The organism is Glycomyces sambucus, assembly GCF_900102815.1.
Taxonomy (GTDB): Bacteria; Actinomycetota; Actinomycetes; order Mycobacteriales; family Micromonosporaceae; genus Glycomyces; species Glycomyces sambucus.
Map to the genome: position 1 here is coordinate 458292 of NZ_FNGF01000001.1, position 87250 is coordinate 545541.

The following is an 87250-nucleotide window of genomic DNA, read 5'->3' on the forward strand; positions in this document are numbered from 1 at the left end:
CACCTGCGGGAGGTGCGCGCGGTCGACGAAGTACTCGCTCTGGAGTTCGTCGCCGGCGTTCGAGGGCGGGGCGTCGTGGCGGAAGTGCGGGAGGCGTTCGAGCCAGGGGCCCATGGCGCCGCCCTGGAGGGTGACGGTGTCGTCGGAGGCCCCGGCGACCGGGGAGACGGCGCGGGCGCGGGAGCGGCGGGCGGTGACGCCGTCGGGCAGGCGCGGCTCGGTGTGGTGCTTGAGGAGGACCTGGGTGATCGCGGGGGACGCCCAGTCCTGGATGAACAGGCTGGTGCTGTAGGCGCCGGCGGTGAGGGCGTCGAAGGCGTCGAGGACCGGTTCCCATGGGGCGTCGAGGAAGAGGTCTTGGCGGAGGTCGAAGCTCTCGCGCACGTCGAGGTCGAGGCGGGTGGCGATCCCGAGGGCGCCGAGGGCGACCACGGAGCCGTCGAAGGCGTCGTCGCCGCGGCTGACGCGGGCGAGGGCGCCGTCGGCGCGGACGTACTCGATCGCGGCGACGTACCCGGAGAGGACGGGGTTGGCGTCGCCGGAGCCGTGGGTGCCGGTGGCGACGGCGCCCGCGACGGAGATGTGCGGGAGGGACCCCATGTTGCCGAGGGCGAGCCCTTCGGCGTGGAGGGCGCGGGCGACGTGCGCGAAGGGGGCGCCGGCGGGGACGGAGGCGGTGCGGCGGTCGGGGGCGACGCGGACGTCGGCGGGGAGCGCGGCGGTGGAGACCATGAGGCCGGTGGTGTCGGCGATGTCGTTGAAGGAGTGGGCGGTGCCGACGGCGCGGACGCGGTCGGCGGCGGCGACGGCCTCCTGGAGTTCGGGGATCGTGGCGGGGTGGGCGGTCCGGTCGGTGGAGAAGCGGACGTTGCCGGCCCAGTTGGTGTTCATGCGGTGCCTTTCAGGGTGTTCGGGGAGCGGTCGTGCGGGGTGTCGATGTGGGAGGGCGCCAGGCGCAGGAGGACCCAGCCGATGTGGTCCTCGATCGCGGCGACCGCGGCGGCGGGGTCGCCGGTGGCGAGGGCGTCGCGCAGGCGCAGGTGCTTGGCGTGGCTGGTGGAGCGGAAGTAGTCGCCGTCGGTGCGGGAGTGGAGGAAGACGGCGACCTGGCCGCGGATGGGCGCCCAGGTGCGGTCGAGGCGGGCGTGGGCGGCGGCCTCGTAGACGAGGTCGTGGAACTCCAGGTCGAGGGCGGCGACGTCGGCCGCGGGGGCGGTCTCGGGGAGGTCCCGCATGCGGTCGAGGACGCCGTCGAGGGCGGCCCGGAGCTCGGGGGTGAGGCGTTCGGCGGCGCGGGCCATCGCGAGGCGTTCGATGGCCAGGCGCAGGGAGTAGACCTCCTCGATGTCGCGGGCGGTGAGGCTGATGACGCGGGCGCCGCGGTAGCGCTGGGTCTCCACGAGCCCTTCGGCGGTGAGCAGCGCGATGGCCTCGCGGACGGGGCCGCGGCTGACGTGGAGCGCGGCGGCGAGCTCGGCCTCCTTGAGCCGTTCGCCGGGGGCGAGCCCGCCGTGCGTGATCATGTCGCGCAGCCGGTCGGCGACGAGGGCCGCGAGGGCGGGCGCGCTCGCGGCGAGGTCGACGGCGGGGCCGCCGAAGGGGACGGTGTCCACGGTTCCTCCTGGAAGGGGTCCCGGGAAGCCTACCAGAAAATTGCAGATTGTTTCTTGTTGACAATCTCCAATCCGGCGATTAGCGTTCGTCGCGTCGGCCCCGGTGCCAGTTCCATCCCCGAGCCGACGTCCCTCGCAGTGGCACCGGATCGCGCAAGGAGGCGCGCTGAATGGTCCAGATATCCCGGAGAACACTCCTCGGAGCAGGGGCGGCGCTCGGCGCCGGACCGCTGCTCACCGCCTGCGGCTCCCCGTTCGACGACACCACCGCCGCCGGCGGGAACGTCCTGGAGTTCGTCACCTTCTACACCGGCCCCGACGGCGTCGTCATGCAGGGCATCGTCGACCGGTACAACGAGCAGTCGACCGGGGCGCAGATCCGCATGTCCGCCCCCGCGTACGGCGGCGACTACCTCACCAAGCTCGTCACCTCGTCCATCGCCGGGAACCCGCCCGCGATCATGGCCCTCCACAACAACGAGGTCCCGCCCCTGCGCCGGTTCCTGCACGAGCTCGACCTCGCCTCGTTCGGCTTCGCCGAGGCCGACTTCGTGGAGGGCACGCAGGACCTCGGCCTCGTCGACGGGAAGCGCCTGGGCATCACCATGAGCACCGGCCCGCAGGCGATGGTCTACAACAAGCGCCTGTTCGCCGACGCCGGCCTCGACCCCGAGTCGCCGCCGGCCGACGCGCGGGAGTTCCTGGAGGCCGGCAAGGCCCTCAAGGAGTCCGGCGTGTGGGGCTTCATCCGCGAGCCCGCCGCGTGGATGCCGTGGCTGACCATGAACTGGCAGAACGGCGGCGAGATCGTCGCCGAGGACGGCACGGCGCTGTTCGACTCCGACGCCTCCCTGGAGGCGATCGACATGGAGCGGCGCTGGGTCCACGAGGACGGCATCGCCCCCTCCCAGCTCCTCGACGGCGTCCAGATGGGCCAGCAGTTCCAGGACGAGCAGGTCGGGATGATCTTCATCGGCCCGTGGGGCCTGGCCGACATGGTCAAGGCCACCGAGGAGGACGGCAAGGACTTCGGGGTCGCGCCGCTCCCGGCGTTCTTCGACGCCGCCCCGGCCGTCGCCGCGACCTCCCACGTCTACTGCATCCCCAAGCAGCGCAGCAACGACGACTGGGTGAGCGCCGAGGCCGCCAAGTTCATCGAGTGGGTGGTGCGCGAGGGCTCGGTCACCTGGGCCGGGTCGCAGGCGCCCTCCTTCAACGGGGTCGACGCCGCGATCGCCGCCAGCGACGACCCGGTCGTCACCGCGATGACCACGTTCGTCGCCGAGCAGCCGCGCGCCCGGTTCCTGCCGTACGTGCCGCGCTGGAACCAGGCGTTCACCTACCTCACCAGCGCCACGCAGTCCATCGTGTACCGCAACGAGGACCCGCAGGCGCTCATGTCCCAGGCCGCCGAGCAGGCCACCGCCGCGATCAAGGGGGCCACGCGATGACCGCCGCCACCGAGACCCGGGCAGCCCCCGCGAAGCCGAAGCGCCGCAAGCGGCTCACGCGGACCGGGATCCTGTTCGCCGCCCCGTTCCTGGCGCTGCTGGTGTTCCTGTGGGTCGTGCCCGTCGTCAACGGCTTCTGGGTCAGCCTCACCGACACCAACATGGCCGAGGGCACCGGCGGGTTCGTCGGCCTCGACAACTACGCGAACCTCGCCACCGACCCCGACTTCCATGCGGCCCTTGGCAACACCGCCCTGTTCGTGGTCCTCAACGTGCCCGTGCTGGTGGCGGTGGGGCTGCTCCTGGCGATGCTGCTCAACCAGCGGCTCGGCGGGCGCGGCGCGATCCGGGCGGCGTTCATCTCCCCCTACCTGCTCACCGGCGCCGCCGTCGCCATCATCTGGCAGACCGCGCTCAACCCGCTGAGCGGCAACGTCAACCAGATCCTCGGCGCGGTCGGCCTGCCCGAGCAGGCGTGGCTGTCGACGCCCGGCGAGGCGATGGGCGCGGTCGTGCTCATCACCCTGTGGTGGCGCGTCGGGTTCCCGCTGCTGGTGCTCCTCGCCGCGCTCCAGGACATCCCCGCGCAGCTCTACGAGGCCGCGAAGATCGACGGCGCGAACGTGTGGCAGCGGTTCCGGTACATCACGCTCCCGGCCATCGCCCCGGTGCTCATGCTCGTGGTGCTGCTGCGGCTCATCGACTCGTTCAAGGTCTTCGAGCAGGTCTACCTGGTGACGCAGGGCGGGCCCGCCGGCTCGACCCGGGTCGTGCTCCAGATGCTCTACGAGTCCGGCTTCCGCGACTTCCAGACCGGGTACGCCTCGGCCGTCGGCTGGGCGCTGGCCCTCATCATCCTCGTCGTCACCGTCATCCAGCTCGCGCTCACCCGAAGGAGGGCATCGTGACGACAGTTGAAGCAGCCGTCGCGGCCGAGACCGAACGCCCCGCCCGCCGCCCCAAGGGCGGGCCCGACCGGCGCGCCCGCCGCATCGCCACCGCGGTCGCCGCGGTCCTGGCCTTGGCCTGGACCCTGCCGATCCTGTGGGTCCTCATCGGCTCGTTCAACGCCGAGCGGATCACCTCCGGCACCGGGTTCTACCCGTCCGACCCCACCGGCGAGAACTGGTCGAAGCTCGTGCAGCCCGACGGGCGCGCGGTGAACGTGTTCATCGCGTTCTTCAACAGCACCGTCGTCGCCGTGACCGCCACCGTGCTCGCGCTCGTCGTGTGCTCGATGATGGCGTACGCGCTCGCCCGGCTGCCGTTCCGCGGCTCCGCGGTGGTCCTCGCCGCGATCGTCCTCATGATGCTCGTGCCGACCGAGGTCATCCTGGTGCCGCTGTTCAAGCAGTTCGCGGCGCTCGGGCTGCTGAACACCTACGGGGCCTTGATCATCCCGCACGTGGTGTCGCTGTTCGGGGTGGTGCTGCTGCGGCAGTTCATCGCGAACCTGCCCGTGGAGCTCACCGAGGCCGCGAAGATCGACGGCGCCAACGCCTGGCAGAACTACCGCTACATCGTGCTGCCGCTCATCCGGCCCGGCCTGGCGACGCTCGGCATCCTCGTGTTCCTCGCGGCCTGGAACGACTTCCTGTGGCCGCTCATCGCCACCAGCACCCCGTCCATGCAGACGCTGCCGCTCGCGCTCATCACGTTCCGGTCCGCCTACGGCGACAGCGAGTACGGGGTGGTCATGGCGTCCACGATCCTCGCCATCACCCCGCCGCTGCTCATCTTCCTCCTCGCCCAGCGATTCATCGTCGCGGGCATCAGCAACACCGGTCTGAAAGGTTGACAATGGCCAACACCACGCGATCCTCCGAGCACGCCGGGCACAACCGGGTGCACCCGACCGCCGCCCGGTCCGACCCGGACCCGCGGCACGTGCGCGAAGCGGAGGTCCGCATCGACGCCGCCGCCCCGAGCGGGGCGCTCGCGCCGATCTGGGCGAGCATGGGCTACGACGAGATCAACTACACCTACCGGCCCGACGGGAAGCGCCTGCTGGGCGCCATCGGCGAGTTCTCCCCGCAGGCGTTCCACGTGCGGCCCCACTACATGTTCTGCTCCGGCTCCGGCTGGGGGCAGCCGCACTGGGGCAACGGGAACGTCTACCACGAGGACGCCGAAGGGAACCCGTTCTACGACTTCACGCTCCTGGACGAGACGTACGACGCGATCGTGGGCGCCGGCCACCACGTGCTCGTCGAACTCGGGTTCACGCCCAAGGACCTGGTGCCCGAGAAGGCGAAGGACGTCTTCCCGGTGATCTCCAGCCCCACCGTCTACAGCGCCTACGAGCACGGCCTGTGGTCGTTCCCGCCCAAGGACTACGGCAAGTGGGCCGGGCTGTGCGCCGCCACCGCCGCGCACGTCCTGGAGCGCTACGGCGCCGAGGAGGTCGCGACCTGGGTGTGGGAGCTGTGGAACGAGCCCGACATCTTCTACTGGCGCGGCACTCCGCAGCAGTACTACGACCTGTACACGGTGACCGTGGAGGCGATCCGGAGCGTGCTGCCGGACGCGCGCGTCGGCGGCCCCTCGGTCACCGGCGGCGACGCGGGCGTCGAGTTCCTGCGCGGGTTCCTGGAGCACTGCAAGGAGACCGGGACGCCGCTGGACTACGTCTCGTTCCACACCAAGGGGTCGGCGTTCACGCCGTGGCGGACCTACGGGCCCATCGGGGCGCCCGCGCCCGTCCAGGAGTCCCCGTCTTCGATGAAGATGCTGTTCGAGGTGGACCGGCTCCTGGCGGTCATGGGCGAGTTCCCAGAGTACGCGGGCCTGCCCGCGCTCATCGACGAGTGCGACGCGGGCGTGCCCGCCCACCACTCCGCCTACGACAACCCGAACTTCCGGTTCCAGAACACCGAGTACTACCCGGTGTTCCAGGCCAAGCTCATGAAGAAGCTCCTCGACCTCAGCGACGCGTACCGGGGCAACATCGAGCAGGCCACCACCTGGTCGTTCTACTTCGAGGGCGAACGGTACTTCGAGGGCACGCGGTCGTGGACCACCCAGGGCGGCATCGAGAAGCCGTTCATGAACGCCTACCGGCTCTTCGCGCGCCTCGGCGGCGAGCGACTGCCGGCGCAGTCCGACGCGTCGTTCCCCATCGACGACCTCTCCGGGCGCGAGTACGGGATGCCCGAGGAGGTCGACGCCCTCGCCTCGATCGGCGCGGACGGCACCGTGACCGCGCTCGTGTGGCGCCACGGCGACGACCAGTACGCGCAGGACGCCGAGCCGACCGCCGCGGTGCTGGCCTTCAGCGGCCTCGCCGCCGCCTCCTACACCGCCACGGAGTACCGGATCGACGCCGACCACTCCAACGCGCACACCGTGTGGGAGGCGCTCGGGTCGCCGCAGGAGCCCGACGCGGAGGACCTGGCCCGCATCCACTCCCGGCAGGGCCTGGAGACGCTGGGCGAGCCGCGCGCGGTGGACGTCGAGGGCGGGGCCCTGCGGTACGAGACCGCGCTGCCGCTGCCGTCGGTGTCCCTGGTGGTGCTGGAACCGCGATGACCGAGACCCAGTTGTTCGTCGGCGGCCGCCTCCGCGCGGCCGCCGGCGGCGGGACGATGCCGCTCCACGACCCGGCCACCGGTCGGGTGACCGGGAGCGCGGCGCGGGCGAGCGAGTCTGATGTGGACGAGGCGTTGGAGGCGGTGGCGCGCGGCGCCGCCGCGTGGCGCCGGTCCGACCCGCGGGAGCGGGCGCGGGTCCTCGACGGGGCCGCGGCGCTGCTGCGGTCGCGGGCCGAGGAGGTCGCGCGGGCGATCACCGCCGAGCAGGGCAAGCCGCTGGGCGAGGCGCGCGCCGAGGTCGAGCAGTCCGCCGGGTACTTCGACTGGTTCGCCAAGGAGGCCGTGCGCGACCTCGGCCGCACCTGGTCGGACGGCGACCGCACGTTCGCGGTCGAGCGCCGCCCGATCGGGCCCGTGGCCGCGTTCACGGCCTGGAACTTCCCGGCCTCGCTCCCGGCGCGCAAGCTCGCCCCGGCCGTGGCCGCCGGGTGCTCGATCCTGGTCAAGCCCGCCGAGGAGGCGCCGAGCGCGGCGCTCGCGATGGCGCGGTGCCTGGTCGAGGCGGGCCTGCCCGGCGACGCGGTCGCCGTGGTCACCGGGGACGCCCCCGCGATCGCCGAGCGCGTCATCGGGTCGCCGGTGATCCGCAAGATCACCCTGACCGGGTCGATCCCGGTCGGGCGCGAACTCGTGCGGCTCTCGGCCGAGCACCTGCAGCCGCTCAGCCTCGAACTCGGCGGCCACGCCCCGGCGATCGTGCTGCCGGGAGCCGACATCGCCGCTGCCGCAAGGACACTGGCGAGCGCGAAGTTCCGCAACGCCGGGCAGGTGTGCATCTCCCCCACCCGGTTCTTCGTGCCGGAGGCCGACGCGGAGGCGTTCGCGGCCGAGTTCGCGCGCACCGCCGCGGCACTGGTGGTCGGGCCCGGGGACCGTGACGGCGTGGACGTGGGCCCGCTCGCCAACGAGCGGCGCCTGGCGGCCGTGGAGTCCCTGGTGGCGGACCTGCGGGAGGGCGGCGCGCGGGTGCTCACCGGCGGGCGCCGGCCCGAGGGCCTGCCCGGGTGGTTCTACGAGCCCACGGTGGTGGTCGACGTGCCCGCGACCGCGCGGGTGCTCACCGAGGAGCCGTTCGGGCCGGTCGCGCCGATCCTGCCGTACGCGGACCTCGACGAGGCCGTGGCCCGCGCGAACGCCGTGGAGCAGGGCCTCGCGGCCTACGTCTTCGGTCCCGAGGACGCGGGGCGCGAGGCGGCGGCGCGGCTGGAGGTCGGCATGGTCGGGGTGAACAGCACCGCCCTGGCGGTCGCCGAAGCGCCGTTCGGCGGCGTCAAGTCCTCCGGCTACGGCCGCGAGGGCGGCACCGAGGGCATCGGCGAGTACACCGTCGCCGTCTACACCCAGGTCCGCCCCCAGTAGTGGCGGCCCGTCCCGCGGATCGGCGCCGGTCGGCGCCGATCCGCGGGGGCCCTTGGCTACTGGGCCAGGATCTCGCGGCTGGCCTCGTCCATCTCGGTGAAGACGTCGGCGTCGCGCTCGAAGGTGAAGAACGCCTCGCTCAGCGGCGAGATGGCGTCGCCGACCTCCTGGCCGTGCTCGAAGGCGGGCGTCTCGAAGAGGGTGCCCGCCTCGAACTGGGCCGTGAACGGCGTGATGTCGATGCCCTGCGCGCCCAGGGACTCGGTGGTGACGGCCATCGAGGAGGCGATCGACGGGAAGAAGCTGCCGTCGGCGCCCGCGAGGTCCTGGCACTCGGGCGAGTTCATGTACGAGATCCACGCGAAGGACTCGTCCGGGTGCTCGGTGCCGGCCCAGATGGAGTCGGCGTTGGAGTTGGAGAGCGCGCGGCGCTCGCCTTCGGGGCCGATGACGCTGGGCGCGATGCCGACGTTCAGGTCCGGGAGCGCGTAGAAGCTGGTGGCGTTCCACGACCCGGACTGGACGATCGCCACCGAGCCGGAGCCGAGCTGCTCGGCCTGGCCCAGCGTGAACTCGCCCTCGGCGGGCGTGAGGCCGCGGGTGGAGAGGTCGCGCAGGTACTCGGCGGTGGCGACGTAGCGCGGGTCGGAGTACTGGAGCGTGGTGGGCCAGTTGGGCTCGTCGCCGAGGGTCCAGCCGGTGGTCGAGGCGAAGTTGGCCCAGGTGTCCTGGCCGTTGACGCCGTTGGAGCCCAGGGAGTTGATGCCGTAGACGGCGACGTTCTCGGGGTCGAAGCCGGGCTCGTCGCCGCGCACGCCGTTCTCGTCCACGGTGAGGCGGGCGATGACGTCCTCGAAGGTGCCGCCGTCGTCCGGGTTCCAGGTCATGTTCATGACGTCCTCGGCGGTGAGCCCGGCGTCGGCGAGCATGTCGGCGTTGTAGTAGAACGCGACCGTGGCCCAGTCCTTGGGGAGCCCGTAGAGCGAGTCGTCGGTGTAGGTCCAGGTGGGGACCCCGACCGCGAGCTGGTCGAGGTCGTAGCCGGTGGACTCGACGTAGTCGTCCAGGGGCAGGAGCTGGCCCTGCGAGGTGTACTCGGGGTAGTTGTTCACGTGGTCCATGAACGTGTCCGGGGCGCTGCCGGCGACGAAGCCCGCGGTGAGCTTGGTCCAGTAGTCGTCCCAGGCGTACTGGGAGATCTCGACGGTGACGCCCGGGTTGGCCTCCTCGAAGGCGGGGACGCACTTCTCCCAGGACTGGGCCTGCTTCTCGTCCCAGGTCCACCACTGGACGACGGCGCCGTCCCCGTCGGAGGAGGCGCCGCACGCGGCGGCGGTCGCGGCGAGGACCGCGCAGGCGGCGATCGAGGCGAGTCGGATCGGTCTCATGGCTCGGTGGTTCCTGTTCGTCGGGGACGGGGACACGGGGGCACGGGGATCACCGCTCGCCGGTCGTCGGTGACCACGAGCATCGTAAGGACCCCCGGGGCCCGGGCAGAATGGCTTTCTCGACGCGCCCCCTGGACGTTTCGACTGATGCCTCCGGCCCGGTCTCTCCCGTTTCGCGAACCGCCTGAAAGGGCTTACACTCGCATCGGCCGCGGGTGCACCCGCTCGTGGCCGACCCGGCACCGCGAATGCTCGTACCCTTCTCCACCTGGCCTTCTTCACCCAAGGAGTCTCCATTGCATCAGCAGCAGCACGCCGTCAAGGAACGCCTCGACCGCTTCGTCAGGGAGCGGCTGGAGCCCGCGAGGGAGCGGGCGAGCGCGCCGGTCCGGGTCGAGGCGTGGGCGGCGCCCGGTGAGCCGGTGCCGTTCAACGAGGCCGCGGCGCAGGAGTACGCGCCCGTCGAGGAGGGCCACGCGTGGGGCCGGGCCTGGGGCACGGTGTGGTTCCGGGTCTCGGGCACCGTGCCGGCCGAGTGGTCGGCGGGCGCCGACGAGGTCGAGCTGAGCGTGGACCCGGGGTTCGTCGGGGACGGCGCGGGGTTCCAGGTGGAGGCCCTGGTCTTCGACGGCAGCGGCCGGGCGCTCAAGGCGATCGAGCCGAAGAACGACTACGTGCGGCTGCACCTGGCGCCGGGTGAGTCGTTCGAGCTCTACATCGAGGCCGCCGCGAACCCGGACGTGTTCACCTCCGGCGAGCGGTACGCGCCGACCCCGCTGGGCCGCTGGGAGACCGCGCCCGACACCCCGATCTACCGGCTCGGCCGGATCGCCGTGGTCCGCCGGGACGCGGCGGTGTGGGAGCTGGTCCAGGACGTCGCCACGGTGCGCGGCCTGGCGCTGGAGCTGCCGGAGGGCTCGCCGCGGCGGGCCGAGCTGTTCGCGGCCCTCGACGCGATGGTCGACGCCGTCCACCCGCACGACGTGCACGCCACCGCCGAGGCGGGCCGGGAGGCGCTGCGGGAGGTCCTGGCCTCGCCCGCGGCGCGCAGCGCGCACCGGGTGTGGGCGGTGGGCCACGCGCACATCGACTCGGCGTGGCTGTGGCCGGTGCGCGAGACGGTGCGCAAGTGCGCGCGCACGTTCGCGAACGTCCTGGAGCTCATGGACGAGGACCCGGACCTGGTGTTCGCCTGTTCGTCGGCGCAGCAGTTCGCATGGATCAAGGAGCACTACCCGGAGCTGTTCGAGCGGATCCGGGCCCGGGTCGCGGAGGGCCGCTTCGTGCCCGTGGGCGGCATGTGGGTCGAGTCGGACACCAACATGCCCGGCTCGGAGGCGATGGCCCGCCAGTTCGTGGAGGGCAAGCGGTTCTTCCTGGAGGAGTTCGGGGTCGACACCCGCGAGGTGTGGCTGCCGGACTCGTTCGGGTACACCGGCGCGCTGCCGCAGATCGCGCGCGCGGCCGGGGCCGGGTACTTCCTGACCCAGAAGCTGTCGTGGAACGAGGTCAACAAGTACCCGCACCACTCGTTCGACTGGGAGGGCATCGACGGGACGCGGGTCTTCGCGCACTTCCCGCCGGTCGACACCTACAACTCGAAGCTGTCGCCGCGGGAGCTGGCGCACACCGAGCGGAACTTCGCCGACAAGGGCCGCGCGAACATGTCGCTGGTGCCCTTCGGGTTCGGCGACGGCGGCGGCGGGCCCACCCGCGAGATGATGTCCGCCGCGCGCCGCGCGGCCGACCTGGAGGGGTCGCCGACGGTGCGGATCGCGCCGCCGATCGAGTTCTTCGAGGCCGCCGAGGCGGAGCTGGAGTCGCGCCCGGTGTGGAGCGGCGAGCTGTACCTGGAGAACCACCGCGGCACGTACGCGTCGCAGGCGCGCACCAAGCGCGGCAACCGCCGCAGCGAGGCGCTGCTGCACGAGGCCGAGCTGTGGGCGGCCACCGCGGCGGTGCGCACGGGCGCGCCTTACCCGCACGAGCTGCTGCGGCGGGCGTGGCGCACGGTGCTGCTCAACCAGTTCCACGACATCCTGCCCGGGTCCTCGATCGGCTGGGTCTACGACCAGGCCGCGAAGGAGTACGCGCAGATCGAGGCGGAGCTGGAGCCGGTGATCGCGGACGCGGTCGCGGCCCTGGGTTCGGAGGGCGAGGGCGGGTTCGTGAACTCCGGGCCGTACCCGCTCGACGGCGTGCCCGCGTTCGGCGTCGGACCCAAGCGGGTCTCCGGCGCGGTCACCGTTGAGCGCGACGGGGATGCGATCACCGTCGCGAACGACGCGGTCGCGCTCGTCCTCGACGCCGACGGGCTCATCACCTCCCTGGTGGACAAGGCGACCGGGCGCGAGACCGTGCCGCCGGGCGAGCGCGCCGGGCTGCTCCAGGTCTTCACCGACACCCCGCGCCACTACGACGCGTGGGACGTCGACATCGAGTACCGCCGCTCCGGCCGCGACCTCGTCGCCGCCGAGGAGGTCGCGGTGGGCGAGGACGGCGGCGAACGCGCGGTCGTGCGCGTCGCCCGGACCTTCGGGTCCTCGACGATCATGCAGACGATCACCGTCGAGGCCGGGCGCGGCGCGGTCGACGTGGAGACGAGCGTCGACTGGCACGAGCGCCAGCACATGCTCAAGTTCGCGTTCCCCGTCGACGTGCACACCGCCTCGGCGCGCTCGGAGATCCAGTTCGGGCACATCGAGCGGCCCACGCACACGAACACGAGCTGGGACGAGGCCCGGTTCGAGACCTGCGCGCACCGCTGGGTGCACGTGGCCGAGGCCGGGTGGGGCCTGGGCGTCGCGAACGACGCGACCTACGGGCACGACGTCACGCGCCACCCGCGCGAGGGCGGCGGCACGTTCTCGGTGGTGCGCCAGACCCTGCTGAAGTCCCCGCTGTTCCCCGACCCCGAGGCGGACCAGGGCGGGCACGTCTTCCGCACCTCGCTCGTTCCCGGCGGCGTGGCCGAGGCCGTCGCGGCCGGGTACCGGCTCAACCTGCCGCTGCGCGCGACCGGCGCGGGCGCGGTGGAGCCGCTGGTGCGGGTCGCGAACCCGGCCGTGGTGGTGGAGACGGTGAAGCTCGCCGAGGACGATTCCGGCGACGTGGTCGTGCGGCTCTACGAGGCGCACGGGACGCGCACCGACGCGGTCCTGGACCTGGGCTTCGCGGCCGCGGGCGCGGTCGAGACCGACCTGCTGGAGCGCGAGAGCGCACCGGCGGCGGTCACGGCGAGCGGCGCCGGCTCGGTGTCGCTGTCGCTGCGGCCGTTCCAGCTCGTGACGCTGCGCCTGGCGCGGGCGTAGCGGGACGAACCGAGGGCCGGGCGCGGGTGCGCCCGGCCCTTTCCGCTGCCGTGGGAGCGAAGACCCTGGACGATCCGCCGCCCGTGGTGTTGTATTGGCGTATGCCGATCGAAGAGGGCTTCCGCGGGCAGCGCCTGGTCGTGGTCCCGCGCCCGCAGGTCGCCGAGGCGCTGCGGCGCCCGGTGACGCGCCGCCTGCTGGTGACCGACGCGGGCTACTACCCGGCCGCCGCCGACCACCGGATGCAGCGCCCGCGCGGCGCCGAGGAGGCGATCGTCATCGTCTGCGCCTCCGGCACCGGCTGGGCGCGGGTGGGCGCGGGCATGCACCGGCTCGGCGCGTGGCAGGCGCTCGTCATCCCCCGCGGCGTCCCGCACGAGTACGGCGCCGACGCGCGCGACCCCTGGACGATCTGGTGGGCGCACCTCGCCGGGACCGACGTCACCGAGCTCATCGAGAGCCTCGCGGCCTCCACCGACCGGCCCGTGGTCCCGGTGCGGGCCATCGACCGCGCGGTGGCGCTCCTCGACGAGATCGTCACCGGCCTCGAACGCGACCAGTCCCCCGTCCGGCTCCTCGGCGCGGCCGGCGCCGCGTGGAAGCTCCTGACGCAGATCAACGTCGACCGGCTCCTGCCCGAGCCCGGGGACCCGTTGCAGCGGGCCATGAACTACCTCGCCGAACGCCTCGACGGCAAGGTGAAGGTGTCCGAGCTGGCGAGCCTCGTCGGGGTCTCCCCTTCGCACCTGGGCACGCTGTTCCGCAAGGCCACGGGCGGCGGCGTCCTCGCCCACCACACGGCGCTGCGGATGGCACGGGCGCGGCAGCTCCTCGACGCCACCGACGCCACGATCACCGAGATCGCCTTCGACGTGGGCTTCGACGACGCGTTCTACTTCTCGCGGGTCTTCCGCCGCCACCACGGCATGAGCCCCAGCGAGTTCCGCCTGCGCTACACCGGCTGAAGCCGCAGCCCCCACTCCACGGTCCAGGTCTCGCCGGGCGCGAGCCAGTGCAGGCCCTCCCCGGTGTTGAGCGCGTCGGGCGGCGCGGTCATGGGCTCGACGGCGATCGCGGCGCGCGGGCCGTCGTCGGTGGCCAGCGCGGGGTCGACGTAGAGCTGGAACCAGCGGTGGTTGGCGTCGGCGCGCAGCTCGACCGAGGTGCCGTCGGGCGCGGTGAGGCGGTGGCGCGAAGGCCCTTGGGCGCGTTCGTAGGTGAGGTGGCGCGGGAGGCGCGCGAACGGGACGGGCTCGCGCAGGTCGTAGCCGGTGCCGGCCACCGCGAACGGCGGGCCGGGCAGGTGGGTGCGGCCGGGGAGGCGGGCGCGGTCGGCGTCGAGGCGGAGCGCGGCGGCGGGGGCGTCCCCGGCGCGCAGGTACGGGTGGGCGCCGGTGGCGGCGGGCGCGGGCCGGTCGCCGCGGTTGGTGATCGCGGTGGCGGCGTCGAGTCCGTCGGGGGCGAGGCGGTAGGTGACGGCCACGTCGAGGCGGAACGGGTAGCCCGGTTCGCCGTCGATCGCGGCGGCGAGCGTGACGGTGTCGGGGGCCGCGTGGCGCACGGTGAAGTCCCGGTCGGCGAGGAGGCCGTGGTTGGCGTGGCCGAACTCGGGTTCGGTCACGGCGAGGCGCTGCTCGGCGCCGTCGTAGGTCCAGCGGGCGCTCGCGACCCGGTTGGGCCAGGGGGCGAGGACCGCCCCGGCCATGCCGGGCGGGTCGGCCGCGGCGGCGGTGGGTTCGACCAGGTCGCGGCCGTGGACGCGGAGGGAGCGCAGCGAGGCGGCCCGGGGTGAGACCTCCGCGGTGGAGGTCGCACCCGCGAGCAGGATCAGGCCGCGCCCGGTTTCACCCGGCATCGGTGAGGCGCAGCAGGACCGAGCGATCGACGTCGAGCGAGGGGGCCTCCAGGCCGGACTCGGCGAGGACCCGGCCGGGGAGCACGAGGTCGCTCCGCATCCACGGCGGGCGCTGGCCCTCGGGGACGGCGGCGGTGACGGCGAGTTCGGCGACGCGGTAGCGGCGGTCGGGGTCGAGGCCGGGGAAGCGCAGCCGCGGCGGGGGCCAGGCGGCGGGCCGGTCGAGGAGCGCGAACTGGAAGAGCGCGTCGCGCAGATCCGGGGAGACGACGCCTTCGAGGCGGACCTCGGATTCGGTGTCGGCGTGCACTACGTCGCCGGAGTGGAGGAGGGGCCGCAGTTCCTTGTGGGCGGCGACCCACGTCTGGAGGGCGGCGAACGCGGCGTCGTCGCAGCGGGTCAGGTCCTCCTCGACGCCGAGGTGTCCCCAGAGGACGGTGGCGGCGCGGAACTCCAGGGGCGCGGTGCGGCGGGTGGTGTGGGCGGTCTCGGCGCCGATGTGGTCGCCGTGGAGTTCGGGCGGCAGGAGCAGGCCGGTCCAGCGCTGGACGTCGATGCGCTCGTGCGGGTCGTTGCAGTCGGAGGGCCACACGCGGTCGGTGTGTTCCAGGACGCCGAGGTCGACGCGGCCGCCTCCGGAGGCGCACGACTCGATCTCCAGGCCGGGGTGGGCGGCGCGGAGTTCGCGCATCATGCGGTAGGCGCGCTCGGTCTGGCGGTGGACGCCGGGGGTGCCGTCGGGGGTGTGCCCGGCGTCGGTGAGGTACCGGTTGTGGTCCCACTTGACGTAGGCGATGCCGAGCCGGTCGATGAGGGCCGAGACCTGTTGGTACACATGCTGGTAGGCGCCGTCGTGGCCGAGGTCGAGGACGTGCTGGTGGCGGGAGGGCAGGCCGGGGCCGTGGCCGCCGTCGAAGAGCCATTCGGGGTGGGCGCGGGCGAGGTCGGAGTCGCGGTTGACCATCTCGGGCTCGAACCAGAGGCCGAAGTCCATGCCGAGGTCGCGCACGCGCTCGGCGAGGGGTGCGAGGCCGTCGGGCCAGCGCTCGGGGTCGACGGTCCAGTCGCCGAGGGAGGTGGTGTCGTCGCGGCGGCCGGTGAACCAGCCGTCGTCCACGACGAAGCGCTCGGCGCCGAGGGCGGCGGCGCGGTCGGCGAACCGGAGGAGGCGTTCGGGGTCGTGGTCGAAGTAGACGGCCTCCCAGGTGTTGACGAGGACGGGCCGCGGGGTCTTCGGGTGTTCGGGCCGGGCGCGGAGGTGGCGGTGGAACTGGGCGGCGAGGGCGTCGAGGCCGGTGCCACGGGCGCCGTAGAGCCATGGGGCGGTGTAGGTCTCGCCGGTGGCGAGGACGAGTTCGCCGGGGAGGAAGAGTGCGCCGCCGCGCAGGACGCGGGTCCCGGCGGGGGTGCGCTCGGCGGCGAGGGTCTGGTTGCCGCTCCAGCCGAGGTGGGCGCCCCAGGTGTCGCCGCCGCGGAACCCGAAACCGGGTTCGCCGGCGATGAGGAGGGTGGGGGCGTCGAGGCCGGGCTTGCCGCCGCGGGACTCGCGGACCCAGGCGCCGAGGGGGAACGGGTGGCGCTGCGGGACCTTCTCGTTGGCCCAGCGGCCGGTGAAGTCGAGGAGTTCGGCGGCGCGGTCGGGCACGGGGAGGGCGAGTTCGAGGGTGTCGAGGCGGTAGGGCTCGCCCTCGTTGCGCAGGGCGGCGCGGGTGCGCAGGAGCCCGGAGGCTTCGAGGCGGATCTCCACGGTGAGCGCGAGTTCGCTTGCGGTGTCGACGGATTCGACGGTGAGGACGGCGGCGTCGCCTTCGCCGAGGCGGGTGCCGGTGACGGAGAACAGGGGCGCCCAGGCGCGGCCGTCGCGGGACCCGGCGATGCCGGGCCGCCCGAGCCAGGCTTCGGCGAGCTGCGGGACCACCGGCACCGGCTGCGGGTAGGTGACGGCCGAGTCGCCGATCGTGGGCTCGGCGGCGCGGCGGACCGCGTCGAGGTCGGCGGCGGTCAGGTCGCCGAGGTCTGCTCCCCAGTGGAGGATCCGCGGGAGCCGTGCGTCCGTGAGCGACACGGCGACGCTGGTGCCGCCGCGCCGCAGGTGGACGACTGGTGAGTCGGTCATGTCTAGCCTTTCAAGCCGGAGCTGGCGATGCCGTTGAAGAACTGCCGCTGGAGCACCAGGAAGATGACGATGAGCGGCAGCGACGCGACGAGCGCGCCGGCCATGAGGGTCGGGTAGTCGGTGCCGTACTGCCCCTGGAGGCCCGACAGGCCCACGGTGAGGGGCCGGTTGTCGCCGCGCGGGGAGACGATGAGCGGCCACAGCAGGTCGTTCCAGGAGTACAGCGAGGTGAGGACCGCGAGCGCGCCGAGCGTGGGGCGGACCATCGGGAGCATGACCGTCCGGAAGGTGCGCAGGGGCCCGGCGCCGTCGAGGCGGGCGGCCTCTTCGTAGGCGGGCGGGATCGACATGAACGCCTGCCGCATGAGGAAGATCCCGAACGCCGAGAACATCCCCGGGATGGCCAGGGCCGGAACGGTGTCGAGGAGCTTCAGGTCCCGGATGAGCTCGAACTGGCCGATGAGGAACAGCTGGCTGGGGACCATGAGCATCGCGATGAAGAGTCCGAACAGGACGGTGCGGCCGGGGAAGCGCAGGCGCGCGAAGGCGTACCCGGCGAGGGCGGCGACCGCGAGCTGGCCGGCCACGCGCAGGGCGAGCGCGGCGGCGGAGACGGTGAACTGGCTCCACACCGGGACCGAGTCGAAGAACGTGGCGAACGCGTCCCCGGTGGGGTCGGCGGGCCAGAACGTGGGCGGCGCCTGGGACGCCTCGGCGGTGGTCTTGAAGGCGGTGAGCAGCTGCCATGCGAAGGGCGCGACCATGAGCGCCGCGGTGAGCGTGAGCGCCAGGTGCAGGAGCAGGTCGGCGCCCTTGGGGCGCCTGCGGGCCTCAGTCATAGAACACCCACCGGCGCTGGAGTCGGAACTGGAGGAGCGTGGCGAGCATGATGACCAGGAGCAGGACGACGGCGATGGCGGCGCCGTAGCCCTGGTCGAACTGGACGAACGCCTTCTCGTAGAACAGGTAGACGATGGTCTTGGAGCCGTCGAGCGCGGTGTTGTCGACGCTGCGGAGCATGACGAAGACCAGGTCGAACATCTGGAGCGCGGAGATGACGGTCAGCACCGTCACCAGGAAGACGCTGGGCGACAGGAGCGGCAGGGTGATGCGGAGGAACTGGCGCACGCGCCCGGCCCCGTCCATCGCGGACGCCTCGTACAGCTCGGGCGGGATCGCCTGGAGGCCGGCGCCGAGGATGATGAGGTTGACGCCCAGGCTCATCCAGATGCCGACGGCGCCGATCGCGTAGATCGCGTAGGTGTCGTCGGCGACCCAGTACTGGCCGGGGACGCCGACCAGGGACAGCGCCCAGTTGAGCAGGCCGAAGTCGCCGTTGTAGATGAAGCGCCACACCATGGAGACGGCCACGGGGAGGGTGACGACGGGCAGGAAGAACAACACGCGGTAGACGGCGCGGCCGCGGCTGATCTGCTGGATCATCGCGGCGAGGACCACCGCGGCGGGGACGCCGAGGAGCAGGATGCCGGTGTAGACCCCGGAGTTCGCGAAGGCGTCCCAGAAGTCGCCGTCGCCGAGCAGCCCGGTGTAGTTGTCGAGCCCGGTCCACGTGCCGGGCCCGAACGCGGGCGTGTCCATGAAGCTCTTCGCGAAGGTCTTCAGGAAGGGCCACAGGTAGAGCGCGGCGAGGCCGATGAACGCCGGGGCGATCATGGCGTAGCCCCACAGCGGGGAGGGGCCGAGCCCGCCCGCGCGGCGGCGCCGCGCGGGGGGCCGGGCTGCTCGGGCGGTCACTCGGCCAGGACCTCGTCGATCGCGGCGTTGTAGGCCGCGGCGGCGTCGGCCGCGGACTGCTCGCCGTTCCAGGCCGGGGCCAGGTACTCGCTCTCGAGGCCGGTCCACTCGGCGGCGTTGCCGGCGATGGGCAGCGGCACCGAGTAGTCGACGGCGTCGACGAACACCTGGAGGTCGAACTCGGGCATGGCGTCGAGCCAGGGCTGCTGGGTGCCCGCGTAGGCGGGGAGGACGGCGCCGGACTCGGCCTGGAGCACCGCGGCCTCCTCGCCCGAGGCGAAGACCAGGAACTCGGCGAGTTCCTCGGGGTGCTCGGTGCCGGCGTACCCGGCGTTGAGGATGCCCGAGATCATGCTGGCGCGCTGCTCGCCCATGGGGAGCGGGGCGACGCCGGTGGTGGCGCGCACGGCCTCGTCGCCGTAGAGGCGCTGGGCCCAGAAGGACCCGGAGAAGTACATGGCGACCTTGCCGTCCATGAACATCTGCACCGCTTCGGTGTCGGAGAGCTGCTGGAGGGTCGGCGAGGACCCGTCGGCCTGCATCTGGGTCCAGAACTCGATCCCGGCGACGGCCTCGGGGCTGTCGATGGCCGCCTGGCCGTCGTCGCCGATGACCTCGCCGCCGGCCTGGTAGATCGAGTTGTAGTAGCCGCCCTGGCGGTCGATGGGGGCGGCGATGCCCCACACGCCCGCGTCGGGGTCGGTCAGCTGCTGCGCGGCGGCGCGGGCGTCGTCCCAGGTCCACGTGTCGTCGGGGTAGGCGACCCCGGCGGCGTCGAAGAGGGCCTTGTTGAACCAGATCCCGTTGGTGTCGTAGTCCTTCGGGAGGCCGTAGACCGCGTCGTCGCGTTCGTAGAGGTCCATGACGGACTCGGGGTAGGCGGCGAGGTCGACGCCCGCGGACTCGACGGCGTCGCTGATGTCGAGGAGCTGGCCGTTGTCGGCGTACGCGGGGTACTGGTCGGCGAGCATCCAGAACGCGTCGGGGGCGGTGCGCCCGGCGGCGCCGACCTGGAGGGTGGACCAGTACTCGGGCCAGGGCAGGACCTGGACCTCGACGTCGATGTCCGGGTGCGCCTCCTCGAAGGCGGCGGCGATGGCCTCCATCGCGGGCTTCTGGTCGTCGCTCCAGGTGGCGTAGGTGAGGGTGACGTCCTCGCCGTCGCCGCCGCCGGAGCAGGCGGCGAGGACGAGGGCGGAGGCGGCGAGGGCCGCGGCGGCGGCGCCTCTCTTGCTGTGTCGCATGGTTACTCCTTGATCGCCGCCCGGGCGTCGTCGCCCGGTGCGGTGTCGGCGCTGGGCGTGCCGCCGACGTGGAGCCGCCCGGCGGCCCAGTCGACGTGCGCCGGTTCTGCGTGCTCGGGCAGGGCGTCCGAGCGGAGGCTGAGGGCGGTGACGCCGGTCAGGTCGAGGTCGACCGCGACGGCGGGTTGCCCGGAGGCGACGACGGCGGCGAAGATCTCCCGGCCGTCGCCGTGGACGCTCACGCGCGCGGCGGTGCCGGGGGTCTCGTCGTCGACGCCGACGCGGAGGGTGAGCCGGTCGGCGGTGCCGCCGGGGTGGAGGTCGATCCGGGACGGGGTGGAGGCGCCGAGGCCGTCCGTGAACCCGGTGCCCGCGATCGACATGGGGCGGCCGTCGGCGGGGTTGCCGCCGCCGTTGGAGGTGTCGCGTTCGACCGGGCCGCTCTCGTTCGCGAACGCGGTCATCGAGAGCGCCGAGAGCCGGTGCGTCCCTTCGGTGAGGGGGCGGACGACGCGGGCGTGGGCGACCACGGGGACCTCGGGTCCGGGGGCGAAGGCCGCCGGGCCGTCGGGGCCGGGGATCTCGACGGTGACCACGCCCGCGCGGCCGGGGGCCAGGGAGCGCGGGGCGCGCACGCGCCAGCGGCCGCCGCCGAGGTCGTCGGCGGTCCAGCCGGGTGCGAGCCGCAGGGCCGCACCGGGTTCGGTCGCGATCTCGGCGGCGCCGTCGGCGTCGGCGAGCGCGATCGCTGGCTCGAGGTAGGGCGCGGCGAGTTCGGGGCGGGGCGCGGCGCGCAGCAGCGTGCCGACCGGGGCGAGGATCGCGGCGAAGCCGCCGTGCTCCGCGAGGTCCACGGTGAGCAGTCCGTCCACCGTGGACTGCGCAGCGGTGAGGCCGTCCTCGCCGTCGGACACGGTCCACGCCTCGTAGCCGTCGATGCCGAGGCGGTCGAGGGGGACGGTGATCGTGCGGGCCTCGCCGGTGGCGATGGCGCCGATGAACCAGCGGTCGCCCGAGCGGCGCGCGACGACCGCCTCGCGGTCGGGGTCGCCCGCCAGCAGCAGCGTCTCGTCCCAGGCGGGCGCGAGTTCGGCGAGGAACCGGGCGGCGTGGGGGCGCGCGAGGTAGGCGTCCACGTCGTCGGCGAAGTGCGTGATGCCGCACTCGAAGGCGACGCTGAGCGCGAGTTCGTGGGCGTCGCTCGTGGTGCGCCCGGGGGCACCGAAGGCCACCGGCGTGTAGTCCATGGCGCCCGCGACGTTCCGCGTGAACGGCTGGATCACGTTGTGGGCGGCCGAGAGCGGCGTGTCGGCGAAGAACACGTAGTACTCGCTGCCGCGGATCGCCTCGTAGCCGACGACCTGCGGCCAGGTGCGGGCCCAGCCGCGCGGGATCACCGACCCGTGGAAGTTCACGTGCAGGCCCAGGCGGGCGGTCTCGGCGAGGACCGTGTCGTACCAGCGGTACCGGTCCTTCGACTCCGACTCCATGAAGTCGACCTTGACGCCCGCGACGCCCCACGAGCGCCACAGCGCGAGCTTGGCGAGCCCTTCGGGCCCGTCGAGGTCGTGCCAGACCGCCCACAGGTGCACCTGGATCCCGCGGCGGCTCGCGTACGCGACGATCTCGGGCACCCAGGTCTCGTCCCAGCCGCAGTCGATGAGCAGGTGCTCCCAGCCCAGGCGCGCGGCCGCGTCCACGAAGTGCCGCTGGCGGTCGAGCTGCGCGCCGGAGTAGAAGTCGGACCACCAGGACCAGGCGGCGCGGCCCGGGCGGACCCAGGACGTGTCGCCGGTCGCCTCCAGCGGCGCGGGGGCGAGCTCGTCCACGAAGCGGCTCTCCACGATCCGGGCGAGGGACCCGGTGAGGAACACCCGCCAGGGGGTGAGCGGGCCCCGCGTGACCTCGTACGGTTCGGCGAGAACGAACGCGAGCACGCCGTCCGCGGTCTCGGCGTGGGCGCCGCTGAAGCGGCCGTCGATGCCGGACTCGGTGGCGAGGACGCACGCGTCGCCGGTGCGGACCAGGAACGGGAACCCGTACGCGCCGTCGGCGAGGTCGGGGAGGTCGGCGCCGAAGCGGGGCGTCTCGTACCAGGTCTGGTAGTCGAGGGCCCACACGCGGGTGGGACGGTCGATGGAGGCACGGTCGAGGCCGGCACTGTCCAAGTCGGCACGGTCGGGGCCCGGTTGCGAGAGGTGCAGGCGGGTGCGGTCGGCGTCGAGCCGGTGGTGGCCTTCGAGGCGGGCGGCGGCGTAGCGGACGGCGGTGCCGTCGGCGCCGGTGCGCACGTGGACCTGCCAGTCGAGGCCGCTCGCGTGCCGCAGCTCGTGGACCTGCTCGGTGTGGCGGTAGCGGTGGGTGCCGACCGCCTTGCCGGAGCGGGCGGTCCACTCGTCCTCGACCTCGCGCTCGGTGGTGCGGACCAGCTGCGAATCGATGTCCAGGTCGGTGCCGCCGAGGCGGATGCCCAGGCGCAGTTCGCCGAGGCCGGGCGCGCGCAGGAGGACGGCGTCCGCTCGGACGTCGAGCTCGGGGCTCTGGTGGACCACGTCGTCTCCGTGTTGCTCGTGGGGCCCGTGTGCAGTGTGCGCACCGGCAGTTCCGAGGCTAACGGCCGCGGGGCCCGGTTGGAATGTGCGATCGCACGGGTCGCCTGGACGATTCACCGCAACAGCGCGGGGCCGAGGGCAGGCAAGTGCTTGCCCCCGGCCCCGGCGCTGGGACGATCAGCGCGTCAGCGGCCAGCGCCTCAGCGGACCACGCCTCAGCGGACCACGGTGAGCCCGTCGACCCCGAGTCCAGGTGCGGACGCGCCCGAGACGGTGACCGTCCCGCCGGTGGCGGGCAGGTCGAGGCCGATCGTCTTCACCGCGACGGCGGTGTCGGACCCGGTGGCGGTCAGCGCGACCTCCCGGGTGGTGCCGCCGACGGTGACCAGGACCGTGGCGTCGACGGCGCTGGCGTAGCGGAGCTCGACGGTGTGGTTCCCGGCCGCGGCGGTGCTCACCTCGGTGAACGCCAGCGCCCCCGTGCCGTCGAGGTCCGTGACGAGCGCGCCGCCGGAGCACTCGGCGCAGGGCGCGGTCGCGGCGCCGCCGCTGAGCGTCCCGTCCTCGGCCTCGGTGGTGCGGCTGATGGTGATCGCGTCGATATCGGGCGCGTACTCGGCCGGGTTGTCGAAGCGGATCGTGTTGACACCCGCGTTCAGCGGCACGTCCACGGTCCACTTGTTCACGAACTCCCAGCCGCCGGAGTCGGTCAGCTCCTCGGTCGAGACGACCTGGCCGTTCACCGAGATGCGGATGTCGCGCGGGTCGCCGGAGGTGTACGAGAACGTCAGCTCGTGGGTGCCGGCCTCGGCCGCGGTCACGTCGGTGAACTCGACCGAGCCGCCCGCGCCGAGGTAGCCGACCTTCGCGCCCTCGGAGCAGCCCTTGCACTCGCCCACCGCGGCGTCGCCGCCGAGGACCTGGTCCTCGGCCTCGTACCTGGTGTCGCCCGAGCCGATCTGCTCCAGCGGGGTCTTCGAGAGGTGCACCGAGGCGCCGCCGGTGGCGATCATCGGCAGCGACAGGGTGTCGCCGGCGTCGACCTGCTGCGTGGAGACGGTCACGCGGCCGTCGGCGTCGTCGGCGAAGACCGTGGCGGTGTAGGTGCCGCTCTCCAGGAAGTCGAGCGGGACGCTCGCGGTGCGGGCCGGGTCGGTGATCGCGCCGACGAACCAGTCCTCGCCGGAGCGGCGGGCGACGGTGACGTGGTCGCCGGGGAAGCCCTCGACCACGTGCGACTCGTCCCAGACGGTCGGGACGGCCCGCAGCAGGTGCCGCCCGGGCCACTGCTCGTAGGCGGCGGCCGAGTCGGCGTAGTTGACCATCGCGGAGGTGAACACGATCGACTGCGCGAGCGTGTGCGCCTGAGTGAGGATCGAGTCGTTCTGCGAGATCATCGCGGGCGTGTAGTCCATGCCGCCGAGCGGGCCGCGCGTGAACGGCAGGGTCGCGTCGAGGCGCGCGGTCGTGGGCGGCGGGTACTTGTAGTGCTCGGTGCCGGCGACGGCCTCGGTGGTGAGCACCCACGGCCAGGTGCGGTTCTCGCCGCCGGGCTTGGTGGAGCCGTGGAGGTCGAGCATGAGCTCGTTCTCACCGGCGGCGTCGCCGATGGACTGGTACCACTCCTGGACCTCCTGGGAGTCGTTCAGGAAGAAGTCCACTTTGAGCCCCGCGACCCCGTACGCCTTGTGCTCGGCCGCGAGGGGGCCGGCGAGTTCGGGGGTGGCGAACGGCTCGGCGGTGACCCACGCGAAGATCCGCACCCCGCGCTGGGCGGCGTACGCGCTGATCTCGGGGAGGTCGGCCGCCGGGTCGTAGCAGCAGTCGACGGTGACGTACTCCCAGCCCATGGCGGCGGCGAAGTCGACCATCTGCTTCTGCTTGTCCATGTCGGCGGCGCTGTCGTCGTCGGTGTACCAGGTCCACCCGGCGCGGCCGGGCCGGACCCAGTCGGGCTGCTCCTGCGCGGCGGGGTTCAGGTTCTGGACCAGGTCGGTGTTGTAGAGGACGTCCAGGTCCTCGGCGACCACCGCGGTGCGCCAGGGCGTCTGGAACGGGTAGGCGGTCGCGATGGGGAACGCCTGGTCGGGCGTGCGGGCCACGTTGAGCAGGCCGGTGCCCTGGCCGTCGCCTTCGAGCATCGCGGGCGCGTAGCCGGCGTTCGCGTTGTAGACGTTGGCCTCGGTGATGAGCGTGAAATACGCGTTGTCGTCGATCGAGGCGAGGAGCGGCATGGTCAGGTCGGCGCCCGAGTTCAGCTGCGCCGCATCGCGGTAGACGTAGTCCTGCTCGTAGTTGCCGTTCCAGTCGGCGGCCCAGCCGCCGGTCCCGGCGGGGAGGCGGAAGCCGCTGGACTCGTCGGTGATGCTCAGGTCGCCGTCGCCGGGGAGGCGGTAGCGGTACGCGACGCCGTCGTCGTAGGCGCGCACGACGAGTTCGAACGCCTCACCGTCCTTCGTGTACTCCAGGACGAGTTCTTCGGCGCGGTTCGTGTAGCTCGGGTCGGTCCCGGCGGGGAGCGTGTAGGTCTCGTCGATCGAGGACCGCTCCTCCCCCGCGTACGCGAGCCCGGTGCGGAAGTCGACGCCGTCGGTGGCGATGCCGAGCGGCGACTCCTCGAAGACCTGCGTGGTCCCGGCGGTCACCTCGTAGGTGAGCGACCCGTCCGGCTGGTCGGTGACGGTGAACGTGATCGATCCGTCCGGTGAGGACACGCTGTGCGTGCCTGCGGCGTAGGCGGGTCCGCCCGCCGCGACGACCGAGGCCGCAGCGGCGACCGCCAGCGCGGCCGCCGCCCCGAGGGGACGCCGTCGTCCCGTGCTGATGCTCATGAACCACTCCCTGAATGGAGGAACCTCGGGAACCGGCCGGTACCCGGGCATTCCGACGCTAAGGGCGCGGCTCCGTTCGGGAGAAGCCGAAATTCGCTTCCGTCCCTGGACGTTCCGACGCACCCGCCGCTCTCGTCCCGGCGGGTGCGCCGGAGGTCTACGCCTCGCAGGCCACGTCTTCCCGGGGCAGTTCGCCGCCGAGGAGGAACGCGGTGGTGGTGTTCAGCGCGCAGGCGTTGGTGCCGTAGACGTACGCGCCGTGGCCGAAGCCGTCGACGGTGACCAGGCGGGCCCGGTCGCCGAACGCCTCGCGGTTGATCTGGGCGCCTTCGAGCGGCGTGGCGACGTCGAGTTCGTTCTGCACGATGAGGACGTTCGCCGGGCCCTCGTCGGTGATCGGGACCTGCGGCTCGACCGGGTCGTTGGCCCAGAAGGCGCACGGCGTGACGTTCGCGCCGGCGCCGCCGAACATCGGGTACGCCTCGCGGTCGGCGGCGGTGGCCTCCAGGTAGACCGCGATGTCCTCGGGCCAGTCGGCGTCGTTGCAGGTCACGGCCAGGAACGCGGACCAGGCGTTGTCGTAGGGCGAGGGCGTGCCGGCGGCGTCCCCGCCCGTTGCGGCGGGCACGTCGAGCTCGTCGAAGAGGCGGTCGGCGGCGGCCGCGTCGCCGGCGTCCAGCGACTGCCACAGGCGCGCGGCCCCGCCGAAGGAGTCCTCGCCGTAGAGCGAGACGAACACGATGAACCGGAACAGCGCGCCGTCGTACTCGCCGACCGGTTCGGCGTCGAGGCGCCCGGCCAGGTCGAAGTAGGTGTCCCGCACGGCTTCCGGGGTGTCGCCGAGGCCGTAGGCGGCGTCGCGTTCGGCGGCCCAGGCCGCGAAGTACGCGAAGTTCGGTTCGAACCCGCTGCCCCAGCGGCGCTGCGCCTCGTGGTCGAGGGCGGTGCCGCCGACGTTGCTGTCGAGGACGACCCGGCCGCTGGTCTCGGGGAACAGCGAGGCATAGGCCGCGCCGAGGACCGAGCCGTAGGAGGCGCCGTAGAAGCTCAGCTCCTCCTCGCCGAGGGCGGCGCGGATCGTGTCGATGTCGCGGGCGGTGTTGGCGGTGGTCATGTGCGGCATGAGGCCGTCGGTGTCGTTGGCGGCGCACTGCTCGGCGACGCCTTGCGCGAGCGCGGCCTGGGCGCGGACGGCGGCGTCGTCCGCCGCATAGGGCGGGACGTTCCCGCGGTGGGCCTGCTCGGCGGTGAAGCCGCAGCTCACGGGCGTGGAGTGGCCGACTCCGCGCGGGTCCATGCCGATGAGGTCGTAGGCGTCGGTGACGCTCGCGGGCAGGCCGAGGTCGGCCATCCCCACGGGCTGGTCGAGTCCGGCGCCGCCGGGCCCACCGGGGTTGAGCAGCATGGCGCCTTGGCGCGCTTCGGGATCGGTGCTCGCGAGGCGGGAGACCATCACTTCGATGGACTGCCCGCCGGGGTCGGCGTAGTCGAGCGGGACGGGGACGGCGGCGCACTCCATGCGCTCGCCGCCGGTCACGTCCTCGGGGCAGGCGCCCCAGGTCAATGTGTCCTCAGTGGAGTCCTGTGCGGTGGCGGGCAGGACCGCGAGGGTCCCGGCGAGCCCCGCGGCGGCGGCCGTCGCCACCGCCGCCGCGGCGATGCGCTGTCTGCTCATGCGATTCCTCCTGTGGGTGTCGGCCCCCGCGCGGGGGCCGGTCCACAGTCCAGGCCATGCCGCTGCGGCACGGTCAAGCGGTTCGCGGCTTTTCATGAAGGAGATCACAAAAGTTCGTGAATGCGGCGCATGACGTCCAATTGTGCAGGGTTGTACAGGTCCTGGAGCGTGGTGCCGATGGCGTGCTTGGTGAACGCCTCGCCGTGCGGGGCGCCGCTGAGGTCCTTGAGCTGCGGGTACCGCTCGGCCACCTCGCGGGCGGAGGGCAGGAGGCGTTCGGCGAGGGCCGCCCTCGTGGCCTCGTCGGCGTCGGCCGGGAGCCGGTCGAACTCGCGGTCGGCCTCGCTCGGCGGCATCTCGCGCAGCAGCTCGGCGTAGGAGGTGACGGCCTCGGGACCGAGGAGGCGGGAGAGCACCACCATGAACGAGCGGTCGGCCTCGGACAGGGCGCCCCCGGCGGTCGCGGTCGCGAACTCGGGGGGCAGGTCGGTGGGCGCGGACTGGCGCAGGATCGTGCCGAGTTCGAGCCGGATGCGCTGCAACCGCTCGATGGTGGCGCCGAGTTCGGCGTCGAGGGCGCGCAGGGCCTCCTCGGGGTGGTCGTCGTCCTCGCCCATCGCGGCGATCTGCGGCAGCGAGAACCCGAGGTCGGCGAGGCGCTTGATCCGCAGCAGGCGCACGAGGTGGGCCACGCCGTACTGCTTGTAGCCGTTGGAGAGCCGCTCGGGCTCCTCCAGCAGCCCCACCTCGTGGTAGTGCCGCACCGCCCGCAGGCTCGTGCCGGCCAGCTCGGCGAGCTGGCGGGTGCTCCATGCCATGGTCGTGCCCTCCCGATTCCGGTCGTTCCCCTATAAATCATGCCGGAACGGCGCGCGGGCGACCGGACAGTGCGCGGTCGTCTCGCGGTCTCGATGGGCGCTCGTTGTGCGCGGTCGTTATGTGCGCGGGTCTTCTGTACGTGGTCTGAATGTGCGCGGTCTCACCGCGTGCCGGCCTTGAGCATGCCGCAGCGGCACGGTGTCCCCTTGAGGCATGGACCCCGACGCCCGCCCCGCGCACCGCCGACTCCGCCCGATGCGCGGCCTCGACGTGCTGCACCGCGCGCTCTACGAGATCGACCTCCCCGGGCCCGCAGGCCCGGTGCGGTACACCGTGGAGGTGGACACCGACCGCGACTGGACCGCCGTCCTCTACGCGGACGGGGTCCTCCAAACCGAGGCCGACCTGCCCGCGCGCCTGCCGGTGCCCGGCGGTGTGATCGAGGCCGACCACGGCATGTACGGCGTGTCCCGGATGCACTTCACCGCCGGGGACGGCCGCGAGCGGCGCCTCGCGCCCGTGCGCGGCACCCTCGAAGACCTGCGGGGCCGGTTCGCGCACCGCCATCCGCGCGCGAGCCGCGCGATCGGGTGGGCGGCGGTCGCGGTCCTGCTGGTGAACCTCGCGCTGGCCGCGCCGCAGGCCCTCGAACTCGCCACGGAGATCCCGCGGGTCGCGGAGCGGTTCGGGACCTTCGAGTCGCCGGTGGACCTGCCGTGGTGGCTCAACACATCGCTGTACGCCGCGGGCGCGGCGGCGGCCACCGAGCGCGTGCTCACGTTCCGCCGCAACCGGATCGTGGACTTCGAGACGATCTGGACCGAGGCGTAGCGGCAGCGCCCGACGGCAGCGGCCCGGGCGGCACCGCTCCAGCGGCAGCGGTCCAGGCGGCACCGGTCCGGCGTCCGCCCGGGTCCCGCTACTCGGGCCACTCACCGTCCGCGGCGAGGCCGAGGACGAGGGCGGCGATGTTCCAGGAGTCGTCGGCGCCGGAGTGGTGGCGCCCTTCCAAGGGCAGGCCCGCGATCTGGAGGGCGGCGTCCATGCCGGGGCGGCGCCCCAGGCCCCGGGCCTCGGTGAAGCGGACCTTGACATTGGTGTGGCGGCTGCCGAAGGGGTAGCGGGTGCCGGTGGCCCTGCACTGGCGCTGGAACTGGTTGCGGTCGTAGTCGCCCCAGCTCGCCCACGGGCGGGAGTCGGCGCGGTGCTCGGCGGTGAGGAGGCGGCACGCGTCGGCGTACTCGACCCCGGTGTCCACTTCGGCCTGTGTGAGGCCGGTGAGCTCGGTGCAGAAGGCGCTCACCGTGGAGCGCCGGGGTCGGACCAGGATGCGGTGCTTGGCGGTCCGCTCGCGCGCGGCGAGGTCGACCACGGTGAGGCCGATCTCGATGATCTCGGAGACCGCGCCGGGCGGCGGCCGGCCTTCCCAGCAGGTCGCCTCGACGTCGATCACGTTCAGCAGGGTGTCCATGCCTCGCAGCGTAAAGGGCCCGTCCAACCGGTTTCGGGCGAACGGGCCCTCGGTACTCGCAGCGCGCCTAGACGGCCGTCCAGCGGCTCTCGTCGGCGGCGCTCGCCTCGACCGCGGCCAGGACCTTCTGGACCTGGAGCGCGTCGCCGAACGACGGCGTCGGCTGCTCGCCGGCGCCGATCGCGTTCACCAGGTCCACGACCTGGTGGGTGAAGCCGTGCTCGTAGCCGAGCCCGTGCCCGACCGGCCACCAGTTCCCGGTGTACGGGTGCTCGGGCTCGGTGGCCTGGATCTTGCGGAAGCCCGAGTTCGGCCCGTCCGCCGAGTCGTAGAACCACAGCGAGTTCATGTCCTCGAAGTCGAACGCGAGGGACGCCTTGGAGCCGTTGAGCTCCAGGCGCATCGCGTTCTTGCGGCCGAGCGCGAAGCGGGTGGCCTCGAAGACCCCGATCGCGTTGTTGCCGAACCGCGCGGTGAAGACCGCCGCGTCGTCCACGGTGACCGGGCCCTTCGGGCCGTCGGTGCCGCCGTGGCCGCCCAGGCCCACGAAGTCGCCGCCGACCGGCCGCTCCTTCACGAAGGTCTCCAGGATCGCCGAGACGCCGGTGATGTCGGCGCCGCCGATCCACTGCGCCGCGTCGATGATGTGCGCGCCGATGTCCCCCAGGGACCCCGACCCGGACTTGTCCTTGTCGAGGCGCCAGGTCAGCGGCGCGTTCTCGTCGGTGAGCCAGTCCTGGAGGTACTGGGCGCGAACGTGGCGGATCTCGCCGAGCGCGCCGGAGTCGACCAGGCGCTTGGCGAGCGAGAGCGCCGGGGTGCGGCGGTAGCTGAAGCCGCACATGGCGAGCACGCCGTTCGCCTTCGCGGCCTCGGCCGCCTCGGTCATGCGCTCGGCCTCCTCCACGGAGTTCGCCAGGGGCTTCTCGCACAGCACGTGCTTGCCCGCCTCCAGCGCCGCGATCGCGATCTCGGCGTGGAGGTTCCCGGGGACGCAGATGTCGACCAGGTCGATGTCGTCGCGCTCGACCAGGCGCCGCCAGTCGGTCTCGACCGAGTCCCAGCCGAGCTTGGCGGCCGCGGCGGTGACCCGCTCGCTGTCGCGCCCGGCCAGGGCGGTCATCCCGATGCCCAGCGGCAGGTCGAAGAAGCGCGGCGCGGTGCGCCAGGCGTGCGAGTGGGCGGCGCCCATGAAGGCGTAGCCGACCATGCCGATGCGAAGCGTTTCAGTCACTGCGACTCCCTCGGTCCAGGCCGTCGCGGACCGACGGCCACCCTTGCAACACAGCGAGGATATCGGCGTCCCCGGTCGCCGCGAGTGCGGTGTCGTAAGAGCCGTCGAGGATCTCGCCGATCGGGACGCGGCGGCCCTCGGCGGCGCTGCGGATCGCGGCCTCCACCATGGCGAGGCTGAGCAGGTTCGCGTGCACGCGGCCCATCGGCTCGCGGCCGGTGCGCAGCGCGGCGGTGAACTCCCGCAGCGACCCGGCGATGCCGTCCCCGGGGTCCTCGGCGGTCGCCTTCGACGCCGGGCCCGACTCCTGCTCGGCCTGCGGGTCGCCCTCGCCGTCCCACACGGCGGTGCCGTGCTCGGCGGAGACGCGCCACGCGCCGTTCCAGGAGGTCTCCAGGCCGGGACTGCACCAGGACCCGTTGAACGTGAACCGGGCGCCGCCCTCCATCTCGAACGCGGCCGTCGCCGCCGCGTTCCCGGCGTACCAGGACCACGGCGGATTGTACTCCTCGCACACGACCGCGACCGGGTCGGCGCCGAGCAGGAAGCGGGCCATGTCGAACTGGTGGATCGCCATGTCGAGCAGGAGCGGGCTGGCCATCTCGTCGCGGAATCCGCCGAAGCGCGGCGCCTTGAAGAAGTCGACCGCCACGATCCCGATGCGCCCCAGCGACTCCAGTTGCGCCTTGGCCTGGAACAGGCCGCGGTTGTAGCGCCGGGACTGGCTCACCATGAACAGCTCGCCGGTGAGTTCGGCCGCGGCCGCCAGCGCGATCCCCTCGGCGACCGTGGCGGCCACCGGCTTCTCGCCCAGGACGGGGAGCCCCGCGCGGAGCGCGGCGATCGTGACCGGGTGGTGCGCTTCGGGGATGGTCGCGTTGACGATCGCGTCGGCGCCGGTGCGCCCGGCGAGTTCGACCGCGTCGGTCCCGGTGGGGATCGCACGGCCGAGGTCGGCCGCGGCGGCCTCGGTCGCGGCCGGGTACAGGTCGGCGATGCCGACGAGTTCGGTGTCGGGGTCGGCCTCGATGGTGTGCATCCAGGCGCGGCCCATGCCGCCGGCACCGACTACGACGAGGCGCAGCGGCCCCGCGGATTGGAAGGTGCGGAAGCTCATCGCTCGAACGCCCCGCGGTAGCCCTGGCCGTTGAAGAAGTCGTCCTTGTCGTAGCGCAGCAGCGTCGGCGTCTCGCGCTCGCGGTCGGGGCGGGCCCATTCGATGCCGTTGGCGATGACGTGGTTGACGTCCGGGTGGTGGTACACCGGGAAGTCCTGGTCGCCGGGGCTGAAGTAGAAGATCCGGCCGAAGCCGCGGCGGTAGGTCATGCCGGAGCGGAAGACCTCGCCGCCGGTGAACCCGGAGATGAAGACGAGTTCGTCCGGGGTCGGCACGTCGAAGTACTCGCCGTACATCTCCTGCTCGGGGATGACGATCGGGTTCGGGATGCCGCGGGCGATGGGGTGCTGCGGGTTCACGGTCCACACGAGTTCGCGGTCGTGCTCGCTGCGCCAGCGCAGGGTGCAGGTGGTGCCCATGAGCTTCGTGAAGATCTTGGACCAGTGTCCTGAGTGGAGCACGACCAGGCCCATGCCGGCGAGGACGTGGCGGTGGACGCGGTCGACGACCTCGTCGCTGACGTCGCCGTGGGCGGCGTGGCCCCACCACACGAGCACGTCGGTCTCGTCCAGGACGTCGGAGGTGAGGCCGTGCTCGGGCTCGTCGAGGGTGTGGGTGGTGATGACGGCCTTGTCGCCGAGCCATTCGCCCGCGCCCTTGGCGATGGCGCCGTGCATGCCGTCGGGGTAGCGCTCGGCCACGGAGGGCTCGACCTGCTCGTGGCGGTTCTCGCCCCAGATGACGGCGCGGATCGGGTGGTTCGCCATGGTGCTCCTTGCTATGTGGATTGTGAGCTTACAAATCGTTGGGGGGCTTGGGTTCCGGTCTCGGTTCCGGTCGCCTCAGGCCCCGGGGTCGGTGCTCGACCGGACGGTGAGGGAGGGCGGCAGGAGGAGGTGCTCGGGGGCCTCGGGCCGGTCGATGACCAGGCGCACGAGCGCGGCGGCGATGGCGGCCGACGCCTGGCGCACCGAGGTGATGCCGACAGGGCCGAAGGAGGTGAGCGGCGTGTCGTCGTAGCCGGTGACGGCGATGTCGCGGCCGGGGACGAGCCCGCGGGCCTGGAGGGTGATGACGGCGCCCGCGGCGAGCGTGTCGGCCTTGCACACGATCGCGGTCGGCGGGCGCGGCGAGTCGAGGAGGTCGGCGGTGATGCGGACCCCTTCGGCGAGGTCGCTGCCGGAGTGGACGATCCGCTCGTCGGTGGTGGAGGAGTCGAGGCCGAGCCGGCGGCACGCGTCCCGGTAGCCGATCTCGCGCTGCACCATGGTCTCGCTGGCGTGGTTCGCGCCCATGAACGCGAGTTCGCGGTGGCCGCGCTCGGCGAGGTGCGCCACGGCCATGTCGATGCCGAGCGCGGCGTCGCCCTCGGCCCAGCTCCACGGGGTGTCGAAGGCTTTCCCGGTGCGGCCGTAGGCGGCGAAGGGGATGTCGCGCGCGAAGAGCTCGACCGGGCGGGGGTCGTCGGAGCCGACGTTCGCGATGACGAACCCGGCCACGGACTGGCCGAAGTACAGGTCCTCGCAGGCGGTGATGAGCGAGGCGGTGTCGCGCTGGGTGATGAGCGTGAGGTTGCGGTCCTCGGCCTGGCAGGCGACGGCGAGGTCGTGGAGGAACACGTCCATGTACTGGTTGCCGGCGGCGTCGGGCGCGGGGAGCACGTACCCGATCTGGCGCGGCTGGGCGAGGCGCAGGCTCCGGGCGACGAGGTTGTTGCGGTAGCGCAGCTCCCCCATGGCGGCGTGGACCTTCGCGCGGGTGCCCTCCGCCACGATCTCGGGCCGGTTGATGACGTTCGAGACGGTCATGACCGACACGCCGGCGAGTTCGGCGACGTCGGCCATGCTGGCCTTGCGCTGCGCGTCGGGCGCTCCGCTCATGGACCGCCCTCCGTTCCGTCCCGGGTCGGCACCGGCGATTTTAAGCATAAATACGAGAACGGGTCAACCCGCTTCCCGCCCCCGCCCCGGCCGCCCACCCCCGACCTGTCGCACCCCCCGAGCCACCCTTGATCCGGGGGCGCCTCCGAATCGAGCCCCACTCGCGTTCACACATCCCTCGCCCACCCCTCACCGCACCACCCCTGTCACACCCTCCCGGCACGCTTTATCCGGGGGCGTCCGCGAATCGAGCACCACTCGCGTTCACACCCCTCGCCCACCCCTCACCACTCCCCACCCGCTCACCTCTTCCCACATGGCATAGAACACCCTTATCGGGGGAATTCAGGCGCCAATCCACTCGTTCCCCACTGGTATGAGCACAATCGGATTGATCGGCAGCGGCAACATCGGCGGCGCCATCGCGCGCCTCGCCGTCCGGGCGGGACACCAGGTGGTCCTGAGCAACAGCCGCGGGCCGGAGACCCTCGCGGATCTCGTTGCGGAGCTGGGCCCGAACGCCCGCGCCGCCACGCCGAAGGAGGCCGCGGCCGCGGGCGACCTCGTGGTCGTCACCATCCCGCTGCACGCCTACAAGACCGTCCCGGTCGAGGAGCTGCGCGGGAAGGTCGTCCTCGACACGAACAACTACTACCCCGAGCGCGACGGGCACATCCCCGAGCTCGACGACGAGTCGACCACCGTGAGCGAGCTCCTTCAGGCGCACCTGCCGGAGTCGTTCGTGGTCAAGGGCTTCAACAACATCTACCAGGGCCACGTGACCGAGCTGAACCGCCCGGCCGGCGACCCCGAGCGCTCGGTCCTCGCCATCGCGGGCGACGACGCGGACGCCAAGCAGGCGGTCACCGACTTCCTCGACTCGCTCGGGTACGGCGCCTACGACGTCGGCCCGCTCGCCGAGGGCTGGCGCTACCAGCGCGACACCCCCGCGTACGGGGTGTTCTTCACCGAGAAGTTCGCCTTCGACGCCGTCCCGCCCGCACGCCAGGTCACGCCGGAGATCATCGAACCGCTCCTGAAGGCCGCCAAGCGATACCGCGACATGTAGGACCCGCACGGAACGCCCGGGACGACCACCGTCGTCCCGGGCGTTCCGTATGCTCGGGCCCGGATCGGGGCCCGCCGGGCCCCGGAACCTTGGAACCCCGGGCTCCGAGCCCCGAGCCCCGAGCCCCGAGCCCCGAGCCCCGAGCCCCGAGCCCCGACAGTCCTACCCCTTGACGAAGCCGAGCAGCGCCTCGTTGACCTCCGTAGCGTGCGTCCACAGCAGCCCGTGCGGGGCACCCTCGACCTCGATGTACTCGGCGTCGGGGACGGCCTGGTGGAAGCGGCGCCCGGTGGCGTCGATGGGCAGGATGTTGTCCTTGGTGCCGTGCAGGATCAGGGTCGGCTTGGCGGCGTCGCGCACGGCCTCCACGTCGGTGCGGAAGTCCTCGATCCAGGAGGCGACGACCGCGTAGGCGGCGACGGGCGCCGAGCCGGTGGCGGTGTGCCAGTTCGCGGTGACGACCTCCTGGCTGATGCGCGAGCCCAGGTTCTCGTCGAGGTTGTAGAAGTCCTGGTAGAACTGGGTAAACCAGGCGTAGCGGTCGCCGCGCGCGGCCTCCACGATGCCGTCGAAGACCGCCTGCGGGACGCCTTCGGGGTTGTCGTCGCGCTGCACGAGGAACGGCTCCAGCGAGGCGAGGAACGCGAGCTTCGCGACCCGCTCGTGGCCGTGGTTCTTGACGTACCGGGCGAGCTCGCCGGTGCCCATGGAGAAGCCGACGAGGATGACGTCGCGCAGGTCCAGCTCGGTGAGGACGGTGTTGAGGTCGGCCGCGAAGGTGTCGTAGTCGTAGCCCTCGCCGACCTTGCTCGACTGCCCGAAGCCGCGGCGGTCGTAGGTGATGACGCGGTAGCCGGCGGCGAGCAGTTCGCGGGTCTGGAGCTCCCAGCTGTGCCCGTCGAGCGGGTAGCCGTGGATGAGGACGACGGGCTGCCCGGAGCCCTGGTCCTCGTAGTAGAGCTCGATCGGGGCGCTGTTCTCGGTGCCGACGGTGATGGTGCCCATTGCCTTGATCCCTTCCCCTGGGAGAACGAGCGTTCTCCGCTGTTGTGGACTACTCTAGAGAACGATCGTTCTCATCGCAAGGAGTCACCCTATGATCGACGACACAGCGGCCCGCGCGCAGCTGATCGACGCCGCCGACCGGCTCTTCTACGCCCGCGGCGTGCAGGCCGTCGGCATGGACGCCGTCCGCGCCGAAGCCGGCGTCTCCCTCAAGCGCATCTATGCGCTCTTCCCCTCCAAGGACGACCTGGTCGTAGCCGTGCTCCGGCAACGCCGCGAGGTGTGGAACGCCGGGATCGCGGCCAGCGCCGAGGCGGCCGGGACGGCGCGGGAGAAGCTGCTCGCGGTCTTCGACTTCCTCGACGCGTGGTTCCGCGAGCCGGACTTCCGCGGGTGCGCGTTCATCAACGTCTACGGCGAGCTGAGCGGCGGGTCCGCGGAGGTGCGGCGGACGGTGCGCGAGCAGAAGGAGGCGTTCGGGGCGTACGTGGCAGGGCTCGTGCGGGACGCGGGGGCGCCCGAGTCGCTGGGGCCGCAGATCGCGATCCTCGCCGAGGGGGCGCAGACGACGGCCGCGATCGCGGGCGGCCCGGAGGCCGCGGCGCAGGCGAAGGCCGCCGCGGCGGTGCTCCTGGACGCGGCCCTGGCGAACACTCCCTAGTGGAGGTTTGAGCGGCGGCTCCACCTGGCGCGGCACTCCTTTCGGGGAGGGGTGTTGCGCAGCTCTCATCGAGGTAGTTATATTTGTTTGGACGTACGACAAACATACGGCTGTCGAACCTTCGCACCACCGGCCTTCGGCGAAGAGCGCACGCACACCTCCCGATGAAAGGCATCCCCATGGGCGACAACCCGAGCCGACCCTTGTTCCGCCTCCACCGCCGGACCCTCTTCCAGGCCGGCGCGGGCGCCGCCGCCGCGGCCTCGCTGGCCGGCTGCGCCGCGCTCGACGAGGGCCCCGAGGGCACCGCCGCCGGGTCCGACGAACTCGCCGACCTGCTCCCGACGTACACGCCCTACGAGGGCGGCGTCGAGGCCGACCTCCCCGGCGCGAGCGACGGCACCGTCTCCCCCGGCTACCTCTCGCGCCCCGAGTCGCCGGTCCAGGCCGTCGCCGAGCCGCCGATGACCACCGGCGAGGAGATCACCGCGATCACTCCCCTGTGGAACCCCGCGCCGCCCGGCCTGCCCGCGAACTCGTACTTCACCTCGGTCAACGAGGCCCTGGGCGGCACCGTCGTCTTCAACATCGCCGACGGCAACAACTACCTCGACAAGATCACCACCACGCTCGCCGGCGGCGACGTGCCGGACATGTTCCAGATCCCCGGCTGGGAGATCATCAAGCTCTCCGACTTCACCGAGGCCGCGAACGAGCTGTTCGCCGACCTCTCCCCGTACCTCGCGGGCGACAAGGCCGCCGACTACCCGCTCCTGGCGAGCTACCCGACCGCCGCCTGGGCCATGGGCGTCTTCGGCGGCACCCTCCTCGGTATCCCCTGGGAGCGGGCGCCGTACACGAACACGATGTTCGCCCGCCAGGACGTCCTCGACTCCCTGGGCCTGGAGCACCCCCAGAACCTTGAAGAGCTGCTTGCGATCGCGGAGGAGGTCAACGACCCGGCCGCGAACCGGTGGGCGTTCGCGAGCCTCGACCAGACCGTCCAAGAGGCCATGGGCGTCCCGACACTGTGGAAGGTGGAGGACGGGAAGCTGGTGCACAAGTTCGAGACCGAGGCGTTCGCCGCCGCGATCGAGTTCACGCGCCAGGTCTTCGACAAGGGCCTCGTGCACCCCGACTACGTCGCCGACCGGCTCACCAACACCAAGGAGATCATCGGCTCCGGTCAGGCCGTGTTCTATGAGGACGGCCTCGGCGCCTGGCACGAGATGCTCGGCACCTACCGCGACGTGGCGGGCTTCGACCTCCAGGCCGTGAACCCCATGGCGCGCGAGGCGGGCGGCACGCCCACGATCTGGCGCGACGACCCCGCGGGCATGTTCACCTTCATCAGGAAGGACCTCTCCGAGGAGCGGATCAAGGAGTGCCTGCGGGTCGCGAACTGGTGCTCGGCGCCGTTCGGCACCCGCGAGTGGGACCTGGTGTGGGACGGCGTGCAGGACGTCCACTTTACTGTGGACGCCGACGGCGTGCCGCAGCGCACCGAGCTGGGCCAGACCGAGGTCGCCAACACGTACCTGTTCCTGTCGGGCCGCGCGAACGCGAACTTCAAGTTCCAGTACCCGGGCCTGGTCGAGGCCCAGCACGCGTGGGAGACCAACGCCGCGGCGTTCCTCGACGACCACCCGTTCCAGGGCCTGCGCGTCGAGATGCCCTCCGACCTCGCCGCAGAGAACGAGCCGATGACCGACGCCCACCACGAGATCTACCGCGGCCAGCGCGAGGTCGCCGAGTGGACGGCGCTGGTGGACGACTGGCGCGCGAAGGTCGGCGACTCGGCCCGCGAGTACTACACCGGCGTCGCGGAGGACAACGACCGCCTGTGAGCGTCCCGACGATCGAGTCCCCGGTCCCGGTGACCGGGGGCCCTCCGAAGCGCAAACCGAAGGCGCACTGGCGGACCCGCCTGGTGCGCGACTGGCCGCTGCTGCTCATGGCCGCGCCCATGATGCTGCTGGTGTGGGGGTTCTGGTGGATCCCGGCGCTGGGCAACGTCATCGCGTTCCAGGACTACAAGCCCTACACGGGCGGGATCTTCGGGTCGCGCGTGGTCGGGTTCACCCACTTCCAGCTGCTGTTCGCCGACCCGGACTTCACGCGGGCGCTGCTGAACACGCTGGCGATCACCGCGTTCCAGGTGGTGTTCTACTTCCCCGTGCCGATCGCTCTGGCGCTGCTCATGCACTCGCTGGTGTCCGAGCGGCTGCGGTCGATGCTCCAGAGCGTGGTCTACCTGCCGTACTTCTTCTCCTGGGTGCTCGTGATCGCGATCTTCCAGCAGATGCTCGGCGGCGCGGGGCTCCTGAGCCAGACCCTGCGCGGGGCGGGTTTCGAGGGCGTCGACTGGATGACCAATCCGGACACGTTCATCCTGCTGGTGACCTCGCAGGCGGTCTGGAAGGAGGCCGGGTTCGGGGCGATCATCTTCCTCGCGGCCCTGGCCGCGATCGACCCGAACCTGTACGAGGCCGCCGCGGTCGACGGGGCCGGGCGGTGGCGCCGGCTGTGGCACATCACGCTGCCGGGCATCCGCCCGGTGATCGTGCTGCTGCTCATCCTGCGCCTGGGCGACGCGCTCAACGTCGGGTTCGAGCAGTTCTTCCTCCAGCGCAGCGCGGTCGGCTCGCAGGCGTCGGAGGTGTTCGACACGTTCGTGTACTACAGCGGCATCCGCACCGGCGACTTCGACTACGGGGCCGCGGCGGGGCTGTTCAAGGGCGTGGTCGGGCTGGTGCTGATCCTGGCCGCCAACAAGGCCGCGCATCTGCTCGGCGAGAAGGGGGTGTACGCGAAGTCATGAGCGCCAATGCGAAACGGGCCGCGTGGGAGGAGCCGCCCACGGTGGCGGGGCAGGCGGCGAAGGGCGCGAGCATCGTCGTGATCGCCCTGCTGATCCTGTTCCCGCTGTACACGATCGCCCTGACGAGCCTGTCGAGTTCGGAGACCGTGCACCGCGTCGGCGGGCTCGTGGTCTGGCCGGGCGACGGGATCACGTTCGAGGCGTACGAGCAGATGTTCCGCAACCCGGTGGTCCTGCGCAGCCTCGTGGTGTCGCTGGGCGTCACCGCGGTCGGGACGGCGGTCAGCGTCGTCGTGTCGGTCCTCGGCGCGTACTCGCTGTCGCGCCCGGGGTCCCTGGGACACAAGACGGTGCTGTTCTCGGTCCTGCTCATGTTCGTGGTGTTCCCCGGGCTCATCCCGGTGTACCTGTGGGTGAGCGCGATCGGGCTGCGGGACAACTACCTGGCGATCATCCTGCCGATGGCGGTGTCCGCCTTCAACGTAGTGGTCCTGCGGGCGTTCTTCATGAGCCTGCCGCAGGAGCTGTTCGACTCGGCGCGCATCGACGGGGCCGGGGAGTTCCGGGTGCTGTGGCGGATCGTGGTGCCGCTGTCGAAGGCGGTGATCGCGGTGGTGACGCTGTTCTACGCGGTGGCGTACTGGAACAACTGGTTCAACGCGTTCCTGTACCTCGACGACACGTCGAAGTGGCCGCTGGCGCTGGTGCTGCGCACGTACGTGGTCGAGTCGGCGCCGCTGCCGCAGGCCGCGGGCCTGACCGAGGCGCCGCCGACGCTGGCGGTGAAGATGGCGATCGTCATGATCGCGATCGTCCCCGCTTTGATCATCTACCCGTTCGTGCAGAAGCACTTCAAGAAGGGCGTCATCATCGGCGCCGTCAAGGGCTGAGTCAGGGGCTGAACCACCGCGGGGGCCGGCGTCGCGCCGGCCCCCGCGGTTCCCTTGATCCCGATGCAGGTCAATCCCGATGCAGGTCGGCGAGAGCCGCCTCGACCCTGGCGAGGACGGCGGGGGCGGCCGGGGTCAGCTCGCCCAGGAGCGTGCGGTGCTCGGTCCACTCGGTGTCGCGGCGGAGCTGCCGGGCCCGCTCGGGGTCGACGCCCGCGACCGCGGCGAGCACGGCCTCGTGCGCGGCGGCGTCCTCGATGAGGTCCGAGAGCCGCGACTCGATCGTCAGGCCGCTCCCGCGCGGCTCGGTGCGCGGGTCCGCAATGGACCACTCGTGGTCGCCGCTGCCGGCTTCGAACGGCTCGCGGCCCGGCAGGGTCACCAGCGCGGTCGTGTTCGGCGGCACCTTGGCGCGGACCTGGACGCCCCCGTCGGCGGCCTCCCACTGGACCTCGGCCCGCCCGTAGGGGGTCTCCAGTTCGGCGGCGGCGTGGTCGAGCCCGGCGAGCGGGACGGGGGCGACGGCGAGGCGCCGGTACCCGGGTTCGAGCGGGGCGAGGCCCGCGACGGTCCGGTGGAGCCAGTCGGCGATGGCCCCGAACGCGTAGTGGTTGAACGAGGTCATCTCCCCCGGGTTGATCGTGCCGTCCTCCAGCATGGAGTCCCAGCGCTCCCAGACCGTGGTGGCGCCCATGGTGACCGGGTAGAGCCAGGACGGGTTCTCGGTCTGGAGCAGGAGCCGCCGCGCGGTCTCGGCGTGGCCGGAGCGCACGAGCGCGTCCTGGATGAGCGGGGTGCCGACGAACCCGGTGCCGATCCGGTACCCGGCGCGGCGCACCAGCCAGGCGAGGCGGTCGCCCATGCGCCGCCGGTCCTCGGGGTCGGTGACGATCGCGAACTCCAGCGCCAGCGCGTACGCGGTCGGCGAGTCCGAGACCGTCCGGCCCGCGGCGGTCGTGTACTCGCGGACCCACGCCTCGCGGACCTCATCGGCGAGCGCGCGGTAGTGCCGCGCGTCGTCGTCGCGGCCCAGTTCGGTTGCGGCATCGGCGGTCAGGGTCGCGGAGCGGAACAGGTAGGCGGTGGCGACGATGTCGGGGTCGGTCTTGGCCTTGGCGGGGTCGGCGGGCGGGGCGTCGGGGTCGAGCCAGTCGCCGAACTGGAAGCGGCCCTCCCACAGGCGCCGGTCCCCGGCGACGCCGGCGATGTGGTCGGTCCAGGCGCGCATGCTCGGGTACTGGCGCTCCAGGACGTCCCGGTCGCCGTACCGTTCGAAGAGGACGGTGGGGACGACGGCGGCGGCGTCGCCCCAGGCCGCGGCCGGGGTCCCGGCCGAGTCGAGGACGTCGGGGACGATGAACGGCACGGAGCCGTCCGGGGTCTGCTCGATGGCGAGGTCTTCGAGCCAGGAGGCGAGGAACCCGTCCGAGTCGAACAGGAAGCTCGCGGCGGGCGCGAACACCTGGATGTCGCCGGTCCAGCCGAGGCGCTCGTCGCGCTGGGGGCAGTCGGTGGGGAGGGAGACGAAGTTGCCGCGCATGCCCCAGACCACGTTCTCGTGCAACCGGTCGAGGAGGTCGTTGGAGGACGAGAAGTGGCCGGTGCGCTCGAGGTCGGAGTGGACGACGACGGCGGTGACGTCGGCGGGGTCGAACTCGCCGGGCCAGCCCTGGATCTCGGCGTACCGGAAGCCGTGGAAGGTGAACTGCGGCTCCCAGGTCTCGGTCCCGTCGCCCGCGAGCGTGTACGTGTCGGTGGCCTTGGCGTGGCGCAGGGGCCGGGTGCCGAGTTCGCCGTGCTCCAGGACCTCGGCGTGGCGCAGGACGACGGTGTCGCCCTCGCGGCCTTGGACTCTGATCCGCAGGTGCCCGACGAGGTTCTGTCCGAAGTCGACCACGGTGCGCCCGGAGGGCGTGGTGACGACCTCCCGCACGGGCAGTTCCTCGGTGGCGCGGACGGGCGGTGCGGTGCGCGGGACGGGGACGAGGGCCTTGGCGGTGTCGGGGCGGGCGTCGAGCCAGGCGGCGTCGTCGAAGCCGGGCGAGGACCAGCCGGGGAGGGCGCGGCGGGCGTCGTACGACTCTCCGGCGTAGATGCCGCTGGCGGTGAGGGGCCCGTCCGCGGTGGCGCGCCAGCCGTCGTCGCCGGTGGCGACGAGTTCGGCTGTGCCGTCGGCGTATTCGAGGAGGAGCTGGGCGGCGAAGGACGGGTACTTGCCGTAGAAGGGCCGGGCCTGGCCGTGGAAGCCGAAGCGCTCGGTGTACCAGCCGCCCGCGAGGGACGCGCCGATCGCGTTGGGGCCCTCGCGGAGCAGGTCGGTGACGTCGGTGGTCTCGTGGAGGAGGCGGTCGCGGTAGGCGGTCCAGCCGGGTTTGAGGCGGTCGGCGTCGACGGCGGTGCCGCCGATCTCGACCTGGTAGGCGCCGCGGGCGGTCGCGTACAGGGTCGCGGCCTCCAGGCCGGGCCGGACGGTGAACTCGCGGCGCAGCAGCAGGGGCTGGCCGATGTCGGCGGGTTCGGGGACGGTGACGAACTTGGCGTGCCATTCGCCCTCGCCGAGGAACCCGGCCCGGAGGTCGCACGCCTCGCTCCAGTCCGAAGTGGAGCCGTCCGCGCCGTGGACGCGGACCCGGACGCTGCCCTCCTCGCGGGGCAGCAGCGATTCGAAGGGCCACGGGACGAGGACCGAGTCGCGGCCCTCCACCCGGGCGACGGCCGCGGCTCCGCCGCGGCGCCATTCGATCTCGGCGGCGGCCTGGAGCCAGCCGGGGCTGTCCGCGGCGGTCTTCCAGGACAGCCGCGGGCGGGCCGCGGGGGTGAACGGGGAGCGGGTGCGGTACTCGGCGTGGAGGTCGTGGACGTGCATCAAGTCTCCGGTTCGGGTTCAGCCCTTGATCGCGCCGGTGGTGAGCCCGGCGACGATCTGGCGGTTGAAGAAGGCGTACATGATCAGCGGCGGGATGGTGATGAGCAGGATGTCCATGAACAGCAGGTTCCACTGGGTCGTGTACTGGCTGCGGAAGTTGTAGAGGGTGAGCTGGACGGTGGCGTTGGAGTCGCCGGGCAGGAAGTACAGCGGGTTCTGGAAGTCGTTGAAGACGGCCACCGACTGCACGATCACGGCGGTCCACACGACCGACCGCAGCAGCGGGAACACGACCCGGAAGAACAGCCGGACCGGCCCGGCGCCGTCGATGACCGCGGCCTCGTCGAGTTCGCGCGGGATCGTGGCCACGAACGCGCGGAACAGCAGGACGCAGAAGGACAGCCCGTAGGCGACCTCGATGAGGACGAGCCCGTGCAGGGTCCGGAACAGCCCGAGCCCCTGGAGGACCCAGATCGTGGGCACCACCGCGGGCGGGATGATGAGCCCGGCGAGGACGAGCGCGTTCAGCCACGGCGTGAGCCGGCTCGGCCGCCGCTGCATGACGTACCCGACCATCGCCGCGAGGACCACCATGATCGTCACGCTGGCGACGGTGAGGATCGTGGAGTTCACGAACGCGGCCATGAGCATGTAGTCGCGGGCCTGCACGACGGCGACCAGGTTCTCCCACACCGCCCACTCGGTGGGCAGCGAGAACTCCCGCAGCGCCGACTCGGCGCGGTTCTTCGACGCGGTGAGGACGATGAACGCGAACGGGACGAGGAAGACCACCGCGGAGAGGACGATCGCGACGGTGCCGGAGACGACTCCGGCGGTGCGGCGGCGGGTCACCGCTCCACCTCCTTGCGGTTGAGCTTCCAGTAGAGCGGGACCATGAGCGCGGCCACGAGCAGGAACAGGACCACGTTCCCGGCGCTGGACAGGCCCCAGAACCCGGCCTGGTACTGCTTGAAGATCACCGAGGCGACCACGTCGGAGGTGAACCCGGGGCCGCCCTGGGTCATGGCCCAGATGAGGTCGAAGGACCGCAGGCCCCCGATGAGCGACAGCACGATGACGGTGGCGGTGGCGGGCCGCAGGAGCGGGAGCGTGATGTGGCGCAGGCGCTGGAACCCGCTGGCGCCGTCGACCTCCGCGGCCTCGAAGTACTCCTGCGGGATGGCGACGACCCCGGCGATGTAGATGAGGGTCGCCAGGCCCACGCCCTTCCACACGTCGACGAACGCCACCGAGATGAGCGCGAGGTCGGGGTCGGTGAGCCAGCCGGGCCCGGCGATCCCGACGGCGGCGAGGGCCTGGTTGACGAGGCCGTCGCCGGGGTCGAGGAGGACGGTGAAGGTGATGCCGACGCCCACGGTGGAGACCAGGGTCGGGAAGAACACCACCGAGCGCAGGTAGCCGCGGGCGATGATCTGCGAGGTGAGGAACACCGCGAGCAGCATCCCGAGGACCACTTTGAGCCCGGAGGTGAGCAGGCCGTAGACGAACGTGTTGACCAGGCCCTGGAACAGGTAGGGCTCGCTGAAGAACAGCGCGAAGTTCTCGAGGCCGATGAACTCGGTGCCGGACATGTTCCAGCGGGTGAACGCGAAGTAGAACGAGGCGACGGTGGGGACGATGAACAGGACGCCGTACACGGCGCCGGCGGGCAGGTAGAACCAGAGCGGGTAGTGGCTGCGGTGGCTGCGGTGGCCGCGCCGCCGCTCGCGGGGCGGTGCGGGGAGGGCGGTGGTCGTCATGAGGCGTCTCCTGGGAGTCGCCGCGCCCGCGGGTCCGCGGGCGCGGCGGAGTCGTTGCGCGCTACCAGCCTTCGAGGCCGAGCTGCTGCGCCTGCTTCTTGACGTCCTCGTCGTAGAGGGCCGCGGCGTCGGCCGCCGAGCGGATGCCCGAGCCCACCTCGACGGTGATCTGCTCCAGGGCCGGGCCCTTGACCGGGGACAGGAACTCCAGGGCCGGGGCGGTGAGGCCGGCGTCGAAGTAGGTCTGGAGCTGGGCCACGGCCGGGGGCACGTCCTCGGGGACGGTGCAGCCGTCGATGAAGTACGGGCCGATGACGCTGGCGCCGGCGGTCTGCGCGTCGCAGCCCTCGGTGCTGGCGACGAACGCCAGGAAGTCCTGGGCCGGACCGGGGTCCTCATTGGACTGCGGGAGGTAGAGCCCGCCGGGGAGCCAGGTGGTCAGGCCCGCGTTCGCCGGGTCGGTGCCGGGGAGGGCGAAGAAGCCGACCCCGTCGAGCGCTTCGGGGTCGGTGGCCTCGATCTCGGTGAGCGCGGTGGTGAGCATCGGGTAGTGGACGCCCTCGCCGGCGGCGAGCGCGGCGAGCCCTTCGGCATAGGTGAGGGACGCGAAGTCCTCGTTGAGGTATCCGGCCTCGGCGACCTCCTGCAGGTGCTCGAACCCGGCGGCCGCGGCAGGCGTGTCGGCGAAGTGGGCCTCGTTGGCGGTGTACGCCTCGGCCCAGTCCGGTTCGGCCGCGAGCACGTTGTAGTTGTCGGCGAGGATGAACAGCTGCGAGGTCCACGCGGACTCGGTGCCGTAGGTCTGGATCACCGGCGCCGCGTTCCCGGCGTCGAGGATCGCCCGGTTGTTGGCCATGAAGGCGTCCCAGGTGGTCGGGACCTCCAGTCCCAGTTCCTCGTAGGCGGCGAGGTCGTAGAGGACGCCGCCGCCGACGGCGTGCCCGACGGGGACGCCGTAGAGCGCGTCGCCCGCGCGCACGCCGTCCTTGAACGTGTCGGTGACGGCATCCATGTAGGACTCGCCGGCGAGGTCGACGAGGGTCTGGTCCGGCGCGAGGGCCTGGAGGAGCGAGCCGGAGTTGTAGAAGAAGAGGTCGGGCATGTCGCCGGTCTGGAGGCGGGTCTTGACGATGTTGTCGCCCTCGCTGCCGCCGGGGCGCAGCTCCAGTTCGATCTCGACGTCGGGGTGGGCCTCGGTGTACGCGTCGGCGAGGGCCTGCATGAGCTGGCCGGTGGCCTCGGAGTTGTCGATGAGGATGTTCAGGGTGCCTTCGTCGCCGCCGCCGGTCGAGCACCCGGTGAGGGTGGCGAGGCCGGCGGCGAGGGCGGCGGCTCCCGCCGCGGCGCGGCGGAGGGGTGTCGTGAGCATTGGTCGTGACCTCCATTGGTAACGCCCGATCGTCCCGGTTGGAACGATTCATTCGTGAGGGAGAGCGGTTCGCGGTAGTCGTGGACGGACGGTCAGGTCCTGCCGACCGCGCGCAGGCGCGCGGCGCCGCCGCGGGGGCGGGGCGGGCGGGTGCTGGTGCGGACCACGAGGTCGGGCCGCACCACCTCGTGCCGGGTCTCCGAGCGCCCGGCGATGCGTTCGAGCAGCAGCTCGGCGGCCAAGCGGCCCATCGCCTCTCCGTGCTGGTCCACTGTGGTCAGTGAGATGCCGGGATGCGCGGCGATCTGGATGTCGTCGTATCCGGCGACCGAGACCTCGGCCGGGGTGAGCCCGGCGTCGGCCACGGCGTGTAGGACCCCCAGGGCCGGCTCGTCGTGCGAGGCGAAGACCGCGGTGGGACGGTCGGGTTCGGCGAGGAGCTGGAGCGCCACCCGGCGGGCCTCCGGTTCCCCGTTCGGCGCGCGCACCGTGCGGATGCGGTCGCCGAGGCCGGCCTCCTGCATCGCCTCCCGGTAGGCGGCGAGCCGGATCGCCTGCGGCACACCCGATCCGACGCCGGCCAGGCCGGACTCGGGGGTCAGGTGCACGATGTCGCGGTGCCCCAGGTCGAGCAGGTGCCGCATGACCAGGTGCGCGCCGGCCGCGTCGTCGCTGACGACGGTGTCGTACGCCGAGAGCCGGTCGTGGCGCCCGATCATCACCACCGGCACCGTCGCGGCCAGCGCGTCGAGCCAGGCGGGGTCGACCATCGGCGAGACCGCGATGACCCCGTCCACCTTGCGGTCGACCAGCGCCTGGATGGCGCGGTAGCCCTCGGCGTGCGCGGGGTCGGCGGGCGCGATGATGAGCTGGTAGGGCGAGTCCGAGAGCGCGGCGGTCGCGCCTTCGAGGAGCTTGGGGAAGAACGGGTTCGAGAGTTCCGGTATCTCGAACCCGACGGTGAAGGTGGCCCCGCGCATGCCGCGCGCCGAGACGCTCGGGCGGTAGCCCAGCTTCTCGATCGCCTCGGTGACGCGGGCCTTCATCGCGGGGCTGACCCCGTAGGCGTTCCGGATGACCTTCGAGACCGCCGCCCGCGAGACGCCCGCTTCACGCGCGACGTCCTCGATGGTGACCGAGCCGGTCGGTGGTCGCGATGCCACTGGAGCCTCCCTGGGGATTGGTGTAGATCAATCTACACATGTTGTAGACCGATCTACAAGAGGGCGGCCCGCGGTTTTTTCCGGACGCGGAAAGGCCCGCCGACGGGGTGCGTCGGCGGGCCTCGTGAGCGGTTGCGCCCCTTGGCTTCGGGCCTAGACCTGCGCCCAGGCGCCGGGGCCGCCGGCCAGGACGACCTCGCCGGTGGGGAGGTCGGCGGTCGCGGCATCGGCGACGTGCGCGGCGAACTGGTCCACGGTGAGCAGGCCGCCGGTGGCCTCGCGGCGCTGCGCGATGGTGCCGGGCTGGGCGCGTTCGAGCAGAGTGGCGGTGATGGTGCCCTCGATCATGTCGCCCGAGACGGTCACGAAGTCGACCCCGCGGGCGGTGAACTCGGGGAGCATGGCGCGCAGGGCGTCCTCTCCGGCGCGCTTGGAGCGGGCCACGGGCGCGTACGCCTCCAGCTCGTCGGCCGCGGTGTCCACAGTGGCGGAGAAGTGGGCCTGGTGGCTGGTGACGTACACGATCCGGCCGCCGTTCGCCATGAGCGGCAGGGCCTTCGACGCGAGCGCCACCTGGGCGTCGCGGTTGAGGCGGAGGGCGTACCCGGGGTCGACGTCGCGTTCGAGCCCGCCGGAGGCGTTGAGGACCAGGACCCGGAGCGATGCGATGGCGCCGAACATCCGGTCGAGGTCGGCATCCGAGGTGATGTCGGCCTGGACGGTGGCGGCGGTGCCGCCCTTGGCCGCGATCGCGGCCACGACGGCGTCGGCGCGCTTCGCCTTGTCGCGGTAGTTGACGAGGACGTGCGCGCCCTCGGCGGCGAGCAGCCGCGCGGTGGCGGCGCCGATCCCGCGCGAGGCGCCCGTGACGAGCACGGTGGCGTCGGCGAGTGCGTTCCCAGGTCCCAAGTCCTTGGCCTCTCGTGAAGGGGGCTCGATCCGGGGGAAGCATAGGAGACGCGCCGCCGCACGGGCGGCTCCCGTGAGGCGGGTGTGACGCTCAGGCCCTCTCGCTGAGCGCGAACGCTACGGGGCGACCCCGAGGGCCTTCGCGGTGAGCTCGACCGACCGGAGCCGGTCCTCGACCTGCTCGGCGTGGTGGGCGGTGATGAGCTCGTCGGCGCCCGTGGAGGCCGCGAACGACTCCAGGAACGCGCGGACCTCGTCGGGGTTCCCCACGGCGGTGTACCGGGTCATGGCCGACAGCTGCTCGCCGGCGGGCGAGGCCAGGAACTCGTCGATCTCGGCGTCGGTGTACTCGCCGGTGGCCGCGGGGCCGCGCTTGATGAACGCGCGGGCGCGGTTGCGGTAGGAGATGCGGCGCTGGGCGTCGGCCTCGTCGTGGTCCTCGGCGGCGAAGACGTTCACGCCCGCGATGAGGTAGGGGGCCGACAGCTGCTCGGAGGGCTGGAACTGCTCGCGGTAGACGGCGACGGCGTCGTGGAGCGCGTCGGGCGCGAAGTGCGAGGCGAAGGCGTACGGCAGGCCGAGGCGGGCGGCGAGCTGGGCGCCGAAGAGGGAGGAGCCGAGGAGGTAGAGCGGGACCTCGGTGGGGGCGGTCGGCACGGCCTGGACGCCCTCGATGCGGGACTCGCCGCGCAGGTAGCCCTGGAGTTCGAGCACGTCCTGCGGGAACGTGTCGGAGGAGGTGGCGTCGCGGCGGATGGCGCGCATGGTCTGGCGGTCGGTGCCGGGCGCGCGGCCCAGGCCGAGGTCGATGCGGCCGGGGAACAGGGTCTCCAGGGTCCCGAACTGCTCGGCGATGACGAGCGGGGAGTGGTTGGGGAGCATGATCCCGCCGGCGCCGAGGCGGATGGTCTCGGTGTGCTCGGCGACGTGGCCGATGACCAGGCTCGTCGCACTGGAGGCGATGGTCGGCATGTTGTGGTGCTCGGCGTACCAGACCCGGGAGTACCCGCTCCGCTCGGCGGTGCGGGCGAGATCCACGCTCGCGGCGAAGCTGTCGCGGGCCGTGCGGCCCGGCGCGATCGGGGCGAGGTCGAGGATCGACAGGGCTACTGGCATGGAGTGCCGCCTTTCGGTGCGGGTTTGCGGAGCGCCCTTCGGGCAACGCCCGGAGCCGCCTCCGCAATCCCGCACCTCGACCCGACCGCCCCATGACCCTCGTCACCACGGCGCGGCGAACGCGGCCGGATCGCTCCGGCCGCGGGTCCGGGTCGGTCAGTCCTCTTCGCCGAGGCGCGGGGCCTCGTCGTGGACCAGGTCCTGGTAGTCGGCGTGGCGCTCGATCCAGCCGGCGTAGAACGGGCACACGGGGTGGACCTGCTCGCCCGCGGCGCGGGCGGCGTCGAGGGAGGTGCGCACGAGCGCTCCGCCGACGCCGGCGCCTTCGCGCTCGACCTCGGTGTGGAAGAAGGTGATCACGTCGTCGTGCCGCTTGTACTGCGCGAATCCGACCAGCTCGCCGTCGATGCGCGCTTCCCAGCGGTGCTGCTCGGGTGCATCGGTGACTTCCACGGTCATGAGTGCTCCTTCTGTCGCGGGCGTCCTGCGATCACCCTAGTGCGGTTTCCCGAGAGGGTTACCCAGAAGGAGCCGGTTCCCTCCACCCGCCCGGCCGCCACCGCTCGGCCGCGGCATGAAGGAAGGGCCGCGGCCTGCTCGTCACCGCAGGCCGCGGCCCCCGGTCCCCGCCCGACCGGAGGCGCGGGCGGGACCGGGGCCGGGCCATCCACCCATGGCCCGGCCCTCGCGCTGACCGCCGGATCGTGGAAGGCGCACCGGCGGGCAGCGCTGGAGTCGGAGCGCGGTCCTGGGGGAACCGCTCCGACCGGTTCAGAAGTTCGAACGGCGCGGCGTGCCTTCGCCGCCTTCCGCGTGCTCGGCGATGAGGTGCCGGCAGCGCTCCAGGATTCCGGGGCACCACGGGTCGCCCTGCCAGGTGCGGGCCCATTCGGGGATCGCCTCGGCGTCGTCGAAGAAGCGGCAGCACTCGCGCGGGCCGGCGCCGTCGTCCACATCGAGCAGGTATTCGGTGACCTTCGCCGGGTCGGCCGGATGGGCGCCGAGCGTGTAGAGCGTGAACGCGGCCGGTCCCCGGCAGAAGTCCCCTATGTAGCCGTCGATCCCGGGCTTGCCGTCCGACCGGAGGTTGTACGGGCCCTCATCGGGGAGGACGGCGCTAGCCATTGCACACCCGCACCCGGGAGACGTAGGCGCGGTACGCCCGCTCCTCGAAGTCCTCCCGCCACGCCTCCGGGTAGGCGCCCCACCCGGAGCCCCAACTCGCTTTCAGGTCACCGGAATTGAGGCCGGAGACGACGAGGGCGATGACGCTCCGGTCGCCCGCCGGATAGACGCGCATCGCCTCGGGGGCGAACGCGCTCGATGCGCACACGTCGAACCGGGAACCGTCCATGTCGAACGATCCGCGCCGCACTTCTGTGTCAGCCATGGGAGAGCTCCTCTCAGTCCCATCAGTGAAGCTCAACATAAGCGCAGGTCAGCGGCGCAATCCAGTAGCAAAAATCCTGGTGGGCAGGCCAAGTGGAATTCTTGGTGGAAATCCCACCTGGATCTGAGCTTGACATTCACGAATTGCAGACTGGAAAAATATCCGCATGACCGCAGGACTCTTGCACCGCGACCTCGGCGATCTGCTCACCCGCTGGCGCATCCGGGCCGGCTACTCCAGTAGGGAGGCGGCCGCCTACGAATTCGGGACTACCAAGGACATTCTCGGCTCATACGAGACCGGTCGACTCCAGTACATGGAGCCGATGACGGTCGGCTGGCTCCTCCGCAAGTACGGAGCACCGGAATACGTTGTCAGCGAGGCCGAGTCGAAGGCCAAGCAGATTCGGTTGGGCTCGCCCAACACCTGGCGCGACAACGGCCCGAAGTGGTTCGAACGGTTGAAGCAGCTCGAACCGCTCGCTACTTCGATCGACATCTTCGAGGACAGCTACATCACTGGCTTGTTGCAGACCCGCGCATACGGTCACGCCCTCATGGAAGCTGGAGGGCAGATGACGCTCAAGCAGATCGATGCCTCACTCGATCTTCGCGAGAGCCGCCGCGAAGGAGTCCTTGATCGCCAGAATCCGGCGAAAATGCGGGTGATCCAAGCCCAGAGTTCTCTCGATCTCATGCAAGGCACCGAGTTCTACGAGGAGCAGCTCCAGAGGCTTCGAGAGGACAACCGGCGAACTCAGGTGGAGATCTACATCCTTTCAACCCGCCACTTCCACCCATCGATGATCGGGTCCTACACCATCCTCGGGTTCGACGATGATGAGCGGGATGTGGGCTACCACGAAGGGCCGTTCGGCGCGCACTACGAGGCGACCAAGAAAGAAACGGATCGGGTGCGTGACGTATTCTCAGACACGCTCGCGATGGCCGAGCGGCTGACATGAGTGGAGATCATCGATGCTGACTGAGAATTGGAAGAAATCCTCCCGCAGCAATCAACAAGGCGGCCAGTGCCTCGAAGCCCGGTGGAAGAAGTCCTCGCGCAGTAACAGCCAGGGTGGGGCCTGCGTCGAGGCGCGCTCCCACCAAGGCGTCGCGCAGGTCCGGGACACCAAGCTCGGGGAGTCCTCCCCGATCCTGGAGGCTTCGGCGGCCGACTGGACCGCGTTCCTCGCTGAGGCGAAGCGCTAGGCAGACTGCATGATGAACGGCCCCCGCGTCACCGGGGGCCGTTCGGCGTTCCAGGGTGCGACCGGATCGGTTGCGGCTCAGGACCGGCCGCGCGTCCAGAGGCTCCAGGCACGGGCGTAGGGCCCATCGGCGTTCGCCAGATCATCGTGGACGCCCTCTTCCACGATGCGGCCCTTCTCCATCACCACGATCCGGTCGGCCTTCGCGGCCTGGTCGAGGCGGTGGGCCACGAGCAGACCGGCGCGGCCGTCGAGCGCCGCGGTCGCGGCGTGGTCGAGGGCGGCCGAGTCGGCGCTCCCCGCTTCCGAAGTGGCCTCGTCCAGAACCGCGAGCGGCGGGTCGAGGAGCACCACGCGGGCCAGCGCGAGCGACTGCGCCTGAGCCGGGGTGAGTTCGGTTCCGCGGTCGCCGATGCCGGTGTCGAGCCCGTCGGGCAGGCCCAGCAGCGAGTCGGCGCCGACGCGGCGCAGGGCCGCGTGCAGTTCCTCGTCGCTCGCACCGGGCTTGACCAGGTCGAGGTTCTCGCGGAGGGTCCCGTCGAAGACGTGGACCTCCTGGGTGACGAGCGCGGCCGAGCCGGCGACCGTGCCCGAGCCGGGGTCGAGGACCCCGGCGACGATCGCGGCGAGCGTCGACTTCCCGGCGCCGGAGGAGCCGACGAGGGCGACGGTCTCGTCGGCGCCGATGCGCAGCGACACGTCGTCCAGGACCGGGTGGCCGGGCAGGTACTCGAAGCGGATCGCTTCGGCGTCGGCGGCGGCTTCGCGGGGTTCGGGGCGCTCGGCGGCGGTGTACTCGTTCGCGTGGATGACGCCGACGATGCGGCGCATGGAGGCGAGTGAGGACTGGAGCTCGTCGACGACGAACATCATCTCGTTGATGGGTCCGAAGAGCCGCAGGAAGAACAGCATCGCGGTGGTCGCGGCGCCCACGGTCCCGTGGCCCTCGCGCACGAGCCAGAAGCCGACCACGAGGATCGAGCTCATGCCGAGGAACTCGGCGAGGTTGATACGGGCGAAGAACCCGTTGATGATCGTGCGGGCGCGCACGGCCCAGATGCTGACGGCCCAGGAGGCGAGGAGGATCCGCTCGCCGTGCGGGCGGGAGAGGCCGAACGCGTGGACGGTCTCGATGCCGCGCAGGGAGGCGAGCAGGTAGTGGGCGCGGGTGGCCATGGCGGCGCGCTCGGCCTCGTAGATCTGCGGGGCGTTGCGGCGGTGCCAGCGCAGGGTCCACACGTAGACGGGGATCACGAGCACGAGGGCGCAGACGGCGAAGCGCCAGTCGAGGACGGCGATGCCGACCACGGTGGTGGCGATGGTGAAGGCCGCGCCGGTGACGGCCGGGACGACGAACGGGGCGGACTCGGCGATGACGGCGACGTCGTCTCCGGCGCGGCTGACCAGGTCGCCGGCGCCGGCGCGTTCGAGGGCGGCGCGCGGGAGGGCGAGGCCGCGGGCGACCATGCGCTCGCGGGTGGAGGCGAGGACGCGCTCCACGAGGCGGGTGGCGCCGACCTGGCCCATGCCGCTGAAGAGGGCGGCGAACAGGGCTCCGGCCGCGATAGCTCCGGCGAGGAGCCAGATGCGTTCGGCGCCTTGGCTTTCGGCGACGGCGTCGACCAGGGCGCCGAGGGCCCAGGGGGTGGCGAGGCCGGCCGCGGCACCGAGGGTGAGGAGGGCGACGACGCCGACGACCTTCCAGGTGCCGCCCTTGAGGGCGAGCCGGACTTCGGAGCGGACCTGGGCGGCGGTGGCGAGCGGCAGGGTCTCGCGGGTGTCGTCACTCATTGGGCTTCACCTGGTTCAGGTCGATGACGCGGTCGCAGACGGCGAGGAGGGCGGGCGCGTCGGTGACGAGGAGGGTCGAGCGCTTCCCGCGCGCGGCGCGCAGGCGCTCGGCAATGCGGGACTCGGTGACCGAGTCGACGGCGGTGGTCGGGTCCTGGAGGACCAGGAGCGGCGGTTCCTGGGCGAGGGCGCGGGCGAGCGCGATGCGCTGGCGCTGGCCGCCCGACAGGCGCAGGCCGTCCTCGCCGACCTGGGTGTCGAGGCCGTCGGGGGCGGCCTCGACGATCTCGGCGCAGTCGGCGGCGTCCAGTGCGGCGTCGATCGCGGCGCGGTCGGCGGTGAGGAGGCCGACGTTGTCGAGGATGCTCCCGTCGAACAGGGCGGCGTGGTGCGGCACGACGAGGACCGATCTCCGCAGGGCGTCGAGGTCGAAATCGCTGAACGGGCGGCCCTGCCAGGTGACGGTGCCGCTGTCGGGCTCGGCGCTCCCGGACAGCAGCGCGGCGAGTTCGGCGCTGGCCGCAGGAGTGGTCCGAACGCCGACGCACTCCCCTGGCGCGACGTCGAGGTCGACGCCGTCCAAGCCGGCGGTGCGGACATTCGCGAGGCTGAGCTGCCCGTCGCCCGCCTCCGGCACGGCGTCCCCGTGCCTGGCCTCGTGATGGGGCAGTTGCAGGATCGAGAGCACGCGCTCGGCCGAGGCGAGGGCGCCGGCCCAGATGGCCCCGGCGTTCGTGGCGAGGGTCCCGAGGGGGCCCATGATGAACTGGGTGAGGCCCACGATCGTGATGAGCTGGCCGATGGTGAGGTCGCCGTTGAGGGCGCGGAGCCCGGCGACGAGGGCGAGCCCGGCGACGAACAGGCCCGAGGCGAGGTTCATGGAGCCGGTGTAGACGCCTTGGGCGCCTGCGGCGTGCAGGCTCCCGTCAAGGGCGTCGCGGCTGGCCTTGCGGTACCGGTCGGCGGCGGCGCTCTGCGCGCCGAGGCCCGAGATGACCCGGTACCCGGCCAGCAGGTCGGCGGCCTTCCCGGACGCCTCCCCCGCGAGCGTCGACTGGTCATGGCTGCGGCGCCGCAGCGGCCCGCCCGCGCGGTCCATGATGAAGAGCAGCAGCGGCACGCCCAGGAGCACGATGAGCCCGAGCTGCCAGGACAGGACCATGAGAATCGTCCCGCACAGGAGCACGGCAGCAAGCTCTCCGGCAGGCCACGGAACGATCGAGACGGCCTTCGCGAGGTTCGTGACATCCGAAGAGGCGATCGACAACGAAACGCCAGGCAAACCGGCCCGTCCCTTGACGCCCTTCGAGTCCAGGAGCCGGTCCGCGACCAACGTCCTGAGCCGATGCTGCACGGCCTCGATCCCCAGCAGTCCGAACCGGGACCCGAAGCGGTAGCTGTAACTGAGCAGCGCGAAATCGGCACCCAGCAGAGCCACGCACAGGGCCAGGCGCACGGGGTCCCCCGTGGCGACGGCCTGGTCGATGGCGAACCCCATGATGACGGGCACGAGCGATTCGCCGACCTGGTGCATGATGAGCAGCAGCGTGGCGGGCACAACCTGCCGCGGGGCGGCGGTCATGACCTGCAACGTCAACCGCCGCGGCGTGGTGCGCGAGTCGATACGAATGGGCCGCACCGGTATCGGGTCGGCAGGGGCCTGGAGCAGGACGGGCAGCCTCATGAGTTCCTGTCTGATTCGGGAGTCAACCGAGATCTTAGGCAACCCTAACTACCAACACAACGTGAAGCCGCCCACGTCCCCCGCCGCTCCACTGGCGGGGGACGTGGGTCCGCCCGTCAGGCTCCCGGGGTCTCGGCGACTTCGATGTCGAATTCGAACTGGTCGCCTTCGATCTTGGTGACGCTGATGGTGACCTCGTACTCGTCGCCGGTGGCGGGGTCGATCAGGGAGCAGTAGGTCTGGCGGTCGACGTAGATGGTGATGTTGAGGTCGGCTGCGCCGCAGTCGATCTCGGGGCGGGAGCCCATCTGGGCTTCGAGGGCGTCGGCGGTGGCCTCGGCGAGGCGGGACGCCTCGATCTGGAGGCTCGTGCCGTCGGCGGGCGGGGCGGAGCTCTCGGTCTCGGCCGGTTCGGTGGGCTCGCCGCCGTTCGGCTCGGAGGCCACCTCGACGTCGGCGTTCCACTCCCCGCCGTCGACGCCGGTGAACGTCACGGTCGCGTCGAACTCCGAGCCCGTCGCGGGGTCGTTCAGCAGGCAGTCGACCGTCGCGCCCTCCTCGACGGCGATCGAGTCGTCCTCGCCGCAGTCGATCTCGGGGCGCGAGCCGATCTCGGACTCGAGGGCGTCCTCGGCCGCGTCGGCGACGTCCGCGGCGGTCACGGTGGGCGTGCCGAGACTGCACGCGGCGAGGCCGAGGAGTCCGATGGCGGCGGGCAGGAGTGCGAGCGTCCGGATGGGCACAGTCGGGCCTTTCACTGGGAGCTGAGCACCGCGGCCGCATCGGCGGCGCGGCGTCCGATCGGGCGGGGACCGCGGGTCAGCGCAGCGCAATCCCCGCCCCCACCAGTCTCACCCGTCACGCCGGCCCCGTCGAGGCGATCGACCGGCGGGACACCGGCAGGAAGCGCCGGTCAGCGGTTGAGGAGTTGTTCGAGGAGGCCGAGGCGCCAGGCGGCGTCCCGGGCCACGAGGAAGCCGACGATGCCGACGATCCAGCCGGTGGTGGAGGCCGCGTTCTTGGTCATCCAGTTGTTCATGCGGACGAGCAGCGGTTCGACGGCGCTGCGGGCCACGAGCCGGGCGCCGAGGAGGGCCAGCGCGGGCAGGACCATGACGACGCAGTAGCCGGCCATCGTCGCGGTGGTCGCCGCGCCGCCGATGCCGGAGGTGGTGACGATGCCGATGGCCGCGAGGTACGGGAGCATCGTCGCGACCTCGAGCGTCGCGGCGCCGAGAGCGAGGCCGACGAGCGGCAGCGCGCTGGTGCGGGTCGCGGTGGTGCCGGGCGCGTCGGACTCGATGCCGAGGGCGCGTTCGCGCCAGCGGCCCATGCGGCCGCCGCCTTCCTTGGACTTCTTGGAGTCGAAGCGGAAGCTGAGGATGATGAGCCCGACGCCGACCGCGAGCTGGACCCACATCGCGGGCCGCGTCTCCAGGACCGCGCCGAGGTCGTCGATGAAGGTCGTCGCGCCGAGGACGATGAGCATGCCGACGCCGAAGTAGAAGACGGCGATCGTGCCGAGGTAGACGAGCATCCGGCCCGCGCGGACCCGGCCGGGCGCGAGGAGGAGCCAGATCGGGATGAGCAGCGTCCCGAAGCTGGTCGAGTCGATGAGGGCGAGGGCGGCCAGCGAGGCGGCCATGGCGAGGTCCATACCACGAGCGTATGGACGCGGGAGGGTCCGGGGCGTCGGCCGCGCGATCGATTTCGGAGCGGGCGACTGCGCCTTTGGTGGCAGGACGAAGGTGGGGACTGGATTTGGATAACGCTTTCCGATAGGGTCTTTCCTGACGGGCGACGACGCCGACGAAGGGACCTTTTCCGTGAACGACCCCCGCACCCTGATCGTCAACGACAACGGGGCCTGGTGCTGGTTCCAGGACGAGCGCGCGCTCGTCGACCCCGAGACCCAGACCCTGGTCGTCGGCTCGATCGCCGCGCCCGAGGGCCCCGGCGGCGAGGACCGGGCCGGGAACGTCGAGGTCTCCGTGGTCGACCTCCGCGCCGGCACCAGCACGACGGTGGTCCTGCACGAGCGCCTGGAGGCCGACGACCACGACGTGCCCGCGCTGTGGCGCCGCGCCGACGGCCGCTGGCTCGCCGTGTACACCAGGCACAAGACCGACGACCTCACCCGCTGGCGCGTCAGCGAGCACGGCGACCCGACCCGCTGGGGCCCGGAGCGGACCTTCGACTGGTCGGAACTGACCGGCGGCGCGGGCGTCACCTACTCGAACCTGCGCTCGGTCGGCGGGCGCCTGTACTGCTTCGCGCGCGCGGTGAACGACGACCAGTGCGCGCTCGTCTCCGACGACGACGGCGACACCTGGTCCTACGCGGGCAAGCTCTTCACCCGCCCGAAGGTCGGCTACGTCAACGGCTACACCCGCTACGACGGCGACGGCGATCGCATCGACCTGATCACCACCGACCACCACCCGCGCGACTTCGACAATTCGATCTACCACGGCTACATCGAGAAAGGCGCGCTCCACCGCAGCGACGGCACGGTCGTCGACGCCGACGCGCTCAGCGGCGAGGCGAAGTCCCAAGTGGAGCTCACGACGATCCTCGAGGCCGGGTCGCGGTGGGACGGCGTGCGCATCTCGCACTGCTGGACCACCGACGTCCGCCAGGGAACCGACGCCTCCGTCGCCGCGGTCCTGACCGCGCGCGCCGGCGAGGAGGAGCACCTGGAGCGCCGCAAGGCCCACCCGGACCTGCGGTTCTTCTACGCCCGCATGGCGCCCGGCGGCGAGTGGACCGTGCACGAGCTCGCGAAGGCCGGGCCCGGACTCATGCCGCACGAGGAGGACTACACGGGCCTCGCCTCGATCGACCCCTACGACCTCGACTCGGTGTACGTCTCGACATCGGTCGACCCCCGCGACGGATCGGTCCTCGCACACCATGAGATCTTCCACGCCCGCACCGGCGACGGCGGCGCGACGTGGACGTGGACTCCGGTCACCGAGGACTCTGATGTGGACAATCTGCGTCCGATCGCCGCGCCGGGCGACCCGTCGCGCGTCCCGCTGCTGTGGTTCCGCGGCGAGATGACCGCCTCGCAGCATTACCGCTGCGAGGTCGTCCTGCGCGACCTCCCCCGGGAGGACTGACCGCGGGGCCCGGCCGGTCAGCCGGGCCCCGCGTCGCAGCAGCTCCCGAGGCTCCGGAAAGAGCGCCGGAGCCTCGGGTTCACCAGTTCCTCACGGCCCTACGGGGTGTGGACGTCGGGCCACGGGTAGGCCGTGACGTCCGATCCGATGTAGAAGCTCGGGTGCGGCGGCTGGTTGTACGCCGTGTTCTGCCAGGCGATCGCGACCCGGTACTGCACGTCGTGCATCAGCGTCGCGATGCGCAGGCTCGTGGTGCTCGGCGTGGCGTAGATCCGCAGCGCGGAGTTGTCGCTGGTGCGCCACACGACCTCCTCGCGCCAGTCGCCGAACAGGTCGGCCGACAGGCCCGGCGTGGCCTTGGTGCCGTTGTTCGACGCGACCCCCGAGGCCGACAGGAGCGTCCCCGACGGGTAGTTGGTGATCGCGGTGCCGTCGAGCAGTTCGCGCTCGCCGTCGCCGTCCCACCAGGCCAGGAAGTTCGACGAGGCGGGCTTGGAGCCGAGGTTCGCGCCGGAGGCGCTGAGCAGGCCGCTCACGTTCGAGGACCAGTACTCGGCCCCCGGGTTGGAGGCGAGCACGTTCGCCGCGACCCCGCGGCCGTTGTCGCCGCTGGCGGCGGTCTGGAACAGGATCGACCCGTTGGAGCCGTTCAGGTGCGAGGACGGCTGGCTGGCCGACTCGTGGACCATGAAGACCTCCTGGCCCGCGCGGCTCGGCACGAAGTCCGAGACGTGGAGCGCGTCGCCGTGCCCGAACCCGGTGTTCCACAGCGCCTGGCCGTTCGCCCCGACCGCCATGGCGCCGTAGACGACGTCCTGGGCGCCGTCCCCGTTGAGGTCGGCGATGGAGAGGCTGTGCGCGCCCTGGCCGGTGTACTGGCTGCCCGCGGAGTTCGAGTCGAACGTCCAGCGGGTGGTCAGGTCGGTGCCGTTCCAGTCCACGGCCCAGATCACCGAGCGCGTGTAGTAGCCGCGCGCGAAGATCATCGACGGCGTGGCACCGTCCAGATAGGCCGTTCCGGCGAGGAACCGGTCGACCCGGTTGCCGTAGTTGTCGCCCCAGTTGGCGACGGTGCCGCGGGCCGGGTTGTAGTTGACGGTGTCCATCGCGGCGCCGGTCTGGCCGTTGAAGATCGTCAGGTACTCCGGTCCTGAGAGGACGTAACCGCTGGAGTTGCGGTAGTCCGCGGTGGAGGAGCCGATGACCTGGCCGGTGCCCGAGACCGTCGCGTCGGCGGTCTTCATCGCGATCTCCGCGCGCCCGTCCGAGTTGTAGTCGTACACCTGGAACTGCGTGTAGTGCGCGCCCGAGCGGATGTTCCGCCCGAGGTCGATGCGCCACAGCCGGGTCCCGTTGAGCTCGTACGCGTCGATGATGGTGTTCCCGGTGTACCCGGACTGCGAGTTGTCCTTCGCGTTCGAGGGGTACCACTTGACGACGTACTCGTACTGGCCGTCGCCGTCGAGGTCGCCCACGCTCAGGTCGTTGGCCTCGTAGGTGAACGCCTCGCCCGAGGGGGTAGTGCCCCCGGCCGGGCGCTGGAGCGGGAGGTCGAGGTAGCCGCTGGAGTTGAACGATGCCTCGGCCGCGACCTGCGCGCCGACGGTGCCGTTGACGACGGGGGCGACGGTGTACGTGCCGGAGGAGCCGGTGTCGAGGTAGTTGGTGGCGCCGGTGATCGGCGAGGCGTTGAGCAGGGTCCCGTTGCGGTAGACGTTGAACGCGACGTTCGACGGGTCGGTGCCCAGCAGCCGCCACGAGACCAGGCGGCCCGAGCCCGAGGGGACCACGGTGACGCCGCGGGTCAGCTCCTCGACCTCGTAGCGGCCGTTCTGCTGCGGCGGGGCGCCGTCGGTGACCTCGACGTAGTCGATGTTCGCCAGGCCCGCGCCGGAGGAGGCCGCGAGCCGGATCGTGTTGCTGCCCGCGTTGAGCGGCACCGAGACGGTCTTGGTCGACCACGAGGTCCACGCGCCCGTGGAGGGGAACGCGCTCGCCGCGGCCACAGTGGAGCCGTTGACGACGATGTCGGCCGAGCGGGTGTCGGTGGCGCCGTGGGCGTACCGGATCGCGAGGCTCGCCGTCCCGGCGGTCGCGGCGTTCACGGTGAACTGGTTGTAGGCGCCGGTCGCGTTGGTGGAGTTGCAGAACCCGCTGCCGGAGTAGCCGGCGTGGTTGGAGTCGACCGTCCCGTCGCAGACGGCCGGGCTGCTCTCCGACTCGTAGCGGACGGTGGCGGCGTTGGCGGGTTGCCAGACCGCCGATACGGCGACGGCCGCGAGGGCGGCTGCCGTCAGGACCGACAGGCTGCGCAGCCGCCGGTTTCGGGATGTACGCATGAGTGCTCCGCGTGTCGAGATGTGAGGGTGGATTCCGCCGGGTCGCGGCGGAGCGGCGCACCATGGGCATGCCGGGTCGACACGGTGCGCTTGCATTCACGCATTGAAGTGAATCGATTCAATGCCTCAGGGAAGTATAGTCGGAATCCGCTTTCAAAGGCAATCCATCGAAGCCCATAAATTTCTCGTCCGGGGCGCGGGCACTCGTTCAACCCAGGTTTACACCGCCGCGCCTACGGTCCGGGGCATGAGACGAATTCCAACGATCATCGCGGCCGCATTCCTGGCCGCGGCGTGCACCTCGGTCGAGGAGGGCCCGGATTCGGGCGCGGAGGCGCCCGCCTGCGACCCCGACCTGGTCAGCGCCCTCGGCAAGTGGGCCGACGCCGGGTTCAGCGGCGCGGTCGCCGTCACCGGCGGCGGCACCGAGTGCCGCGCCGCGTTCGGCACCGCCGACGGCACCGCCCCCAACACCGACGACACGGTCTTCGCCATCGGCTCGGTGAGCAAGGGCTTCACCGCCGCCGCGATCCTCGGCCTCGCCGACGACGGCGCACTCGCCCTCGACGACAAGGCGGGCGACCTCCTGCCGGGCCTGACCGGACCGGCCGCCGACGCCACCGTCGAGCAGCTGCTCCTACACACCTCCGGCCTCGAAGGCGAGCACGGCAGCGACCACGAACCCCTCGACCGCGACGAGGCCATCACCGCCATCAGCGGCTTCACCTCCGCGTTCGAACCCGGCAGCGACTTCGGGTACTCCAACGGCGGGTACACCCTCCTCGCGCTCATCGTCGACGAGGTCACCGGCTCCTACCGCGACCACATGGCCGGCGAGGTGCTCACCCTCGGCGGCGAGCCGTTCGGCGGGTTCTGGGACGGCGAGCCCGCCGCGCCCGGCCCGCGCGCGGTCGGCACGGTCGACGGCGAGCCGTCCACCGAGAACGGCGGCTTCCCCGGCCCGTACTGGGCCATGGAGGGCAACGGCGACCTCGCCATGACCGCCGGGAACCTCGCCGACTGGACCAAGGCCCTCTTCGAAGGCGAGGTCATCTCCCCCGCCGCCGTCGAGACCCTGACCGGCACGGCCTTCGACAACGGCGACGGCACCGCCGAGATCCCCGGGTGGGTCTCGGTCGGCCCCGACATGTTCGGCACCCCGTTCGTCACCGCCTCCGGAGGCGGCGGCGACACCGGGCACAACGCCACCGCGGTGTGGCTGCCCGACCTCGGCATGAGCATCGCCGTCACCTCGAACTCCGAGGAGGTCATCGCCGGGGACCTCGCCCAGGCCATCGCCCCCGCGCTCGCCGCCGGCGAGGAGGTCCCGGTCCCCGAGGGGCACGCCGAGGCCGACCCCGAGGAGCTGGCCGCGGCCGAGGGCACGTACACGCTGGAGACCGGCGGGACCTACACCGTGGCCGCCACCGAGGACGGCCTGGACGTGGCGGCCGCGGGCGCCGACGCGGTGACCGCGATGTTCGCCTCCGCCGACTACACCGCCGAGGACGTCGCCGCCCACGAGGACCTGGTCGCGGCGCTGCTCGCCGGCGAGACCGACGCCGGGCGCGAAGAGCTCGACGCCCTCGAAGGGGACCTCGGCGACATCGAGCGGGTCGAGCTCGCCGGGACCGCCGAGGAGCAGGGCGAGCTGCGCACCTACGCGACCCTGTTCACCGCCGACGGCGAGCTGCTGGTCTGGTACGCCCTCGACGAGCGCGGCGGCGTCGGCGCCGTCACCCTCGGCGCCGAGCCCCCGGCGTTTACGCTGGTGCCCACCGGTGAGGGCGAGTACCGCCGCGAGCTGACCGGCGCCGGCGACGGCGTCCGGGTCGCGTTCGCGGACGGCCTGATGACCGTCACCGGACCGGCCGGGTCCGTCGAGGCGACCCGGGACTGAGAGGAGTCGGCGTGCGCATCCTGCTGGTGGAGGACGACCGCGACCTGGGCCCGGTGATCGCGCTGGGCCTGCGGAACGAGGCGTACGCGGTGGACCTGGCGTCCACTGTGGCCGAAGCCGAGGAGCTGCTGTGCGCCAACGACTTCGACGTGGCCTGCCTCGATCTGGGGCTGCCCGACGGGGACGGCCTGGAGCTGCTGCGGCGGCTCGGGGCCGACCCCCTGCTGCGCCGGCCCCGGCGCCTGATCGTCCTCACCGCGCGCGACGCGGTGGACGACCGGGTCGCCGGGCTCGACGCGGGCGCCGACGACTACCTGGTGAAGCCCTTCAGCTTCGCCGAGCTCGCCGCGCGCCTGCGGGCCCTGGCCCGCCGCGCCGACGTGCGGGACGCGGTCCTCACCGTCGGCGACCTGCGCCTGGACGCCGCCGCGCACCGCGCCTGGCGCGGCGGCGCCGAACTCGAACTGACCGCGAGGGAGTTCTCGATGCTGCGGTACTTCATGCACCACCCGGGCGAGATCCTGTCCACTGAGGACCTACTGGAGCACGTGTGGGACGCGCAGGCCGACCCGTTCACCGCCTCGGTGCGCGTGATCCTCAGCCGCCTGCGCCGCAAGCTCGGCGAACCGGGCCCGATCGCCACGGTCACGGGCGCGGGCTACCGGCTGGAGGCGCGGTGAGGGCCTTGAAGTCGCTCCGGGTCCGGTTGGCGCTCACCGGGTCCCTCGCGATCTACCTGCCGGTGGTGGTGGTCTTCGGGGTCACCGCGATCACCCAGGAGTCGTACGCCGTCGTCGGCGGCGACGGCGTCGAGCGCACCGTCTCGCGCACCGGCATCGAGCCCTCGGGCTGGGCGGTGCTCACGGTGGTCCTGCTGCTGCCGGTGACGTGCGCGCTCGCGTGGTGGTGGTCGGGCCGCGCGGTGCGCCCCTTCGAGCGGGTCCGCGCCGCCGCCGAGCGCATCGAGGGCACCGACCTCGGTCTGCGCGTGGGGGACGCGCAGGGGACGACGGAGGCCGTCGCGCTCGCGGCCGCGTTCGACTCGATGCTCGACCGCCTGGAGCGGTCGGCGGCGGTGCAGCGGCAGCTGGTCGAGGAGGCCAGCCACGAGCTGCGCACCCCCCTCGCGGTGCTCATCACCGGTGCGGACGTGGTGCTCGCGCACCCCGAGCCGAGCCTGGAGCTGTACCGGGAGGGCCTGGAGCGCAGCCGGAGCGCCGCGCACCGGCTGCGGGACGTCGTCGGCGAGCTGCTGGTGGACGCGCGGGGCCGGGCCCGCGTGATCGACCGGCGGCCGGTGGACCTGGCGGCCCTCGCCCGGGAGGTCGCGGCCGAGTTCGCGCCGGCGCCCGTGGCGGTCTCGGGCGCGGCGAGTGCCGAAGCGGCCGTGGACGGTCCGAGCGTGCACCGTGCGGTCGGGAACCTCGTCGGAAACGCGGTGAAGCACGCTCCCGAAGGGACCGTCGTCGGGATCGAGGTGGCCGTGGAGGCGACCGCGGTGGTGCTCACCGTGTCCGACGAGGGCCCGGGGATCGCCGAGGCCGACCGCGAGCGCGTGTTCGAGCGGTTCTGGCGCGGCGACCGCGCGCCGGGCACGGGGCTCGGGCTGCCGATCGCGCGCCAGATCGCGCAGGCGCACGGGGGTGACGTGGAGCTGGTCGAGGGCGGGCCCGGGTGCCGGTTCCGGTTGACCCTGCCGAGGGGCGCCGCCCCGGACACTCCGCAAGGGACGGTCGCTCCTTGAGCGGATCCACCGATCGCCATGGGGCCGTTGCCCTTGAAGAGACGCTGCCCTCTCGGGGACGATGCCTTCTCGGGGACGATGCCTTCTCAGGGACGTGCCCTCTAAGGGACGGTGTGGCCGCCGGCGATGAAGAGGCGGTACCACTCCTCGCGGGTGAGCGGGACCTCGGAGCCGGCGGCGGACTCGCGGACCCGGCCGGGGTTGGTGGTGCCGAGGACGACCTGCATGTTCGCGGGGTGGCGGGTGATCCAGGCGACGGCGATGCCGGTGGGGGTGACCTCGTACTTGGCGGCGAGTTCGTCGATGAGGTCGTTGAGCTCGCCGTAGTGCTCGCGGTCGCCGAGGAAGACGCCGTCGAAGAAGCCCTTCTGGAACGGCGACCACGCCTGGAGGGTCATGCGGTTGATCCGCGAGTACTCCAGGAGGCCGTTGTCGCGGTCGACGGACTGGTCGAGGCCGGCCATGTTCGCGGCGACGCCCTGGGCGATGAGCGGCGAGTGCGTGATGGAGAGCTGGACCTGGTTGTAGGCCAGGGGCTGGCGCACGGCGGTCTTGAGGAGTTCGACCTGGAGCGGGGTGTGGTTGGAGACGCCGAAGGTGCGGACCTTGCCGTCGGCTTCGAGCTCGTCGAACGCCTCGGCGACCTCCTCGGGCTCCATGAGGGTGTCGGGGCGGTGCAGCAGGAGCACGTCGAGGTAGTCGGTGCGCAGGGCCTGGAGCGACTCGTCCACGGACCGCAGGATGTGGGCCTTGGAGAAGTCGAAGTAGGGGTGGCGGATGCCGACCTTGGACTGGATGACGATCCGCTCGCGCTCGTCGTCGTCGAGTTTGAGGGCGTCGCCGAAGCGGGCCTCGCACTGGTGGCGCTCGGCGCCGTAGATGTCGGCGTGGTCGAACGCGTTGATCCCGGCCTCGCGGGCGGTGCGGTAGAGCTCGCGGATGGCGTCGTCGTCGAGGGAGCCGATCCGCATGAGTCCGAGGACCACGTTGGTGGGGTCGGGCGAGTGGTCGGGGATCGGGATCGTCTTCATGCCGCCATCCTGCCACACCCGCTGGTTGAACGATAAATGACTCGGATTCGCGTCCGGCCGGGCGCGACGGAGGGCCGGGGCCCGCGGGCCCCGGCCGGAGTGTCGCAGGTGCGGGGGCGCATCACGGCCCGCCGTTCGCCTGGCGCTCCTTCTCCATGTTGCTGATCTGGTTCTCCCCGGCCGCGGTCGAGTTCGCGGTGTACTTGACGGTCTTCATCTTGTCGATGGGGTTCTTCCAGCTGTTCTTCAGCGGGTCGAGCGACTTCGCGAGCGGGCCGTTGGAGAGGCCGCGCAGGTTCGACGCCCCGTCCATGACCTTGCCGCCGCCGCGCATGAGCCCGGTCGAGGTGCCCTTGAGGACCTGGTCGGTGGCGCCGTCGAGGGCCTTCTTCAGCCCGGTCGACTGGGTGCCGAACTTGCGGAGCGAGGCGACCCAGCGGCCGAGCTTCGACATGAGCTGGCCGAGCTTGCCGACCAGGTTCGCGAAGACGGAGACGGCCTTGGAGACGACGCGCGCGATGGCGGCAGCGGCGGTGGCGCCGAACGTGAACCCGGCGGTCGCCAGCGCCGAGAGGATCCACAGGATGGCCTCGGCGATGAAGTTGGAGATGATCTCCAGGAACATGGTCCGGAAGATCGCCACCAGCACGCCCGCGCCGGTGATGAGGTTCGCGGTCCACTTGGCGCCGTCGGCGGCCCCGGCGATGACCCCGCCGAACGCGGCGGCGCTCTGGCGGTACGCGTCGGCGTCCTGGCCGTCCCAGTCGGCGATGCTCCCGAGTTCGGTCGTCCAGGCCGTCGCGGCGTCGTGGAGGGCCATGGAGATGTTGTTCCAGGTCATCGCCAGGCCCTCGATGGCGTTGGGGTTGCCCGCCAGCCAGTCGAGGGGTTCGCGCAGGAACGAGATGTGCTCGAACAGCCAGGAGACGCCGGCCTGCACGAGGTGCTTGAAGGGGTTGGAGATGAACGAGAGCGCGTCGAGGCCGAGGGAGAAGGTGGACGAGGCGATGTCGCCGACGTCGACCTGGCCCTGGGTGATGGCGTTCCCGTACGCCTGCCCGGCCTTGTAGACGCCGTAGAAGATCTTGGCGCTCTGGGGGAAGGCGGTCGGGGTCTCGCCTTCGATGAGGGGGTTGGTCACCGGTCGAGCTCCTTCAGGAGGGCGTCGAAGACGGCGGCGACCTCTTCGTCGACGGTCTGGTAGTGCTGGGCGGTCGCCTGGAGCGCCGTGGTGAAGCCGGTGCCGAGGTCGTCGATCGCGTCGAGGGTCTCGGTGCCGTCGTCGAGGAAGAGGTCGAGGGCGGGCGGGATCATCTGGGCGAAGACGATGCCGTAGGCGTTCTCGTCGCCGAGGCGGACGGTCTTGGCGGCGTCGGCGGCCTGGACGACCATCGGCATGGGGCCGTTGACGAGTCGCGACGCGTGGTCGCGCAGCATCTGGGGGTCGACGTTGACCATCTAGGGCTCCGTCCGGGGGGCGGCGAAGCCGGTGATGACGCTCATGGCCTCGGAGTCGGCGCCCAGGAGGGTGGACATGATCTCCGTGGTGCGGCGCCCGGACTCCTCGAGCGCGGACCGGTAGGTCTCCAGGACCAGGTCGGCGAGGCCGGTGCCGGAGAGGCCGCGCGCCTGGGGCGAGAAGCGCAGGCCGGTGAGGGTGCCGCCGGCGTTGACGGTGACGGTGACGATCTCGTCCTCGTCGGCGACGGTGACGGCGGATTCGGCGAGGAGCTCTTCGGCGCGGCCGGCGCGCTCCTGGATGACGGCGACGCGGGACTCCAGGTCCTGCATGATCTCTTCTGGCGTTCGCAAATCGTCCTCCTTGTTCGGTTGTGCCGTTGGTGCGGATGTCAAGCTAGCCAACGAGAGTGAACCGGAGGTGGCGCGGTCCTGAACGGGCGCGCTCAGTCAGGGCGCACCATGGCCGCGAGGAGCTCGGGGCCCGACCAGTCGCGGCGCCCGCCGGCCTCGGCCTCGTGCACCAGCGCCGTCAACCGCTCGTTCACCGGGGCGCGGGTCCCGTGCTCGGCGGCGAGCGCGACCACCTCGCCGTTCAGATGGTCCACTTCGGTGGGTCGGCCGGATTCGAGGTCGTCGCGGGTGGAGGAGCGGGCGTGCGGGTCGACCGCGAGCATGCGGGCGGCCACGCGCGCGAACAGCGCGTCGGGCAGGCCCAGGACCACGGGGATGAGCCGCGGGTCGGCGCCGGCGGTCCTGGCGGGAATGATCCCTGCGGCCTTGAACGCGGCGAGCGCTTCGCGCTGGGCGCGGGCGAGCACGCGCCGGTAGGCCCGCTGGGACAGCTCGGTGCGCAGCGGCAGGCCCGAGAGGGCGTTGACGGCGTTGTTGAGGTTGAGGACCAGCTTCCCGGCCTGGACGCCGCGGAGGTCGTCGTGGAGGGCCAGGGGCAGGCCCGCGCGGTCGAACGCGGCGAGGTGGGCGTCGAGGGCGGGGTGGGCCTGGACTTCGAGGCCGCCGGCGGTGGCGCGGTGGAAGCGGCCCTCGCCGCGGTGGACGACGTTGCAGGCGACCATGCCCGGGATCGCCGCGGCCGCGGGCAGGCCCTGCCGCAGCACCTCGGTGTTGCGCAGCCCGTTCTGGAGGCTGACGACGGGGGTGCCGGGCCGCAGGCGCGGGGCGAGCCGGGCGGCGGCCTCGGCGGTGGCGGCGGACTTGACGGTGACGAGCACGAGGTCGGCGTCCGCGGCGGCGGCCAGGTCGGTCTCGTAGCGCGGCTCCTCCACGCGGGCGTCGGCCCCGTCGAGGTCGGTGAGGCGGAGCCCGTGGGCGCGGACCTCGGCGGCGATGCGCTCGCGCCCGACGAACACGACGTCGGCCCCGGCGGCGGCGAGCCGCCCGCCGACGTAGCAGCCGACGCTCCCGGCCCCGTACACGCAGATCATCCCCGGATGCTATCGCCGCGAAGCGGATCGGGGAAGCCGCGGCGGGAGAGGCCCGGTGCGGGCGGGTTCGCCGAATCGACCCGGCCGCGACATCGGCCGTTCAAGATGGGGTCATGGGATGACACCCGCCGGAAGATGAAATCCGGAAGTGCAATACTCCAGGCATCCCTCGCATATCCACGGTGCTGAGTTAGGAGCAACCCCGAATGCCCGTCAACCGCAGAACCCTCCTCGGCGCCTCGGCCGCCGGGGCCGCGGCGGCCGTCGCCGCCGCCTCCCCCGCCGAGGCGAAGCAGTCCGCGAAGCGCTACTCGTTCACCGTCATGGGGACCACCGACCTCCACGGGAACGTCTTCAACTGGGACTACTTCAAGGATGCCGCCTACAGCGACGCCGCCGGCAACACCCGCGGCCTCGCCCGCGTCGCCACCCTCGTCGAGGAGGTCCGCGAGGAGGTCGGCAAGAAGAACGCCCTGCTCATCGACGCCGGCGACACCATCCAGGGCACGCCCCTGGCCTACTACTACGCGCGCGTCGACCCCATCGCCGCCGACGGCGGCCCCGTCCACCCCATGGCCCAGGCCATGAACGCCATCGACTACGACGCCGCGGCGCTCGGCAACCACGAGTTCAACTACGGCCTCGACACCCTCCGCAAGTTCGAGTCCCAGCTCGACTTCCCCCTCCTGGGCGCCAACGTCATCGACACCGAGACCGGCCGCCCCGCCTTCCCGCCGTACCACATCGCGCGCATGCGCACCCCCCGCGGCCGCGACGTCAAGGTCGCGATCCTCGGCCTGTGCACGCCCGGCGTCACCATCTGGGACAAGGCGATCGTCGACGGCGTCCTGGAGTTCCCCAGCCTCGAGACCGAGGCCGCGCACTGGGTCAAGCACCTGCGCGAGGAGGAGTGCGTCGACGTCGTCATCGTCTCCGCCCACTCCGGCACCTCCGGGACCTCCGCCTACGACACCTCCACCGGCCTGGGCATCGAGAACGCCTCCAAGATCGTCGCCGAGACCGTCCCCGGCATCGACGCGATCCTCGTCGGCCACGCCCACGTCGAGATCCCCGAGACCCGCGTGACCGGCCCCGACGGCGGCGAGGTCGTCCTCTCCGAACCGCTCTGCTACGGCCAGCGCCTCACCCGCTTCGACTTCGACCTCGTCTGGGAGCGCGGGCGGTGGCAGGTCGAGTCCGTCGCGGCCTCGGTCCTCAACTCCAACACCGCCGCCGAGCACGAGCGGATCACCGAGATCCTCACGGCCGAGCACGACGAGGTCGTCGCCTACGTCAACCAGGTCGTCGGCCAGGCGACCATCGACCTCGACACCGCCGAGGCCCGCCTCAAGGACGAGCCGATCATCGACCTCATCACCAAGGTCCAGGAGGACACGGTCAAGGCCGCGCTCGCCGGGACCGAGCACGCCGACCTGCCCGTGGTCTCGCAGGCGTCGCCGTTCTCGCGCACCTCGCTCATCCCCTCCGGCGACGTCAGGATCAAGGACCTCTCCAGCCTGTACATCTACGACAACACGCTGGTCGCCAAGATCCTCACCGGCGCGCAGGTCCGCGACTACCTCGAGTACTCCGCGACCTACTACGTGCAGACCCCCGCGGGCGGGGCCGTCGACCCCGAGGCGATCACCAACGCGGGCGGGCAGCCGGACTACAACTACGACTACGTCTCCGGGTTCACGTACGAGATCGACATCGCCAAGGCCGCCGGGTCGCGCATCGCGAACCTCGAGTACGCGGGCGCCGACGTCGACGACGCGCAGCGGTTCGTGCTCGCCGTCAACAACTACCGGGCCAACGGCGGCGGGAACTACCCGCACGTGGCCGCCGCCGAGGAGGTGTGGAGCGAGTCCATCGAGATCCGCACCCGCATCATCGAGTGGGTCACCGCCAAGGGCGCCCTCGACCCGGCCGAGTTCGCCTCCGTCGACTGGGTCCTCACCCGCGACGGGGAACCGGTGTTCTAGCAGGCAGTACAGGGCGCCGCGGCCGGTGGCCGCGGCGCCCTTCACGTTCCCGCCGACACGTGGCATCATTGCTCCCACCAGGCGAACTGACCGCCCGGCTAGTGAAGAGGACCCAATATGCCAGGAGCGCACATGGACTTCCGGGAAGCGGCCGCCGCCATCGAAGGCGACCTCATCGCGCTGCGCCGCGAACTCCACCAGATCCCCGAGATCGGCCTCGACCTGCCCAAGACGCAGGCGGCCGTCCTCGCGGCGCTCGAAGGACTGCCGCTCGAGATCACCCTCGGCCGGACCTCGACCGCCGTCACCGCTGTCCTCCGCGGCGCCAAGCCCGGCCCGGCCGTGCTGCTGCGCGGCGACATGGACGCCCTCCCCGTCACCGAGGAGAACGACGCCGACTGGGTCTCCAAGCACGTCGGCACCATGCACGCCTGCGGCCACGACCTCCACACCGCGGGGCTCGTCGGCGCCGCCAAGCTGCTCTCGGCCCGCCAGGCCGACCTCGCCGGCGACGTCGTGTTCATGTTCCAGCCCGGCGAGGAGGGCTGGGACGGCGCCGGCCACATGATCGCCGAAGGCGTCCTCGAAGCCGCCGGACGCAAGGTCGACGCCGCCTACGGCCTCCACGTCATCTCCGACATGGTGCCGCGCGGCGTGTTCACCACCCGCGGCGGACCGATGATGGCCGCGTCCTCGGGCCTGTTCGTGAACGTCGTCGGCAAGGGCGGGCACGGCTCGCGCCCCCACACCACCCTCGACCCGATCCCGGTCGCCGCCGAGATCGTCACCGCGCTCCAGAACCTCATCACGCGCCGCTTCAGCGTGTTCGAGCCGATCGTCATCACCGTCGGCACGTTCCACGCCGGGACCAGGCACAACATCATCCCCGACAACGCGAAGTTCGAGGCCACGGTGCGCACGTTCTCGGAGGAGGCGCTGGCGCAGGTCGAGAAGGAGTCGGTCAAGCTCGCCGAGGACATCGCGACCGCGCACGGCCTGACCGCCGAGGTCCGGTTCGAGCGCGAGTACCCGGCGACGGTCAACCACGACGCCGAGGCCGCGTTCGTGGCCGAGACGGTGAAGGACCTGTTCGGCGATGACCGCTACACCGAGATGCCCGAGCCGGTCATGGGCTCGGAGGACTTCTCGCGGGTCCTGGAGGCCGTGCCGGGCAGCTACATGTTCTACGGCGCCACGGTGAAGGAGGACCCGGCGGAAGGGGCCTCGAACCACTCCCCGCGCGCGGCGTTCGACGACTCGGTGCTCGCCGACGGCGCGGTGCTCCTCGCGGAGCTGGCCGTCCGCCGCATGGCGCGCGGCTGACGAGGAAGTACGTGAGGGGCGGGCCCGCGGGCCCGCCCCTTCGCGCTGCCGCGGGTCGCCGTTCCGGGCCGCGGCTCGACGGCGCTAGTCCAGGAAGGCGACGATCCGCGAGACGATCTCGTCGGGGGTCGCGGCGATGTCGACGGTGAGGCCGTCCTCGCCCGCGACCAGCGGCTCCAGGGCCGCGAGCTGGGAGTCGAGCAGGGCCGGCGGCATGAAGTGGCCCTTGCGGTGACCCAGGCGCTCGGCGATGAGGTCGCGGTCCCCGTCGAGGTGCACGAAGCGCACGCGGGCGCGCGAGCCGCGCAGGACGTCGCGGTAGTGGTGGCGCAGGGCCGAGCAGGTGACCACGGTCGAGCGGCCCGCGTCGGACTCGGCGCTCATCCAGTCCCGCAGGGTCCGCAGCCAGGGCTCGCGGTCGGCGTCGGTGAGCGGGATCCCTGAGCGCATCTTCGCGACGTTCGCCTCGGAGTGGAATTCGTCGCCCTCGGCGAACGTCCAACCGAGCCTCGCGGTGAGCCGCTCCGCGATCGTGCTCTTCCCGGAGCCCGAGACCCCCATGACCACCACGCAGGTCCCCGCCATGTCACTCCTCGTCGCAGGGCGCCGACGTTCGGCGCCGCTCCGCAGCAACCTAACACCCGTTCACATGTTTGGCGAATGGAAGCCGGAGGCAACTGTTAGGAGCCCTGACAGCGCCTTCCATCCGGAAGGGGCGCAACCTGTTCGCTCTCCGAACACCTGCGGTCACTCGCACGGCCAGCAACCCCGGGCCGTGCGCGGGGCCACACCAATGCGGGCCGCGGCGTGTTTGGGCGGCGACACGGCGTTTCGCCTGGTCTGAACAGAGAAGTACACGCAGTAACCGATTAGCATGAGCCCCAACACCACCACGGCTCACAAGGCCGCGACTCCACCGCAGATCGGACTAGCCATGCCCGAGTTCGCACCCGTGCGATTGCCGCACTACGACTGGGACTCCGGTCCCCGCTCGCTCCTCGACGACGTCGCCGCCTGGGTCGAATCCGAACCCATGGCCGCACTGCTGCGGCGCTACGGCGGCTCCCTCCCCAGGACCGGCACCGCCACCGACCTCGCCTACCTCGAGGCGTTCTCCGCGGTCCACTGGGACTTCCGGGCCGGGCGCGAGCGCCACGAGACCGCGCCGCAGCCGCTCGACCCCGAGCAGGAGGCCGCCGTGACGGAGGCGGCCCTCGCACTCGGCCTCGGCGCCGAACTCAAGCCGCGGCTGGAGCAGTACACGCACGTCCTGGTCCTCGGCGGACTCGTCGCCTCCTGCCTGTTCCGCACCCGCTTCGCCGCCGAGCTCATCGCCGCCGGCACGGGCGTCGAGCACGTCACCGGCGTCGGCGGCTTCCGCCCCCTCGGCGCGGCCGACCTCGAGTCGGCGTCCCTGAGCGGCCTCCAGTGCGGCGCCTTCGAGATCGACGCCATCGAGGCGAGTCTGAAGCGCGCCTTCGCCATCGAGGGCGAACCCCGCGTCGACGCGGGCGGCGACCCCCACCGCGAACCGGGCCGCTCGTGGAAGATCGCGACCTACGAGGCCGGACCGCTGACGGTGCGCGCCGTCGCCGCGCCGTCCTCGGTCCCCGACCGGCGCCGGGCCGACACCGTCGACACCTGCCGGTTCTGGGCCGACGAGGTGGCCGACCTCGTGCCCGGCGACAGCGTCCTGGTGGTGACCTCCGCGCCCTACACCGCGTTCCAGCACTGCGACGCCATCGCGCACATGGGGCTGCCGTACGGGTGCACGATCGACACCGTCGGCGTCGACCCCGCCGCGCTCCCCGAGCCGCACTTCCGCAAGGCGCACAGCGCGAGCGGCTACCTCCAGGAGATCCGCTCGGCGATCCGCTCGATGCGGCGCCTGCACTACGCCGCGGCCACGGTCGAGGCGGAGCGCGCGGTCGAGGCCGCGCGGGCATTACGGCGCAGAGACCGGTGATTTCACCGATGCGCGGCGGTTCAGAGCAGGAGATATTTACGTCCATCACTTGATGCGCACCATCCGGTGCGCATCGCCTGACGTGCATCGTCTGATGTGCATCGTCGAGGAGGACGTTTCATGCAGTCGACCAGGAAGCGGGGGCCGCTGGCCGCCGCAATGACCGCGGTGCTGTCGGCGGCCGTGGGCATCGCCGTCGCCGTCGCCCCCAGTGCGGCCGTGGCGCAGGACAACCCGTACGAGCGCGGCCCCGATCCCACCAATTCGAGCATCGAGGCGTCGCGCGGCTCGTACTCGACGTCGAGCACGAGCGTGTCGTCGCTCGTCTCCGGCTTCGGCGGCGGCACGATCTACTACCCGACCACCACCGGCGACGGCACGTTCGGCGCCGTCGTCATCGTGCCGGGCTTCACCGGCACCCAGTCCACGATCTCGTGGCTCGGGCCGCGACTCGCCTCGCAGGGCTTCGTGGTCTTCACCATCGACACGAACTCGATCTACGACCAGCCCGGCAGCCGCGCCGACCAGCTCCAGGCCGCCCTCGACTACCTGGTCGAGGACAGCTCGGTGCGCACCCGGATCGACGAGGACCGCCTCGCCGTGATGGGCCACTCGATGGGCGGCGGCGGCTCGCTGGAGGCGGTGCGCGAGAACCCGGACATCAAGGCGAGCATCCCGATGACCCCGTGGCACACCACCAAGACCTGGTCCACGGTCCGCACCCCGACCCTGATCTTCGGCGCCGAGGCCGACACGGTCGCACCGGTCGGCTCGCACAGCGAGCCGTTCTACAACACGATCCCCAGCTCGGCCGAGAAGATGTACATCGAACTGAACGGCGCCAGCCACTTCGCGCCCAACAGCTCGAACACCACCATCGCCAAGTACTCGATCTCCTGGCTCAAGCGCTGGGTCGACGAGGACACGAGGTTCACCCAGTTCCTCTGCCCGGTCCCCACGGGCCTGGCGATCGAGGAGTCGCGGGGCACCTGCCCCCTCGGCTAGCGAGACCGACCGAGTTCGCCGGAAGCCTCCCGGGCGCCGTCACCCGGGGGGCTTCCGCGTGCGCGCCCGGACCCCTGACTCCGCCTGTCGAATCATCGCCCGATCCGATGGCGTTCACCCCTTCCAAACCGACTGGTCGGTTTTGTACGATGGACGGATGGGACGGCGCGCACCGGAGCACCCCGCCCGGGCGGCCCCGCCCGCGCGGCGCACCGGCCCGCCGCAGGCCGGCCCCGAACCCCATGCCCCGCCGAGTGATCGCGCCGCACGGCCCGGCGTGCACACCCCCGCGGTCGGTGCACCCCTCGCCGACCGCCGCCCGCTCGCCGCGACGCTCCGCCGCCTCGACGACGGCAGCCTCGCCCTCGTGGTCACCGCCGCCGACGCCCACCTCCTCCACGAGGCCACGCGCGCCGACACCACCGTCACCCTCCGCGTCGCCAACGGCGGCACCGAACACGCCGCGCGGGCCGCCCTCGCCCGGGGCCGCCGCACCCTCGCCGACGGACCACTCGGCGACGCCTACGCCTCCTTCACCCTCGCCGGAGTGCTCGCCGCAGGAGCGGTCCCCGCACTCGCCCTCGCCGCCTACACCGCGGCCGCCGACACCGCCTGGGCCGCAGGCGATCGAGCCGCCTGCACCGCCGCTCTCGAAAGCGCCCTCGCCGCCATGTCCGCCCCTACTCGCCCGCTCGCCGCCCCCTCGAACACCGCCCCGTCGGACCCCCCTGGCACCATCAAAGCGGGGGCGACACCGAAGCCGAGCAACGGTCACCTTCACCTGCGGCCCAACCTGTCAGACCCCTCGGGCACGATTGAAATGGGGGGTCCCCCGGGCGCCCGATTTGAAGGCAATCGCCCGGACACTCCCGATACCCAGCTCGCCGACTATCTCTGGGGCCTCGCGGCCCTCCTCCGCGAGTCGCCCGCCGAGGCGATCGCCTCGCTCCGGCGCGTCGCCGCCTTCGCGGGAGACAGCCCCGACGCCCTGCACCGCGCGTCGGCCGCCGCCCTCATCCTCGGCGACACCGACGACGCCTGCCGGATCGGGCTGCGCGCCTTGGCCATCGCGCGCGACCGCGACCGGCCCGACCTCACCGCCCGCGCCCTCGAATACCTCGCGTACGCCGAGATGCGCGCCGGCCGCCACGCCCGCGCCCGCACCCACGCGCGCGAAGGGCTCGACGAGGCCCTGCGCACCGGCCGCGCCAACACCGCCGCGCACCACCGCGCGGTCCTCGCCCTCTCGGCCTCGGTCGCGGGCGACACCGCCGAGGTCGAGGCCCACGCCAACGCCGCACTCGACACCGCCAGGCACTGCGGCCTCGGCCAGACCGGCGCGCTCGCCGAATGGGCCCTCGCCAGGTCCGACCTCGCGCGCGGCGCCCCCGACGCCGCCGCCGCGCGGCTCGCGGGCCTCGTCAGCCAAGGCCACTTCGGGGTCCGGCACCTGCTGCTCCCCTGCTTCGCCGAGGCCGCCGCACTCGCGGGGCGCGAGCAGGAGGCCCAGGCGGCGGCCCGCGAGCTGAAGCTCTGGGCCGCTTCGGGTCTCGACCGGGCCGCGCAGGCCCAGCTCGCCCGCGTCGAAGCGCTCACCGCCGCCCCCGGCACCCCGCCCGAGGCGATCGACGCCCTCTATCTCCGGGCGATCCGCCTGCACCCCAACGGCTCCGGGGACTTCGAGCGCGCCCGCACCCAACTCCACCACGGCAAGTGGCTCCGCCGCCGGCGCCGCCCGCTCCTCGCCCGCGCGGTCCTGCGCGAAGCCCTCCACGGCTTCGAACGCTGCGGCGCGGCGCTCTGGGCCGAGCAGGCCCGCCAGGAGCTCCGGGCCACCGGTGAGCAGCGCGCCGCCGGCGAGCGGCGCGGCCCCGCCACCGGCGCCCTCGCCGCCCTCACCCCGCACCAGCTCCGCATCGCGCGCCTGGTCGCGACCGGCGCCACCAACCGCGAGGTGGCCCGCTCGCTCTCGCTCAGCGTCCGCACCGTCGACCACCACCTGCGCAACATCTTCGCGTCCCTGGGCGTCCGCTCCCGCGTCGAACTCGCCCGCCTCGTCGCCGACACCGCGTGAGGGACGCCGGCCCCGAGCGACCGCCCGCAGTCGTCACTCGCCGTGTCCGCGGCGACCCGCCACGGACCTCGTCGAAGCCGCGTCGCCGCGGACACGCCTTGGGCCCCTGGAGAACCAGAGGCCATTACATCGACACCGATATATCTCTTTATGTACTGAGTGCGGCCGACCCCGCGCGCCAGCAGGCGGGGTCGGCCGCGGGGCCGGTCCTCAGATGAGGAACCGGGTGTACGCGGGCAGCGTGAGGAACGTCGGGTAGTCCTCGCCCAGCGCGCACTCGGTGAAGACCGACAGGGCGTCGTCGAACCGGTCGCCCTCGAAGCGCTGGAGCGACGCGAACTCGTCCTTGAGCAGCTGCCCGACCCAGTCGCGGGTCACGGTGCGCCCGTCGTCCGTCGTGGACCCGGCGTTGATCCACTGCCAGATCTGCGAGCGTGAGATCTCGGCGGTGGCGGCGTCCTCCATGAGGTTGTTGATCGCCGCGGCGCCGACGCCGCGCAGCCACGACTCGATGTACCGCACGCCCACTTCGAGGTTCTTGCGGATGCCGGCCTCGGTGATCTCCCCGGGGGTGGCGGCGACGTCGAGGAGTGCGGCGGCGTTGGGCACCACGTCCTCGCGCTGCCGGTCGATCTGGTTCGGCAGGCCCCCGAGGGCCTCGTCGAACACGGCCATGGCGACCGGCACGAGGTCGGGGTGGGCCACCCACGAGCCGTCGAAGCCGTCGTCGGCCTCGCGGGTCTTGTCGGCCCGGACCTTCTCCAGCGCAACGGCATTGGCCTCGGGGTCGCGGCGGCTGGGGATGAACGCGGCCATCCCGCCGATCGCGGAGGCGCTGCGCCGGTGGCAGGTCCGCACCAGCAGCTCGGTGTAGGCGCGCATGAACGGCGCGGTCATCGTCACCTGGTCCCGGTCGGGCAGCACGAAGCGGGGTCCCCGCTCGCGGAAGTTCTTGATGACCGAGAAGATGTAGTCCCAGCGCCCGGCGTTGAGGCCGGACGAGTGGCGGCGCAGCTCGTAGAGGATCTCCTCCATCTCGAACGCGGCGGTGATCGTCTCGATGAGGACGGTGGCCCTGATCGTGCCGCGCGGGACGCCGAGGAGGTCCTGGGCGGTGTCGAACACGTCGTTCCACAGGCGCGCTTCGAGATGCGATTCGAGCTTCGGCAGGTAGAAGTACGGGCCGCGGCCGAGTTCCAGGAGCCGCTTGGCGTTGTGGAAGAAGTACAGGCCGAAGTCCACCAGGGACCCGGCGACGGGCAGGCCGTCGACGCGCAGGTGCAGCTCGGCGAGGTGCCAGCCGCGCGGGCGCACGATGATGGTCGGCAGGTCGGTCAGGCTCTCGCCGCCGAGCTTGTACTCCTTGCCCTGCTCGCTGGTGAAGTCGATGCGCCGCTCGATGGCGTCCCGGAGGTTGAGCTGGGAGTCGATGACGTTGTGCCAGTTCGGGGTGGAGGAGTCCTCCAGGTCCGCCATCCAGCACTTCGCGCCAGAGTTGAGCGCGTTGATGGTCATCTTCCGGTCGCACGGGCCGGTGATCTCGACGCGGCGGTCCTCCAGGCCGGGGGCGAGTGTGGCGACGCTCCAGGAGAAGTCGTCGCGCACGTCGGCGGTCTCGGGGAGGAAGCCGGGGTCGACCCCGTTGGCGATGCGGGTGCGGCGCTGCTGCCGGGCCTGGAGTATCTCCTGGCGCCGCGGCGCGAACTTGCGGTGCAGGGCGGCGACGAACGACAGCGCCTCGGGCGTGAGGACCTCGTCCTCGCGATCGACGCGGGGCCCGTTGACCGTTATCCCCGCGTCGGTGCGGGTCTGTGATGCGATGACCACTGAATACTCCTCGTATGGCTGGGCGGGGCCGCGGCCCCGCCCGGTGGACTGGTCGCTGCCGGCTAGTGGAATTGTCCCGCCTCGGTGGACCCGGCGAGCGCGAGCGTCGCGGCGTTCGGGTTCAGCGCGGAGGTGACGAGGTCGAAGTAGCCGGTGCCGACCTCCCTCTGGTGCTTGGTGGCGGTGTACCCGCGTTCCTCCGAGGCGAACTCGCGCTCCTGGAGGTCCACGTAGGCGGTCATGCCGTCGCGGGCGTACCCGTGGGCGAGGTCGAACATCGAGTGGTTGAGCGCGTGGAACCCGGCGAGGGTGATGAACTGGAACGTGAAGCCCATGGACCCGAGTTCGCGCTGGAACTTGGCGATGGTGTCGTCGTCGAGGTGGCGCTTCCAGTTGAACGACGGCGAGCAGTTGTAGGCGAGCATCTGGTCGGGGTGCTCGGCCTTGATCGCCTCGGCGAAGGTGCGGGCGGCGTCGAGGTCGGGCGTGCCGGTCTCCATCCACAGCAGGTCGGCGTACGGCGCGTAGGCGCGGCCGCGGGCGATGCACGCGTCGATGCCGTTGCGCACGCGGTAGTAGCCCTCGGCGGTGCGCTCCCCGGTGATGAACGCGTGGTCGCGTTCGTCCACATCGGAGGTCAGCAGGGTCGCGGCCTCGGCGTCGGTGCGGGCGACGATCACGCTGGGGACGCCCTCGACGTCGGCGGCGAGCCGCGCGGCGTTCAGGGTCCGGATGTGCTGGCCGGTGGGGATGAGGACCTTGCCGCCGAGGTGGCCGCACTTCTTCTCGGAGGCGAGCTGGTCCTCCCAGTGGACGCCCGCGGCGCCGGCGGCGATCATGCCCTTCATGAGCTCGAAGGCGTTCAGGGGCCCGCCGAAGCCGGCCTCGGCGTCGGCGACGATCGGCACGAGCCAGTCCTCGACGGACTGGACGCCCTCGGCGGCCTCGATCTGGTCGGCGCGCATGAGCGCGTTGTTGATGCGGCGCACCACCTGCGGGACCGAGTTCGCGGGGTACAGCGACTGGTCGGGGTAGGTCTGGCCGGCGAGGTTCGCGTCGGCGGCGACCTGCCAGCCGGACAGGTAGATCGCGTGGAGCCCGGCCTTGACCTGCTCGACGGCCTGGCCGCCGGTCATGGCGCCGAGCGCGTGCGTGTACCCGCCGGTGGCGGCGTCCTCGGTGAGCCGGGACCAGAGGCGCTCGGCGCCGCGGCGGGCGAGGGTGTGCTCCTCGGTGACGCGGCCGCGCAGCCGCACGACGTCGGCGGCGGTGTAGTCGCGGACGGTGGCCGCCCACCGCGGGTCGGCGGCCCACTCGATCGCGAGGCGCTCGGCGGCGAGGTGCGTGTCGGTCGCTTGAGGGTCGCGCTGGATGTCGGACATCGTCGGCTCCGAGAAGTCGGGACCGCCCCGAAGGCGGTCATTACTTGCAGGTAACTGGAATCTTTCACGTTCATTCACGCCTACGGGCGAGTATCGAGTGGAAAGAATCGCGTTTCTTCGCGATACTGGGAAAATGACGAACCTGCCGCAGCGCCCCTCCGACGCCCCGCACCGCCCGTGGGGCGCGGCCGAGGCCGCCGAGCTGTCCGCCGACGACGTCTCGGTGGACCTCATCAGCCTCGGCAAGCAGATCCGGCACCTGCGCAAACAGCGCGAGATGAGCCTGGAGGACCTGGGCGCGGCGGTCGGCTCGGCGCCCTCGCAACTCTCGCTCATCGAGAACGGCAAGAAGGAGCCGAAGCTGTCGATGCTGCGGGCGCTCGCGAAGGCGTTCGGCGTTTCTTCCGACGAGCTGCTGGGCGCCGAGCCCCCGAACCGGCGCGTCGCCCTGGAGATCGAGCTGGAGCGGGCGCAGCGCAGCGGCCAGTACCGGTCGCTGGGCCTGCCGTCCGTCAAGCCCTCGACCCGCCTCCCCACCGAAGCGCTCGAAGCCCTCGTCGGCCTCCACCGGGAAGTGGACCGCCAGGTCAACCTGCACACCGCGACGCCCGAGGAGGCCAGGCGGGCCAACACGGAGCTGCGGCGCCGGATGCGCGACAAGGACAACTACTTCGCCGACATCGAGGCGGAGGCGCGCACGCTGCTGGGGAAGGTCGACTACGCGGGCGGGCCGCTCTCGCAGCACCAGATCGCCGACCTCGCCGCGCACCTGCGGTTCACGCTGCACCACGTCGACGACCTGCCGCACTCGACCCGCTCGGTGACCGACCTCAAGCACCGCCGGATCTACCTGACGCAGGTCGGCACGGGCTCGCACGACCCGCGCACGGTGCTGCTCCAGGCCCTGGCGTCCTATGTGCTCGAACACGAGGTGCCCCGGACGTACCTGGAGTTCCTGGGCCAGCGCGTGTCCACGAACTACCTCGCGGCGGCGCTGCTCATCCCCGAGTCGAGCGCCGTGGCGTTCCTGCGCAGCGCCATGTCGGACAAGGAGGTGGCGGTCGAGGACCTGCGGGACAACTTCGCGGTCTCCTATGAGGCCGCGGCGCACCGGTTCACGAACCTGGCGACGCACCACCTGGGGATCCGGACGCACTTCCAGAAGGTGCACAAGTCCGGGATCATCTTCAAGGCGTACGAGAACGACGACGTGGCGTTCCCCGCGGACCCGACCGGCGCGATCGAGGGGCAGCCGATCTGCCGGTACTGGACGAGCCGGCAGGTGTTCGACGTGCCCGACAAGTTCAACGCGTTCAACCAGTACACGGACACCGCGACCGGCACGTACTGGTGCACCGCGCGCACCGAGCGAAGCGCGGACGGGGTGTTCTCGCTGTCGATCGGCGTGCCGTACGAGTCGGCGAAGTGGTTCCGCGGCAAGGAGACCAAGGCCCGCTCGGTCTCGCGCTGCCCCGACCCCGACTGCTGCCGCAACCCCCCGCGCCAGCTCTCCAAGACCTGGGCCGGCCAAGTCTGGCCCACCGCCCGCGCCGCCAGCTCCCAACTCGCCGCGATGCCCCTGGGCTCCTTCCCGGGCGTGGACGAGACCGAGGTCTACCAGTTCCTGGAGCGGCACTCCAAGGGCTGAGGCTCCGGCCGGGCGGACGCGGCCGCGTCGACTCGCGTGTCCCGTGGGGACGGTGCTTCACCGGTACGGTGACCTTGACCCCCAAGAGATCAGGATGCCGCCATGTACGACCCCTTCACCGACTCGACCCGCCCGGACCAGGGCGACCTCCCGCCCATGAACGGCATGGGCACGGCCTCGCTCGTGGTGGCGCTCGCCGCGTTCGCGTTCCTGTGGGTGCCGATGCTCTACCTGATCACCTGGCCGATCCCCGTCATCGCGATGGTCCTCGGCGCGGTCGGCCTCAACCGCGCCCGCACCGGCCTCGCCACCAACCGCAGCACCGCCGCGGGCGGCTTCTTCGGCGGGCTCGGCGCGCTGATCGTGATGGTCCTGGCGGTGATGATCAGCCTGTCGCGGGGCCCGCTCGAGATCTTCTGAGCGGGCACTCGTGCTCGGCGGGTCCGATCCGCTGACCGTGGCCGCGTTCTTGTGCGTGTTCGACGTCGATTTCGAGCGCCTCGACGCGGGCCCGGTGCTCGACGCGCTGCACACCGTGGCGAACCGGGTCCGCAAAGCATCGAAGTCTTTGCAATCATGAGCGCCATGACACCGACGTTCGTCCTCATCCACGGTTCCAACGCCAACTCGTTCTCCTGGGCGCCGCTCCAGCGGGAGCTGGCCCTCCTCGGGCACCGCTCCCTCGCGGTCGACCTGCCGGGGCACGGCTTCGGGGCGGGCGTCCCGTCGGCCTACCAGGTGCAGGACGCGGCGGAGCTGGCCGTGGCGCCGTCGAACCTCGACGGCGTCGGGCTCCAGGAGAACGTCGACCACCTGGTCGCGATCCTGGAGCGCGCGAGGGTGAACGGGCCGGTCATCGCCGTGGCGCACAGCCGCGGCGGCGTCACGCTCACAGCGGTGGCGAACCGCCGCCCCGAGCTGTTCGACCGGATCGTCTACGCCTCCGCGTGGTGCTGCGTCGAGCACACGCCGGGCGAGTACGTGGCCCGGCCGGAGAACGCCGGCAGCGTCCTCGACCAGGTCTTCGCGGTGGCCGCGGCGAACCCGGCCCGCCTCGGCGCGGTCCGCATGAACTGGCGCACCGCCGACCCGGCCCTGCTCAGGGCGTTGAAGGCGTCGATGCTCGCGGACTGCACCGACGACGAGTTCCGGGTCTTCCTCAGCACCCTCACCCCCGACGAGAGCCGCGACGCCGGCGGCCCCGAGGACCGCGCCGACGCCGCGACCTGGGGCCGGATCCCGCGCAGCTATGTGCGCCTGACACAGGACACGTCGATCCCGATCGAGCTCCAGGACCTCTTCATCAAGGAGGCCGACGCGCTGACCCCGGGCAACCCGTTCGACGTGCACACCATCGAGTCGAGCCACGCGGGCGTCCTCGTCCGCCCCGAGCGCTTCGCGGCGGTCCTGGCGGGACTCGCCTAGGACATGACCGGGGCCCGTCCGGATCGGACGGGCCCCGGGTCGCATTCCACGTCAGACCTTGCGGTACTTGGTCTGGAAGAAGCAGTAGACGCCGAAGCATGCGATGCCGAGGGCGATCAGGCCGAGGAGCCAAGGGCCCCAGTCGGTCCCGGCGAGGGTCTTGAGGGCGGCGTCGAGGCCGCCGGCCTTCTCGGGGTCGTAGGTGACCGCCGCGGCGACGATCAGCGCGCCGGCGAGGGCGTACGCGACGCCCTTGCTGGTGTACCCGGCCGTGCCGAGGCGCTGCACCGTGCGGCGCACCTTCGGACGCATCCGGCCGGTGTTCAGGTGCTTCTCGAACTTCTTCTTCAGCCCGTAGACCGCCAGACCCACACCGACGCCGAGCACGACCGCACCGGCCAGGCCGACCAGGAAGCGCCCACCCCCGGAGTCCATCATGGACGACGCGGTGGACTGCTGGCTCTGCGACTGGGAGGCGTTCGCGCCGCTGACCACCTTGTATCCGAGGTACGCGAAGTAGAGGTACAGGACCGTGCGGCAGCCGGAGATGACGCGCTCGGCCATCGCGGCGCGGTCCTGGGGCCCGCTCTCCCCGATCGCCGCCTCGAACGCCTGCCAGACCGCCATGGCGACCATGCCGACGATGATGCAGATGACCAGGAACTCGCCCGCGGGCTGCTGGGCGAGGGTGTTCAGGGCGCCGGACTGGTCGGTCTCGCCCGACGACTCGCCGAACGCGACCTGCAACGCCAGCCATGCGAACAGCAGGTGGATGACGCCGTAGGCGATGAAGCCGCCGCGCGCGAGGAGCTCCAGCGGCTTGCTGTTCGCCGCGCGGGAGGCGATGACTTGAGCGTTATTGGTGGAGGACATGCCGCCAAAGTTTCCGATGTCGACACGTCTCAAACGCGAGGAGGCATCGTGGAGGGTGAACAGGAAGGGGCGCAACGCGTCCCCCGGCGGGTCCGCGGGCGCTGGCACACCGCGTGCCATCTTTCCGACCCGCGCGGCATCGCAAACGCGGCCGAACCGGACGTTAGTCCTCATCGGACCCCGGACGTGCGGGCCGGTGCCCGGCCGTGTACCCGCGGTGACCACTCGGCGACTCCATACTGAGGCGGCAATCCTCCCTTCCCCCAAGGAGTGCCGATGCGCCTCATCCTCCGAAGACTCCTCACCGCGGCGGCGGTGCTCACCGCCGCCGCCGGGCTCATGCTCGTCCCCGCGGCACCGGCCCAGGCCGGTTTCAGCCGCATCGTCGAATGCACCGACCACGTCAACCCCGTCACCGGCACGATCGTCCTCGACTGCAACTGGTACGAGATCGAGGCCATCGGACCGCACTGGCCGCCCGGCGGCTGCCCCGAGTGCGCGGTCTACTTCGACTTCTGGAAGTTCGACATCGACCCGGTCCCCCACGAGGACTTCAACGAACTCCTCGGCAAGGGCCTCCAGACGCTCGCCAAGGCGCACCTCACCAAGGACGAGAAGCTCGCCGACCAGCTCCGCGAGCAGGCCGCGGGCCTGTTCCTGGAGGCCGCGAAGGCGGTCGAGAAGTACCCCATCGAGCTGTACCGGACCGGCCTGTGGGACCGGAAGGGCGGCAAGTACCTCCAGGACCCGACCCCGCTGCCCTGGGTCCAGACCGCGGGCGAGGAGCTCGCGGCCGGGATCGCCCTGCTCCAGGCGGACCTCTGGGACCCCCAGCCCGACCCGCCCAACGACGCCGCCATGCAGCACTTCGACAAGGCGTACGAGCACCTGGCCGCCCGGGCGGCGTACTGATGGAGCCCGCGACCGGGTCGGGGCCCGGGTACATGCGGTCGGCCGTCCACGACCCCGAACCGCAGCCGGACCCCGAAACGGCGATACAGGTGTTCGCGGCCGCGAACGCCGCGCCCGCCGCCCCGGCGGCGGGCTGACCGACCCGCTGCGGGCGGGGGCTCCTACGGGTCCGCCCGCGGCACCGCGGTCCCAAGCGCCTCAACCGGGACCGCGCCGGGCCGGGGGAATCGCCACCCCCGGCCCGGTCGGGCGCCGAAGGTCCACGCGAGGCCGAATCGGGCCCGGACCGGCCCAGTGTCGAGCGCACCTCGCTCTCGCCTCGCTCCGCTCCAGCCCGCCCCGCCGGTAGACGATCGCACATCGGACGTGGCTTGATAACCATTCATCCGCTACGGCATTCGCGGTTGACTTGCCTCATGAGCGAAACCAATGCCACCGAAACCATCCTCGTCACCGGCGCCACCGGCAAGATCGGCCGCCGCCTCGCCGAGGTCCTGCGCGCGGGCGGGCACCACGTCCGCGCCGTCTCCCGCAGCACCGACATCCCCTTCGACTGGGCGGACTCCTCCACCTGGGCCGCCGCCCTCGACGGCGTCACCGCCGTCTACGTGATCCCGCCGGACCACCCGTTCCCCGCCGACGCGTTCGCCGCCGCCGCGGTCGAGGCCGGCGTCCGCCGCCTCGTCTCCCAGTCGGGACGCCGCATCCAGGACCTCTCCGCGCTCGCCGGGGTCGGCCCCGACGTGATCGGCATGCACGCGGCCCAGCACGCCGTCCAGGCGTCGGGCATCGACTGGACCGTCCTGCAGGCCAACAACTTCAACGAGAACTTCAGCGAGGGCGACTACCTCCCGGCGGTCCTCTCCGGCGACGTCGCGCTGCCGCTCGCCGGCACCACCGAGCCGCTGATCGCCGCCGACGACATCGCGGCCGTCGCCGCCGCAGTCCTCACCGAGGACGGCCACGCCGGGAAGGTCTACGAGATCACCGGCCCCGAGTCCCTGACCATGGACGAGGCCATCGCGGCCATCGCCGGTGCCTCCGGCAAGGCCGTGCGCTTCCGCGCCGAGAGCCCGGAGGAGCACGACGAGGCCATGCGCGCCGCGGGCCTGCCCGATGAGCTGATCGCGTTCCTCAACGTCATGTACCGGTTCATGCGCGACGGGTCCATGAGCGAGACCACCGACGACGTGAAGCGCGTCCTCGGCCGCGACCCGATCCGCTTCGCCGACTGGGCCGCGAGCACCGCGAAGACCGGAGTCTGGGCGGCCGCGCCCGACGCGTAGGCGCCGGGCCCGGTGCGAGAGCACCGGCGGGAGCGACGGCGCCGGACCGGAGACCCGAACTCCGACCTCGGGCTCGGCGCCTCGGGCTCCGCACGCACCACCACTGGAAACCGAACGCCCCTGGGGCCGGACCCGAAGGTCCCGCGCCAGGGGCGTTCGCGCTCGCCCGCCTCGCGGCGGCCTAAGCGTTGTCGCTGCTGCAATAGGCCAGGTAGACCTGCGGGAGCAGGTCCTCCCCGCCGGTGACCGGCGTGGCGTAGTAGTCCGATTCGGGGCAGCCGCCCAGAGCGGTCGTGTAGTCGAAGGTCAGCTCGTCGACCGGCGGGTCGTAGGTCTCGATGTCGTCCACGACGTACAGCGCCGCCGCGTTCGCGCAGTCGAAGGTCCGCAGCGTGCCGTCGGTGCAGTCGCCGACGTCGGGCACGATCGGGCGGCCGCCGTCGGCGTCCTCCTTGTCGATCGCCTCGATGCAGTACAGGAAGTCGACCGGGCCGCCGGCGCCTTCGATCGTCTCGGTGTAGACGACCTGGTAGGACTGCCAGACCACGCCCGGGGTCCAGCCCAGGTACTCCTGGCCGCAGACCTCCACGACGGGGGCGGTGTCGTCGAGGTCGCCGAGGATGCTCACGGCGGCGCCCGAGTCGTCGGAGACCTCGGTGATGGTCCAGAACGCGGCCGGGTCGTCGCACGGGACGACCAGGTCCGCGGTGGCGTCGACCTCGGCGTCGGACATGCAGTCGCCGACCTCGGCCGCCTCGGCGGCCTCCATCTCCTCGTCGGAGAGGGTGGTGTCGGTGGTGGACTCGGCCGCGAGGTCGTCGGCGGCGTCGGTGGCGCTGTTGTTCGAGTCGCTGCCGGAGTCGTTGCCCAGCGCCCTGATGCCGATGACGATCAGGGCGATCACCACGGCGCCGACACCGCTGAGGATCTTGACGAGCACGCCGCGGCCCGCGCCGCCGGTGGGCGGCGGGATCGGCGGGGCGCCGTAGGGGCCGCCGGGAGGCGGCGGGAAGCCGGGCGGCGGCTGCGGGGCGCCGTACGGGGCGGGCGGCAGCGTCTGGCCGTCGTTCGGGCCGGGTTGGGCGGGGGCGCCGTAGCCGGGCTGCTGCGGCTGGCCGAATCCGCCGCCGGGCTGGGACGGGGCGCCGTAACCGGGCTGCTGCTGCGGTGCCCCGTAGCCGCCGGCCCCGGGCTGGGACGGCTGGCCGTAGGGCTGCTGGGGCTGGCCTTGACCGGGCGTGAGGTTCGGGTCGTAGGGATTCGGCGGGGGATAGGTCATCGGGTACTCCAACGATGGGCGGGGCACGTGGGGCGTGGGCGTGGTGCCGGCGTGGTCAGTGCGATTGGCATCCTAATGCGCCGCCGCAATGGGGGGTCGATCGCTTCCGTCCCGGACAGCCTCGGTCATTCCCGACCGCGACCTGGGCCTCACGACCTGGGCCTCGACCCAGACCTCGCGACCTGGACCTCGGTTCCGGTCCGGTCCGGTCCACTTCTAGTCCGCTCCGGCTCCGGCTCCGGCTCCGGCTCCGGCTCCGGC

Annotated in this window: 74 protein-coding genes (1 of these 74 running past the window's edge); 31 read left to right on the forward strand and 43 right to left on the reverse strand. The window is 72.0% G+C overall.

Features of this window, described 5'->3' with window-relative positions:
* A protein-coding gene (locus tag BLS99_RS02130) for an FAD-binding protein (protein WP_091042721.1) crosses the window boundary here: on the reverse strand, positions 1-891 show its 5' portion. 354 nt of this gene lie to the left of the window's left edge; the window shows 891 of its 1245 coding nt (coding positions 1-891); its start codon is at positions 889-891; its stop codon lies beyond the left edge, outside the window.
* Positions 888-1613 carry a GntR family transcriptional regulator gene (locus BLS99_RS02135; RefSeq protein WP_091042723.1) on the reverse strand — a complete coding sequence of 242 codons (726 nt, stop codon included), beginning with the start codon at positions 1611-1613 and terminating at the stop codon, positions 888-890. Before BLS99_RS02135 ends, BLS99_RS02130 begins: the two co-directional genes overlap by 4 nt.
* 170 nt (positions 1614-1783) lie before the next feature.
* Between BLS99_RS02135 and BLS99_RS02140 the strand changes: the two genes are divergently transcribed.
* From BLS99_RS02140 to BLS99_RS02160, 5 genes are read left to right on the forward strand one after another with little or no spacing between them, the layout of a single operon-like run.
* Entirely contained in the window at positions 1784-3064 is a 1281-nt protein-coding gene (locus tag BLS99_RS02140) for an extracellular solute-binding protein (RefSeq protein ID WP_091042727.1), read from the forward strand.
* Positions 3061-3972: a carbohydrate ABC transporter permease gene (locus BLS99_RS02145; protein ID WP_091042730.1), complete on the forward strand. Its 912-nt coding sequence runs from the start codon at positions 3061-3063 to the stop codon at positions 3970-3972. The genes BLS99_RS02140 and BLS99_RS02145 overlap by 4 nt, the downstream gene beginning before the upstream one ends.
* Positions 3969-4862, forward strand: a complete 894-nt coding sequence (locus BLS99_RS02150; protein WP_091042733.1) for a carbohydrate ABC transporter permease — start codon at positions 3969-3971, stop codon at positions 4860-4862. Before BLS99_RS02145 ends, BLS99_RS02150 begins: the two co-directional genes overlap by 4 nt.
* Before the next feature lie 2 nt (positions 4863-4864).
* A complete protein-coding gene (locus tag BLS99_RS02155) occupies positions 4865-6592 on the forward strand; it encodes a GH39 family glycosyl hydrolase (RefSeq protein WP_091042736.1) in 1728 nt (575 codons plus the stop codon).
* The gene (locus tag BLS99_RS02160; RefSeq protein WP_091042740.1) at positions 6589-8013 is read left to right on the forward strand and encodes an NAD-dependent succinate-semialdehyde dehydrogenase; all 1425 of its coding nucleotides are present in this window, start codon (positions 6589-6591) and stop codon (positions 8011-8013) included. Before BLS99_RS02155 ends, BLS99_RS02160 begins: the two co-directional genes overlap by 4 nt.
* Positions 8014-8069: 56 nt before the next feature.
* Here BLS99_RS02160 and BLS99_RS02165 read toward each other — a convergent pair whose 3' ends face one another.
* Positions 8070-9401, reverse strand: a complete 1332-nt coding sequence (locus BLS99_RS02165) for an ABC transporter substrate-binding protein (protein WP_091042744.1) — start codon at positions 9399-9401, stop codon at positions 8070-8072.
* A 296-nt stretch (positions 9402-9697) separates the two neighbouring features.
* Between BLS99_RS02165 and BLS99_RS02170 the strand changes: the two genes are divergently transcribed.
* On the forward strand, positions 9698-12712 hold the full coding sequence (locus tag BLS99_RS02170) for an alpha-mannosidase (RefSeq protein WP_091042748.1): 3015 nt from the start codon (positions 9698-9700) through the stop codon (positions 12710-12712).
* A 101-nt stretch (positions 12713-12813) separates the two neighbouring features.
* Positions 12814-13677 (forward strand): helix-turn-helix transcriptional regulator, encoded by an 864-nt coding sequence (locus BLS99_RS02175; RefSeq protein ID WP_091042752.1) that lies wholly within the window; start codon positions 12814-12816, stop codon positions 13675-13677.
* On the opposite strand, the gene BLS99_RS02180 is transcribed toward BLS99_RS02175, so the two are convergent.
* The 9 genes from BLS99_RS02180 to BLS99_RS02220 all read right to left on the reverse strand — a co-directional run bounded on the left by BLS99_RS02180 (position 13665) and on the right by BLS99_RS02220 (position 27558).
* Positions 13665-14567, reverse strand: coding sequence for an aldose epimerase family protein (locus tag BLS99_RS02180; protein ID WP_091042755.1), 903 nt, complete (start codon positions 14565-14567; stop codon positions 13665-13667). The two genes, BLS99_RS02175 and BLS99_RS02180, sit on opposite strands and share 13 nt — an antisense overlap.
* The gene (locus BLS99_RS02185) at positions 14557-16683 is read right to left on the reverse strand and encodes an alpha-galactosidase (RefSeq protein ID WP_091042759.1); all 2127 of its coding nucleotides are present in this window, start codon (positions 16681-16683) and stop codon (positions 14557-14559) included. The genes BLS99_RS02180 and BLS99_RS02185 overlap by 11 nt, the downstream gene beginning before the upstream one ends.
* Before the next feature lie 2 nt (positions 16684-16685).
* Positions 16686-17522 carry a carbohydrate ABC transporter permease gene (locus tag BLS99_RS02190; RefSeq protein WP_091042762.1) on the reverse strand — a complete coding sequence of 279 codons (837 nt, stop codon included), beginning with the start codon at positions 17520-17522 and terminating at the stop codon, positions 16686-16688.
* On the reverse strand, positions 17515-18438 hold the full coding sequence (locus BLS99_RS02195) for a carbohydrate ABC transporter permease (protein ID WP_218126169.1): 924 nt from the start codon (positions 18436-18438) through the stop codon (positions 17515-17517). The genes BLS99_RS02190 and BLS99_RS02195 overlap by 8 nt, the downstream gene beginning before the upstream one ends.
* A complete protein-coding gene (locus tag BLS99_RS02200) occupies positions 18435-19682 on the reverse strand; it encodes an ABC transporter substrate-binding protein (protein ID WP_091042765.1) in 1248 nt (415 codons plus the stop codon). Before BLS99_RS02200 ends, BLS99_RS02195 begins: the two co-directional genes overlap by 4 nt.
* 2 nt (positions 19683-19684) lie before the next feature.
* Positions 19685-22234 carry a glycoside hydrolase family 97 catalytic domain-containing protein gene (locus BLS99_RS02205; protein WP_143034657.1) on the reverse strand — a complete coding sequence of 850 codons (2550 nt, stop codon included), beginning with the start codon at positions 22232-22234 and terminating at the stop codon, positions 19685-19687.
* A 215-nt stretch (positions 22235-22449) separates the two neighbouring features.
* Positions 22450-25065, reverse strand: coding sequence for a glycoside hydrolase family 97 N-terminal domain-containing protein (locus tag BLS99_RS02210; protein ID WP_176953168.1), 2616 nt, complete (start codon positions 25063-25065; stop codon positions 22450-22452).
* Between the two features lie 157 nt (positions 25066-25222).
* Positions 25223-26740 (reverse strand): alpha/beta hydrolase, encoded by a 1518-nt coding sequence (locus BLS99_RS02215; protein ID WP_091042774.1) that lies wholly within the window; start codon positions 26738-26740, stop codon positions 25223-25225.
* Between the two features lie 104 nt (positions 26741-26844).
* Positions 26845-27558 carry a MerR family transcriptional regulator gene (locus tag BLS99_RS02220; RefSeq protein ID WP_091042778.1) on the reverse strand — a complete coding sequence of 238 codons (714 nt, stop codon included), beginning with the start codon at positions 27556-27558 and terminating at the stop codon, positions 26845-26847.
* A gap of 214 nt (positions 27559-27772) precedes the next feature.
* Between BLS99_RS02220 and BLS99_RS02225 the strand changes: the two genes are divergently transcribed.
* On the forward strand, positions 27773-28390 hold the full coding sequence (locus BLS99_RS02225) for a hypothetical protein (RefSeq protein ID WP_091042781.1): 618 nt from the start codon (positions 27773-27775) through the stop codon (positions 28388-28390).
* Between the two features lie 88 nt (positions 28391-28478).
* On the opposite strand, the gene BLS99_RS02230 is transcribed toward BLS99_RS02225, so the two are convergent.
* From BLS99_RS02230 to BLS99_RS02250, 5 genes are all read right to left on the reverse strand, one after another.
* Positions 28479-29030: a 3'-5' exonuclease gene (locus BLS99_RS02230; protein ID WP_091042785.1), complete on the reverse strand. Its 552-nt coding sequence runs from the start codon at positions 29028-29030 to the stop codon at positions 28479-28481.
* A 67-nt stretch (positions 29031-29097) separates the two neighbouring features.
* Entirely contained in the window at positions 29098-30240 is a 1143-nt protein-coding gene (locus tag BLS99_RS02235) for a Gfo/Idh/MocA family protein (protein ID WP_091042788.1), read from the reverse strand.
* Positions 30241-30256: 16 nt separating this feature from the next.
* Positions 30257-31381, reverse strand: coding sequence for a Gfo/Idh/MocA family protein (locus BLS99_RS02240; protein WP_091042792.1), 1125 nt, complete (start codon positions 31379-31381; stop codon positions 30257-30259).
* The gene (locus BLS99_RS02245; RefSeq protein ID WP_091042794.1) at positions 31378-32148 is read right to left on the reverse strand and encodes a ThuA domain-containing protein; all 771 of its coding nucleotides are present in this window, start codon (positions 32146-32148) and stop codon (positions 31378-31380) included. The genes BLS99_RS02240 and BLS99_RS02245 overlap by 4 nt, the downstream gene beginning before the upstream one ends.
* Before the next feature lie 75 nt (positions 32149-32223).
* The gene (locus tag BLS99_RS02250) at positions 32224-33261 is read right to left on the reverse strand and encodes a LacI family DNA-binding transcriptional regulator (RefSeq protein WP_176953169.1); all 1038 of its coding nucleotides are present in this window, start codon (positions 33259-33261) and stop codon (positions 32224-32226) included.
* A gap of 376 nt (positions 33262-33637) precedes the next feature.
* On the opposite strand from BLS99_RS02250, the gene BLS99_RS02255 reads away from it, so the two are divergent.
* The gene (locus BLS99_RS02255) at positions 33638-34330 is read left to right on the forward strand and encodes an NADPH-dependent F420 reductase (RefSeq protein WP_091042800.1); all 693 of its coding nucleotides are present in this window, start codon (positions 33638-33640) and stop codon (positions 34328-34330) included.
* A 162-nt stretch (positions 34331-34492) separates the two neighbouring features.
* On the opposite strand, the gene BLS99_RS02260 is transcribed toward BLS99_RS02255, so the two are convergent.
* Positions 34493-35335, reverse strand: coding sequence for an alpha/beta fold hydrolase (locus BLS99_RS02260; RefSeq protein WP_091042804.1), 843 nt, complete (start codon positions 35333-35335; stop codon positions 34493-34495).
* A gap of 91 nt (positions 35336-35426) precedes the next feature.
* Between BLS99_RS02260 and BLS99_RS02265 the strand changes: the two genes are divergently transcribed.
* The 4 genes from BLS99_RS02265 to BLS99_RS02280 all read left to right on the forward strand — a co-directional run bounded on the left by BLS99_RS02265 (position 35427) and on the right by BLS99_RS02280 (position 39707).
* A complete protein-coding gene (locus tag BLS99_RS02265) occupies positions 35427-35996 on the forward strand; it encodes a TetR/AcrR family transcriptional regulator (RefSeq protein ID WP_091042808.1) in 570 nt (189 codons plus the stop codon).
* A gap of 179 nt (positions 35997-36175) precedes the next feature.
* Positions 36176-37843, forward strand: a complete 1668-nt coding sequence (locus BLS99_RS02270; protein WP_091042812.1) for an extracellular solute-binding protein — start codon at positions 36176-36178, stop codon at positions 37841-37843.
* Positions 37840-38817 (forward strand): ABC transporter permease, encoded by a 978-nt coding sequence (locus tag BLS99_RS02275; protein ID WP_218126171.1) that lies wholly within the window; start codon positions 37840-37842, stop codon positions 38815-38817. Before BLS99_RS02270 ends, BLS99_RS02275 begins: the two co-directional genes overlap by 4 nt.
* A complete protein-coding gene (locus tag BLS99_RS02280) occupies positions 38814-39707 on the forward strand; it encodes a carbohydrate ABC transporter permease (protein ID WP_091042816.1) in 894 nt (297 codons plus the stop codon). The genes BLS99_RS02275 and BLS99_RS02280 overlap by 4 nt, the downstream gene beginning before the upstream one ends.
* Positions 39708-39777: 70 nt before the next feature.
* On the opposite strand, the gene BLS99_RS02285 is transcribed toward BLS99_RS02280, so the two are convergent.
* The 10 genes from BLS99_RS02285 to BLS99_RS02330 all read right to left on the reverse strand — a co-directional run bounded on the left by BLS99_RS02285 (position 39778) and on the right by BLS99_RS02330 (position 50280).
* On the reverse strand, positions 39778-42573 hold the full coding sequence (locus BLS99_RS02285; protein WP_091042819.1) for an alpha-L-rhamnosidase: 2796 nt from the start codon (positions 42571-42573) through the stop codon (positions 39778-39780).
* A gap of 18 nt (positions 42574-42591) precedes the next feature.
* Positions 42592-43425 (reverse strand): carbohydrate ABC transporter permease, encoded by an 834-nt coding sequence (locus BLS99_RS02290; RefSeq protein ID WP_091042822.1) that lies wholly within the window; start codon positions 43423-43425, stop codon positions 42592-42594.
* Positions 43422-44333: a carbohydrate ABC transporter permease gene (locus BLS99_RS02295; RefSeq protein WP_091042825.1), complete on the reverse strand. Its 912-nt coding sequence runs from the start codon at positions 44331-44333 to the stop codon at positions 43422-43424. The genes BLS99_RS02290 and BLS99_RS02295 overlap by 4 nt, the downstream gene beginning before the upstream one ends.
* 61 nt (positions 44334-44394) lie before the next feature.
* The gene (locus BLS99_RS02300) at positions 44395-45702 is read right to left on the reverse strand and encodes an ABC transporter substrate-binding protein (RefSeq protein WP_091042828.1); all 1308 of its coding nucleotides are present in this window, start codon (positions 45700-45702) and stop codon (positions 44395-44397) included.
* A 92-nt stretch (positions 45703-45794) separates the two neighbouring features.
* Positions 45795-46865, reverse strand: a complete 1071-nt coding sequence (locus BLS99_RS02305; protein ID WP_091042833.1) for a LacI family DNA-binding transcriptional regulator — start codon at positions 46863-46865, stop codon at positions 45795-45797.
* Between the two features lie 153 nt (positions 46866-47018).
* Positions 47019-47774 (reverse strand): SDR family oxidoreductase, encoded by a 756-nt coding sequence (locus BLS99_RS02310; RefSeq protein WP_091042838.1) that lies wholly within the window; start codon positions 47772-47774, stop codon positions 47019-47021.
* A 117-nt stretch (positions 47775-47891) separates the two neighbouring features.
* Positions 47892-48890, reverse strand: a complete 999-nt coding sequence (locus BLS99_RS02315; protein ID WP_091042841.1) for an LLM class flavin-dependent oxidoreductase — start codon at positions 48888-48890, stop codon at positions 47892-47894.
* 156 nt (positions 48891-49046) lie between these two features.
* Positions 49047-49349, reverse strand: a complete 303-nt coding sequence (locus tag BLS99_RS02320; protein WP_091042844.1) for a GNAT family N-acetyltransferase — start codon at positions 49347-49349, stop codon at positions 49047-49049.
* 312 nt (positions 49350-49661) lie between these two features.
* Complete coding sequence (locus tag BLS99_RS02325) at positions 49662-50015, reverse strand: hypothetical protein (protein WP_091042848.1); 354 nt, start codon at positions 50013-50015, stop codon at positions 49662-49664.
* Positions 50008-50280 (reverse strand): hypothetical protein, encoded by a 273-nt coding sequence (locus BLS99_RS02330; protein WP_143034658.1) that lies wholly within the window; start codon positions 50278-50280, stop codon positions 50008-50010. Before BLS99_RS02330 ends, BLS99_RS02325 begins: the two co-directional genes overlap by 8 nt.
* 166 nt (positions 50281-50446) lie before the next feature.
* Here BLS99_RS02330 and BLS99_RS02335 point away from each other — a divergent pair, with 166 nt between their 5' ends.
* Together BLS99_RS02335 and BLS99_RS02340 are read left to right on the forward strand one after the other, a co-directional pair.
* Positions 50447-51244, forward strand: coding sequence for a helix-turn-helix domain-containing protein (locus BLS99_RS02335; RefSeq protein WP_091042855.1), 798 nt, complete (start codon positions 50447-50449; stop codon positions 51242-51244).
* Between the two features lie 13 nt (positions 51245-51257).
* Positions 51258-51491 carry a DUF397 domain-containing protein gene (locus BLS99_RS02340; protein WP_091042860.1) on the forward strand — a complete coding sequence of 78 codons (234 nt, stop codon included), beginning with the start codon at positions 51258-51260 and terminating at the stop codon, positions 51489-51491.
* A gap of 77 nt (positions 51492-51568) precedes the next feature.
* Here BLS99_RS02340 and BLS99_RS02345 read toward each other — a convergent pair whose 3' ends face one another.
* The 4 genes from BLS99_RS02345 to BLS99_RS02360 form a co-directional block, all read right to left on the reverse strand.
* Positions 51569-53281 carry an ABC transporter ATP-binding protein gene (locus BLS99_RS02345; RefSeq protein WP_091042863.1) on the reverse strand — a complete coding sequence of 571 codons (1713 nt, stop codon included), beginning with the start codon at positions 53279-53281 and terminating at the stop codon, positions 51569-51571.
* Entirely contained in the window at positions 53274-54965 is a 1692-nt protein-coding gene (locus BLS99_RS02350) for an ABC transporter ATP-binding protein (protein WP_091042866.1), read from the reverse strand. The genes BLS99_RS02345 and BLS99_RS02350 overlap by 8 nt, the downstream gene beginning before the upstream one ends.
* Before the next feature lie 116 nt (positions 54966-55081).
* Complete coding sequence (locus BLS99_RS02355; RefSeq protein WP_091042869.1) at positions 55082-55708, reverse strand: DUF4333 domain-containing protein; 627 nt, start codon at positions 55706-55708, stop codon at positions 55082-55084.
* A gap of 170 nt (positions 55709-55878) precedes the next feature.
* Positions 55879-56622 (reverse strand): GAP family protein, encoded by a 744-nt coding sequence (locus BLS99_RS02360; protein WP_091042873.1) that lies wholly within the window; start codon positions 56620-56622, stop codon positions 55879-55881.
* Positions 56623-56791: 169 nt separating this feature from the next.
* Between BLS99_RS02360 and BLS99_RS02365 the strand changes: the two genes are divergently transcribed.
* Entirely contained in the window at positions 56792-58087 is a 1296-nt protein-coding gene (locus tag BLS99_RS02365; RefSeq protein ID WP_091042878.1) for a BNR-4 repeat-containing protein, read from the forward strand.
* A 98-nt stretch (positions 58088-58185) separates the two neighbouring features.
* On the opposite strand, the gene BLS99_RS02370 is transcribed toward BLS99_RS02365, so the two are convergent.
* Entirely contained in the window at positions 58186-60426 is a 2241-nt protein-coding gene (locus BLS99_RS02370; protein ID WP_091042881.1) for a rhamnogalacturonan lyase family protein, read from the reverse strand.
* Positions 60427-60673: 247 nt separating this feature from the next.
* Between BLS99_RS02370 and BLS99_RS02375 the strand changes: the two genes are divergently transcribed.
* From BLS99_RS02375 to BLS99_RS02385, 3 genes are read left to right on the forward strand one after another with little or no spacing between them, the layout of a single operon-like run.
* The gene (locus tag BLS99_RS02375; RefSeq protein ID WP_176953170.1) at positions 60674-62326 is read left to right on the forward strand and encodes a serine hydrolase domain-containing protein; all 1653 of its coding nucleotides are present in this window, start codon (positions 60674-60676) and stop codon (positions 62324-62326) included.
* 11 nt (positions 62327-62337) lie between these two features.
* Complete coding sequence (locus BLS99_RS02380; protein WP_176953171.1) at positions 62338-63006, forward strand: response regulator; 669 nt, start codon at positions 62338-62340, stop codon at positions 63004-63006.
* Positions 63003-64070, forward strand: a complete 1068-nt coding sequence (locus BLS99_RS02385; protein ID WP_091042887.1) for a HAMP domain-containing sensor histidine kinase — start codon at positions 63003-63005, stop codon at positions 64068-64070. The genes BLS99_RS02380 and BLS99_RS02385 overlap by 4 nt, the downstream gene beginning before the upstream one ends.
* Positions 64071-64171: 101 nt before the next feature.
* Here the strand turns inward: BLS99_RS02385 and BLS99_RS02390 are convergent, their stop codons facing one another.
* The 5 genes from BLS99_RS02390 to BLS99_RS02410 all read right to left on the reverse strand — a co-directional run bounded on the left by BLS99_RS02390 (position 64172) and on the right by BLS99_RS02410 (position 68004).
* Entirely contained in the window at positions 64172-65101 is a 930-nt protein-coding gene (locus BLS99_RS02390) for an aldo/keto reductase (protein WP_091042890.1), read from the reverse strand.
* Between the two features lie 121 nt (positions 65102-65222).
* A complete protein-coding gene (locus tag BLS99_RS02395; protein WP_091042894.1) occupies positions 65223-66242 on the reverse strand; it encodes a WXG100-like domain-containing protein in 1020 nt (339 codons plus the stop codon).
* Positions 66239-66559, reverse strand: coding sequence for a type VII secretion target (locus BLS99_RS02400; RefSeq protein ID WP_091042898.1), 321 nt, complete (start codon positions 66557-66559; stop codon positions 66239-66241). The genes BLS99_RS02395 and BLS99_RS02400 overlap by 4 nt, the downstream gene beginning before the upstream one ends.
* Positions 66560-66913, reverse strand: coding sequence for a YbaB/EbfC family nucleoid-associated protein (locus tag BLS99_RS02405; RefSeq protein WP_143034660.1), 354 nt, complete (start codon positions 66911-66913; stop codon positions 66560-66562).
* Between the two features lie 92 nt (positions 66914-67005).
* A complete protein-coding gene (locus BLS99_RS02410; protein WP_091042906.1) occupies positions 67006-68004 on the reverse strand; it encodes a 2-dehydropantoate 2-reductase in 999 nt (332 codons plus the stop codon).
* Positions 68005-68210: 206 nt separating this feature from the next.
* Between BLS99_RS02410 and BLS99_RS02415 the strand changes: the two genes are divergently transcribed.
* Together BLS99_RS02415 and BLS99_RS02420 are read left to right on the forward strand one after the other, a co-directional pair.
* Complete coding sequence (locus tag BLS99_RS02415; RefSeq protein ID WP_091042911.1) at positions 68211-69989, forward strand: bifunctional metallophosphatase/5'-nucleotidase; 1779 nt, start codon at positions 68211-68213, stop codon at positions 69987-69989.
* Positions 69990-70121: 132 nt separating this feature from the next.
* Positions 70122-71312 (forward strand): M20 metallopeptidase family protein, encoded by a 1191-nt coding sequence (locus BLS99_RS02420; protein ID WP_091042914.1) that lies wholly within the window; start codon positions 70122-70124, stop codon positions 71310-71312.
* Between the two features lie 84 nt (positions 71313-71396).
* Here the strand turns inward: BLS99_RS02420 and BLS99_RS02425 are convergent, their stop codons facing one another.
* Positions 71397-71897, reverse strand: a complete 501-nt coding sequence (locus BLS99_RS02425; RefSeq protein WP_091042918.1) for a gluconokinase — start codon at positions 71895-71897, stop codon at positions 71397-71399.
* Positions 71898-72246: 349 nt separating this feature from the next.
* Here BLS99_RS02425 and BLS99_RS02430 point away from each other — a divergent pair, with 349 nt between their 5' ends.
* The 3 genes from BLS99_RS02430 (at position 72247) to BLS99_RS02440 (ending at position 76357) form a co-directional block, all read left to right on the forward strand.
* A complete protein-coding gene (locus BLS99_RS02430; RefSeq protein ID WP_091042922.1) occupies positions 72247-73278 on the forward strand; it encodes a hypothetical protein in 1032 nt (343 codons plus the stop codon).
* 120 nt (positions 73279-73398) lie between these two features.
* Positions 73399-74283, forward strand: a complete 885-nt coding sequence (locus BLS99_RS02435) for a poly(ethylene terephthalate) hydrolase family protein (RefSeq protein ID WP_091042926.1) — start codon at positions 73399-73401, stop codon at positions 74281-74283.
* Positions 74284-74440: 157 nt separating this feature from the next.
* A complete protein-coding gene (locus BLS99_RS02440; RefSeq protein ID WP_218126172.1) occupies positions 74441-76357 on the forward strand; it encodes a helix-turn-helix transcriptional regulator in 1917 nt (638 codons plus the stop codon).
* 210 nt (positions 76358-76567) lie between these two features.
* On the opposite strand, the gene aceB is transcribed toward BLS99_RS02440, so the two are convergent.
* Together aceB and aceA are read right to left on the reverse strand one after the other, a co-directional pair.
* A complete protein-coding gene (gene aceB / locus BLS99_RS02445; RefSeq protein ID WP_091042929.1) occupies positions 76568-78184 on the reverse strand; it encodes a malate synthase A in 1617 nt (538 codons plus the stop codon).
* Between the two features lie 62 nt (positions 78185-78246).
* Complete coding sequence (aceA, locus tag BLS99_RS02450) at positions 78247-79566, reverse strand: isocitrate lyase (RefSeq protein ID WP_091042932.1); 1320 nt, start codon at positions 79564-79566, stop codon at positions 78247-78249.
* 133 nt (positions 79567-79699) lie between these two features.
* Between aceA and BLS99_RS02455 the strand changes: the two genes are divergently transcribed.
* The 4 genes from BLS99_RS02455 (at position 79700) to BLS99_RS02465 (ending at position 82639) form a co-directional block, all read left to right on the forward strand.
* A complete protein-coding gene (locus BLS99_RS02455; RefSeq protein WP_091042936.1) occupies positions 79700-81214 on the forward strand; it encodes a helix-turn-helix transcriptional regulator in 1515 nt (504 codons plus the stop codon).
* Positions 81215-81316: 102 nt separating this feature from the next.
* Positions 81317-81634 carry a hypothetical protein gene (locus tag BLS99_RS02460; protein ID WP_091042940.1) on the forward strand — a complete coding sequence of 106 codons (318 nt, stop codon included), beginning with the start codon at positions 81317-81319 and terminating at the stop codon, positions 81632-81634.
* A gap of 10 nt (positions 81635-81644) precedes the next feature.
* A complete protein-coding gene (locus BLS99_RS25980) occupies positions 81645-81794 on the forward strand; it encodes a hypothetical protein (RefSeq protein ID WP_176953172.1) in 150 nt (49 codons plus the stop codon).
* A 5-nt stretch (positions 81795-81799) separates the two neighbouring features.
* Positions 81800-82639, forward strand: a complete 840-nt coding sequence (locus BLS99_RS02465; protein WP_091044760.1) for an alpha/beta hydrolase — start codon at positions 81800-81802, stop codon at positions 82637-82639.
* Between the two features lie 51 nt (positions 82640-82690).
* Here the strand turns inward: BLS99_RS02465 and BLS99_RS02470 are convergent, their stop codons facing one another.
* Positions 82691-83512, reverse strand: coding sequence for a DUF1206 domain-containing protein (locus tag BLS99_RS02470; protein WP_091042943.1), 822 nt, complete (start codon positions 83510-83512; stop codon positions 82691-82693).
* A 276-nt stretch (positions 83513-83788) separates the two neighbouring features.
* Between BLS99_RS02470 and BLS99_RS02475 the strand changes: the two genes are divergently transcribed.
* From BLS99_RS02475 to BLS99_RS02480, 3 genes are all read left to right on the forward strand, one after another.
* A complete protein-coding gene (locus BLS99_RS02475; RefSeq protein ID WP_091042947.1) occupies positions 83789-84424 on the forward strand; it encodes a hypothetical protein in 636 nt (211 codons plus the stop codon).
* Positions 84424-84561, forward strand: a complete 138-nt coding sequence (locus BLS99_RS25985) for a hypothetical protein (protein WP_176953173.1) — start codon at positions 84424-84426, stop codon at positions 84559-84561. The genes BLS99_RS02475 and BLS99_RS25985 overlap by 1 nt, the downstream gene beginning before the upstream one ends.
* A gap of 279 nt (positions 84562-84840) precedes the next feature.
* A complete protein-coding gene (locus BLS99_RS02480) occupies positions 84841-85710 on the forward strand; it encodes an NmrA family NAD(P)-binding protein (protein WP_091042950.1) in 870 nt (289 codons plus the stop codon).
* Between the two features lie 181 nt (positions 85711-85891).
* Here BLS99_RS02480 and BLS99_RS02485 read toward each other — a convergent pair whose 3' ends face one another.
* On the reverse strand, positions 85892-86989 hold the full coding sequence (locus BLS99_RS02485; RefSeq protein WP_091042954.1) for a single stranded DNA-binding domain-containing protein: 1098 nt from the start codon (positions 86987-86989) through the stop codon (positions 85892-85894).
* Between the last annotated feature and the right edge of the window lie 261 nt (positions 86990-87250).

Excerpts from the sequence above, each read along its gene's own strand:
- BLS99_RS02140 (WP_091042727.1), top strand. The coding sequence starts at position 1,784 with ATGGTCCAGATATCCCGGAGAACACTCCTCGGAGCAGGGGCGGCGCTC.
- BLS99_RS02145 (WP_091042730.1), top strand. The coding sequence starts at position 3,061 with ATGACCGCCGCCACCGAGACCCGGGCAGCCCCCGCGAAGCCGAAGCGC.
- BLS99_RS02155 (WP_091042736.1), top strand. The coding sequence starts at position 4,865 with ATGGCCAACACCACGCGATCCTCCGAGCACGCCGGGCACAACCGGGTG.
- BLS99_RS02160 (WP_091042740.1), top strand. The coding sequence starts at position 6,589 with ATGACCGAGACCCAGTTGTTCGTCGGCGGCCGCCTCCGCGCGGCCGCC.
- BLS99_RS02165 (WP_091042744.1), bottom strand. The coding sequence starts at position 9,401 with ATGAGACCGATCCGACTCGCCTCGATCGCCGCCTGCGCGGTCCTCGCC.
- BLS99_RS02175 (WP_091042752.1), top strand. The coding sequence starts at position 12,814 with ATGCCGATCGAAGAGGGCTTCCGCGGGCAGCGCCTGGTCGTGGTCCCG.
- BLS99_RS02180 (WP_091042755.1), bottom strand. The coding sequence starts at position 14,567 with ATGCCGGGTGAAACCGGGCGCGGCCTGATCCTGCTCGCGGGTGCGACC.
- BLS99_RS02185 (WP_091042759.1), bottom strand. The coding sequence starts at position 16,683 with ATGACCGACTCACCAGTCGTCCACCTGCGGCGCGGCGGCACCAGCGTC.
- BLS99_RS02190 (WP_091042762.1), bottom strand. The coding sequence starts at position 17,522 with ATGACTGAGGCCCGCAGGCGCCCCAAGGGCGCCGACCTGCTCCTGCAC.
- BLS99_RS02200 (WP_091042765.1), bottom strand. The coding sequence starts at position 19,682 with ATGCGACACAGCAAGAGAGGCGCCGCCGCCGCGGCCCTCGCCGCCTCC.
- BLS99_RS02210 (WP_176953168.1), bottom strand. The coding sequence starts at position 25,065 with ATGAGCATCAGCACGGGACGACGGCGTCCCCTCGGGGCGGCGGCCGCG.
- BLS99_RS02215 (WP_091042774.1), bottom strand. The coding sequence starts at position 26,740 with ATGAGCAGACAGCGCATCGCCGCGGCGGCGGTGGCGACGGCCGCCGCC.
- BLS99_RS02220 (WP_091042778.1), bottom strand. The coding sequence starts at position 27,558 with ATGGCATGGAGCACCCGCCAGCTCGCCGAGCTGGCCGGCACGAGCCTG.
- BLS99_RS02225 (WP_091042781.1), top strand. The coding sequence starts at position 27,773 with ATGGACCCCGACGCCCGCCCCGCGCACCGCCGACTCCGCCCGATGCGC.
- BLS99_RS02230 (WP_091042785.1), bottom strand. The coding sequence starts at position 29,030 with ATGGACACCCTGCTGAACGTGATCGACGTCGAGGCGACCTGCTGGGAA.
- BLS99_RS02235 (WP_091042788.1), bottom strand. The coding sequence starts at position 30,240 with ATGGTCGGCTACGCCTTCATGGGCGCCGCCCACTCGCACGCCTGGCGC.
- BLS99_RS02240 (WP_091042792.1), bottom strand. The coding sequence starts at position 31,381 with ATGAGCTTCCGCACCTTCCAATCCGCGGGGCCGCTGCGCCTCGTCGTA.
- BLS99_RS02245 (WP_091042794.1), bottom strand. The coding sequence starts at position 32,148 with ATGGCGAACCACCCGATCCGCGCCGTCATCTGGGGCGAGAACCGCCAC.
- BLS99_RS02250 (WP_176953169.1), bottom strand. The coding sequence starts at position 33,261 with ATGAGCGGAGCGCCCGACGCGCAGCGCAAGGCCAGCATGGCCGACGTC.
- BLS99_RS02255 (WP_091042800.1), top strand. The coding sequence starts at position 33,638 with ATGAGCACAATCGGATTGATCGGCAGCGGCAACATCGGCGGCGCCATC.
- BLS99_RS02260 (WP_091042804.1), bottom strand. The coding sequence starts at position 35,335 with ATGGGCACCATCACCGTCGGCACCGAGAACAGCGCCCCGATCGAGCTC.
- BLS99_RS02265 (WP_091042808.1), top strand. The coding sequence starts at position 35,427 with ATGATCGACGACACAGCGGCCCGCGCGCAGCTGATCGACGCCGCCGAC.
- BLS99_RS02270 (WP_091042812.1), top strand. The coding sequence starts at position 36,176 with ATGGGCGACAACCCGAGCCGACCCTTGTTCCGCCTCCACCGCCGGACC.
- BLS99_RS02280 (WP_091042816.1), top strand. The coding sequence starts at position 38,814 with ATGAGCGCCAATGCGAAACGGGCCGCGTGGGAGGAGCCGCCCACGGTG.
- BLS99_RS02285 (WP_091042819.1), bottom strand. The coding sequence starts at position 42,573 with ATGCACGTCCACGACCTCCACGCCGAGTACCGCACCCGCTCCCCGTTC.
- BLS99_RS02295 (WP_091042825.1), bottom strand. The coding sequence starts at position 44,333 with ATGACGACCACCGCCCTCCCCGCACCGCCCCGCGAGCGGCGGCGCGGC.
- BLS99_RS02300 (WP_091042828.1), bottom strand. The coding sequence starts at position 45,702 with ATGCTCACGACACCCCTCCGCCGCGCCGCGGCGGGAGCCGCCGCCCTC.
- BLS99_RS02315 (WP_091042841.1), bottom strand. The coding sequence starts at position 48,890 with ATGCCAGTAGCCCTGTCGATCCTCGACCTCGCCCCGATCGCGCCGGGC.
- BLS99_RS02320 (WP_091042844.1), bottom strand. The coding sequence starts at position 49,349 with ATGACCGTGGAAGTCACCGATGCACCCGAGCAGCACCGCTGGGAAGCG.
- BLS99_RS02325 (WP_091042848.1), bottom strand. The coding sequence starts at position 50,015 with ATGGCTAGCGCCGTCCTCCCCGATGAGGGCCCGTACAACCTCCGGTCG.
- BLS99_RS02330 (WP_143034658.1), bottom strand. The coding sequence starts at position 50,280 with ATGGCTGACACAGAAGTGCGGCGCGGATCGTTCGACATGGACGGTTCC.
- BLS99_RS02335 (WP_091042855.1), top strand. The coding sequence starts at position 50,447 with ATGACCGCAGGACTCTTGCACCGCGACCTCGGCGATCTGCTCACCCGC.
- BLS99_RS02340 (WP_091042860.1), top strand. The coding sequence starts at position 51,258 with ATGCTGACTGAGAATTGGAAGAAATCCTCCCGCAGCAATCAACAAGGC.
- BLS99_RS02345 (WP_091042863.1), bottom strand. The coding sequence starts at position 53,281 with ATGAGTGACGACACCCGCGAGACCCTGCCGCTCGCCACCGCCGCCCAG.
- BLS99_RS02350 (WP_091042866.1), bottom strand. The coding sequence starts at position 54,965 with ATGAGGCTGCCCGTCCTGCTCCAGGCCCCTGCCGACCCGATACCGGTG.
- BLS99_RS02360 (WP_091042873.1), bottom strand. The coding sequence starts at position 56,622 with ATGGACCTCGCCATGGCCGCCTCGCTGGCCGCCCTCGCCCTCATCGAC.
- BLS99_RS02370 (WP_091042881.1), bottom strand. The coding sequence starts at position 60,426 with ATGCGTACATCCCGAAACCGGCGGCTGCGCAGCCTGTCGGTCCTGACG.
- BLS99_RS02375 (WP_176953170.1), top strand. The coding sequence starts at position 60,674 with ATGAGACGAATTCCAACGATCATCGCGGCCGCATTCCTGGCCGCGGCG.
- BLS99_RS02390 (WP_091042890.1), bottom strand. The coding sequence starts at position 65,101 with ATGAAGACGATCCCGATCCCCGACCACTCGCCCGACCCCACCAACGTG.
- BLS99_RS02400 (WP_091042898.1), bottom strand. The coding sequence starts at position 66,559 with ATGGTCAACGTCGACCCCCAGATGCTGCGCGACCACGCGTCGCGACTC.
- BLS99_RS02410 (WP_091042906.1), bottom strand. The coding sequence starts at position 68,004 with ATGATCTGCGTGTACGGGGCCGGGAGCGTCGGCTGCTACGTCGGCGGG.
- BLS99_RS02415 (WP_091042911.1), top strand. The coding sequence starts at position 68,211 with ATGCCCGTCAACCGCAGAACCCTCCTCGGCGCCTCGGCCGCCGGGGCC.
- BLS99_RS02420 (WP_091042914.1), top strand. The coding sequence starts at position 70,122 with ATGGACTTCCGGGAAGCGGCCGCCGCCATCGAAGGCGACCTCATCGCG.
- BLS99_RS02425 (WP_091042918.1), bottom strand. The coding sequence starts at position 71,897 with ATGGCGGGGACCTGCGTGGTGGTCATGGGGGTCTCGGGCTCCGGGAAG.
- BLS99_RS02430 (WP_091042922.1), top strand. The coding sequence starts at position 72,247 with ATGCCCGAGTTCGCACCCGTGCGATTGCCGCACTACGACTGGGACTCC.
- BLS99_RS02435 (WP_091042926.1), top strand. The coding sequence starts at position 73,399 with ATGCAGTCGACCAGGAAGCGGGGGCCGCTGGCCGCCGCAATGACCGCG.
- BLS99_RS02440 (WP_218126172.1), top strand. The coding sequence starts at position 74,441 with ATGGGACGGCGCGCACCGGAGCACCCCGCCCGGGCGGCCCCGCCCGCG.
- aceA (WP_091042932.1), bottom strand. The coding sequence starts at position 79,566 with ATGTCCGACATCCAGCGCGACCCTCAAGCGACCGACACGCACCTCGCC.
- BLS99_RS02455 (WP_091042936.1), top strand. The coding sequence starts at position 79,700 with ATGACGAACCTGCCGCAGCGCCCCTCCGACGCCCCGCACCGCCCGTGG.
- BLS99_RS02460 (WP_091042940.1), top strand. The coding sequence starts at position 81,317 with ATGTACGACCCCTTCACCGACTCGACCCGCCCGGACCAGGGCGACCTC.
- BLS99_RS02465 (WP_091044760.1), top strand. The coding sequence starts at position 81,800 with ATGACACCGACGTTCGTCCTCATCCACGGTTCCAACGCCAACTCGTTC.
- BLS99_RS02470 (WP_091042943.1), bottom strand. The coding sequence starts at position 83,512 with ATGTCCTCCACCAATAACGCTCAAGTCATCGCCTCCCGCGCGGCGAAC.
- BLS99_RS02475 (WP_091042947.1), top strand. The coding sequence starts at position 83,789 with ATGCGCCTCATCCTCCGAAGACTCCTCACCGCGGCGGCGGTGCTCACC.
- BLS99_RS25985 (WP_176953173.1), top strand. The coding sequence starts at position 84,424 with ATGGAGCCCGCGACCGGGTCGGGGCCCGGGTACATGCGGTCGGCCGTC.
- BLS99_RS02480 (WP_091042950.1), top strand. The coding sequence starts at position 84,841 with ATGAGCGAAACCAATGCCACCGAAACCATCCTCGTCACCGGCGCCACC.
- BLS99_RS02485 (WP_091042954.1), bottom strand. The coding sequence starts at position 86,989 with ATGACCTATCCCCCGCCGAATCCCTACGACCCGAACCTCACGCCCGGT.